This is a genomic window from Paenibacillus sp. 19GGS1-52 (assembly GCF_022369515.1).
In the GTDB taxonomy this organism is placed as follows: Bacteria; Bacillota; Bacilli; order Paenibacillales; family Paenibacillaceae; genus Paenibacillus_AQ.
Window position 1 is genome coordinate 2,076,177 of the sequence record NZ_CP059724.1, and the last position, 115,343, is coordinate 2,191,519.

Annotated in this window: 101 protein-coding genes, 3 pseudogenes and 1 riboswitch (2 of these 105 cut by a window edge); of the genes and pseudogenes, 88 read left to right on the top strand and 16 right to left on the bottom strand. The window is 45.8% G+C overall.

Annotation, left to right across the window (positions count from 1 at the left end):
• Both H1230_RS09750 and H1230_RS09755 read left to right on the top strand, forming a co-directional pair.
• Positions 1 to 1,388, top strand: partial view of a cache domain-containing sensor histidine kinase gene (locus H1230_RS09750; protein ID WP_345773413.1) — the 3' portion only. Its footprint begins 397 nt before the window's first position; 1,388 of the gene's 1,785 nt are visible here — the last part of the coding sequence; the start codon falls outside the window, past its left edge; it ends in the stop codon at positions 1,386 to 1,388.
• Between the two features lie 16 nt (positions 1,389 to 1,404).
• Positions 1,405 to 2,919 carry a response regulator transcription factor gene (locus H1230_RS09755; RefSeq protein ID WP_239715283.1) on the top strand — a complete coding sequence of 505 codons (1,515 nt, stop codon included), beginning with the start codon at positions 1,405 to 1,407 and terminating at the stop codon, positions 2,917 to 2,919.
• 227 nt (positions 2,920 to 3,146) lie between these two features.
• Here H1230_RS09755 and H1230_RS09760 read toward each other — a convergent pair whose 3' ends face one another.
• Together H1230_RS09760 and H1230_RS09765 are read right to left on the bottom strand one after the other, a co-directional pair.
• Complete coding sequence (locus H1230_RS09760) at positions 3,147 to 5,528, bottom strand: MMPL family transporter (RefSeq protein ID WP_239715284.1); 2,382 nt, start codon at positions 5,526 to 5,528, stop codon at positions 3,147 to 3,149.
• A gap of 28 nt (positions 5,529 to 5,556) precedes the next feature.
• On the bottom strand, positions 5,557 to 6,174 hold the full coding sequence (locus tag H1230_RS09765; RefSeq protein ID WP_239715285.1) for a TetR/AcrR family transcriptional regulator: 618 nt from the start codon (positions 6,172 to 6,174) through the stop codon (positions 5,557 to 5,559).
• Between the two features lie 238 nt (positions 6,175 to 6,412).
• On the opposite strand from H1230_RS09765, the gene H1230_RS09770 reads away from it, so the two are divergent.
• From H1230_RS09770 to H1230_RS09780, 3 genes are read left to right on the top strand one after another with little or no spacing between them, the layout of a single operon-like run.
• On the top strand, positions 6,413 to 6,865 hold the full coding sequence (locus H1230_RS09770) for a MarR family winged helix-turn-helix transcriptional regulator (RefSeq protein WP_239717234.1): 453 nt from the start codon (positions 6,413 to 6,415) through the stop codon (positions 6,863 to 6,865).
• Positions 6,866 to 6,888: 23 nt separating this feature from the next.
• Complete coding sequence (gene paiA / locus H1230_RS09775; RefSeq protein WP_239715286.1) at positions 6,889 to 7,407, top strand: spermidine/spermine N(1)-acetyltransferase; 519 nt, start codon at positions 6,889 to 6,891, stop codon at positions 7,405 to 7,407.
• A gap of 33 nt (positions 7,408 to 7,440) precedes the next feature.
• The gene (locus tag H1230_RS09780) at positions 7,441 to 7,926 is read left to right on the top strand and encodes a DUF2975 domain-containing protein (RefSeq protein WP_239715287.1); all 486 of its coding nucleotides are present in this window, start codon (positions 7,441 to 7,443) and stop codon (positions 7,924 to 7,926) included.
• A gap of 142 nt (positions 7,927 to 8,068) precedes the next feature.
• On the opposite strand, the gene H1230_RS09785 is transcribed toward H1230_RS09780, so the two are convergent.
• Positions 8,069 to 8,617 carry a TetR/AcrR family transcriptional regulator gene (locus H1230_RS09785; RefSeq protein WP_239717236.1) on the bottom strand — a complete coding sequence of 183 codons (549 nt, stop codon included), beginning with the start codon at positions 8,615 to 8,617 and terminating at the stop codon, positions 8,069 to 8,071.
• 326 nt (positions 8,618 to 8,943) lie between these two features.
• On the opposite strand from H1230_RS09785, the pseudogene H1230_RS09790 reads away from it, so the two are divergent.
• The 18 genes and pseudogenes from H1230_RS09790 to H1230_RS09875 all read left to right on the top strand — a co-directional run bounded on the left by H1230_RS09790 (position 8,944) and on the right by H1230_RS09875 (position 30,098).
• Positions 8,944 to 9,881 (top strand): annotated as a pseudogene (locus tag H1230_RS09790) (NAD(P)-dependent alcohol dehydrogenase).
• A gap of 146 nt (positions 9,882 to 10,027) precedes the next feature.
• Positions 10,028 to 10,870, top strand: a complete 843-nt coding sequence (locus H1230_RS09795; protein WP_239715288.1) for an SDR family oxidoreductase — start codon at positions 10,028 to 10,030, stop codon at positions 10,868 to 10,870.
• Between the two features lie 38 nt (positions 10,871 to 10,908).
• Positions 10,909 to 11,304, top strand: coding sequence for a cupin domain-containing protein (locus H1230_RS09800; protein ID WP_239715289.1), 396 nt, complete (start codon positions 10,909 to 10,911; stop codon positions 11,302 to 11,304).
• 33 nt (positions 11,305 to 11,337) lie between these two features.
• On the top strand, positions 11,338 to 12,318 hold the full coding sequence (locus tag H1230_RS09805; protein ID WP_239715290.1) for an aldo/keto reductase: 981 nt from the start codon (positions 11,338 to 11,340) through the stop codon (positions 12,316 to 12,318).
• A 361-nt stretch (positions 12,319 to 12,679) separates the two neighbouring features.
• Positions 12,680 to 14,311, top strand: a complete 1,632-nt coding sequence (locus tag H1230_RS09810; RefSeq protein WP_239715291.1) for a type 2 periplasmic-binding domain-containing protein — start codon at positions 12,680 to 12,682, stop codon at positions 14,309 to 14,311.
• Positions 14,312 to 14,324: 13 nt separating this feature from the next.
• Complete coding sequence (locus tag H1230_RS09815) at positions 14,325 to 15,278, top strand: ABC transporter permease (protein ID WP_239715292.1); 954 nt, start codon at positions 14,325 to 14,327, stop codon at positions 15,276 to 15,278.
• Between the two features lie 13 nt (positions 15,279 to 15,291).
• Positions 15,292 to 16,221, top strand: a complete 930-nt coding sequence (locus tag H1230_RS09820; RefSeq protein WP_154118729.1) for a carbohydrate ABC transporter permease — start codon at positions 15,292 to 15,294, stop codon at positions 16,219 to 16,221.
• A gap of 47 nt (positions 16,222 to 16,268) precedes the next feature.
• A complete protein-coding gene (locus H1230_RS09825) occupies positions 16,269 to 17,240 on the top strand; it encodes an AraC family transcriptional regulator (protein ID WP_239715293.1) in 972 nt (323 codons plus the stop codon).
• 59 nt (positions 17,241 to 17,299) lie between these two features.
• Positions 17,300 to 19,291 carry a glycoside hydrolase family 31 protein gene (locus H1230_RS09830; protein ID WP_239715294.1) on the top strand — a complete coding sequence of 664 codons (1,992 nt, stop codon included), beginning with the start codon at positions 17,300 to 17,302 and terminating at the stop codon, positions 19,289 to 19,291.
• Positions 19,292 to 19,464: 173 nt separating this feature from the next.
• Positions 19,465 to 20,145, top strand: a complete 681-nt coding sequence (locus H1230_RS09835; RefSeq protein WP_239715295.1) for a response regulator transcription factor — start codon at positions 19,465 to 19,467, stop codon at positions 20,143 to 20,145.
• Positions 20,142 to 21,893 carry a sensor histidine kinase gene (locus tag H1230_RS09840; RefSeq protein WP_239715296.1) on the top strand — a complete coding sequence of 584 codons (1,752 nt, stop codon included), beginning with the start codon at positions 20,142 to 20,144 and terminating at the stop codon, positions 21,891 to 21,893. The genes H1230_RS09835 and H1230_RS09840 overlap by 4 nt, the downstream gene beginning before the upstream one ends.
• A 218-nt stretch (positions 21,894 to 22,111) precedes the next feature.
• On the top strand, positions 22,112 to 24,664 hold the full coding sequence (locus H1230_RS09845) for a hypothetical protein (protein WP_239715297.1): 2,553 nt from the start codon (positions 22,112 to 22,114) through the stop codon (positions 24,662 to 24,664).
• Positions 24,665 to 24,699: 35 nt separating this feature from the next.
• Positions 24,700 to 25,392 (top strand): ABC transporter ATP-binding protein, encoded by a 693-nt coding sequence (locus tag H1230_RS09850; RefSeq protein ID WP_239715298.1) that lies wholly within the window; start codon positions 24,700 to 24,702, stop codon positions 25,390 to 25,392.
• Entirely contained in the window at positions 25,382 to 26,764 is a 1,383-nt protein-coding gene (locus H1230_RS09855; protein ID WP_239715299.1) for an ABC transporter permease, read from the top strand. The genes H1230_RS09850 and H1230_RS09855 overlap by 11 nt, the downstream gene beginning before the upstream one ends.
• A gap of 30 nt (positions 26,765 to 26,794) precedes the next feature.
• On the top strand, positions 26,795 to 27,883 hold the full coding sequence (locus tag H1230_RS09860) for an efflux RND transporter periplasmic adaptor subunit (RefSeq protein WP_239715300.1): 1,089 nt from the start codon (positions 26,795 to 26,797) through the stop codon (positions 27,881 to 27,883).
• Positions 27,884 to 27,940: 57 nt separating this feature from the next.
• On the top strand, positions 27,941 to 28,465 hold the full coding sequence (pssA, locus tag H1230_RS09865) for a CDP-diacylglycerol--serine O-phosphatidyltransferase (protein WP_239715301.1): 525 nt from the start codon (positions 27,941 to 27,943) through the stop codon (positions 28,463 to 28,465).
• Between the two features lie 6 nt (positions 28,466 to 28,471).
• On the top strand, positions 28,472 to 28,966 hold the full coding sequence (locus tag H1230_RS09870) for a DedA family protein (protein ID WP_239715302.1): 495 nt from the start codon (positions 28,472 to 28,474) through the stop codon (positions 28,964 to 28,966).
• Between the two features lie 154 nt (positions 28,967 to 29,120).
• Positions 29,121 to 30,098 carry a glycoside hydrolase family 43 protein gene (locus tag H1230_RS09875; protein ID WP_239715303.1) on the top strand — a complete coding sequence of 326 codons (978 nt, stop codon included), beginning with the start codon at positions 29,121 to 29,123 and terminating at the stop codon, positions 30,096 to 30,098.
• A 65-nt stretch (positions 30,099 to 30,163) separates the two neighbouring features.
• On the opposite strand, the gene H1230_RS09880 is transcribed toward H1230_RS09875, so the two are convergent.
• Both H1230_RS09880 and H1230_RS09885 read right to left on the bottom strand, forming a co-directional pair.
• Complete coding sequence (locus H1230_RS09880) at positions 30,164 to 31,051, bottom strand: spermine/spermidine synthase domain-containing protein (protein ID WP_239715304.1); 888 nt, start codon at positions 31,049 to 31,051, stop codon at positions 30,164 to 30,166.
• Between the two features lie 175 nt (positions 31,052 to 31,226).
• Positions 31,227 to 32,144 (bottom strand): dihydrodipicolinate synthase family protein, encoded by a 918-nt coding sequence (locus H1230_RS09885; RefSeq protein WP_239715305.1) that lies wholly within the window; start codon positions 32,142 to 32,144, stop codon positions 31,227 to 31,229.
• Between the two features lie 96 nt (positions 32,145 to 32,240).
• Between H1230_RS09885 and H1230_RS09890 the strand changes: the two genes are divergently transcribed.
• From H1230_RS09890 to H1230_RS09965, 16 genes and pseudogenes are all read left to right on the top strand, one after another.
• On the top strand, positions 32,241 to 32,999 hold the full coding sequence (locus H1230_RS09890; protein ID WP_239715306.1) for an IclR family transcriptional regulator: 759 nt from the start codon (positions 32,241 to 32,243) through the stop codon (positions 32,997 to 32,999).
• Positions 33,000 to 33,043: 44 nt separating this feature from the next.
• A complete protein-coding gene (locus H1230_RS09895) occupies positions 33,044 to 34,996 on the top strand; it encodes a YjhG/YagF family D-xylonate dehydratase (RefSeq protein WP_239717238.1) in 1,953 nt (650 codons plus the stop codon).
• On the top strand, positions 34,996 to 36,576 hold the full coding sequence (locus tag H1230_RS09900) for a glycoside hydrolase family 43 protein (protein ID WP_239715307.1): 1,581 nt from the start codon (positions 34,996 to 34,998) through the stop codon (positions 36,574 to 36,576). The genes H1230_RS09895 and H1230_RS09900 overlap by 1 nt, the downstream gene beginning before the upstream one ends.
• 292 nt (positions 36,577 to 36,868) lie before the next feature.
• Positions 36,869 to 38,947, top strand: a pseudogene (locus tag H1230_RS09905) (alpha-glucuronidase family glycosyl hydrolase).
• 63 nt (positions 38,948 to 39,010) lie between these two features.
• Positions 39,011 to 39,808 (top strand): Nif3-like dinuclear metal center hexameric protein, encoded by a 798-nt coding sequence (locus H1230_RS09910; RefSeq protein WP_239715308.1) that lies wholly within the window; start codon positions 39,011 to 39,013, stop codon positions 39,806 to 39,808.
• Positions 39,809 to 40,003: 195 nt separating this feature from the next.
• Positions 40,004 to 40,903, top strand: coding sequence for an ArsR/SmtB family transcription factor (locus H1230_RS09915; RefSeq protein WP_345773436.1), 900 nt, complete (start codon positions 40,004 to 40,006; stop codon positions 40,901 to 40,903).
• A gap of 264 nt (positions 40,904 to 41,167) precedes the next feature.
• Positions 41,168 to 42,928 (top strand): glycoside hydrolase family 2 protein, encoded by a 1,761-nt coding sequence (locus H1230_RS09920; RefSeq protein ID WP_239715309.1) that lies wholly within the window; start codon positions 41,168 to 41,170, stop codon positions 42,926 to 42,928.
• Positions 42,929 to 43,303: 375 nt separating this feature from the next.
• On the top strand, positions 43,304 to 44,947 hold the full coding sequence (locus H1230_RS09925; RefSeq protein WP_239715310.1) for a 3-keto-alpha-glucoside-1,2-lyase-like domain-containing protein: 1,644 nt from the start codon (positions 43,304 to 43,306) through the stop codon (positions 44,945 to 44,947).
• A gap of 266 nt (positions 44,948 to 45,213) precedes the next feature.
• Positions 45,214 to 46,527: an ABC transporter substrate-binding protein gene (locus H1230_RS09930; protein ID WP_239715311.1), complete on the top strand. Its 1,314-nt coding sequence runs from the start codon at positions 45,214 to 45,216 to the stop codon at positions 46,525 to 46,527.
• Between the two features lie 26 nt (positions 46,528 to 46,553).
• Entirely contained in the window at positions 46,554 to 47,003 is a 450-nt protein-coding gene (locus tag H1230_RS09935; RefSeq protein ID WP_239715312.1) for a carbohydrate ABC transporter permease, read from the top strand.
• Positions 46,946 to 47,449: a carbohydrate ABC transporter permease gene (locus tag H1230_RS09940; RefSeq protein WP_239715313.1), complete on the top strand. Its 504-nt coding sequence runs from the start codon at positions 46,946 to 46,948 to the stop codon at positions 47,447 to 47,449. Before H1230_RS09935 ends, H1230_RS09940 begins: the two co-directional genes overlap by 58 nt.
• Positions 47,450 to 47,461: 12 nt before the next feature.
• Complete coding sequence (locus tag H1230_RS09945) at positions 47,462 to 48,274, top strand: carbohydrate ABC transporter permease (RefSeq protein ID WP_239715314.1); 813 nt, start codon at positions 47,462 to 47,464, stop codon at positions 48,272 to 48,274.
• A 201-nt stretch (positions 48,275 to 48,475) separates the two neighbouring features.
• Positions 48,476 to 49,588, top strand: a complete 1,113-nt coding sequence (locus H1230_RS09950; RefSeq protein ID WP_239715315.1) for a cache domain-containing protein — start codon at positions 48,476 to 48,478, stop codon at positions 49,586 to 49,588.
• Positions 49,561 to 50,241: a sensor histidine kinase gene (locus tag H1230_RS09955; RefSeq protein ID WP_239715316.1), complete on the top strand. Its 681-nt coding sequence runs from the start codon at positions 49,561 to 49,563 to the stop codon at positions 50,239 to 50,241. Before H1230_RS09950 ends, H1230_RS09955 begins: the two co-directional genes overlap by 28 nt.
• A gap of 15 nt (positions 50,242 to 50,256) precedes the next feature.
• Positions 50,257 to 51,855, top strand: coding sequence for a response regulator (locus tag H1230_RS09960; RefSeq protein ID WP_239715317.1), 1,599 nt, complete (start codon positions 50,257 to 50,259; stop codon positions 51,853 to 51,855).
• 75 nt (positions 51,856 to 51,930) lie between these two features.
• Positions 51,931 to 53,202 carry an ABC transporter substrate-binding protein gene (locus H1230_RS09965; protein ID WP_239715318.1) on the top strand — a complete coding sequence of 424 codons (1,272 nt, stop codon included), beginning with the start codon at positions 51,931 to 51,933 and terminating at the stop codon, positions 53,200 to 53,202.
• 157 nt (positions 53,203 to 53,359) lie between these two features.
• Here H1230_RS09965 and bglX read toward each other — a convergent pair whose 3' ends face one another.
• Positions 53,360 to 55,525, bottom strand: a complete 2,166-nt coding sequence (bglX, locus tag H1230_RS09970; RefSeq protein ID WP_239715319.1) for a beta-glucosidase BglX — start codon at positions 55,523 to 55,525, stop codon at positions 53,360 to 53,362.
• 455 nt (positions 55,526 to 55,980) lie between these two features.
• Here bglX and H1230_RS09975 point away from each other — a divergent pair, with 455 nt between their 5' ends.
• The 7 genes from H1230_RS09975 (at position 55,981) to H1230_RS10005 (ending at position 63,558) form a co-directional block, all read left to right on the top strand.
• Positions 55,981 to 56,916, top strand: coding sequence for an ABC transporter permease (locus H1230_RS09975; protein ID WP_239715320.1), 936 nt, complete (start codon positions 55,981 to 55,983; stop codon positions 56,914 to 56,916).
• Between the two features lie 30 nt (positions 56,917 to 56,946).
• A complete protein-coding gene (locus tag H1230_RS09980) occupies positions 56,947 to 57,843 on the top strand; it encodes a carbohydrate ABC transporter permease (RefSeq protein ID WP_239715321.1) in 897 nt (298 codons plus the stop codon).
• A 71-nt stretch (positions 57,844 to 57,914) separates the two neighbouring features.
• On the top strand, positions 57,915 to 59,492 hold the full coding sequence (locus H1230_RS09985) for a DUF3502 domain-containing protein (RefSeq protein WP_239715322.1): 1,578 nt from the start codon (positions 57,915 to 57,917) through the stop codon (positions 59,490 to 59,492).
• Positions 59,493 to 59,561: 69 nt separating this feature from the next.
• Positions 59,562 to 60,584: a LacI family DNA-binding transcriptional regulator gene (locus tag H1230_RS09990; protein ID WP_239715323.1), complete on the top strand. Its 1,023-nt coding sequence runs from the start codon at positions 59,562 to 59,564 to the stop codon at positions 60,582 to 60,584.
• 49 nt (positions 60,585 to 60,633) lie between these two features.
• Complete coding sequence (locus H1230_RS09995) at positions 60,634 to 61,521, top strand: sugar phosphate isomerase/epimerase family protein (protein WP_239715324.1); 888 nt, start codon at positions 60,634 to 60,636, stop codon at positions 61,519 to 61,521.
• Positions 61,522 to 61,717: 196 nt separating this feature from the next.
• Complete coding sequence (locus H1230_RS10000) at positions 61,718 to 62,149, top strand: MarR family winged helix-turn-helix transcriptional regulator (protein WP_239715325.1); 432 nt, start codon at positions 61,718 to 61,720, stop codon at positions 62,147 to 62,149.
• Between the two features lie 20 nt (positions 62,150 to 62,169).
• A complete protein-coding gene (locus tag H1230_RS10005) occupies positions 62,170 to 63,558 on the top strand; it encodes an MATE family efflux transporter (protein WP_239715326.1) in 1,389 nt (462 codons plus the stop codon).
• Between the two features lie 110 nt (positions 63,559 to 63,668).
• On the opposite strand, the gene H1230_RS10010 is transcribed toward H1230_RS10005, so the two are convergent.
• Complete coding sequence (locus tag H1230_RS10010; RefSeq protein ID WP_239715327.1) at positions 63,669 to 64,775, bottom strand: GerAB/ArcD/ProY family transporter; 1,107 nt, start codon at positions 64,773 to 64,775, stop codon at positions 63,669 to 63,671.
• A gap of 175 nt (positions 64,776 to 64,950) precedes the next feature.
• On the opposite strand from H1230_RS10010, the gene H1230_RS10015 reads away from it, so the two are divergent.
• The 3 genes from H1230_RS10015 (at position 64,951) to H1230_RS10025 (ending at position 68,216) form a co-directional block, all read left to right on the top strand.
• Positions 64,951 to 66,480 (top strand): spore germination protein, encoded by a 1,530-nt coding sequence (locus H1230_RS10015; protein ID WP_239715328.1) that lies wholly within the window; start codon positions 64,951 to 64,953, stop codon positions 66,478 to 66,480.
• Positions 66,461 to 67,684 (top strand): Ger(x)C family spore germination protein, encoded by a 1,224-nt coding sequence (locus H1230_RS10020; protein ID WP_239715329.1) that lies wholly within the window; start codon positions 66,461 to 66,463, stop codon positions 67,682 to 67,684. Before H1230_RS10015 ends, H1230_RS10020 begins: the two co-directional genes overlap by 20 nt.
• 394 nt (positions 67,685 to 68,078) lie before the next feature.
• Complete coding sequence (locus H1230_RS10025) at positions 68,079 to 68,216, top strand: hypothetical protein (protein ID WP_239715330.1); 138 nt, start codon at positions 68,079 to 68,081, stop codon at positions 68,214 to 68,216.
• A gap of 67 nt (positions 68,217 to 68,283) precedes the next feature.
• On the opposite strand, the gene H1230_RS10030 is transcribed toward H1230_RS10025, so the two are convergent.
• Entirely contained in the window at positions 68,284 to 69,516 is a 1,233-nt protein-coding gene (locus tag H1230_RS10030; RefSeq protein ID WP_239715331.1) for a dipeptidase, read from the bottom strand.
• Positions 69,517 to 69,542: 26 nt separating this feature from the next.
• Positions 69,543 to 70,388, bottom strand: coding sequence for an alpha/beta fold hydrolase (locus tag H1230_RS10035; protein ID WP_239715332.1), 846 nt, complete (start codon positions 70,386 to 70,388; stop codon positions 69,543 to 69,545).
• 267 nt (positions 70,389 to 70,655) lie between these two features.
• Between H1230_RS10035 and H1230_RS10040 the strand changes: the two genes are divergently transcribed.
• The 8 genes from H1230_RS10040 to H1230_RS10075 all read left to right on the top strand — a co-directional run bounded on the left by H1230_RS10040 (position 70,656) and on the right by H1230_RS10075 (position 80,482).
• Complete coding sequence (locus H1230_RS10040) at positions 70,656 to 71,474, top strand: IclR family transcriptional regulator (protein WP_239715333.1); 819 nt, start codon at positions 70,656 to 70,658, stop codon at positions 71,472 to 71,474.
• A 37-nt stretch (positions 71,475 to 71,511) separates the two neighbouring features.
• Complete coding sequence (locus H1230_RS10045; protein WP_239715334.1) at positions 71,512 to 73,182, top strand: ABC transporter substrate-binding protein; 1,671 nt, start codon at positions 71,512 to 71,514, stop codon at positions 73,180 to 73,182.
• A gap of 72 nt (positions 73,183 to 73,254) precedes the next feature.
• Positions 73,255 to 74,199, top strand: coding sequence for an ABC transporter permease (locus H1230_RS10050; protein ID WP_239715335.1), 945 nt, complete (start codon positions 73,255 to 73,257; stop codon positions 74,197 to 74,199).
• A complete protein-coding gene (locus H1230_RS10055; RefSeq protein ID WP_239715336.1) occupies positions 74,196 to 75,092 on the top strand; it encodes an ABC transporter permease in 897 nt (298 codons plus the stop codon). The genes H1230_RS10050 and H1230_RS10055 overlap by 4 nt, the downstream gene beginning before the upstream one ends.
• A 24-nt stretch (positions 75,093 to 75,116) precedes the next feature.
• Complete coding sequence (locus tag H1230_RS10060) at positions 75,117 to 76,100, top strand: ABC transporter ATP-binding protein (protein ID WP_239715337.1); 984 nt, start codon at positions 75,117 to 75,119, stop codon at positions 76,098 to 76,100.
• On the top strand, positions 76,097 to 77,065 hold the full coding sequence (locus tag H1230_RS10065; RefSeq protein ID WP_239715338.1) for an ABC transporter ATP-binding protein: 969 nt from the start codon (positions 76,097 to 76,099) through the stop codon (positions 77,063 to 77,065). The genes H1230_RS10060 and H1230_RS10065 overlap by 4 nt, the downstream gene beginning before the upstream one ends.
• A gap of 24 nt (positions 77,066 to 77,089) precedes the next feature.
• Positions 77,090 to 78,451, top strand: a complete 1,362-nt coding sequence (locus tag H1230_RS10070; protein ID WP_239715339.1) for an amidase — start codon at positions 77,090 to 77,092, stop codon at positions 78,449 to 78,451.
• Positions 78,452 to 78,655: 204 nt separating this feature from the next.
• Positions 78,656 to 80,482, top strand: a complete 1,827-nt coding sequence (locus H1230_RS10075; RefSeq protein ID WP_239715340.1) for an APC family permease — start codon at positions 78,656 to 78,658, stop codon at positions 80,480 to 80,482.
• A gap of 349 nt (positions 80,483 to 80,831) precedes the next feature.
• On the opposite strand, the gene H1230_RS10080 is transcribed toward H1230_RS10075, so the two are convergent.
• Positions 80,832 to 81,050, bottom strand: a complete 219-nt coding sequence (locus H1230_RS10080; RefSeq protein WP_239715341.1) for a hypothetical protein — start codon at positions 81,048 to 81,050, stop codon at positions 80,832 to 80,834.
• A 272-nt stretch (positions 81,051 to 81,322) separates the two neighbouring features.
• Here H1230_RS10080 and H1230_RS10085 point away from each other — a divergent pair, with 272 nt between their 5' ends.
• The 6 genes and pseudogenes from H1230_RS10085 to H1230_RS10110 all read left to right on the top strand — a co-directional run bounded on the left by H1230_RS10085 (position 81,323) and on the right by H1230_RS10110 (position 85,960).
• Complete coding sequence (locus H1230_RS10085; RefSeq protein ID WP_239715342.1) at positions 81,323 to 81,853, top strand: hypothetical protein; 531 nt, start codon at positions 81,323 to 81,325, stop codon at positions 81,851 to 81,853.
• Positions 81,854 to 81,890: 37 nt separating this feature from the next.
• Positions 81,891 to 82,535, top strand: a complete 645-nt coding sequence (locus tag H1230_RS10090) for a hypothetical protein (protein WP_239715343.1) — start codon at positions 81,891 to 81,893, stop codon at positions 82,533 to 82,535.
• A 19-nt stretch (positions 82,536 to 82,554) separates the two neighbouring features.
• Positions 82,555 to 83,241, top strand: a complete 687-nt coding sequence (locus tag H1230_RS10095; protein WP_239715344.1) for a DUF5071 domain-containing protein — start codon at positions 82,555 to 82,557, stop codon at positions 83,239 to 83,241.
• 111 nt (positions 83,242 to 83,352) lie between these two features.
• Positions 83,353 to 84,155: pseudogene (locus H1230_RS10100) on the top strand (SDR family oxidoreductase).
• 38 nt (positions 84,156 to 84,193) lie between these two features.
• Positions 84,194 to 85,294, top strand: a complete 1,101-nt coding sequence (locus H1230_RS10105) for a DNA alkylation repair protein (RefSeq protein WP_239715345.1) — start codon at positions 84,194 to 84,196, stop codon at positions 85,292 to 85,294.
• Positions 85,295 to 85,435: 141 nt separating this feature from the next.
• Positions 85,436 to 85,960: a hypothetical protein gene (locus H1230_RS10110; RefSeq protein ID WP_239715346.1), complete on the top strand. Its 525-nt coding sequence runs from the start codon at positions 85,436 to 85,438 to the stop codon at positions 85,958 to 85,960.
• A gap of 2 nt (positions 85,961 to 85,962) precedes the next feature.
• Here the strand turns inward: H1230_RS10110 and H1230_RS10115 are convergent, their stop codons facing one another.
• Positions 85,963 to 87,315: a metallophosphoesterase gene (locus H1230_RS10115; protein WP_239715347.1), complete on the bottom strand. Its 1,353-nt coding sequence runs from the start codon at positions 87,313 to 87,315 to the stop codon at positions 85,963 to 85,965.
• Between the two features lie 84 nt (positions 87,316 to 87,399).
• Positions 87,400 to 87,975, bottom strand: a complete 576-nt coding sequence (locus H1230_RS10120) for a hypothetical protein (RefSeq protein WP_239715348.1) — start codon at positions 87,973 to 87,975, stop codon at positions 87,400 to 87,402.
• Between the two features lie 152 nt (positions 87,976 to 88,127).
• Here H1230_RS10120 and H1230_RS10125 point away from each other — a divergent pair, with 152 nt between their 5' ends.
• From H1230_RS10125 to H1230_RS10140, 4 genes are all read left to right on the top strand, one after another.
• On the top strand, positions 88,128 to 88,703 hold the full coding sequence (locus tag H1230_RS10125; protein ID WP_239715349.1) for a TetR/AcrR family transcriptional regulator: 576 nt from the start codon (positions 88,128 to 88,130) through the stop codon (positions 88,701 to 88,703).
• A 117-nt stretch (positions 88,704 to 88,820) separates the two neighbouring features.
• A complete protein-coding gene (gene rnhA / locus H1230_RS10130) occupies positions 88,821 to 89,483 on the top strand; it encodes a ribonuclease H (protein WP_239715350.1) in 663 nt (220 codons plus the stop codon).
• Between the two features lie 16 nt (positions 89,484 to 89,499).
• On the top strand, positions 89,500 to 90,168 hold the full coding sequence (ung, locus tag H1230_RS10135; RefSeq protein ID WP_239717243.1) for a uracil-DNA glycosylase: 669 nt from the start codon (positions 89,500 to 89,502) through the stop codon (positions 90,166 to 90,168).
• 33 nt (positions 90,169 to 90,201) lie between these two features.
• Entirely contained in the window at positions 90,202 to 90,606 is a 405-nt protein-coding gene (locus H1230_RS10140; protein WP_239715351.1) for a hypothetical protein, read from the top strand.
• Positions 90,607 to 90,708: 102 nt separating this feature from the next.
• On the opposite strand, the gene H1230_RS10145 is transcribed toward H1230_RS10140, so the two are convergent.
• Complete coding sequence (locus H1230_RS10145) at positions 90,709 to 91,821, bottom strand: AI-2E family transporter (RefSeq protein ID WP_239715352.1); 1,113 nt, start codon at positions 91,819 to 91,821, stop codon at positions 90,709 to 90,711.
• A 164-nt stretch (positions 91,822 to 91,985) separates the two neighbouring features.
• Here H1230_RS10145 and H1230_RS10150 point away from each other — a divergent pair, with 164 nt between their 5' ends.
• Positions 91,986 to 92,468 carry a hypothetical protein gene (locus tag H1230_RS10150; RefSeq protein ID WP_239715353.1) on the top strand — a complete coding sequence of 161 codons (483 nt, stop codon included), beginning with the start codon at positions 91,986 to 91,988 and terminating at the stop codon, positions 92,466 to 92,468.
• A gap of 9 nt (positions 92,469 to 92,477) precedes the next feature.
• On the opposite strand, the gene H1230_RS10155 is transcribed toward H1230_RS10150, so the two are convergent.
• A complete protein-coding gene (locus tag H1230_RS10155; protein ID WP_239715354.1) occupies positions 92,478 to 92,699 on the bottom strand; it encodes a hypothetical protein in 222 nt (73 codons plus the stop codon).
• Positions 92,700 to 93,048: 349 nt separating this feature from the next.
• On the opposite strand from H1230_RS10155, the gene H1230_RS10160 reads away from it, so the two are divergent.
• The 9 genes from H1230_RS10160 (at position 93,049) to H1230_RS10200 (ending at position 103,377) form a co-directional block, all read left to right on the top strand.
• Entirely contained in the window at positions 93,049 to 93,813 is a 765-nt protein-coding gene (locus H1230_RS10160) for a DeoR/GlpR family DNA-binding transcription regulator (protein WP_239715355.1), read from the top strand.
• A gap of 16 nt (positions 93,814 to 93,829) precedes the next feature.
• Positions 93,830 to 94,774 (top strand): 1-phosphofructokinase, encoded by a 945-nt coding sequence (gene pfkB / locus H1230_RS10165; protein ID WP_239715356.1) that lies wholly within the window; start codon positions 93,830 to 93,832, stop codon positions 94,772 to 94,774.
• Between the two features lie 34 nt (positions 94,775 to 94,808).
• A complete protein-coding gene (locus H1230_RS10170) occupies positions 94,809 to 96,185 on the top strand; it encodes a PTS fructose transporter subunit IIC (protein WP_239715357.1) in 1,377 nt (458 codons plus the stop codon).
• On the top strand, positions 96,182 to 96,634 hold the full coding sequence (locus H1230_RS10175; protein WP_239715358.1) for a PTS sugar transporter subunit IIA: 453 nt from the start codon (positions 96,182 to 96,184) through the stop codon (positions 96,632 to 96,634). The genes H1230_RS10170 and H1230_RS10175 overlap by 4 nt, the downstream gene beginning before the upstream one ends.
• A 183-nt stretch (positions 96,635 to 96,817) precedes the next feature.
• Positions 96,818 to 97,318: a Crp/Fnr family transcriptional regulator gene (locus H1230_RS10180; protein WP_239715359.1), complete on the top strand. Its 501-nt coding sequence runs from the start codon at positions 96,818 to 96,820 to the stop codon at positions 97,316 to 97,318.
• 314 nt (positions 97,319 to 97,632) lie between these two features.
• Positions 97,633 to 98,295, top strand: a complete 663-nt coding sequence (locus H1230_RS10185) for a YitT family protein (protein ID WP_239715360.1) — start codon at positions 97,633 to 97,635, stop codon at positions 98,293 to 98,295.
• Between the two features lie 366 nt (positions 98,296 to 98,661).
• A riboswitch (cobalamin riboswitch) is annotated at positions 98,662 to 98,868 on the top strand.
• 153 nt (positions 98,869 to 99,021) lie between these two features.
• On the top strand, positions 99,022 to 101,319 hold the full coding sequence (gene metE / locus H1230_RS10190) for a 5-methyltetrahydropteroyltriglutamate--homocysteine S-methyltransferase (protein WP_239715361.1): 2,298 nt from the start codon (positions 99,022 to 99,024) through the stop codon (positions 101,317 to 101,319).
• Between the two features lie 473 nt (positions 101,320 to 101,792).
• Complete coding sequence (locus tag H1230_RS10195; protein WP_239715362.1) at positions 101,793 to 102,875, top strand: DUF4349 domain-containing protein; 1,083 nt, start codon at positions 101,793 to 101,795, stop codon at positions 102,873 to 102,875.
• An 85-nt stretch (positions 102,876 to 102,960) separates the two neighbouring features.
• Entirely contained in the window at positions 102,961 to 103,377 is a 417-nt protein-coding gene (locus H1230_RS10200) for a GNAT family N-acetyltransferase (RefSeq protein WP_239715363.1), read from the top strand.
• A 165-nt stretch (positions 103,378 to 103,542) separates the two neighbouring features.
• On the opposite strand, the gene msrA is transcribed toward H1230_RS10200, so the two are convergent.
• Together msrA and H1230_RS10210 are read right to left on the bottom strand one after the other, a co-directional pair.
• Entirely contained in the window at positions 103,543 to 104,538 is a 996-nt protein-coding gene (msrA, locus tag H1230_RS10205; protein ID WP_239715364.1) for a peptide-methionine (S)-S-oxide reductase MsrA, read from the bottom strand.
• Between the two features lie 92 nt (positions 104,539 to 104,630).
• A complete protein-coding gene (locus H1230_RS10210; protein WP_239715365.1) occupies positions 104,631 to 105,251 on the bottom strand; it encodes a TVP38/TMEM64 family protein in 621 nt (206 codons plus the stop codon).
• Positions 105,252 to 105,409: 158 nt separating this feature from the next.
• Here H1230_RS10210 and H1230_RS10215 point away from each other — a divergent pair, with 158 nt between their 5' ends.
• The 11 genes from H1230_RS10215 to nirB all read left to right on the top strand — a co-directional run.
• Complete coding sequence (locus tag H1230_RS10215) at positions 105,410 to 106,345, top strand: Gfo/Idh/MocA family protein (protein WP_239715366.1); 936 nt, start codon at positions 105,410 to 105,412, stop codon at positions 106,343 to 106,345.
• Positions 106,346 to 106,390: 45 nt separating this feature from the next.
• Positions 106,391 to 106,693 (top strand): hypothetical protein, encoded by a 303-nt coding sequence (locus tag H1230_RS10220; RefSeq protein WP_481857167.1) that lies wholly within the window; start codon positions 106,391 to 106,393, stop codon positions 106,691 to 106,693.
• Between the two features lie 124 nt (positions 106,694 to 106,817).
• Positions 106,818 to 107,135, top strand: a complete 318-nt coding sequence (locus H1230_RS10225; protein WP_239715368.1) for a winged helix-turn-helix transcriptional regulator — start codon at positions 106,818 to 106,820, stop codon at positions 107,133 to 107,135.
• Positions 107,136 to 107,351: 216 nt separating this feature from the next.
• Positions 107,352 to 108,083 carry a hypothetical protein gene (locus H1230_RS10230; RefSeq protein ID WP_239715369.1) on the top strand — a complete coding sequence of 244 codons (732 nt, stop codon included), beginning with the start codon at positions 107,352 to 107,354 and terminating at the stop codon, positions 108,081 to 108,083.
• 127 nt (positions 108,084 to 108,210) lie between these two features.
• Positions 108,211 to 108,888, top strand: a complete 678-nt coding sequence (locus tag H1230_RS10235; protein ID WP_239715370.1) for a hypothetical protein — start codon at positions 108,211 to 108,213, stop codon at positions 108,886 to 108,888.
• Between the two features lie 87 nt (positions 108,889 to 108,975).
• The gene (locus H1230_RS10240) at positions 108,976 to 109,536 is read left to right on the top strand and encodes a hypothetical protein (RefSeq protein WP_239715371.1); all 561 of its coding nucleotides are present in this window, start codon (positions 108,976 to 108,978) and stop codon (positions 109,534 to 109,536) included.
• Positions 109,537 to 109,903: 367 nt separating this feature from the next.
• Positions 109,904 to 110,464, top strand: a complete 561-nt coding sequence (locus H1230_RS10245) for a hypothetical protein (RefSeq protein WP_239715372.1) — start codon at positions 109,904 to 109,906, stop codon at positions 110,462 to 110,464.
• 314 nt (positions 110,465 to 110,778) lie between these two features.
• Positions 110,779 to 111,522: an iron-sulfur cluster repair di-iron protein gene (gene ric / locus H1230_RS10250; protein ID WP_239715373.1), complete on the top strand. Its 744-nt coding sequence runs from the start codon at positions 110,779 to 110,781 to the stop codon at positions 111,520 to 111,522.
• Between the two features lie 112 nt (positions 111,523 to 111,634).
• Positions 111,635 to 112,273, top strand: a complete 639-nt coding sequence (locus tag H1230_RS10255) for a histidine phosphatase family protein (RefSeq protein ID WP_239715374.1) — start codon at positions 111,635 to 111,637, stop codon at positions 112,271 to 112,273.
• A 117-nt stretch (positions 112,274 to 112,390) separates the two neighbouring features.
• Positions 112,391 to 113,098 carry a hypothetical protein gene (locus H1230_RS10260; protein ID WP_239715375.1) on the top strand — a complete coding sequence of 236 codons (708 nt, stop codon included), beginning with the start codon at positions 112,391 to 112,393 and terminating at the stop codon, positions 113,096 to 113,098.
• 221 nt (positions 113,099 to 113,319) lie between these two features.
• Positions 113,320 to 115,343 carry the 5' portion of a nitrite reductase large subunit NirB gene (gene nirB / locus H1230_RS10265; protein ID WP_239715376.1) on the top strand. The gene runs 403 nt beyond the window's last position, so the window shows 2,024 of its 2,427 coding nt (coding positions 1–2,024); it begins with the start codon at positions 113,320 to 113,322; the stop codon falls past the right edge of the window.

The window sequence follows — 115,343 nt, forward strand, 5'->3', positions numbered from 1 at the left end:
AAGGGGCGGAGGTGGCCTCTTATATCGGATACGCCGGCAATCCGAATTCACTTGTACCGTTCCTGGAGGAAAGCGGTAAGCTTACGACCTGGAATGCAAGCGGTTACGCTGTGTACCGCCAGCCAACGAACGTAATATCCTTTGTGCGGGCGATTATGAACCAGAATGGTCAGGTGTTCGGCTATCTGGCGATCCAATTGGATCAGGAATATCTGAAAAGATCTGCAGCCGGTATTGCCAATGGCAAGGTTTATATTATGGATACAGACAATCAGCTGATCTCAAGTTCCCCAGTGCTTCAGGAGGGAGAAAAGGTTCCGGAATTTGCAGAAGCTGCATCGGCTAACGGAATCTATCTAGGCAGCAACCAGAACTATGTAGCCTATAATAGATCGGCCGAAACCGGCTGGATCACTTACGTGGTGACATCGAAAAGTGTGGTGCTTGGTCCTGTCAATACGGTGAAATACATCTCTATCCTGCTGATTACAGCGCTGATTCTGTTCTCGTTCATCTTTATCTATTTCTCTACGAAGAATCTGCTGCTCCCCATTCGTAAGCTGCGCAGCCAGATTCTGCGGATTAACTATAGCAATATGAATGTGAAGGCGGACACTCGCACCCACAACAATGAACTAATACAACTGAATGGGGCCTTTCAGGAGTTGCTCGAACGTTTGCAGGAATCCATTGAACGGGAAAAGCTTGCGCTGCATGAAGAGGTGAAGTCCCGGAATTCAGCACTTCAAGCGCAGATTGCCCCCCATTTCATACACAACGTTCTGTATCTCATCAGTATCGCCGCACAGGAAGGTAAAAATGTGGTGGTAACAGAAATGTGCAAACATTTGTCAGATAGCTTGCGTTATATTGTGTCTTCCCCCTATCAGCATGTCACTTTAACGGAGGAACTGAAGCATACCCAGCATTATTTGTCTCTGATTCAGCACAATTTCGAGGATGATCTGGAGTGGGAGATTGATGAAGATGAGATGTTTGATCTGGTCGAGCTACCCCGTCTTGTCATACAGCCGTTCGTGGAGAACTGTATTGAACATGCTTTCAAGAACACGGACCCGCCATGGAAGATCCAGGTGAGGGTGAAGGTGTATAACGGCCTGTGGGCCATAGAAATCCGGGATAACGGAGATGGTTTCGAGCCGGGCAGGATCAAGGGGATTCTGGACAATATCCATGGCTCGGATTCAGGGGTGTACGAGCTTCAGAATAATACTTCGGGGATTGGAAATATGGGCATTGTAAATACGGTGAACCGGTTGAAGCTGATGTACAAGAACCGACTTTTCTTCAACATCTACCACCATTCAGAGGAGGGTAAGGGAGCCACGGTTCAGATTATCGCATCCATGAGCAAAGATTTCTACTAAACCGGGAGGAACAGCGATGTACACCGCTATCATTGCAGAAGACAGCAAGCCGATTCTACGGAATATCCAAGCACTTATGCAGTCAATGGAACTGCCGATTCGCATCGCAGCCAGTGTGTCGAACGGGATGGAGGCACTGGAATATATAAAGGCAAATCCCGTCGATATCCTGCTGACCGATATCCGTATGCCCAAGCTGGACGGGCTTGCGCTGATCGAACAGTGCAAGCTTGTGAATCCGAAACTTAAGGCTGTGCTGATCAGTGGATATAGTGATTTCGAATATACGCGCAAAGCACTGAATCTGCAAGTATTCGACTATCTGTTGAAGCCTGTGGAGCGCCATCAGCTTGCCGAAGTGATGCAACGGCTGGTTGCCCATCTGCAGGAGCAGCAGGGCAGTGTTAAAGATCTATTGGAAGGAATTGCAGAGCCTCAGTTCTTCTTGTCCTTAGAGCCTCAAGCAACATTTGCTGCCGGAGACAAGATTATGCTGATCCTCCGCAGACAATTGTTTACACCATTGCCGGGACCGGACCGCTGGAATGGGCAGGTGATTCAGTCTTGGCTGACCGAGGTCTGTGTACCGCATGACTGCTGGGTGTTTCCTACCCTGCTGCCTGAACAGTTTCTCGCTGTCATAGGCAGTTCGGTGCTGGATACTTATCCGTCTATTCATGAATGTATGAAGAGAATCTACGCTGTGCTGCAGCTTCAAGGCATTGAGGTTTCCATAGCGGCCGAGCCGCAGCCTGCAGTGAACCTGATGCTGGGTAAGGTCTATGAGAAGCTGGATAAGATGATGAATGAGCAGCTGTCTGTGTCCAGCCGTCTTATGGATACAGCTTATACAATGCCTAAGGGCATGCTACCAAGCGGTGAAATTGAGAGATTGACGAAGCATTTCACAGACATGATCGGACAGCGGCAAAAAGAACGCTGTATGCTGCTGCTGGGGCAGCAGCTAATGAATTTTAAAACTGCCAATATCCGAATCACCGAGTTGGAAAGGTTCATCTGGTCCCTGGCAGAGACCTTCAGCAGCATAGGCTCTCATAAGGATTCAGAGGATGGGCTGAAGCTGGAGGAAGATGTGCAGCAGATGCTGAAGAGTGAGGGCTATGAGGCTTTCGTGGAAGTCGTGCTCGACTGGATGGAGCAGTGCTTTGATTGGTTGAATCATCAGAAGAAAAAGAGTGGTGAGGAGCTGTTCCAGCAGTTGGATCAATACTTGCAGCAGCATATCTACTCCCATATCTCCATTACCGATGTGGCGCTCAAATTTCATGTGAGTCCCTCTTATATCAGCAGGATCATTAAAAAATATTCACATCAAACCTTCGTGCATTACTATATGCAGCTGAAGATTGCCGAAGCCTGCCGGCTGATTGCCTCCAAACCGGAGATGAAGGTGAAGGAGTTGTCGGAGGTGCTGTCTTTCGGGGATCAGCACTATTTCTCCAAGGTATTCAAGGAATACACGGGCTGCAGTCCTACAGAGTATAAGGAAGGTCAAACCGATAGCGTCTAAGCCGCTAAGTCTACCAGGACACAGGGTTTGCCAAGATAGCAGGTATCGTTAATTACCTTCAAGCTGACGAACAGTGGAGAAGTAAGGAGCTTAGGTCCAATAGCTGATGAAGATTAAGAATTCCGGGTTAACAAGCTCTAATATAAAAAGAGCAAAGCCTGCAGACAATGTCCGCAGGCTTTGCTCTTGAATAATTTGGACGGACGGCGATGATGCTGTCCGTTTTGTTATTTCTTATGTCCTTGCTCGGCATGCAGCTTGGTGAGCAGCTTATCGCCTTCAACATCGAGATTCGGGAGCAGACGGTCCAGCCATTTCGGAAGCCACCAGGCTTTGTCGCCGAAGACCGACATTACGGCCGGAACGAGTGTCATACGGATGATGAAGGCATCGATCAGGATACCAAAGGCCAAGGCGAAGCCGATCTGCTTGATCATCGCATCAGGAGCGAAGATAAAGCCGGCAAAGACGGAGACCATGATTACGCCTGCGGCAAGCACGACCCGGCTGGCGAGATCATAGCCGTGAACGACGCTTTCGTTGCCATGGCGTCCGTGGACATAAGCTTCACGCATAGAGCTGACCAGGAATACCTGATAATCCATTGCCAGCCCGTACAGAATGCCGGTGACCAGAATCGGCATAAAGCTGAGCAGTGGTCCTCCTGTATCGAAACCAAACAGGGAATGCAGCCAACCCCACTGGTAGACAGCTGTAGTCAGACCAAAGGTAGCTAGAATGCTGAGAATAAAGCCGACGGTTGCTTTGATCGGAACGATGATCGACCGGAAGACAAGCAGCAGGATGATCAGTGACAGGATCACGATGATGCCGATATACAGAGGGAAAGCAGTGGAAAGCTTGGATGACATATCGATATTGATGGCGGTAAAGCCGGTCACGCCGAGCTTGATGTTATTCCCAGTTGCGATGCTGGAAGCGGGATCGCGCAGATCCTGCACCAGATCTTTTGTCGCTGTATCTGTCGGGCCTGTTTTAGGGATCAGGCTGATAATGGCGATATCACCGGTTGCATTGACGCCCATGGGGGACACCAGTGTGACGTTATCATGCATTTGGATCTCCTGAACCAGCTTACCGAGCAGTTCCATTGAAATTTTATCGGACGGGTTGTTCGGCTGAGCTACGAGTAGCAGTGGTCCATTAAAGCCTTCACCGAAGCCTTTGGAGATGATGTCATAGCTTTGGCGTGCCGGAGTATCTAAGTTGGCCGAGGCACCGGACGGAATGCCCAGTTCCATTTTGGTAACTGGAATTGCCGCTGTTCCCAGAACCAGGACAACCAAAATAATGATGACCCAACGGTATTTCACTGTAATGTTCGCCCAACGGTGCGAGAACCCGTGGCTGGCTTTATTTCCGGAGAGAGTGCTCTTCGTACGGGCTTTGGCTGTGCAGATCCGTTCACCGACCAGACCCAACAGCGCAGGCAGCAGGGTTAGTGCCAGCAGGACATTGACCAGAACGCTGGCAGCGGCAACGAGTGCCATGGTCGACAAGAAGCCGATGCCGATAACTAGCATGCCGCAGAGGGCGATAATTACGGTCAGACCGGCGAAGAAGACGGCGCTGCCGGCGGTACCCAATGCCCGGCTTGCCGCTTCGCCAGCGCTTAATTTCTCATCGAGAATGAGTCGCCGCTGTCTGTTTACGATGAACAATGAGTAGTCGATGCCGACAGCCAGACCAATCATAACAGCGAGAATTGGCGTGATGTCATTCATCTGGATAATACTTGAGAGGGCAAACGCACCACCGACGCTGATTCCTACGCCGAGGAGCGCGGTGAGTAGCGGCAACCCAGCGGCAACGACCGAGCCAAGCGTAATAAACAGCACCACTGCAGCAACGACAACGCCCACCACTTCTGTCGATCCGATGGCTGGAATGCTCTTCAGCGAATCGCTCGGAATGGCCGTGATGCCGGAGCCTGCCTGCTCGACTTCGGTCACGGTGCTGATAATGTTATCCGGTACGGATGCGGGCAGCGACGTCTGCTGAACAGTGAATTGAAACTGGAATAGGGCGATGCTACCGTCCCCGGACAGCATGACGCCGGGAATAGGAACACCGTCAGCCATCAGCGGGCCGTAAGGGGCAGTTTGTCCTGCCGCGGCCGAAGGATCAGCAGCAGCAGGCTGACCCGCCGCGGCCGAAGGATCAGCAGCAGCAGACTGATCCGCCGCGGCCGAAGGATCAGCAGCAGCAGACTGATCCGCCGTAGCGGATTGACCTGCAGCAGCGGCTTGGGCTGCCAGTTTAGCAGGGTTGATGATGTACTCCATGTTGTAGACATCATTAATGGCTTTTTGGAGTAGTGCTACCCGTTCGGGCGTATCCAGACGTTCTCCGTCCGGTGCTGTGAAAGCGACGCTCGCCTGGCCGCCGGCAGCAGCAGGAAGCTCCTTAACCAGCATATCCAATACTTTTTGTGATTCCGTGCCCTCAATTTTCATTTCCGAGCTGGACTGGATACCGTTGACACCAAGCATGGCGCCTATAACACCGAGAATGACGATCCAGGCCATGAGGAAGTACCATGGCTTGGAATAAGCTGATTTTCCTAATCGGTATAGAAATGTAGACATGTGATGGTTTCTCCTTTTTATCTCTGGTTTAAAAGCCGTTGCGCAAATAAGTAAACATGGAATTCAAATACTGATCGAACGATATGGCATCGGAGTCTTCATGCTGTGCTTCGCCCGGCAGCATGACGTTAAGCCGTCCGTCCAGAAGGGGTACAAATGCCCCGTAGACAGCACCGGCAAGAAGATGGGTATATCCGTCTGCATAGCGTCCATGGGAGAATTGCTCGAGCACTTCCTGAGCAGTGACTTGCAAACGGCGGAATACGCTGAGAATATAAGGCTCAAGCGACGGATACTGATTTGCGAGCAATACGAACTGCTGCAATTTATGCAGAAACTCAGAAGTAAACTGCAGCTTGAGCAATTTGTATAAGGCATCCAGTGGCGTTGCATCCGGGGCCAAACCGTCTAACAGCATTTTCTCATCTTCATTAGTAACACTACCTATAAAATACTCTGCTACTGCTTCCTCTTTGCACGAGAAATAATTAGCAAAGGTCCGCCGGGAAAAGCCAGCCTTCTGGACAATATCATCGACGATGAAACTGTCCATGCCCTTCTCAAGCGCAAGCTCAAAGGCAGCTTCGGTTAATGCATAGGCAGTGGCTTCTTTTTTTTTATCACGCAGCGTCAGCTTGGGGTTCAAATTCGATGAATCCTCCTTTCTTGGTCAAGAGAACATTCTGAACTCAATTCACTTAAGTTATTATTGCGCAAAGGGCAAAAATGCGCAATGAGCAATTAGTTACGGAATTGTGAACTGCTTGAATAAAAGCAGCGGATTGAGTCTACCATTCGATATCCACCGCAGGCGTTAATCCAGTCACTATTCTAACGGGCTAATCAATATGGAGAAGTTTGTTGATTTTTTTGGAGTTGTAATTATGAAGGGTATTTTACGTGAGGTTGGAATGATTGCTAGGGCGTTGGATTCTGTAAGTAATATAGAATTTAAAAAATATGACCTTACAAAAGGGCAGTACTTGTATCTCGTGCGAATATGTGAAAATCCAGGAATTATTCAAGAAAAGTTAGCTGAAATGATCAAGGTAGACCGAACAACAGCTGCTCGTGCTATAAAGAAACTAGAGATTAATGGATTTATTGAAAAAAATAATGATCAATATAATCAAAAAATCAAAAAACTAGTTCCTACGGAGAAAGGGAAGAATGTGTACCCTTTTATAAAAAAGGAAAACGATTATTCCAATAGTGTCGCACTATCAGGATTCTCTGAAAGTGAAGCGGAAACGGTTTTTAACCTGCTGCAAAGAGTCAGGAAAAATGTAGAGAAAGACTGGGAGTTTGTAAAAAAAGGAAAAAAGAGAAATTATTGATTGGGTAAAAGGAGGGGAATGAAATGACTATAAATATAAAAAAGTGCACATTTGATGATCTAGGTTTACTTCAAGAAATTAGTGTGGAAACCTTTAATGAGACCTTTAAGAATCAAAATTCACCTAAAAATATGGAAGTCTACTTGGAAAAAGCATTTAATTTAAAACAATTAGAAATAGAATTATCATATATCTCTTCGGAATTTTATTTTATTTATTCTACCGATGTAATTGCCGGGTATTTAAAGGTAAACATTAATGATACTCAATCTGAAAAAATGGGCCATAATTCGCTTGAGGTCGAGCGGATCTATATCAGGGGGGAATTTCATAAACAGGGGCTTGGTAGCGTTCTAATCCATAAAGCTATAGAAATAGCAATGAAACAGAATAAAGAGAAGATCTGGCTCGGAGTTTGGGAAAAAAATAAGAATGCAATTACATTTTATGAAAAAATGAATTTTGTTCAAACAGGGGCCCACTCTTTTTATATGGGTGATGAAGAACAAATAGATATTATAATGACCAAGACACTCATATAACAACAATAGTAAATACGTGATGAGGTGTTGTAAATGAATGTTAAACGAGGTTCAACCCATATCTTAAAATTAATTATTTTTCTGGCTGGAAGTGCAGTGCTTGCTTTGTGTATATTTTTAGTGCCCCATATGGCGAATTTCGCAGCGAAATTATATCCAAATATTCCCTTGATGAAATATCTCGTGTTCATCGTGATGTATGGAGCGGCTGTGCCTTTTTACTTTGCTCTCTATCAGGCTTTCAATCTTTTACGATACATTGACGAGAACACAGCGTTCTCAGAATTATCTGTAAAGGCGTTAAAGAACATAAAGTGCTGTGCGATTGCAATCAGTGGTTTGTATGTATTAGGTATGCCGCTTTTTCGTTTTATAGCGAAGAAAGTTGACCCTCCTATTGGATTAATGGGACTCGTCATCATTTTTGCTTCGTTGGTTATCGCCGTTTTTGCGGCTATCCTCCAACGGCTTCTAGAAGAAGCGATTAACATAAAATCAGAAAATGATTTGACGGTCTGAGGTGGGGGGTATGACAAACGAAAAATGAAAAATGAAAAAGCAAAAGCGACGATGACACTCAATATAAATAGTGGCAGTCTAGGACTCCTATTCAGTGCTTGTCTAAGTGGGGATCATCCCAACTTCAGCAGATGGCTTTTTTCTACTCACATATTCTTTCCAACAATCCTCCCAACTGTTCCGCTAATACGATATGAGTTACAGGTCTTTCGTTTGTAAACCACCATTCGACTACACCCACATACGAAGAAGCCACAAATTGAACGACAAGATCTTTATTTAACCCTTCGTTTTTCCCTTGGGCATTATCAACTTCGTCTTGGAACTCTTCAATTAGAAATTCCAGGAATCGAGTGCGGAAGAAGGGCGCTCCTTTGCTCGCCAGCATCGTGGAGAAAAATGCGTAATTAGATTCAAAATATTCCGTCCAAATCACTGACCCCGTTACAAAATCCAAATCGGCTGCTGCTGCGCATCTTACCCGGAGTTCTTCGATATGAGTTTGGATGAGTTTATCCAGCAAATCGTATTTATCCATATAGTGAAGGTATATCGTTCCACGGCTGACGTTTGCTCTATCTGAAAGATCCTGAATGGTAATATCGTCAAAGCTTTTCTCCGTCATAAGTTCAAGAATTGCTGTTTTTAAGGCTTCCTGGGTTTTAAGAATTCTTCTATCCACCTTAGGCATATTGCTCACCGTACTTTCTTTTGTCATCACTAATAATCACAAATAACAGATTCTATTTTGTACATAGTTATAATTATAAACAGGTGTATATTATTTTATCAATATATATAAATCAATAAATCATGAAAATACTGTAGATAATGAACACATTCCTTCTTTCTTTTCATTAATATACAAATCGCATGAAATTAACAATTGGCAACAATCTTAATTGGAATATAATAATAGACATGTGCACATTAAAGTAACTGTGCTTAATATCGTCAATGGGTAGCGACGTTACTAATGTCCGAATTATTATTATATTGAGAAAGGGTTGTTGTAATATGTGTAACCATCACACAAACATTTCGACTCGAGTACTGAGTGTCCCTGAGGCAAAAGCACCATTTGAACAAACTACCATACAACGGAGAGATTTGCGGGCGGATATGTCTTAATCGATATTAAATATTGCGGCATCTGCCATTCGGATATTCACAATACACATAATGATTTTGGCAGAGGCGTTTTTCCGATGGTTCCAGGTCATGAAATTGCAGGCATTGTTGCAGCTGTTGGCAGTGATGTAACAACATTCGCTGTTGGTGATCGGGTTGGCGTGGGCTGCTTTGTTGACTCCTGCGGAGAATGTGACTTTTGCCGGAGAGGTGAAGAGCAGTTTTGCAGAAAAGGTGTAGTCGTCGTGTTTAATTCCATTGGTTATGATGGAAACTTAACCTATGGCGGTTACAGCCAGAAAATCGTTGTTAAAGATAAGTTTGTGGTACGTATTCCGGACAGCTTGGGACTGGATGTGGCGAGTCCGCTGCTATGTGCTGAAGTTACTGTTCTGAGTCAGAGTATGAACAAAAAAGATGAAGCCCTGGCGTTTGGAGCTGATCACTATTATGTAACGACTGACCCCGCTACATTTACTGAGCTGGCTGGTCAATTTGATCTTATTTTAAACACAGTCTCAGCGAACATAAACGTTGATGCCTTTCTCTCCACTCTTAATGTGGATGGGGCATTAGTCAATCTTGGTCTGCCAAACAAGCCGGATCAATATAATGTTTTCTCTTTATTCGCCGGGCGGCGGAGTATTACTGCATCGAACGTTGGCGGTATCAAAGAAACCCAAGAGATGCTCGACTTTTCGGCTGAGCACGGTATCGCTCCTATGATCGAAGTCATTCGTGCTGACCAGGTTGATGAAGCTTATGAGCGTGTACTCAGCAGTGATGTCCGCTACCGGTTTGTAATCGATATGTCTACCTTATAATTCTTTATATTTGAATGCACTGGAGGTGCAAACCATGGAACTTACGGAAGCTGCAAAAAAGTATCATGAACGGCTGTTTCCAGGTTATGAATCCAAGTTTATGGTGAATGAAGCAGTGGCTAAATCGGAATAAAAGAGGAGTTATTATGAAAAATCGTACATGGTTTATTACAGGTGTCAGCAGCGGCTTTGGGTATGAAATGACCAAACAGCTACTTGAGAAGGGCGACAAGGTCATCGGTACTGTTCGTGATAAAAACAAGGTAGAGGGCTTCATCAAGAAGTTTCCGGATACCTTTACCTGCGAGTTACTGGATGTAACCAATGTTCCGGCAATTCAAAAGCTAGTAGAGGGCTCTTTTGAGAAGTTTGGACGTATCGACGTTATCGTAAGCAATGCCGGCTATGGCCTTTTCGGCGCTGCGGAGGAGCTCTCTGATGCCGAGGTGGATCATATTATTGCGACCAATCTGACGGGATCGATTCAGCTGATCCGGGCAGCTTTGCCGCATTTGCGTGCTCAAGGTGGTGGCCGTATTATCCAACTATCCACCTATGGTGGGCAGGTGGCCTTTCCGGGTAATTCCATGTATCACGCCACCAAGTTTGGTATTGAAGGCTTCTGTGAGTCGGTTGCTCAAGAGGTTGCACCTTTTAACATCGGGATTACATTGGTGGAGCCTGGTGGAGCCCGTACCGAATTCCGCTATGGCAGCGCACAGGTAGCAAACCTGATGCCAGAATACGAAGGCAACCCGGCTCATGGCTTTTTGAAAATGCTGGACGCTAGTAATGGCCAGGCTCCAGGTGACCCCGTGCGGATGGCTGCCCGTATCATAGAGAGTGCCCAACAAGAACCGGCGCCGCTCAGGATGGTACTCGGCTCTCAAGCACTGGCAGTCACCATTTCAACGCTTAAGGAACGTGTTGCCGATTTCGAAACGCAGACCGCACTTGCGGCTTCCACAGACTTTCCTGTGGGAGAATAAGCAGATAATAGAACCTATAAATGAAAGAAGGAATTACGATGAAAAATGAACATCTTAGCAATAGCACTATTTTTCCGTTAGGAGAAAAGCTTGATGCCTACTTTACCGGTGACGCCTACTTGCAAATGGTGTTTACAGATCCAACGCCTCTGAATACCGCGATTGGAAATGTAACCTTTGCTCCAGGGGCCCGCAATAACTGGCATACTCATCAGGTTGGACAAGTTCTGTTAGTCACCGGCGGCAATGGCTGGTATCAGGAAGAGGGGCAACCTGCCCGCTCGCTCACAACAGGTGATGTGGTCAATATTCCCCCTCATGTGAAACATTGGCATGGCGCAACAAAGGATAGCTGGTTTGTACACCTGGCCATGACACCAGGACCGACAGATTGGTTGGAAGCAGTCGATGATGAATGGTTTGATAAACTGTAGGGATTAAGAGATTCGAAAATGGAGGGTTGCTTTGTGGAATACACTAAATTTGGCAATACAGGCATGGATGTCTCCCGGATTTGCTTGGGTTGTATGAGCTTTGGAGACGTGCAGCCGGGAGGGCATCAATGGGTGCTGGACGAAGAGCATAGCCGCACTATCATCAAAAAAGCTCTTGAGCTCGGGATAAACTTTTTTGATACAGCGAATATTTATGCCAGTGGAACCAGTGAAGAGATTACTGGACGGGCTCTAAAGGATTATGCGAATCGGGATGAGATTGTTCTCGCTACAAAGGTCTGGGGGCGTATGCATCCAGGTCCAAATGGCGCGGGGCTTTCCCGAAAATCCATTTTGAGTGAAATCGATAAAAGCTTGAAGAGACTAGGAACCGATTATGTAGATCTTTACATTATCCATCGTTGGGATTACAATACACCGATTGAAGAAACCATGGAAGCCTTACACGATGTGGTGAAGTCCGGAAAGGCCAGATATATCGGCGCTTCTGCCATGTTCGCATGGCAATTTCAAAAGGCCCTGCATGTAGCGGAAAAGAATGGTTGGACTCGATTTGTATCCATGCAAAATCATATGAATCTCATCTACCGTGAAGAAGAGCGGGAAATGATGCCGCTTTGCAAGGACCAAAAAATTGCGTCCACTCCCTACAGTCCGTTAGCATCAGGAAGACTGATCCGCGATGTGTCAGAAACCACGTATAGATCGGAAACGGATCAGATTCAAAAATCAAAGTACGATTCGACTGCGGATGCAGATCGATTGATCATTGAGCGAGTGGCATCACTTGCAGAGAAGCGCGGCGTTCCCCGCATTCATATCGCACTTGCATGGCTGCTGCAGAAAGAATCAGTAGCGGCTCCTATCGTGGGGGCGACAAAGCTATCGCAGCTCGAAGATGCTGTGGGTGCTTTATCGGTGAAATTAACTTCTGAAGAAATATCATTCCTTGAAGAACTGTATGTTCCGCATCCTGTAGTGGGAGCTCAGTAAGCGTTGATAATCAAGAGGGGCGTGGTTGTGATTCCAAGAACGGTCTCTGATCCGCAAACCATCGTGAAGCACTTATAGTATTAATTGTATATTTACTCAGAAAGAGCCCGCTAATAGCGGGCTCTTTCTGCTGCCGGGTTACTTGATACGGTGAGATCAAAAAAAGAAAAAGGCTGGATCATGAGCTGATGGTGGAGAAACAAAGGAGAGAGAAACGATCATGCAACTGTCGAAAGGATTGAATAGGTCAATATACGATGACCATAAGGCAATATACGGTGAGACAATGCAAAAGAGCGAGAGTAAAATTAGGATAGCGCTTAAATATTAGTAGCTATGAAAAACTAAGGGGGCATCAGTAATGAGAGTAAGAGGAATCCTTACGGCATTGTTGACTGGATGTATCGTAATCGCGTCATTGGCGGGGTGCAGTAGTTCAAACCGTTCAGAGACTAGTGATCCCGGCACGAACAACACTACTGAAAAAACAAAGCTGACAGCCATTTTTGTGAAACACTCGTTAACTAAAGATGTGAATGAAATGAAGTGGCTCACGGATCTGGAAGAGAAAGCCAACGTGGAGATCGAATGGCAACAGATCTCCGCAGACTGGGATCAGAAGAAAAGTGCTCTATTTGCAAGCGGTGAAATCCCGGATTTACTGTTTAATGCGACTAAAAATTCGGATTTTGTTCAGTTTAACGGATTGTTTGAAGATCTTAGCCCACTGATTGACAAGAGCGGCACCAATATACAAAAGATGTTCAGCGAACGCCCTGAATTGAAAGCGCTTGCTACCCAATTAGATGGAAAAATTTATGGTGCTCCGAGATATAAAGGCATCTGGCCGAGCTCCACCGCATCCATGTTTATCAATAAAACCTGGCTTGACAATCTGGGTCTGCAAGTTCCCACCACCTGGGATGAGCTTGAGAAGGTGCTTATCGCTTTCCGCGATGGTGACCCCAATAAGAATGGCGACAACAAAGATGAGGTTCCGATGGATTTCAACCCGATGGGCTGGGATTTCACACCAAAGCTTCTACTAGGCAGCCTTGGACTTCCTTTGTCGAATGGTGTGACCGATGGATATTTTACAGAAGACGCTCAGGTCAAGGATTTCTATGTGGATGACCGTTTCAAAACGTTGATGCAGTTCTTGCAGAAGTTGTACAGTGAAAATCTCATCAACAAAGAAGTAGTCACACAGGATTACTCTAAATACCAGTCACTTGCCCGTGGCAGTGGCACCACCGCAAAGGTCGGTTTTACATGGGGCTGGGAGACTAGTGACCGTGTGGGCAACGAGTTGAAGGATCAGTACATCACCTTGCCACAACTCAAGCAGCATGCAGATTCCACGGAAGAACTATACTGGAGCAACGACAACTACTATCAGAACTATGGAGATAATGCGATTTCGCTTAGTGCCAAATCCAAAAATAAAGATGCAGCTATGAGATTCATTGACGCGTTCTATGAGCCAACTGTCAGCATGCAGGTCCTGTTTGGCGGTATGAATGATACGGATAAAGGTATCAAGGATAACGGAGATGGCACGTATCAGGTCCTTCCTCCAGCGGATTCTTCACTTGATCCCGGTTCATGGAAATGGACGACTACCTTCGCAGATAATGGACCCATGTATATTGCGGACGATATAAAAAGCAAATTGATTCTGGGTACGGACATGCAGAGTGTTTTGAAAGAAAAGTCAGTTTATGATGATCTGTTGAAGAAGGTCGATCCACTAACTAACGTTTATCCGCAGGTGTTCATGAAATACAGTATGGAGGACACCAATGCCATGGCCATGAACCAGGCTAACATTAACAATATCACCGATCAGAAGTGGGCTCAGTGGATGACTACAAATGTGGACATTGATAGTGAATGGAACGAGTATGTCACATCTATCGAGACATCCGGTCTGGCCCAAAACCTGGAAATCCGTCAAAAAGCCTACCAAGAGTATTTGTCGACCGTAAAATGAGGGGGAACTTTCAATGAAACCAGCACACTTGGCCAGAAAAATCCAACCTGCTCCAGGTAAGGGGTTCTTGAACGGATGGGCAGCTAATTATCAATTGTGGCTCATGGTTCTTCCTGCTGTCATTTATATCGCAGTTTTTTGCTATGGACCGATGTATGGCATTCAACTTGCCTTCAGGGATTTTGATTTTAGCAAAGGGCTTACGGGCGGTGACTGGGTCGGTTTGAAGTATTTCGATCAGTATTTCAACAGCCCAATGTTCTGGCCCACCCTTAGAAATACCTTTGTGATTGCTTTTTTCTCCATTGTGCTAGGTTTCCCTATGCCGATTCTTCTGGCTCTTGTCGTCAATTCGATTCGAGGCAATAGACGTAAGCGCTTACTGCAAACTACCGTTTACATGCCCTATTTCATTTCAACCGTTGTTCTGGTGGCTTTGCTGCAAATTTTGCTCTCGCCTACCACGGGTCTCATCAATGACCTTCTGAAAACGCTGGATTTGATCCCCGCCGATATCAATCTTTTGGGCTCTCCGGGGGCGTTTGTTCCGGTTTACGTTATTTCAGCCATTTGGCAGTCTTGCGGCTGGAACAGCATTATCTTCATCGCGGCCCTGTCTTCTGTGGATACCCAGCAGTATGATGCAGCCAGAATCGATGGTGCGAACCGCTGGAAGATCGTCTGGCATGTGGAAATCCCTGCGATCCTTCCAACCATTATTATTCTACTGATTATGAATATGGGTGGAGTTTTGAGTGTGGGCTTTGAGAAGACCTTCCTCATGCAGAACAGTCTCAACAAATCGGTATCAGAGGTTATCTCAACTTATGTGTTCAACGTCGGAGTTAAGTCGAATCAATTCAGCTTTGGCTCAGCCGTCGGTTTATTCAATACCCTTGTTAACTTCCTGTTCCTGATTCTGGCAAATACGTTTGCTAAGAAAAAATCCAATATCAGCTTAATGTAAAGGAGGGGAATCTATGACTCGCAATAAAGTAGAGACCTCACACGCTATTGTCAGTTCAGGAAGTTTGGCTGACCGGCTGTATACGGCTGTTGTGGTGGTGGTCAGCATTGTTGCATTTATAGTTGTGGCGTATCCATTATATTTTATAGTTATCGCTTCATTCAGCAACTCCACCATGGTCAATCAAGGACAGGTCATTCTTTGGCCCAAAGATATTAATTTTTACGGCTATGAGCAGATCTTTAAAGACACGCGTATTTGGCAAGGGTATCTTAACACCGTTATCTATACGGTACTTGGAACACTGCTGAATCTAATAGTTACGCTGCCTTGTGCTTATGCACTTGCCCATAAGAAGTTTAAGGCGCGCAGAATCATTATGCCTTTGTTCGTGTTCACGATGTACTTTGGCGGTGGAATGATCCCAACCTACCTGCTCATCCGTGATTTGCATCTGCTGAACACGCCATGGATCATGATTGTGAACGGTGCACTCAGTGTTTTTAATTTAATCATTACACGAACTTTTTTTGAGAGTTCTATTCCAGAGGAGCTCTATGAGGCGGCTGTATTGGATGGATGCTCACATTTTCGTTATTTTATTTCCGTTGTCATCCCGCTTTCCAAAGCGGTCATCTCAGTTATTTCCCTGTATTATATGGTGGGTCACTGGAACGACTTTTTTAGTGCACTACTGTATATAAACTCGGATGAGTTGCAGCCTCTGCAGATCATTCTGCGCAATATTCTGCTGTCCAATCAGGCATTTGCCGGCGGAGCCGGTTCAGGCGCAGGTGCAGGCGCGGGCAGTTACGCCCAGCAGTTCGCGGATCAAATCAAATATGCGGTGATTATTGTGTCGACTGTGCCCGTATTAATAATCTATCCATTTCTGCAAAAGTACTTTGAAAAGGGTGTTATGATAGGGGCGGTTAAGGGCTGATACGCATTTGCGCACAGAACCTTGCCAAGTAGGAAGGTAGGTGCCTTATGAAAAGAACTCTTGAACATTTGGAGATTATAGATGAGCTTGTTTCGAGGGACATGGAGGAAATGCTGGTTCATGGCAGCCGTCAGTTCCGTATGAGTGTACACATGACACAGGTCCCATCGATGAACAATTCGGTATTATATTCACATTGGCATGAAGAACTTGAACTGCTGTTTGTAGTCAAGGGCAGCTTACAGTTTCACGTGGGGCAAGACAAGTTCTCGGTGCGCAGTGGCGAGATCGTGCTCATCCAACCCAATCTGCTGCATTCCGCAAGCCGGGAGGGGCGGGAGGAAATCGTGTTCTATGCGGTGCTGGTGCATTTCAATTTTGTTTCCAGCCTCGAGAATGATCTGATTCAGCAGCAGTATATCCTGCCGTTATTTCTGCAGAAAAGATGTTACCCTAAGTTGATTACGCGCGAAATGGACCAGGAACTGAAGATTTTTTCACTGTTGGAGGGCGTGCGTGACATCTATCAGCAGGAGCCTCAGGGTTATGAACTGTTAGTAAAAGCGAGGCTGTTGGAGATTTTCTATCTTCTGGAAAAGGTTGCTGTTGAGGGTACCGATGAGACCATAAGGCGGTCTAATGCTGGGCACAACTCTTTACTGGCCAAAAAAACGCTGGGGTATGTTCAGCAAAATTACAATAGGCATATTTCACTTACGGAAATGGCGAAGCAGGTCAATATGAGTCCCTCCTATTTCTGCAGGTTTATGAAAAAGCAATTTGATCTCACACCCATGGATTTTCTAAATGAATATAGAATTTCGGAAGCCGTCACGCTGATGGAGACAACGGATAAAAAGATTATGGAAATTGCTGAGATGACCGGATTTTGCAATATTAATCGGTTTACGGAAATCTTCAAGAAGTTTTATGGCTACACGCCTAAAAGTTACCGAAATGCCATCCGGAACAAAGTGGAAAATATAGATTGTACTGTTCGGCGAGATACCGATTTATAAGGATTTAGGTTCGTACAATGATTGGTAATATATAGAAAGGGATAGGTGGAATCATGGATATGTATCAGAGAGTAGGAAACCAGCTGATATGGCAGGGGAATGGGGAGACACTGTGTATTGAGCCCTGGGGGAAAGACAGCTTTCGGGTGCGCAGCGCGATGATGGGCGAGATTATCGACACCGATTTTGCGCTGCTTGCGCAGGAGGTTTGCGAGGTTGAGATAGGTATTGACGGCAGTGAAGCTTTTATTCGTAATGGAAATATTAAAGCGGTATTGAAGCAAAACGACTGGACGAAAAATTGCCTGGTCAGTTATTACAATCAAGAAGGGCGTCTACTTCTGCAAGAACTGGACGGTCACGGTTGCCTCAATCTCTCTGCACGCAAGTTTAAGCCTATTATCGGTGGCGACTTCCGCTTAACTGCCAGCTTTGAGTCCGACGATACAGAAAAACTGTATGGTATGGGTCAGTACCAGCAGGACATTCTGAACTTAAAGTACTGTAACCTTGAACTAGCGCATCGCAACTCGCAAGCAAGTGTACCCTTTGTGCTGTCGAGCCTGGGTTACGGGCTGTTATGGCATAATCCAGCTGTAGGCCGGGCCAGCTTTGGACGAAATGTCACCGAATGGGTCGCCGAAAGCACCAAACAGCTGGATTACTGGATTACAGCGGGCGACACCCCTGCAAGCATTCAGGCCAATTATGCGAATGCTACCGGCCATGTGCCGATGATGCCTGAATATGGGCTCGGCTTCTGGCAATGCAAGCTGCGTTACTGGAACCAAGAGCAGCTCTTAGAGGTGGCGCGCGAATACAAGCGTCGAGGGTTGCCGATCGACGTTATCGTATGCGATTTTTTTCACTGGCCTAAGATGGGCGATTTCCGCTTTGAAGAAGAATTTTTTCCTGATCCCAAAGCGATGGCAGATGAGCTCAAAAGTATGGGGATCGAGCTCATGGTGTCCGTGTGGCCCCAAATCGATCTGGAAAGCGAAAATTTTGCGGAAATGCGTCAGAAAAATCTGCTTGTAAAGCCCGAAATGGGTGTGAATATCTGTATGCGCTTCGGGGGCGAGAGTGTTTTCTATGATGCGACAAATCCGGAGGCACGCAAGTATGTCTGGGATAAGTGCAAGAAGAACTACTATGATAGTGGAATTCAATTATTTTGGCTGGATGAAGCGGAGCCAGAATATGGTGTGTATGACTTTGACAACTATCGTTATAAGATGGGACCCAATGTGCAAATCGGCAACGTTTACCCTCAATTATTCTCCCGCACGTTCTATGACGGCATGGTGGCTGAAGGACAGCAGAATATTGTTAATCTTGTACGCTGCGCGTGGGCAGGCAGTCAACGCTACGGTGCATTGGTCTGGTCGGGCGACATCCATTCCTCTTGGACAGCCCTCCGCCGCCAAGTATGTGCAGGGCTGAACATGGGCATCGCAGGTATTCCTTGGTGGACAACGGACATCGGAGGATTCAGCGGTGGCGATCCGGAGAGCGAAAGCTTCCGCAAGCTGCTGGTGCGCTGGTTCCAGTTCGGCGCCTTCTGTCCGGTGATGCGTCTGCATGGTGACCGAAAGTCCATGCAGAATATATATCGCAAGGACGGGAGCGAAGCTCTATTTTCTGGAGGAGATAATGAGGTTTGGAGTTTCGGGGAGGAAGTCTACCCCATCCTTGTGAAATATATGAATCTGCGTGAGGTTATGCGCCCCTATACCCGCAGGCTGATGGAGGAAGCACATGAGAATGGATCTCCGCTGATCCGTCCGATGTTCTACGAGTTTCCACAAGAGGAATACTGTTGGGAATTACAAGATCAGTACATGTTCGGAGCAGATATTCTGGTAGCTCCTGTGATGGAAGAGGATGTCTGTGAGCGTGAGGTGTACCTGCCTGCGGAAGCGAAGTGGACGGAACTGCACAGCGGGCTTGTGTACGAGGGCGGCCAGAGAATCACCGCTGCCGCGCCTCTCGATGTTATTCCGGTCTTTCTGAAAAATGACGCTTGCCGAGATTTAATCGGACTGATCTAGCCGGGCCAGATTCTATCCCTTGGCAAAGGAAGAGATAAATTCAGTTATCTAGAGCTTGTTCCTAGTGGACAGGCTTTTTTCTGTTCAGGAAAAAAGATCAATGAAAGAGACACATGAAGAACATATCAATTCATTAAAATGATATTATGTATCGTGATAGAAGGGAGGACGAGATGAAAAAGAGGGTTCTTCTCGTTGAGGATGAGATTCGTATTCGTGAAATTATTGCCGATTATTTCATTCAGAACGATTGGGAGGTACATGAAGCTGATAATGGAAAGGATGCATTAATCTGGTTTGATTCATTGAATCCAGATCTTGTCATCCTGGATATCATGATGCCCAAGCTGAATGGGTTTGAGGTGTGTCGACAAGTACGAAGCTGTTCAGGTGTTCCTATTATTTTACTCACAGCTAAATCCGGTGATGACGACAAAATCCTGGGGTTTGAGTTGGGTGCAGATGATTATGTAACTAAGCCATTTAGCCCCAAGGTATTGGTTGCCCGGGCAAATGCCCTGATGAAGCGGATAGAAGGCGGTCATTTGCCGGAAGGACAGATACTGTCGTTTGGTACGGCTGTTCTTAATACGATGGCTCATCGTCTGGATGTAAATCAGATCGAGGTGGAGCTTACACCTAAGGAATATGAGGTGTTGCGGCTACTGATATATAATAAGGGAATTGTCATTTCACGGGATACGATACTCAGAAGGGTATGGGGGATTGAGTTTGATGGTGACTCTCGTGTGGTAGATACACATATCAAAAAACTAAGAAGCAAATTGGGTAACGAATCTCGTCATATACGTACAGTGATTGGTACAGGTTATAAGTTTGAGGAGGAGGCATGAGGAGACGGGGAGTTACATTCAAACTTTTTGTTATGACCGTTGTGTGCTTTCTTTGTTTTTACGGAATGATTATTCTGAGTCAGCTATTATTTTTTGACAATTTTTATCAAAATCAAAAAACAAATCGGGTAGAGAAGCAGTTGAAGAACTTTGCCTTAAGCTATGCAGGAGAGCGGTCAATCGGCAGCACGGTTTCTCGGGAGGCAGCCCGCTTTATGCTGCGTAATAAAACTCAATTAGCAATTGTAACCCTGGATGGCAAGGTGAAACTGGATGATCCCTTTCAAATCAAATTGAAAAAGGATGATGGTGAGCTCGTCGTTCTGCCACTTTCCCTGTTCATGAGTCAGTATGGAGATGAATTGAGAGCGCTCGGTATTCAACCAGGTGACCCATTGACCATTCAAGGCGAAGGCGATATGGGTGATTTATCTTACTCTAATCAGATTTATCCCGTAAGTATTTATAAACGTGGATCTATGCAAGTTGGAGATTTGACAGAGGGAGATTTGACTACGATTTCGGGAGCGGTCACTGAAATTATACTTCCCGATATCAAATCCACTCAACGGCAGGGCTTGTTGTTCGAAGCGCTGGAAGAATGGTTTCCTCTATCCCCGGCACGGGCAGAGAAGTTGAAACGGCTTGAGAGGCTGGAAGAAGAGTGGACAGATTCATGGAGTGGTATACGGAATACTGTAATTATTCAACCAGCACAACAAAGCGCAGGAAATATCGATTTATTGTTCACGGTCACCTCCTTGCAGGAGGTTAGTGATACGAATGAAGCTTTGCGCTGGTTCTACCTGTATCTAGGGATCGGAGGATTTGCACTTATTCTCATTCTCTCGCTGTTTTTTTCTAAGATAGTCACCCGGCCACTGATTAGTCTGAACAAGACGGCAGAACGAATGGTTCATCTCGATTTCTCGGCTCAACTGCCCATTATACAAAATGATGAATTGGGCAGCCTGTCCAACAGTCTGTTTACAATGTCACAGAATCTGGATGTTGCTTTGCGTGAGTTAAAGGAAGCCAACAAGCAGTTGGTTGAAGATATGGAGCATAAGCAGAGAATGGAGATCGTCCAACAAGACTTTTTTGCTAACGCTTCCCATGAATTGAAAACACCACTCAGTATTATTAAGGGATTTGCTGAGGGTTTGCAGGACAGAGTTAGTGCCGGAAAACAGGATCATTATGTCAAGGTAATTATAGAGGAGTCCGGGAAAATGGAAACTCTTGTTAAGGATATGCTGGATTTGGCCAAGCTGGAATCTGGGACTATAAAGCTCCGAAAGACAACTTTTTTGCTGAGTGAGTTAATAGAGAATATCTTGGATAAGATGGTTCACTTGCTGAAGCAAAAGAGGTTGGAGGCTGTAATTATACCTGTCAATGAACTTCCGATAAATGCTGATTTTGGATGGATGGAACAGGTTGTCTTTAATTTCGTTACTAACGCTATTCGGCATGCTGATGAGGGTAGTCCAATAACTCTTTATATTACAGGTTTAGAGAGGACAAATATCTTTTCGATTGAGAATAAGGGCGAACAGATCCCTGAGGAGCAGTTGGGGACGATCTGGGAGCGGTTCTACCGGTCTGAGCTTTCACGGAATAGGCAGACTGGAGGCACGGGCCTAGGCTTGTCTATTATTCAAAGCATTTTAGATAAGCATGGCTTTCACTATCGTGCAGAGAACATAGAGGATGGCGTTCGTTTCATAGTCATGATTGAGACATAGCCTAGGCATTGGAGGTTATGAAGTAGTTTAAGCATGGAAATAAGGTGTGAGCGTCTCTTAGATAACAGAGTAGAACAGGCGAGGACCATCGATTATAATCGATGGTCCTCGCCTGTTCTTGCGTGTATTTTATCGACACATAAAAAACACATAGGCTTGTTAGTCTGATGTAGAAGAATTTCAGTCTAAATTACAGGAAGAAACTTAGGGAGGAAATCATGAGAAAGAGAAAGCATAGGAGTATATATATTGCTTTGCTGTTAATTACTTTGGTCATCAGCCAACCATCCGGCCATACAGTCTCTGCAGCTTCGGCAGCAGCAGGCAGCGTAAGTTCTAAGGTGTCTGCCGAAACAAGCGTCACACCAAAGAATCTGGGGTCCATCCCGCTGGAAGGTGGTGTCAAGGCTACAGTAGAGGATATTAATATCTGGTCTCAGGCTGGTGGGAATATTCTGACCTACACGTTGAGCTATTCTAACACAGGCGACAGCAACGCTAATCTGAATCATTATTTTTCCAGAGTAGTTACATTTGGAGGATCCGTTATTCCAGGCAATCCTATTACCGCTGATGCGATTAAGAACAAAGTGGGTTCCAAACAAAGCGAACGTGTGACCTATTATGTCAACGTCGGAAAAATCAATTCACTAAAAGGTCTTAAAATTACAATGTTTGTATGGGACCCCCAAAGCAAGGGCTATCTGAAACATGCCGGGACCCTCAGCCTTCCGGCTAATTACTCTCCAACCGCAGCCAGTGCCCACAGACAGAAGTTATCCATTAATAACATTCCTGTAGCTGCTGCTTCTGAATCCTTGCAGATCTACAAGTATGGGGGCAAAGTATTCGCAAAGGTTGGCATCAACTTCAGTAATGAGGGAACCAAGGTACTCGGGGACCCGGGCTACACCGCATATCTAATGTCAGCAGGAGGAACCGCGTTCGAGCTGGCACTCAACAGTTCGCAGGTTGGATATAAAATTCAGCCTCAAGAAAAGAAAACGATCTATTACCTGACTGAGATTCCGCCCTACCTTAAGACCGATAAGATGAAAGTGCAATATGTTCAGAAGGATGAGACGCTTAAGCTGGAACTACCTAAATCCTCATACATGCTTCCTGCGGCTGTGATCCCTAATTTGAATGTAGACAAAGGTGTTATGAAAAAGATCGGAATCAATGGCAATACAATCGAATTGCAGTTGACTGCTGCAAGTGTCTATTCGGAGGACAACTCAGGGATATGGACCTTCCGGTTCCGAATCAAAAATGCTGGGAAACAAGCAGTGGTTCTGCCTGCTTATGAACTTTCGGTCAGAGCCGCCGGGGGAACAGCATTTCCGATTAGCACCAAGGAAGTAAGTGGAGTAAGCCTGAAACCTTTGCAGGAAAAAGTGGTGCAACTTACCGCTCAGATTCCGCTTGAGGTGGAACAGAACACACTCAAATTGCAAATGATTGAAGCGGTCCAGTCGGACAGCAGTAACGAAGCAGCCACTGCAGCAGCGGCGAAGCTGTCCATTCCTGTCGCTTATTTCGCCATTCCTTATACGCTCCGTGCAGAGACGCAAAAAGGTCAGGATTACCAGACGACTAACTCTTATGGCACTTTTGGCTACAGTCTGTTGTCTCTGCAACGTTTTCCTTGGAAAGATGATGACATCCTTATCGCCAAGTTGAATATCACTAATAGGCAATCGGTTAATCTTGCACTTCCCGACCTTAAGGGTGCCCTAAAGGTGGACAACGATGATTTGATGACTTCTACGGAGCTGTTCATGGACAAAGAAATCTCCAGTATTGCTCCAGGGAAAAGTGCGGAAATGTATATGCTCAGCAAAGTTCCTTATACGACAGATTTCAGCAAGTTGCAGGTTAATCTATATTCCGTTGTCAAAGAAGAAAAGATCCCGTTCCTCTCATTAAGTACAAGCAGTGTAACAGATGCCGTATACAAGATTGAACGCGGCGGAAGCTATACGGTTGTTGGAAAAGGTAAGAATGCCACAGTGCAGGAGAACAAGACGACAGTCTATGAAGGAGATAACGCGAATATTGTCTACAGCGAACTGTTCCTGAACAGTGAAGAGAAGAGACAAAGCAAGATGGCGCGGCTTCAGGCCTACTATAAAACCAACGATGGGCAACTGTACGAAGCCACTTCCATCCAGCCAGATACGCCAGCCACTCCTGGCCGCAAGCAGTTGATTACTTTCTGGGCGAAGCTGCCCAAATCCGTGGGAGCTTCGAATCTTACGCTGTACCTTGGACCAGGAATCGCCGGTAATAAACTCACGGAGGCAGGTCAGGAATCAACAGGCTTCATCAATATTTCTGCTCTGGAACTGAATATGGTGGCAGCGACGCCGGTCAAAACGTTATCTAAAGTTACTGTGTATCCGTATACCTTGTCCATTCTGAATTCGGATGGGCGGAATACGCGTGGCAGCGATACGATCAGCATTGCGATGAACTACAATCTACTGCGTGACATCAGCTATGAAGTCGGTGCTTTCAATCACAAGCTTGTGATTAAAATGACCGATCCATTCGGACAGTCGCAGGAGAAGAACCTCACTATAGGTACGGAACTGACGGAAGGGTACAACAACACGTATTCTGTATCGTTCAGCAACAATATGTACAAAAAGTTGACTGGGGGCACTTACGCAATCACATTGTATGATGAATTCCAAGGTGAACGGATGGAGCTGGCCAGCCAGGCCTATATCTTGACGATGGATAGAGCACCAACTAACGAACAGTAGAATTGTATTGAATTAAAGTACAGAAGGAGCAGCTTATGTTGCGAGTGGAGAAGATATCCCATACGTTTAAGAGCGGCGGTGAATGGACACCCGTGCTGCATGACATCAATTTCCAGGTGAAGCAGGGCGAAATGGTTGCTCTGCTGGGCAGTTCAGGTTCCGGCAAGTCTACGATGCTGAATTTGATGGCGGGTCTGATGAAACCAACGGAAGGTCATATATATATTGCCGATCAGGATATTGTGAAGATGAGTGAGAACAAGCTGGCGGTATTTCGGCGGAAGAATATCGGGTTTATCTTTCAGGCATATGAACTGATCGCCAGTCTTACGGTTCGTGAAAATGTGGAATTGCCGCTGGTGTTCCAATCGGTATCCGCATCTGCGCGCAAGAAACAATCGCTTGCCTTGCTGGAGGCGGTAGGCATACCGGACAAAGCAGAGCAGTTTCCATCCCAATTGTCGGGAGGACAGCAGCAGCGTGTAAGTATTGCACGTTCGCTGATTACTGAGCCGTCCATTATTTTTGCGGATGAACCCACCGGCAACCTGGATACCAAGACAGAAGATGAAATTATTAATATATTGGTCGACCTGAACAAAAACATGAAAACTACGTTTATTGTTGTCACACATGAGCATGAAGTGGCACAGCATATGCAGCGGATCTTTACCCTTCGTGATGGATATATGGTTACAGAAAAGGAGGACCCTCGCAGTGAGAATTAGCGATATCTCAAAGTTGGCCTGGGGCCAGATTAAACGCAGAAAGGTAGTAACCGGTCTATGCATGGTAGGTATCTCTATCGGTTGTGCGGCAATTATCGTAGCTTTAAGCATTGGGGATTCCGCCCAGAGTTACTCTGAGAGAGAAATGAACAGCAGGCTGAAGATGGACGAAATTACAGTAACGCCTAATAGTGGTGTTTCTGTGCGCGGGGGCGGAGCAAAGGCGAGTAAGACAGGGGATAACATCAATACCGGGAAGCTGACCCGCCAAAAATTGGATATTATCAAGGGACTTAAACATGTTACTGCTGCTGCACCTTTTCAGGAACTGGGTGATGCTCAAATGCTCACCATAGACAATAAAGTCACTGATATTCAAATTGTTGGAACGGACCTTGATCTTCTAACCCAATATGGAAATACCTTTAAACAAGGCGGCCCTTCTGATCAGCCAGGAACCATTATTCTTAGCTATGGTGCCACTTTGGGATTGATGGATCTGGAGACGCAGAAGACGCTCTTCGAGCAGTTAAACAGTGATCCTTACAACACCAAATTAATGGAGCAGTTTAACAGCTTGAACGGCTTGTCAGCAGCGATGTATCAGCAGCAGATAGAATTGCAGGCTGAGGATTTCAATTCCGAGACATCTCGGACCTATCGTAGTTCGACCTTTCGTGTAGTCGGTGTTCTGAATAAGCCTAAAGGAACGAGCGACGAGATGATCCAGAGTGACAAAAAGGTATACGTATCACTGGAAACGGCAGTAAGGCTGAATGAGGAATTACATTTGAATGTGGGGACAGTTGGAGAGGAAGGCATCTTCAACACAGTAACGGTAAAGGTGGACAAGACGGAAAATTTAACCAAAGTGGAAGGGCTTGTTAAGCGGCTGACGCTAAATGCAAGCACTAATCTATTCCAGAAGAAGGAACTGGAGAAAACCTTTGCTATGCTTAAACGGGTGGCGTTAGGCATTGGGGTGTTTATTCTGATTATCGCTTCGATTTCCATCATCGTCGCCATGACGATGTCTACGCATCAACGTCGTCGACAGATTGGAATTATGAAAGTGCTTGGCGCTAACATGGGGCAAATACGCAATATGTTTATTACAGAGTCTGCTTTGTTGGGGTTGTTGGGAGGTATGGTAGGCATCGGATTTTCATATTTGATTGTTTCAGGCATTAACAAGCTTGTCGGCGGGTCAATCGGAGGGGCAGAAACGGGAGGGAGTCTGGTTATTCTCATACCGTTGTCAACGATTCCGGTGGGTATTATTTTTGCAATATTGACTGGAGTGTTATCAGGAATTTATCCGGCAATCAGCGCTTCAAGAACCAATGCGCTCACTGCGATTAAACGGGATTAGCCATTTTTTAGTTGAAAGGAAGCCGAAGTGATGAAGAGGACCCTAAAGTGGATTGTGATAGCAACGATAGTGTTGACTGCAGGTTATTTTATCTATGACAAAATGATTAAGCCCAAAGAGCAAGCTCAACCGATAGAAGAGGTGCCAGCAGTTACCTTCCCAGTAACCACAGAAACGATTACCAAATCTGTACAGGTTAAAGGCAAATCGAAATATGAGCATGAAACCCTTATATACGCCCCATTTGCTTCCAAGGTAACAGAGTGGACGGTGCAGAATGGCGGACAAGTTAAGAAAGGGGAGATCATGTTTACCCTGGACACAGCAGCGCTTAAGAATGAAATTGCAACTCAGGAAGCAACCATCCGCAAGGGAAAGCTGGAAGCTGAACTGAACGCATTTGTCAGTAAACAGAATGATGAAACGACTGCTGTGGGTGCAACTGAAGCTGAGCGACTGAAGACATTGGCTTCACAGCAGACGAGCAAGATTAGCGAAGATCTGAACAAGGTAAGTACGGATATTCAGGTGCGCGAGATTGCGGACAAGAAGACCAAAGTCCAATCAGCGAGTTATCGTGCTCCATCTTCCGGGATTTTCTTATTCGACAGCTCTAGTGAGCGTATACAAATGGTGACAGACAACCAGTATATCGGCAAAATCGTGGATTTGAACAAGGTGGAGTTTGTTGCCCTGGTGGGTGAGCAGGATGTGTTCAACATCAAGCCTGGAATGAAGGTGAAGGTCAAAATGACAGCTTCCAAGGCTGCTAAGCTGACCGGAAAAGTAGAAAAGGTATCCAAATTCGCAACAACTGCATCAGGCAAGGACGCTACAACCACCCAAGTCCCACAGTTCGAAGTGATCATCTCGCTCCAAGCCAATGAGCTCTTAATTGGGGGTCTTAGTTTGAATGGTGAGATTGAGACCTTGCGTAAGGACAACGCTACGGCTGTTTCCAATATTGCGGTCATTCATGAAGGAGACCTCACTTACGTTATGCTGGACAAAGGCAACGGACAAACGCAACGGAAAGAAATTAAAACCGGAATTGAAACAAACGATAAAGTTGAAGTGCTATCCGGACTGAAACCGGGAGATACCGTAGTTCTTCAGTAGATGTTCTTAAAGCCAGATGGATTCTATGACGCTAAATTGAAATAGGAGTTGAAATACATGAACTGGAATTGGTTGCCGTCAACCTGTACCCTCGCAAATCTGGCAGCCGGATCATTATCGTTACTTTTCACTATCCGGGAGCAATATAAAGTGGCAGTAATCCTGATCATACTGGCTGCCATATGCGATGTATTGGACGGATTATTGGCCAGACTATTAAATTGTACCAGTGATTTCGGTAAACAGTTGGATTCGCTAGCAGATATCATTTCGTTTGGAGTGGCTCCTGTCTTTTTGATTTTGTTATATAGATTGGATAATGTCCAGTGGTTGGGAGTTGTCGTGGCAGTCCTCTTTTTGATATGTGGTGCGCTCCGACTAGCCAGATTTAACTTGACGGTTCCGATCAAAGGGTTTGTAGGTATGCCGATTACTGCAGCGGGAGTAATCCTGTCTGCATCGACTTTACTGGAAGAACATCTGAAACCGGGTCTTATATTGGTATTAATGGGGTTGTTGTCCTTTCTCATGGTCAGCCGACTTCCCTTTCCTTCTTTTAAAAAATACGACAGCAGGAAGTGAAAAGGAATGAATTGGGCCATAGAGTTGATATCACAATACGGGTATATGGCTATCTTTGCTCTTTTAGCCCTTGGCATTCTTGGACTCCCCGTACCAGACGAAATTATAATGTTATTTGTAGGCTATTTATCTTCCAGCATGGTTTTAAATTATTCGCTTTCAGTGCTGGTTGGTTTTGCTGGTGCGCTAACTGGGATGATGATCAGCTATTTCATTGGCAGCAGACTGGGACAACCGGTCGTTGATAAATACGGAAAATGGATCGGCCTAACACCTAAGCGATTTGGGAGAGTCAAGGGGTGGTTTGAGCGTTTTGGGAATTGGACGGTTCTGTTTGGCTATTTCATTCCTGGGGTGAGACATGTAACTAGCTACATCTCAGGAATTAGTGGAATGCCGTTCAGAAAATATCTTCTTGTATCCTTGGTTGGCTCTTCGACATGGTCCATTCTTTTTATTTCACTAGGCTTTTTTTTAGGTAAGAATTTATCTTTTACGTGAGTATGAACACTAACCTATTATCTATACTAATGGGGGGGAAGTTCTATATTTTTACTATAGGATAGTCCGGCAGGATAGTGTAAAATTAAATCGTCCTATGTAAACGATTGCAAAGTGAAATTAGGGTGTGAATACGATACTAAAGGAGTGTAAGATGATGAAACCTAATCAACCCCTGGTCACCCACATTTATACCGCCGATCCGTCCGCTCATGTGTTTGAAGGTAAAATCTATGTCTATCCTTCCCACGACCTCGATCATGATGGACCAGATAACGATAACGGGGACCAATATGCGATGGAAGATTACCGTGTATTGTCCCTAGAGAACTTCGATTCTCCTGTAGTAGATCATGGAGAAGCTCTTCATCTGCGCGATATTCCATGGGCTTCAAGCCAGCTCTGGGCACCGGACGCTGCATTCAAGAACAATCTGTACTATCTGTTCTTTCCGGCACGCGATCAAGACGGCATCTTCCGGCTGGGGGTAGCAACGGCGTCTTCCCCTGCAGGACCGTTTAAGCCGGAGGCCAATTATATTAAGGACAGTTTTAGCATAGATCCCGCCGTGTTCGTTGATGAAGATGAGCAAGCTTATATTTATTTCGGCGGCCTCTGGGGAGGGCAATTGGAAAAGTGGCAGACAGGTAGTTTCGAGTCTTCACAAACAGAAGGCCCCCCGGCAGACCAGCCGGCGTTGGGACCACAGGTGGCCTTGTTAAGCGAGGATATGCTGTCCTTTCAGGATAAACCGCAAGAAATTTCGATTCTGGACGAAGAAGGCAATCCACTTCTGGCCGGTGATGAGGACCGCAGATATTTTGAAGGCCCATGGGTCCATAAATACAATGATTATTACTACCTGTCTTACTCGACAGGAACTACACACAAGTTGGTATATGGCATCAGTAAGAATCCGTTGGGCCCTTTTACATTCCAAGGGACAATCCTCACTCCTGTCATCGGCTGGACCACTCATCATTCTATTGTCCAGTTTGAAGATAAATGGTACCTTTTTTATCACGACAGCTCCCTGTCTGAAGGCGTTAATCACAAACGTTGCGTGAAATATACGGAACTGAAGTATAATGCTGACGGAACCATCCAAACGATAGCTCCTTATAAAGAATAGGAACTTGCCAAATAACCCCAAACCATTCGCGATCACAAGATCATAAGATGGTTTAGGGTTATTTTTTACAAATAGCACAAAATAGACTTTTCGATCCAATAAGAAAATACAGTGTGGGAACTTTGTAGTTCATGCTTTTTCATTGTTAAATACATATCGATTCCATCAGAAACATCATGCCATAAATCCGTAAATACAAAATCATAGTTACCCTTGGACATATATTTTTGGGCATATTCAAAAGCATCGGCTTTGATAATCTTAATCTTTTGAGTATTTTTGAATTGTGGTAATACATATGTATTAAATAAATGGATCACATCTTCATTGGTTTCAACAATCGTAATGCTTGCTACAGCCTCTTTTTCTGAAATCATATAAGCATAATAGCCAAGCCCCAGTCCAAAAGTAAGTACATTCTCAAATGCTGTATCCACTGCTTCTTTCATTGTTTCTATTTCATTCGGTGTGACGGTCATCCAGATTCGATTATTTTCTAAAATGGCAGGGAACATGAATTCAGTGTCAAAAAAACCGAGTTGTGGGATTTGTCTACCTTCTTGTGTGGTGATGATGTCATTACAGACAAAGCCCTCGAAAGGTTTGTATTTTTCGGATTTTAGTTCGCAATGGCCAAATTGTATAGTGGGTATCTTAATATTCTGGAAGTATGGATTGTTATAATATTCATTGGCATCAAGTTTATGAATCATACGGTTAAAATAGGTGTTGTACAAGTCTTTATCATCAACCTCATCAACAATATCTAGTCCGACCGCAGCTGCAAGTAATACCCCAAAAGCATATTCGTAAGTCACATTATATTTAACAATATCATCCATCTCTTCTTTGCTAATAAAGTCAGGCGCATGATTCAAATAATGGCTTAACAAAGCAAATACTTTGTAATTATCTTCTTTTATTTTGTCTTTGATTTCTGTATTGCGTCCCATATTCTCACCTGACTTCTCACCTTTTCAATAAGTGGATGTTTTCAATAAAACATATGCCTGTCAAGTACCAGCACATCTACACATTGAAGTCAAGGGTTTTATTTTCTTTGTAAATAGGTGCAGAATGCCAAATTTTTAACTGGCGTTCTGCACCTATTTTTAAGAAACCAATTGCTCATTCAGCTAACGGAACCCCAGCTCTAGTTAATATTTCTTTTAGTTTCTGTTCCTTCTGAGCATCCCAAATGTTGGAAGGAGGGAGGCAAAAGGTTGGAATAGGAACACCAGTCATACGTATAGCTTCTTTTACGGTAAGGATAAAAGGCTCATCCAGACTGTATATTGCCGGGATTTCAATGACTTTCCGTTGATGCTCAAGCAGCTCTGCCAAATTGTTATTTTGAAAGCTGCTGTATACTCCGAGAAGTAGTTGTGGGGCGAAGTTGGCACTAGCTGAAATAGCCCCGGCTCCCCCGGCTGCAAGTGTAGGCAATAAGTATTCATCAAAGCCACTGAAAACGGAGAAAGCAGGATTTATTTCTTTTACTTCTAAAATCATCTGACGAATATGACTCAGTTGATCTACCGTTTCCTTGATTCCGACTAAGTGGGAATAACGTGCGGCAAGACGGCTAACAAAGGCTGGACTCAAATCCTGACCGGTTAGAGCAGGGAAATTATACAGCATCACCGGAATCTCCGTCGCTTCCAAAATGGCGGCATAGTGGGCGAACAAGGTTTCTTCACTTAGCTTACTGTAGAATGGATTGATAACGATTACACCGGTGGTGCCACTCTGGGCAGCATGCTTGGTAAGACGGATAGTCTCCGTGGTGTTATTGCTGCCGGTTCCAATCCAGACAGGAAGGCGCCCGTTAGTATAATCAATACAAAACTCTGCAATATCCTCCCGTTCCTCCGTGCTAAACTGGCTGAATTCCCCGCCTGTCCCCAAGAAGAAGAGGCCGTGAACGCCCTTATTAATCAAGCTGTCTATCAGAATCTTCATTGCATTGCGGTCGAATTTCCTGTGCTCATCCAGAATTGTGGGTACAGGGGGGATAACGCCTACATTTGCCTGCTTAAAATTCATTTTGTTTTTGCCTCCTGGTTTGATATTATAAACATAAGATTATTATAATGAACTGGAAGCGCTTTATCAATGCATTTTAGAAAGGGGTGTGAAGGTTTGGACCGAAAATATTGGGTTCCTGCTCTAGAAAGGGCCGATTTGATTCTTAAGGCGATTTCCAAGCAGCCAGGGGAACAGAAAATGACAGAGCTATGCGATGAAACTGGCATTAATAAAAGTTCGATGTTTTCTCTCCTGCGGACGATGGAAACCTTGCAATGGGTTAGCAAGGATAAGAAGGAAGCCTACTCGCTTGGCGTGGGGGTTGCTTATTATAATACGGTTTTTAATGAGTCTCATAAACAGAACTTTAATCTGGTGGAGCATTTTCTCAAGACTTCCGCTGACAGTGTGAAGATCATTAGCGAGACCTTCCAACTATCCATTCTTGACCGAAGCGATGTTATGTATTTAGCCAAACAAGAAGGGCCTTCACTTGTGAAATTGGAGTCCAGTCCAGGTATGCGTTTCCCGGCACATGCGACAGCAATGGGCAAGATGATGCTGTCATGGCTTCCGTTGGAAGAGCTCGAAAGACGTTACCCTAATCGAATTTTATCCCAATTGACTACACATACGATTACAGATTGGAATGAATTCATGGCAAATTTGGCTGCTATTCGTATCCATGGCTATGCAGTGGATCAGGAAGAGATCATTAAAGGGATCTGCTGTGTTGCCGCACCGATCCTTGATACCTCCGGAAATGTTGTTGCAGCGGTGAGTACCTCTATGCTGCAGCATGCCTATATCGATAAACAGGAGAGTGCGATTCAGGAAGTTATTAAGCTTGCAGAAAAATTGTCTTTATCTTAACTAAGAGAGAAGGGTTTAAAGTGGAAATTACTTTGCATGAGATTATGCGGGAGGATTTGGACGACTCTTTCCCCATTCATACTGCTGCTGAGGGTCCCTCAGGTGTGCTCCCTATAACAGGTGAAATGCTGCGCAATGCACCGAGTGGCGAATTATTTGGCATGTCTCAAAACACAGGAATGGGTTGGAACCCGAACTTATTAAATCAACGTCAATATCTCATCCTAGGCACGATGGGTGGGATTCGGCGTGAAGATGGTACTCCAATTGCACTTGGTTATCATACCGGACACTGGGAAATTGGATTGATGATGGAAGAAATCGCTAAGGAAATTACCGAGAAGCAAGGGATTCCGTTTGCGGGTTATGTAAGTGATCCTTGCGATGGCCGTTCTCAGGGAACGACCGGCATGTTCGATTCCCTCCCTTACAGAAATGATGCGGCAATCGTAATGCGCCGGTTGATACGTTCGCTGCCAACCCGTAAGGGAGTGTTAGGTGTGGCCACCTGTGATAAAGGGCTGCCGGCAATGATGCTTGCCCTGGCCGGCATGCATGATCTTCCGGGGATTATTGTGCCTGGTGGAGTGTCGCTTCCGCCGATCCATGGAGAGGATGCCGGTAAGATCCAAAGTATAGGAGCCAGATATAGCAATGGCGATCTTTCCCTGGAAGAGGCCGCTGATTTAGGATGTCGTGCTTGTGCAACTCCTGGTGGGGGATGTCAATTCTTAGGAACTGCGGCCACGGCTCAAGTGATTGCAGAGGCGTTAGGGATGTCGGTTCCCAATTCTGCTCTAGCCCCTTCAGGACAACCTGTGTGGAAGAATATGGGGCGTCAATCTGCTCGTGCACTCCTACATATGGATCATAGTGGGATAGTGATGCGGGATATTCTTACGGATAAAGCGATAGCTAATGCGATGGTAGTTCATGCAGCGTTTGGAGGTTCTACGAATCTGCTGCTTCATCTACCTGCTGTTGCCCATGCCGCAAGCTTGCATATTCCAACAGTTGAAGAGTGGAATGAAGTGAATCGTAAAGTCCCTCGTCTGGTTAGTGTGCTTCCCAATGGACCTATCCCGCATACGACGGTTCGTGTCTTTCTAGCGGGTGGAGTTCCGGAAGTGATGCTGCATCTACGGCGGCTGGGACTTATTGATGATTCCGTCTTGACGGTTACAGGCAGGACATTAGGCGAAAACCTCGACTGGTGGGAGACTTCCCAGAGACGAATCGATATGCGCAATAGATTGAGAGAGGCAGATGGTGTTGATCCAGATACCGTCATTATGAGTCCTCAGGAGGCCAAGCGTCAGGGAATGGCGTCAACGATGACTTTTCCAACGGGTAATCTTGCTCCAGAAGGTTCGGTCATTAAATCAGCAGCCATTGATCCATCGGTCTTGACTAGTGACGGCATTTATCGGCATGTGGGCCGAGTTAAAGTATTTACGGCTGAGAAGGATGCGATCCGCAGCATCAAGGATGGATTAATCCATGCAGGAGATATTCTGGCTATCATTGGTCGCGGACCTAGTGGAACGGGCATGGAAGAGACTTATCAATTGACTTCAGCCCTAAAGCATTTGCCCTTTGGCAAGCAGGTAACGCTGATCACGGATGCTCGCTTCTCCGGTGTATCTACGGGTGCCTGCATAGGACATATGGGTCCAGAAGCGCTGGTTGGAGGGCCCCTTGGCCTACTGAGAGATGGTGATTGGGTGGAAGTTGTCATTGACACGATTAAGCTTGAAGGCAGCGTGAATCTGGTGGGTGAAGGTGAACAACCGCAGTCGCAGGAAGAAGGGGCGAGAATTCTGGCTTACCGGACCCCGCATCCATTCCTGGCCGTTGATCCGGGATTGCCCGATGATACTAGACTGTGGGCAGCACTGCAAGCAGTCAGTGGCGGAACCTGGCAAGGCTGTGTCTATGACACCGATCGAATAATTGCCGCGCTTGAAGCAGGGCAGAAAGTATTGGGGTGGAAATAATGAGCAGAAATGTGATTCGGAATCCTATTCTTCGCGGTTTTCATCCGGACCCGTCTATTTGCAGAGCCGGAGAAGATTATTACATTGCTACTTCTACCTTTGAGTGGTTTCCCGGAGTGCGCATTCATCATTCGCGCGATCTTGTGAACTGGAGACTTCTTACTCATGTGCTGACTCGTAAATCACAATTGAACATGGAAGGCAATCCGGATTCAGGTGGAGTCTGGGCACCTTGCCTTAGCTATGACGCAGGGATTTTTTATCTGATCTACACCGATGTCAAGAGTAGACAGGGAGCATTTAAGGATACCCCTAATTTTGTCGTAACCGCATCTAATATAGAGGGCCCTTGGTCTGAACCTGTCTATCTGAACAGCAGCGGCTTTGATCCCTCCCTGTTTCATGATGATAACGGGCGTAAATGGTTGGTCAATATGCTGTGGGATCACCGGAGTAACAAGAACAGCTTTGCTGGAATTGTTCTGCAGGAGTACTCCGCTCAGCTGAAACAGCTGATTGGCCCAGTGCTGCCCATTTATAAGGGCACAGCTCTTGGCTTGACGGAAGGTCCTCATTTGTACAAAAAAGACGGTTGGTATTATCTTATAACTGCTGAGGGAGGCACTCAGTATAACCATGCTGTGACCGTAGCACGCTCACGGCAAATTGAAGGGCCTTATGAAACCGCTCCTAATCATCCGCTGTTAACTTCTGCTGGTAATCCCGAGTTGGAGCTGCAAAAGGCCGGGCATGCCAGCCTCGTTCACACCCATACGGATGAATGGTATATGGTTCACCTGTGCGGCCGTCCAGTGAAAGATAAATACTGCACTCTGGGACGTGAGACAGCGATTCAGCGTTGCATTTTTACAGAGAATGAATGGTTGACCCTGCAAAATGGTGACAACTATCCTTCCAGCACCGTTGAAGGTCCAGATATTCCAGAGCAGCCATTTCCTGCGCCTCCGGAGAAAGATGATTTTGACTGTTCGCAACTTGATGTCCGCTGGAGCACTTTGCGTGTTCCTGCCGATGAATCATGGCTCTCGTTAACGGAGCGCCCAGGTTATTTGCGGCTAAGAGGAAGAGAGTCTATGAGTTCTCAGCATCGCCAGAGCATGGTGGCCTTGCCTCAGACAGCTTTTAACTGCAGTGCTGAAACTGCGCTTGAGTTCGAACCGGAGCATTTTCAACAGATGGCCGGGCTGATCCTTTATTATGATACGAAGGATTACGTTTATTTACGGATTACTCATGATGAAGAACTAGGCAAGTGTTTGGGGATCATACGCTCCAAGGACGGAGTCTACGAAGATTCTTTATGTGCTCCAATCCCATTGCCAGCCCAAGTAAGCTGCCGCCTAAAGATTGTGCTCGATCGGGAATTTGCTCAGTTTTATTACTGTGTTGGTGATCAAAGTTGGGAGAAGATTGGGCAGAGTATGGATATTTACCATTTATCCGATGAGTTTCCAGCGTATATCAGGTTCACGGGTACTTTTATCGGGATGTGTGTTCAGGATTTAAGCGGGACCTTTCAGGCTGCGGATTTCGATTATTTTGAATACATTACAGAGTAAATAAGACAATTACTACAAGATATTGGTGATCATAGCTATGCCTAGTGAAAGACCGGGAGATCGTGAATCCTGGTCTTTCACTAGGTTATATCCTGCCTTTTCGTAGATCTGACTTTAGCTTGATTTGGGTAAATATTAGCTTGATTTGACAATGTTATCTGATGCTAACCACATGTTAGGATGAACAAGAAGATTTGAAGTAATGAAGTTAAGTTATGCACTGAATGCACTGAATGCACTGAATGCACTGAATGCACTGAATGCACTGAATGAACAAGGAGGAGCAATTACCATGAAAGAAGCAAAGGGTCGGAAATATACGTCGAGTGATAGTGGTTATGACGCCTGGTTAAGTCATCCTGTGCTGCCGCACGGGAGTCTATATGATCAATATGTGAAATGGTGCGGGACTGTAAAGGTCAGCGAAGAGCACGAAACGATTCAAGCTGCGCTTCAGGAATGGCGAACAGGTATTGAATCCATGCTAGATATAAAGGTGTCGTCTGAAGCGGAGGGGCTGTGTATTGCCATCGGCACCTTTCAGGGAGGAGATGCAGTGATCCGCAGCGTGTTTGATAAGGATACAATCGCCAAGGTGGGGCCTGAAGGGTTTGCCATTCGCACCAGTGTGGAAGCGGGCTGCATTGCCGTCGGAGGTTCAACACCTGCAGGTGTGCTCCACGGTGTGTTTCACCTGCTGCGCCTGATTGGCAGCTTAAGCGCTATTGAGCAGCTTGACGAGGTGGTCAATCCGGTGAACGGGCTGCGCATGATCAATCATTGGGATAATGTTGACGGCAGCGTGGAACGGGGATATGCGGGAAGATCGTTTTTTTATGAGAACAACCGCTTTGTGGATGATCTGGGGAGAATTCGCGATTATGCACGGCTGATGTCCTCTGCTGGCATTAACGCTATCTCCATCAATAATGTAAATGTACATGAGAAGGAAACGCTGTTTATCTCACAGGCCTACCTGCCTGACGTTTCAAGAATTGCCGATGTGTTCAGGGTATATGGTATCAAGTTATTCCTGAGCGTTAACTTTGCTGGGCCGATGCATGAAGGAGAATTAGAAACGGCTGATCCGCTGGACTCGGGAGTACGCTAGTGGTGGAAGAATAAAGCGGCTGAAATTTATGAAGCCATTCCCGATTTTGGCGGATTTGTGGTCAAGGCTGATTCGGAGAACCGCCCAGGTCCGTTCACTTATGGCCGAGATCATGCCGATGGCGCCAACATGCTGGCTGAAGCGCTTGAACCGTTCGGTGGAATCGTAATCTGGCGCTGCTTCGTGTATAACTGCAAGCAGGACTGGCGCGACCGCAAGACAGACCGGGCCAGAGCGGCCTATGATCATTTTAAACCGCTTGATGGCAAATTTAACGACAACGTGATCCTGCAGATCAAGAACGGCCCGATGGATTTTCAGGTCAGAGAACCTGTATCACCGCTGTTTGGGGCGCTTGAGCGAACCAATCAGACCATTGAATTTCAAATTGCTCAGGAATATACCGGCCAGCAGCGCCATGTCTGTTATCTGGTTCCTCAATGGAAAGAGGTTATGGAATTTAATACCCATGCCAAAGGTGAGACTTCACTGGTAAAACATATCGTGGACGGATCGCTGTGGGGCAATCGTTACAGCGGGATTGCGGCCGTTTCCAATGTGGGCAATGACAAGAATTGGACCGGCCATCTGCTGGCCCAGGCGAATCTGTATGGATTTGGGCGCTTAGCCTGGAACCCGGACCTGTCAGCAGAGGAAATCGCCGGTGAATGGATTTCCCTGACGTTTGGCACAGATCCGGTGGTATCAGGTGTGATTACCCAGATCTTGCTTGATTCATTGGATATTTATGAATCCTACACAGCACCGCTTGGCGTAGGTTGGATGATCAACCCTGAGCATCATTACGGTCCGAATGTTGACGGCTATGAATATTCACAGTGGGGTACCTATCATTACGCCGATCACCAAGGTATCGGGGTAGACCGGACCGTTCAGACAGGTACAGGCTACAGTACCCAGTATATTGGCAGCAATGCCGAGTGTTATGATTCTCTAGAGAATTGCCCGGATGAATTGCTGCTGTTCTTCCACCATGTTCCGTATACCCACATTCTTCATTCCGGAAAAACCGTGATCCAGCACATCTATGACACGCACTTCGAAGGTGAAGAGCGTGCGGCAGAGCTGTTGACTTTGTGGAGTGGTCTGAAAGAAAAGCTCACTGAAGATCTTTACGTGCAGGTCGAAGACCGACTTAAGGAGCAATCCGGACATGCCAAGGAATGGCGTGACCAGATCAATACGTACTTTTTCCGGAAGAGTGGCATTGAAGACATTCACATGCGCAGCATGTATTGAGGGGGAAGAGTTTTGCGAAGGGAATCAGGAAGTTTATACTATCAAAACTTTTAGGAGGGTACAATGGCACTCACTTTTGGACGAATTATAGAGCAGTTAACGGCAGGAATTCATACGCTGGAGCGAACCGTAGACAAGCTGGAGCCAGGCTCTCTGGAGACGGATGTACAAGGAATCGTCACGGCCTTCTCCGCTTCGCAATATGTGATAGAACAGGCTATCGCGCTTGGCGCCAACCTGATCATCACGCATGAAGGCGTTTTTTTTAGCCATCAGGATAACCAAGAGTGGTTGCAACGCGACCCTGTATATAAGCAAAAAGTCGAACTGATCGCAAGCTCGTCGGGTATGGGCATCTATCGCTTTCATGATTACTTGCACCGTTACACGCCGGATGGGATCATGAAAGGGCTGCTCCGTGAGCTTGAATGGGAGAAATATGTTACTCAGCATCAGCCGCATGTATCCATCTTGACTATTCCAGCTATGGGGGTTCGAGAGGTTGCCGATTATCTGAAACGACAGCTGCAAATTCCTTACGTGCGCGTAGCGGGCAAGCTCTCCACATTATGCTGCAGAGTAGGAATACTGGTTGGTTACAGAGGAAGCGGGACTACGGTTATTCCCTTATTTGAACAGGAGTCCTTGGATTTAATCATTGTTGGAGAAGGTCCTGAGTGGGAGACGCCAGAGTATATCAAAGACGCTGTGCATCAAGGGCGCAATAAAGCCTTAATAATGTTGGGTCATGCTGAAAGCGAAGCGCCGGGTATGAGGTATCTAGCTGATCTGCTCTCGGAGCAATTCCCGAAATTGCCGATCCACTTTGTGAAGGATGAACCCGTCTATCAAATCGTATAAAGAAGTGTGTTCTCGGCTTGTTATCTGTGGACGTTCGAACTACGACGATTATACTCCTTGTCAGTGCTTGTCTAATCACCTTGAAGTTTTTGTACTTAATTGTAATGAAACTTGGTAAAATGAAGGGATAAAACGATTAAGTTAAGTGGAGTGATTGTTATTCTTAAACTATCCATGGAGGATCCTCGGGAATTGGTGAAAGTGACACATGCGCTTTCAACAGAGCTCAGATTACAAATGATGGAACTGCTGAACACCCGGAGAATGAATGTGGCGGAGCTTGCGGAAGCACTTGGAGTCCCGGTATCGACTGCTGCATCCAATGTCAGAGTGCTGGAGAAGGCCAAGCTGATCGAAACGGAGCTATTGCCAGCTTCACGCGGAGCCATGAAAGTATGCAGCCGAATTTACGATGATATTGGAATTACGATGAATGTCCCGGAGCGGAGTCATAGAATTGACCATGGTGAACAATGCTATGAGATCGAAATGCCGATAGGGAATTTTACGGCTTGCGAAGCAGCCCCGACTTGCGGCATGGTCAGTGAGAATGGGTCTATCATCGCAGAAGATTCACCAGCGGGATTTTTTCATCCTAACCGGGTTCATGCCCAACTGCTCTGGCTTCGGAAAGGGTATCTTGAATACCGTTATCCGCTTGATATTCCCCGAGAGGCACAGATTCACCTGATTCAATTCTCCATGGAGGTATGCTCTGAAGCACCCAATTATGATAATGACTGGCCTTCGGATATTACCTTATGGATTAATCAAGTGGAGATCGGTTCATGGACCTCACCGGGAGATTTTGGCGGGAGACGCGGAAAGCTGAATCCATCCTGGTGGATGGATAACGGAACACAATTTGGTTTTCTGAAAACCTGGAGTGTGGATAACACTCGGAGTATGATTGATCATCAAGAGATATCCAACCGCACACTGAAATCTCTGGATCTTCTGAAGCACAGCTATGTGGACCTGCGTATTGGGGTAAAAGAGGATGCCGCTTTCAAAGGGGGAATGAACCTGTTCGGGCGAAAGTTCGGTGACTATGAGCAGGATTTGGTCATGAAGGTTTTTTATACGCTGAATTAAAGGGTCATCAAACTGGAGCAAATTGAGAAGAATCTGTTGCTGTATGCAAGATTCTTTTTTTTTGAAATCTAAGAATTTATATGTTTCACGCGATAACTTATCCTTAGATTTCTCGAAGAAACGGATGCCATCCCTAAATGGACGGCAAAGCCATTTCTTCTTGTGGACATTAACAGATTGACTTTTCTAGTTATTCTGCAATAATTAGTACATATTTATTGTTATAAAACAAAATTATTGTTCATAAGGAGCGTGTATGGTGTAATGGCTACTCTTAAGTACACAAAAGATTATCCGCGGCCGCAGTTTGTCCGTGAAGATTGGCAAAGTTTGAATGGGGAGTGGGATTTTCGGTTTGACGATGCTAACGTAGGCGAGCGGGAGAACTGGCAGGAAGAACTGCATGGGGACTTAAAGATACAGGTTCCTTTCACCTACGAAACGAAGGCTAGCGGGATCGCTGAATCCTCCTTTCACCCTTATGTATGGTACCAACGAGATTTGCAACTGCCTGCGGAATTAAACGAGAAAAGGGTCATGTTGAATTTCCAGGCGGTTGATTATATCGCGAAAGTATGGGTCAACGGTTGTTACGCCGGACAGCATCAAGGAGGGTATACGGCATTTTCCTTTGATATTACGGATTATTTGAACAAGGAAACGAGTGGCACTAACAAGCTTGTTATCAAAGTAGAAGATAGCCAGAGCTGTACGCAACCGCGGGGTAAACAGCGCTGGGTGGAAGAGAATTTCGAGTGCTTTTATGTGCAGACCACGGGAATCTGGCAGAGTGTGTGGGTAGAATATGTATCTCCCTCGTACCTCAAGGCCGTAAAAATCACGCCGGATTTCGACAATCGTTCGGTCCGTTTTGAATATCAGACTCACCAGGCAGGGGGCACCCTCCGGCTGGAGACGCGAATCAGCCGCAATGAGAAAACCTTGAAGCAGGTCGCGCTGCATATTGACCGTCCTTGGCTGCAGCTTGATGTCGATTTGGTGCATGAAGCCAATGGGCCATGGAAATCGGAGTCCTGGTCCCCGCAGGCACCGAATCTGTACGATGTCGAGTTTATTTTATATAAGGATGAGGTGGAAGTTGACCATGTGTATTCCTACTTCGGATTGCGTAAAATCTCCATTGAACAGGGCAAGGTGCTGCTGAATAACGCGCCTTTATATCAAAGACTAATTCTGGATCAGGGCTACTGGCCAGACAGCCATCTGACCCCACCGTCGGAAGAAGCAATCATTGAAGATATTGAGGCCATTCTGGCCATGGGCTACAATGGCGTTCGTAAGCATATGAAGATAGAGGATGCAAGATTCCTGTACTGGTGCGATGTGAAAGGTCTGCTGGTCTGGTCGGAGATGGCGGCAACGTTCGAGTTCAATGACGAGGCTGTGGAGACATTTATGAACGAATGGACGCAGGTTGTCCGGCAGCAGTATAATCATCCATCGATCATCACGTGGGTACCTTTTAACGAATCATGGGGAATCCCCCAGATATTTACGCATCCCCAGCAGCAGCAATTTACTGAAGCCGTGTATCATTTAACGAAAGCTCTAGACCCGTATCGTCCAGTTATTGTCAACGATGGCTGGGAGCATACGGTCAGTGATATTATTACGCTTCATGATTATGAGGAACTGGGGCAAGTCTTGTTCGAGCGTTACACAGATTCTAGCGGGCTTCTTGGCGGCAGCTTCTCATTCAACAATTGGAAATATGCGATGGCGAAAGGCTACGAATATCGCGGTCAACCGGTCATTGTCAGTGAATTCGGCGGAATTGCCTTTACCTCTGATCAAGGCTGGGGCTACGGAAATCAAGTAGCCAGCGAGGAAGCCTTTATCGAGCGGTTCCGCAATATTACACAGGCCATCAAAGACACGCCTTACATCTGCGGGTATTGCTATACGCAAATTACGGACGTTCAGCAGGAAGTGAACGGACTTCTCACAGAGGACCGTAAGCCAAAAATACCGTTTGAAGTCATTAAGGAGATTAATCTCTCCTAGAGAAAGCTCCATCCCTGTTCCCTTTGAGCAATTCGTAAGTTGAAGCCGCTACGGTTCGAAAACAAAAACGAGTTAGTCGCCAATTAACTGGAGACTGGCTCGTTTTTTAGCTTTTACAGCTTTGAAGTGTTAAAGGCTGTTTCATTCGTGAAAATATTTTCTTATGGGACACTCCTTCTTTGGCAATCGTAAGTATTTCCCCCAGCAGCGCTGCAAAATGGTTTTTGTACACCATAATCGTAACTTTGGTCCCCTAAAACATGTCAATTATCGGTTTAAGGACAAAAAGATGGAGATTACAATAAATAAATGAAAGCACTTACATTAACAATGTAATCGTCTTTCTAACTATGAATAGGAAGAGGAGGGGTTTATATGCGAAAAAAATTATTCAGTTCGTTCACCGTCTTCATCTGTCTGATTATGCTGCTTACGGCAATCCCGGCTTTTGCGTCCAACGGGCCAATTGTATGGGGAACATCATCCACGATAACGGATATTAATACCTTTACGGATGCGGGGACGGATGCCCGTGGGCTTAGGCCCGGAACCTTTGGAGCCGAATATGCGCGAATGGTTAAGCTGGCCAACGGGGATTGGCTGGCAGTCACCGCTATTTATGACAACAACGGCTATACCAAAGTCTCCTGGGGTGGGACCCGCCTGCAAGTATTCCGCAGTACGGACAACTGCCGGACCTGGTCACTTACAGCCACGCTATGGGAAGAAGGCCGTGACTTGGACAATGGGCAGCTGCTTCAGCTTTCCAATGGCGACATCCTCCTGGCTATGCGTTCGGTCCGGTGGCAGGAGTCCTATCAGCTCAGAGTGTACAAGAGTGTAAACGGAGGTTCCAACTGGAGTTATCTAAGTACGATAGATCAGAATAATGGGACGGTCGGTTCCTTGGGAAATCCAGATAAGGGGGTATATGAGCCTCACATGCAACTTCTGGATGATGGCTCGGTTGCTGTAATGTATGCGAATGAAAAGCACGTAACCGAAACTCCCTCCTACAGTCAGATCATTTCCGAGAAAATCTCCACCAATGGCGGAGCCAGCTGGGGAAATGAAATTTACGTAGCTTGGGACCCGGCAAATGCCGGTGCGCGTCCCGGGATGCCGGTATGGACCAAGATGACGAATGGACAGTATATTGTGACGTTTGAGGTCTGCGGAACCCAGAACTGCAAGGTTTTCACCAAAAAAAGTACGGATGGGAAGACCTGGGCAAGCGGGATCGGGACACAGGTATCCAGCAATCAGCAGGGTGGGCCGTACCTCCTGTCCCTAAGTGACGGACGTCTTGTTCTTAGTTCCAACTCTAATGTTCTCTCCTTAAGCAATGATTTTGGAAATACATGGATTGATAATGATCCCGTAGCTTTTGGGAACTCCTGGTGGGCGGCACTTTATCAGACGGGTGCCAACGAAATTGCCATGATTGATTCCGTGGAGCGGAGCGTGGGTGGACATAATGTTCAGGTACGGTTCGGAACCTTAAGTAGCTCCTACACGAACGATTTTGCAGCCAATGACAGCGGATGGGTCCATTATGGGGGAACCTGGTCGGTAAGCGGCGGAAGCTATAATGTTAATTCGGTGAATGCGGATAAGTCGGTGCTTACCCCTTACCCTTCCAAGATGAACTATACGCTTGAAGGTGACATGAAGCTCAATAACAGCGGACAAGGAAGTTTAGTCTTTAATCTGTCCAGTCCGGCCACCGGAGCCGATCTGCAAAAGGGCTATGCTGCAGGCATTGATTCCGCGGGCTCCATCTGGTTGGGTCGCTTTAATAATAGCTGGACGTCTCTTCAGTCGGTAACGGCGTCCATTGCCACAAACACTTGGTACCACATGAAAATCACCGTAAATAGTGGAACCATTAAGGTGTATGTGAACGATATGGCCGTGCCTAAGATCACCTATGCCGATGCAACGTTTACTTCAGGAAGTGTCGGTGTGCGTGGAGGCTTTAACAACAGTGTGAGCTTTGACAATATCCTAGTGAATTAGTCCTGTGTTTATGGAGCCCTTAGGGGCTCTTTTTTTTAGCCAATGAAGCCGTTTACATATCCGAACCTTACGATTCACCACCAGTCTTAAGATCTTCCACCTCCAAAGGAACAAAGCGCTATAAACATCTTTCATTTGTTTCTAATGAGCGGCGTTTTGTCGGTTTAAGACGGATTGTAATCACAGTAAAGTAGGTATTAAGAAAGCCCTTACATTAGGCAAATGGGCTCTTCCAACTACTATTTCTTCAGGAGAGGGTTGTTTACATGGGGATTAAAAAGAGATTTGCAAGTTTATTAACAGCTGGGTTGACACTGACTCTGATTACGGCGGGCTGCTCATCCGGCACCAAAGATAACGGGGAGGCAAGCACCGCAAGCAACCAGCCGTCAAAGACGGAGAGCACAGGAGGCAGCCCCGTCGAGATTTCCTTCTGGAACATGTTCGGTGGTGGCGAAGGCGATTTCGTTGATCAAATCATCAAGAACTTCAATGATTCCCAAAAGGAAGTGACTGTGAAACAACTGCGGCTGGAGTCTAATGAGTACTATGCCAAGCTCAGCACGGCACTGTCTTCTTCCAAAGGTCCTGATGTGGCCGTGGCCCACGTAGACCGTATATCTCCGTTCGTGAAGGCCAAACAGATTGTGGCTGTGGATGAGCTGGCGGCGAAGGTTGATTTTGATCTCACGCAGATTTCCGAATCGAATATCACAAGTGTCTCCTATGACGGTAAACCTTACGCTGTGCCGCTGGATACTCACTTTCACATGTTTTATTACAATAAAGATATCCTGCAAAAAGCGGGGCTGCTGAACGAAGATGGTACACCGAAGCTAGGCGATATGACTCCAGAGGGATTTGAAAAGACGCTGGCAGATATTCAGGCCAAAGTGCCGGATGTGCAGGCGATTGCTGTGAACACTCCGTATTTTCAGGAGCCCTTTCTAAATCTGTATTATGAAGCGGGTGGAGATATCCTGAATGCGGATATGACCAAAGCTAGCATCAATAATGATAAAGCGCTGAATGTTCTGAATTTCTATTTGGATCTATACAAGAATAAATATGCCGATCTCAATGATAAGACACCTTGGGACACGTTCCATAACGGCAAAGCCGCCTTCTGGTTCGGCGGCGTGTGGGAAGCAGGGCTGCTCCTGGGTGACAGTACGCTGAATATTGGTGCCATGCCGCTTCCTCCTATCTTCGGAAGTCAGACACATTGGGCCAGCTCCCATACTTTGGTCATCCCTACTTATGTAACGCCAGAGAAGCAGGTTGCCGCAGCCAAGTTCATGAAATACTTCTCTGAAGTTGGCGGAGAAATTTGGGGGCAGGCGGGACATGTGCCAGCCAATAGCAAGGTAACTACAAGCGAAGCCTACAAGCAGCTTCCTTACCGCAGTGAGTTCATTGAGGCCCAGAAGACCGTGAAATTCGCGCCACCGACTGACAAATATACGACTATCATCACAACGATTTCCGAATCTCTGCAGAATATTATCTTCGGCAGCGAGACTCCGAAAGATGGACTGGCGAAGCTGGATAAGGAGATTAACGAGGTTCTGGACAATTAGATTAGATCAGTAAGGAGAATGAATGGATGATGGAGAGGACTTTAAGAGAGAACAAAGGCTCTGCCCTGCGCAGGGCAGAGCCTTTGCACCTACTGAAAGAATTGAAAGCAATTCTGTATTTAATTCCGTTTCTAGTACCCTTCTCGGTATTCTATTTATGGCCTGTGCTGCGCGGTGCCTGGATGAGCCTGCATGTCTGGGGCATTCAGGGAATGGAGAAGTATGTGGCTTTGGCTAACTACCGAAAAATATTTGTCAACGCGGATTTCTATTCCTACTTGTGGAACTCATTCTATTTTGTGCTCCTGTGCACGCCGACTGTAATCATTTTGGGACTTGTGCTGGCGCTGATTATTAATCAGAATATCCGGATGCGGACCTTAATCCGCTCCGTGTTTTCTTGCCTTATGTGTTGTCGGTGTCTGTGGTCAGCTTCATCTGGCTGCGTTTATTCGATGCTAAGAATGGTCCAGTGAATGCTCTTCTGCATGCGCTTGGACTTCCGGTTGACATCAATTGGCTCACAGACCACCGTTTCGTCTGGTGGAGCGTAGGGTTTGTCATGGTGCTGTTTCTTGCCGGACTGCAGGAAATTCCCACCGACCATTACGAAGCGGCCAAAATTGACGGTGCGAATGCCTGGCACAGATTTCTGCATATTACACTTCCGGGCTTGTCCAGCGTGATGAAGATTCAGATTTTTTATCAGATTATCAACTGCTTAAAGCTGTTCGGGCAGGTGCAGATCATGACCGGAGGCGGACCGGGAGATTCCACCAATACCATGATTCGTTATATTTATGTAACTGGGTTCAAAAAAGATATGTTCGGCCTGGCCGTAGCGCAGTCAATGGTTTTCTGCTTCATCATGCTGCTTATTGCCGTCGTTCAATTCAAAATTACCGACCGGAAAGACGGATGAGGAGAGAAAATCATGAATAAGGTCGCTTTAAACATCATTGCTGTTTTACTTGCACTCCTGTTTGCTTTTCCACTGCAGTGGATGTTCCTGACCTCCCTGAAGCCTGATGGTGTGAATGTATACACGCTTGCCGATTGGGTGAACTGGTCCGATCTGAATGCAGACAACTATGTCAAAGTAGTCCGTGACTCGCAAATATTGCGCTGGACATGGAACAGTTTGGTGATTGGCGTGCTCACGACGGTCATTTCCATTCTGTTCAGCTCTCTTGCGGCCTTCTCCTTCTCCAAACTGCCTTTTCGGACCCGGGGGATCTTCTATGTTCTGATTGTTTCAGGATTGCTTATTCCGACGGAAGCGATATTGATCCCGCTTTATGAAACAGCGCTGCATTTGAACCTCATTGATAATATTTGGGCGATTATTTTGCCGGGACTGACGAATCCAATCGGTATTTTGCTGCTGAAGCAATTTATGGATGGTGTGCCCAAGGATTATATCGAAGCCGCACAAATTGATGGTAGCCCCTATTTTCGATTATGGTGGAGCATCTGCCTGCCGCTTACGCGTTCAGCTATGGTATCGGTGGGGATTTTCTTCTTTATTCTTTCTTGGAATAATTTCTTGTGGCCTTACCTGGCTATCACTTCTGAGGAAAATATGATTTTGTCGGCAGGGCTGCCCACTTTTTTGTCGAATAATACAATGTCTTTGAACTTGATCATGACCGCAAGTGCGATTGCGGCAATTCCGACCATTATTGTGTTTATTCTGCTTCAGCGTCACATTGTCCAGGGTGTCGCCATGTCCGGTGTCAAAGGATAAGCTTGGACAAGAAGAAATGGCTTCGCCGTCCTATTATGGACGGTACCCGCTTCTTCGAGAAATATAAGGATAAGTTATCATGAGAACATATAAATTCTTATATTTCAAGAAAGGATTGGAAACATGGCCCATCCATCTGACGGTTCCGTTCATTCCTTTCGCCTTCGTTTAATCTCCTGGATAAAAATATGGAAGAGCAGCATGCGTTATAAATGGATGCTGCTCTTAATACTCTTCTCCTTGACACCACTGGTTGTCATGGGGATTATTTCTTTTTCCATATCCAAATCAACTATTAATGATAAGGTGACACAATACTCCGAACATTTGCTTTACCAGACTGTCGATAATTTGGATACGCGCCTTGGCATCTATAAAGATATGATGATGCAGGTTCTAAATAACAATGAAATTATAAATATGCTGCGGACGCTTGATGAAAGTGCTGCGGTCAGCTACGATGTGGATAGCCTGTCACTTACGACGAAGCTGTCCACGATCGTGGCGATCAATCAGGATGTGCAGTCCATCTCCTTTGTGTCGCAGAAGCATTACATAAAAGGAATATACCGCTGGAGCAAGAGGACCCGCACAGAGGTGAATCCGTTCCTCTTGACCCTTGAGGATGGCAGCAATTTCCGCTGGTATTCCACCCGTTATGGAACCTATGTGGATAGTCTGAATTCCCAGAGCAGCTACGTTTTCTCATTGGCCAAGCAATTGTATAAAATATCCGATGACAGTCCTCTAGGCATTATTGCCGTTCTGGATATCCGTGAGGATGTAATGAAAGAACTGATATCCAAAGCGGTGACCAACAATGAGGATTTGCAAAGCTTTGTTATTGATGGCAGTGGAATGCTAGTTTCTTATCCGGACAGCAGGCTGATCGGCAAAAATGTGACTGAGGTGCTGGGGACATCCGGTTATGAGCAAATTAAAAATTCGGAAACAGGCGAACAAAGATTTCCGCTCACCTATAAGGGCGACTCTTTGATTGTTAATACCAAAAAGTTGCATAGCAATGATTGGGTGGTCGTAAATGTCATTTCCAAGGCTGCACTTTATCAGGATTCGAACCGTCTGCTGCAGATTTTTGTCATCATCGCACTGCTCTGTATTGTCTTCTCAATCCTGGCCGCGGTCGTGCTTGCCAACTCTATTACGAATCCCATTCTTAAAATGATCCGTCTGATGCGGCAGGTGATGTCCGGAGAATTGACCGTTCGATATAAAGCGAAAGCCGGCATGACGAATTTGATATATTGGGCGACAACTTTAACTATATGGTCACGCGAATCGATGAACTGTTGAAAGCGGTCTATGCGGAGCAGGACCAGAAGAGGGTAGCAGAGCTAAGAGCGCTGCAAGCGCAGATTAACCCGCATTTTCTGTACAATACGCTTGATATGATCAAATGGACAGCGCTGATTCAGAAGGCCAACAACGCTGCGGAAATGGTAAGCCTGCTATCACGGCTGTTGCGTATCAGTCTCGGTAAGCCCGAAGAGACAGTTACTGTGGAAGAGGAAATAGAACATGTGCAATGCTATTTGGGCATTCAGAAGTTTCGTTTCAATTACAATATTGAAACAGAGTTTGAAATGGATGATGATGTGAGGCTGTTGCAGACGCCCAAACTGATCTTGCAGCCTATAGTTGAGAATGCGATGATTCATGCTTTTGCTGACCAGGAGTCTGGAGGCCGGATCACCATTTCATGCTGCAAGGTTCCGGGCCAAGGTGTACGGTTTGAGGTGGCGGATAACGGCAAGGGAATGGACCCCGCATTTGCCCGCAGCCTTCTGACAGAGCCAATCCCCGGTGCGGGGAAAACTGGAGGAATAGGACTGGCCAATGTAGATGAACGGATTAAGCTCATTTGTGGAAAAATGTACGGTATTGAAATTCAAAGCGAACCCGGAATAGGAACCACCATTAGGATCATGCTTCCTTTGATGACGTAGAGGGGGATAAGCTACATGCACCGTGTCATTATTGTAGAAGATGAGTTTATTGTAAGATATGGAATACGCTCCATGATTGATTGGGAGAAAATTGGGCTGGATTTGATCGGCGAGGCTGCCAACGGAAAAGAGGCGCTGGAACTTATCGCAACTGGCATGCCGGACATTTTGATTACAGATATCAAAATGCCCGTGATGGATGGCATCGAGCTTATTGCCGAAGTGCGGAGAATCTCTCCGGATATCAAGATCATCATTCTCAGCAATCTGGAAGACTTTCAATATGCCAAAGAAGCGATCAAGCATGGCGTATCCGAATATATGATTAAATCAGATATGATGCCCCGTGACTTTGAGCAGGCCTTGCTGAAAATCAAGGAAAACCTGGATGCGGCCCGAAATAGCAAGTCCGACCAAACGCTGCTGTTTCGCTCTGAGCCAGCGCACAAGGAGAGCTTTTTGCTGGACCTGCTTGAAAGAGGAAGCGGAAAAATAAGCGAAGAGGGACAAATTCTGGAGAAATTTGGTCTGTCTCATTTTCACCCCACGTATTTGCTGCATATTAGCCTCAATGCTTCAGAGCTGGGGTATGCGGAACGGCAGTCCTTGATACGCCGTAATCTGGAGCAGGAAGGGTTGCCTTACAGCCGGACTTATGAAATTTTCCCTGATCGGCAGGGTGAAATTAATGTATTGTTTAGCGCTAGTGAAAGCGAAGGGAACGCTGGCGGTGCCGAGACAGAACTATTGAGACACCAAGCTGACCAGATCATTCACCGCTTATTCGAACAGAATGGTTTGAGCGCGACCCTTGGCATTAGCGGCCGGATTCGTGAATGGTCAGAGGTCAAGATCGCGTATGCCCAAGCGGTGAGCGCAGTGAAACAAAAGCTGTTTCTCGGAAGTGGACGCGTTATTGTGCACGGAAGCGATGATTTGCGGATAAACGTATCTCCAATGGAGACCATTGCCATCAGTAGCCTTCAAGTCCAGTCCATGGTATATGCCTTTCAGTCCAAGGAAATTACGGAGTATATTGAGCAGCTGTTTGAGCAGTTGGCTGTAAGGCGGGATGCGGAGCTTGTACAGATCATTTCACTTGAACTACTAATGATTCTAATGACCCTATGGCCTGATGTCTCAAAAGATGCCCAGCAGGTGCTGGAGCTGAAGAAGCGGTACTTCGAGGAACTATCCCAGTTGGAAACACTGGAACAGAGCCGGCTGTGGTTCATTCAGGCTTTTGATACTTTGGTGCAGCACATGATTGAGATCTATAAAGGTGATCGCAGCAGTATTATTAAGGCGACCCAATATATCCAGCAATATTATCATCAGGAAATATCGCTACAATCTATCAGTAGCCTGGTGCATCTGAGCAAGAACTATTTCGCCAATTTATTCAAGAAGGAAGTAGGAGAAAGCTTTCTGGAGTATTTAACCCGGATTCGTATCGAGAAGGCCAAGACACTGCTCACGGGAGAACTGAAGGCGGGGGAAGTAGGCGGTTTGGTTGGGATTCAGGACCCGAAATACTTCTCCAAAGTCTTCAAGAAAATTACGGGGTTATCCCCCTCGGAATATCGTAGTTTGGTCCGGGAGATTCATAAATAAGGAGTAGCGGCTTTGATTATTGTAAGCGCTTGCCAAAATTGGCTGAAGTCGGCTTGAATCAGGAGGTGAAGATGGATGACAGGAATAAGCCGGATTCCGGCGATTCTGCTGATGTTCCTGTTCCTCCTACCGGGATGTTCAGATTTTTCCTCCGGGGAACGGAATGAACCGCCCAATCCGGTGCCTGTGGAGATCTCCTTTTGGAATCCTTTTGGCGGAGGGGAGGGTGAATTTGTAGAGCAGATTATCAAGAATTATAACAGCACTCAAAATCATGTGTTTGTGAAGCAGCTGCGACTTGAGTCTAACGACTATTATGCCAGATTAAGAATTGCCCTGTCACTGGGCAAAGGGCCGGATGTGGCCGTTGCTCATTCGGACCGTTTGTCGCCATTTGTCAAAGCCAAGCAAATTCTGCAATTGAATGCGCTGGCGGAGCAGGCGGGATTTGACTTCAATGAAATTGGCGAATTAAATACTCAGAGCGTGAGCTACAACGGTCAATATTTTGCTGTGCCCCTCGATACCCATTTTCATATGCTCTATTATAATAAAGATATTTTGTCCAAAGCGGGGTTGTTGAATCCTGACGGAACACCGAAGCTGGAAGAGGCCACACCGGATGGTTTTATCCGTTTTCTGCGGCAAATTCGCTCGCGAGTACCAGAGGTGCAGCCTTTAGCGATCAATACGCCTTATTTTCAGGAATCTTTTCTGGATCTGTATTATGAGGCGGGGGGTGAATTGCTCAGTCCGGATATGAAAAAAGCGGCTGTATACAATGACAAGGCGGTACAGGTCATAAAGTTTTATCAACAGCTCTTCGCTGAGGGACTCAGCGATCTGAAGGATAAGACACCGTGGGATTCTTTTTATAACGGGCAAGCCGGAATGTGGTTTGGCGGGGTATGGGAAGCGGGGCATCATCTCGCCAATAAATCATTGAATATCGGAATCATGCCTATTCCACCGATATTCGGCAGTTCTGTGCACTGGGGAAGCTCCCACACTCTAATTATTCCAGCTTACGTCAGTGAGCAGAAGCAGGAAAGTGCGATGGACTTTATGAAGTATTTCTCCGAGGTGGGCGGCACGATCTGGGGACAGGCGGGGCATATTCCTGCGAATCTTTCAGTTGTGCAGAGCGCTGACTATCAGGAGCTTCCGTATCGTAAACTGTTTATTCTTTCGAGGAATAATGTGAAGTTTGCGCCTAAAACGGATAAATATTCGGCACTCTACACCGCTATTTCCGAGGATCTTCAGAACATGATGCAGAATCAGATTCAACCGGAAGAAGGTCTGAAGGCTCTAAACAGAAGACTGGATCAGATTCTGGAGAACTGAATACTCAGGCAGCAGTTGCCATAAACAATCGTATTGCTCTTGCGAAAAGCAGTGGCGCTGCGTTTGTTTATAGTTTGTGCACGAGCAGAGCTGTACGACAAAAGCGCCCCACTCATTGCAGAGGGGGGCGCTTTCAGTTGTGGAGCTATATCACAAGTCAGCCGATCCAGATACGCTCTGTAAACAGATCATCGGAGTTTCGGCCAAGCATAATATCAAATTCTCCAGGCTCAAATATAAGCTTGTCGTCCTTGCCATAGAACATCAGCATGTCCTTGGTAATTTCGAAGGAAACTACCTGTTTCTCATGCGCTGCTAATGAAAGTTGCCGGAAGCCCTTCAACTCTTTAACCGGGCGCACAACACTTGCACTGACATCGCGGATGTATAGCTGGATGGTTTCTTTGCCAGCGTGCTCAGAAGTGTTCTCTATCGTAATTGAAGCATGAATGATATCAGTTGCTTCAACAGCAAAGTCGCTGTAAGCAAAATGGGAGTAGCTCAGACCATAGCCAAAGCAGAACAGAGGATCATTGGGACAGTCCAAATACCGAGTTACATAACGCACTTGCGGATATTGAGGATCATAAGGCCGTCCCGTTTGATAGGCATTGTAATAAACCGGAATTTGCCCTACCGTGTAGGGAAAACTCATGGATAAACGTCCAGATGGATTATAATCCCCGAACAGCACATCCGCTAGTGAATTTCCTGACTCCGAACCCAAAAACCAGGCTTGTAGCAAGGCATCGCTGGCAGCAAGGATAGGCTTCAGCTCCAGAGGCCGGCCACTGAATACAATGGTGACGATCTTTTTGCCGGTATCTTTCAAGCGCCAGATCAATTTCTCCTGATTGGCAGACAGACGCAGGTTGGTCTTGCTGCCGCCTTCCCCGGTATCTTCCTGGTTCTCTCCAACAGCGGCGAGTATCACATCGCAATCCTTCAAGTGATGGAACGCTTCTTCCACCTGATCCTCCACATCATAAACACCCTCGAGCATACTTCCGAGCTCGCCGGTCATGGCTGTGAGAATATCCTCGACAGAGGTTTTTTGGGAAATACCATTATAGAGCGATACAGCCGAATCCTTCTCTTTCTCCGCCCCTGCCCAGCCGCCCAACACATGAACAGAGGTAGCAAAGGGACCGGCAAGGCCAATCTTCATGCCCCGCTTAAGCGGCAAAGTATCATTGTCATTTTTCAGCAGTACAACCGAACTGGCCCCAAGTTCCCGCGCTGCCTGTAAATGTTCCGCGCAAGGTTCAGTGGCCTCATCCAGTTGTGGATCGGCATCCTTAAATGGATTCTCAAACAAGCCCAGCGCATCTTTGAGTTCAAGAACTCGGATAACAGCTTCATCGATCAAAGCCACATCAAGTTTACCTTGTTCGACTAGATCGGAGCCGTGATTGAGATAATGAGTGGACATCATCTCGATATCAACGCCGGCAGTCAAACTTTTCTCAGCAGCCTCACTGCCACCGCTTGCAGCGCCATGAGGAATCAGCTCATTTACGGAATTGAAATCGGCAATTGTAACGCCATTGAAGCCCCACTCCTCCCGCAGAATGCCGCGAAGAAGCTGTTCATTTCCTGTTGCCGGTATCCGGTCTACCGTGTTGAACGCGGTCATGACCATGGCCACACCAGCATCCACCGCCGCTTTGTAGGCAGGCAGATAAAATTCACGCAATACACCGGAGGACACATCCACCGTATTGTATTCGCGGCCGCCCTCGGGCGCACCATAACCGGCGAAATGCTTGACACAGGCAGCGATGCGGCCTTTTTCCTTGAGGTCTTTCCCCTGATAGCCGCGAACCATGCTCTCGGTAACCCGAGCATTCAAATAAGGGTCTTCCCCGGAAGTTTCCATTACACGGCCCCAGCGCGGATCGCGTACGAGATCGGTCATTGGCGAGAAGGTGACATGAATACCAGCGGCCGCACTTTCCTTGGCTGCTATTTCGGCAAATCGTTCACAGGCCTCCAAGTCAAATGTGCAGCCCATAGCTAGGGGAATCGGCAAGATGGTCCGGAAGCCGTGAATGACATCCGCCATAAAGAGCAGGGGAATCTTCTGGCGACTGGTTTGCAAATGCCGGGTTTGCAGCTCAATCACATTCCTGGCTCCAGTACCGTTCAGAACGCTGCCGATATTCTCCATGATATGTGGCTTAATATTGAGCTCCTTGAACGGACCGGTTAAATCTACAGTATCGTCCAAACCCCAATAATAAGGTCCAAGTTGCGTTAATTGAGCTAGTTTTTCTTCCAGTGTCATTTCATTCAAAAGATCTTGGATAAACAGTTTAGTCATGGAAATCTCCCTTTTCGTTAAGGCACTGAAGTTAGTGTGATAAATGATATGAAATTTGAATACATGGGTAAATTATTAATAGAAGCAAATACAAAGGGTATGTTAGTAAGAAAATAAATAGAAACGTTTCCATAAATGATATGCCTCAATTTTATCCTCAACTCAAAATAATGTCAATTACTCTTGGATTGTTTCCTAATTATTGTATTTTCGAATAATTATTGTGATTTAAAGACTTGCATATCTGAAAATATTTATTTGACAGCGTATACAACAGGGGCATATACTCCTAGTAAGGGGAATGTTAATAAGGCAAATGGAAACGTTTCTATTATGTTTCAGAAGTTTTCACTTCTCTATATAAAGCAGTAACTTCAAATTATGATGTGCTAACAAGAGGATTTATCGTAGGCATGCATTTGTATGAATGCATAGAGCAAATGGAGGTGGACTTATTGGCAAGGTTTAAGCTTACTGGTGGAAATATTGTCCGGGAAGTCATGAAGAACAAAGTTTTATTTCTTATGCTGTCACCTGTAATCGTATATTTTCTTATTTTTCACTATGCGGTGATGCCCGGGGCATATGTCGCATTTGTTGATTACAATCTCAGCAAGGGTATTTTCGGAAGTCACTTTATCGGCCTGAAGAATTTCGAGTTTTTGGTTCAAACAGGCGAACTCTGGAACATTACGAAAAATACGCTACTGTACAACATCGTCTTTCTAGCCTTGGGGAATATCATTCAGATCTTGTTTGCCATCATGCTATCGGAAATATCGGGCAAATGGTTCAAGAAAATTTCCCAATCGGTTATTCTCCTACCTAACTTTATTTCGATGGTTATCGTTGGTGTATTTGCTTACAACCTATTCAATTTCAACTCTGGATTTATCAATACATTACTTGCCAATGGCGGATTAGATCGTTATGAATTTTATTCCGATCCGGGCATCTGGAAGTATATTATTGTGGCCTTCAAAATCTGGGCAGGTACCGGATACGGAATGATTGTTTATTTGGCGACAATAACAGGCATTAGCCATGAGTTGTATGAGGCTGCTTATATCGATGGGGCGACCACCTGGCAGCGGATTCGCTACATGACTCTACCTATCCTGAAGCCTACGTTTATTCTGCTCCTGCTCTTCGGTATGGGTGGCATTCTAAAGGGTTCGTTTGATCTGTTCTACAATTTGATCGGAACTAACTCTGTGCTTTATCCACAGACGGATATCATTGATACCTATGTCTTCCGTTCCTTGGTGGGGCAATTCAACTTCTCCATGGGTGCGGCAGTGGGCTTCTACCAATCCTTATTCGGCCTGATTCTGGTGCTTGTAGTGAACTATATTGTACGTAAGGTCGAACCGGACAGTGCTTTGTTCTAAATAATTCGGAAATTAAACAGGGGTGATGAAATGCATAATTCAAAAATAAAACAGGATTCTGGAAGTACCGTCATTAAGTTTTTCAGTTATATTTTTATCACTATCTTTGCGCTGATCTGTGTGTTCCCTTTCGTCTTAATGATCTCCTCCTCTTTTATGAACGAGCAGGAAATTGTCCGCGAGGGCTACAAGCTACTGCCCAAAGAATTTTCCTTTAAAGCTTATGAGATGCTGCTGAACAACTCCACCAAACTGGTAGATGCTTATCAGGTCACTATTTTTATCACCGTAGTGGGTACTGTACTTGGGCTGTTTATGATGTCGATGGCGGGCTTCGTTCTCAATCGCAAGGATTTCAAATACCGCAACTTCTTTTCCTTTCTGATTTACTTCACGACGCTCTTTAGTGGCGGCTTGATTCCAACCTATATTCTGATGGTCAAACATCTGCATCTTAAAGACAATTTGTTCGCTATGATTCTGCCAGCTGTGGTAGGAGCATGGTCCATCTTCCTGATGCGTAATTTCATGAAGGCCATTCCGGATTCCCTATACGAATCCGCTACGATTGATGGTGCAGGTGACTTCCGCATCTACTGGAGGATCTTTATTCCTTTGGCGGTTCCCTCACTAGCTACCATTGGTCTTTTCTCGGCACTTGGCTTTTGGAATGAGTGGTATAACGGGATGCTGTATATCAGTGACTCTACCAAATACCCTCTGCAATACTTTTTGCAGCGAATGGTCAGTCAGACCAACCTCCAGTCTTTAATCAACTCTGGAGCTGTTATTAACACTGCTGATCTTCCGACTCAATCCATCAAGATGGCTACAGCGGTGCTGGCTACCGGCCCAATTATTCTCTTGTATCCATTTGTACAGCGCTATTTTGTAACAGGCCTCACCATTGGGGCAGTAAAAGGTTAATGGATGTCTTCTTTCCTGGACGTTTATTATAAATGAAAAAATTTAGAAATAGAAAAGGGAGGCTTACCTAAATGAAAGGTAAAAAGATTGTGTCTTCATTAATTGCCGTTCTCATGCTTACCGGTTTATTGTCAGCCTGTTCATCCAACAAGGAAAGTGATTCCAACACTTCTCCGGATGCTTCCGGAACTCCGGCAGCAGCAACTGAAGTTGGCGGCGTTGATATTTCCAAGGAAGCCAAGTTAGTGTATTACCTCTGGGGCAGTGAAGGTGTTGCCAACAAGGCCATTCTTGCGGAAATTAACAAGAAACTTAAGGCAGATCTGAACGCTACCATTGAAGTGAAATATATTGATTGGCCGGATACGGCTACTAAATACCCGTTGTTATTCGCTTCTGGTGAAGAGTTTGATATGTCGCATGCCTCTCCTGGAGCGCCAGTTTCTTATTTTACATTAGCTAGCCAAGGCGCTTTAGTGGATATCACGGATATGCTCGGCAAAGTGGCTCCTAAGCTGAAAGCGGAAATTCCTGAAAGTGTATGGAAGAACACCGAATATAAAGGCAAAATCTATGGGGTTCCTAGTTTATATAGCGAATTCACTCCAGCTGGTTATGCCTATCGTTCAGACTTGCTGAAGAAATACGGCATGGACAAAATTACCTCATTGGATGATATGACGAAATACATGGATAATGTTGTCGCTAATGAATCTTTCCCGCCACTTAATGGTAAAGCGGAAGATGCACAGAATATGTTCAGAATGCTGGTAGATACCACTGATATGTGGCTTGATGCACCTGGTATCTCTTTAAATGAGCTTAACCTGGTTACCAAAAGTCCTGAGGACTATAAAACCGTCATGCATCCAGCTTTCACCCAGGAGTTTGAAGATTGGGCAGTGAAGATGCGTGAATGGGCGGATAAAGGGTATTGGGAGAAAGATATTCTTTCCTCAAGTCTGGGTGGCAAAGATAACTTTAGAGCAGCAAACTCTGCCGGTTATATGACCCATGCTCAGGACTGGATTGGCCAATATGGTGCAGATTTGAAGTCACAGCCAACATCTGATCCTTACTTCTTTACCTTCGCTGAAGCTAATAAGAAGATCAAACGTAAATTGGGCGTAGATAACTCTACCGTTATCAGCACAAGTTCGGCAAATCCAGAACGCTCACTGATGGTTATTGAGAAGTTTATGACCGATGAAAGCTACTACAACCTTATTCAATACGGAATTGAAGGCAAGCAATATGTCATCGAAAACGGTGTCAAGAAGAACCCTCCAGGCTTCAATGAAAAAACAGATGGCGGCGGTTTCTCAGCTTGGTCATTGAGAAATGATAAATTTGTGATTCCAAGTGATACAGAAAACCCTATTCGCAACACCCTGTTCGCTGATTGGGATAAAGTGGCTATTAATGATCCTTACAGTGGCTTTAGCTTTGATCCAGCGAATGTGACAACAGAAATCGCTTCCATTTCCAACGTGAACTCACAGCTTGGTATTCAGCTGATGCTTGGCAAAACAAGCAAATCACCAAAAGAAGCGGTTGCAGAATACCGCGATCAGCTGAAAAAAGCAGGAGTTGACAAGGTCATTGCCGAAGTAGAAAAACAACTTGCTGAATTTGTTCCTGCTAAATAAAGGAAACTAAAGGTGTAAGGGAGCTATAGTATTAACTATAGTTCCCTTACCCATAAATGGGGGAGTTTAGTGGACGTAAATATTAAGGATATCGCGCGGATTTCCGGTGTCGGCATCTCAACGGTTTCCAGGGTAATCAACAATAAGGGACTGGTAAGCAAGGCCACACGAGAGAAAGTTCTGAATGTGGTCAAGGAATATAATTACGTTCCCAATTCCAATGCGCGGAATTTAAAAACTACCCAATCTAAAAATATTGCACTCATGGTCAAGGGGATTACCAATCCCTTCTTCGCCAACATGATCAGGGAAATTGAACGTCAGGTCAACTTACGGGGTTACCCCTTTCTCATCCATCAAGTTGAGGACGGAACGGATGAAATTACAGCAGCTGTGCAGTTGGTTAAGGAAAAAAATCTTTGCGGAATTATCTTCATGGGCGGTACCTATAATCATTCCGAAGAGAAGTTCAGACAACTGAATATTCCTTTCGTGCTGACGACGATTACCACCACCCAAGAGGTTGACCCTGACTTATTCTCAAGTGTCATTATCAATGAATTTAAGGAGGCCTACAAGGCCACCAATTATTTAATCTCACTTGGTCATACGAATATTGGCTTCCTGGCGAAATCACCGTTACTGATTGAAACTACAGGTAATCGCCGATTCCTGGGTTACAAACAAGCGTTAGAGGAGCATAATCTTCCTTACGATTCTCAACTGGTGGAAGATTGTGAATACAGCCCAAGCTCGGGGTTTAATGCTACACGAAGACTGCTCAACAAGAACAAGGGAGTAACGGCTATTTTTGCAGCATCTGATACGATTGCCATGGGCTCGGCCAAGGCTGTGCTTACCGCTGGCCTGTCTATTCCCGATGATATCTCGATCATCGGCTTTGATGGCATTGAGATGGCTGAATATTATCATCCTTCTCTCGATACGATCAGCCAACCGGGCACAGAAATGGCTTTATCCAGCGTGGGTGTCCTTTTTGACCTGATTTCCAAACGCTCAGGCAACCAGCATATTGTCTATGATGCAGTATTGCTCAAACGAGGTTCCTGCAAGATGATCAATACTCATTAGAAAATTCTGCTCGACCTTCATATAAACCAATATCGGGGTGGTGAATGAGATGCAAGATACATTGAGAATAGGTACTTTAGTACGAGGCGGAGAAGCGCTCAGAGTCATTCCGCAAATTGTTCAGCATGGTTTCGAATCGTTCAACTTAAACTTTTGGCAGAACACTGGTGACACAAATCTTGTAGAGACGGCTGCGCAATTACGAGAAATGGCCGCTGAGCATGATTTTGTAATCTCTTCGGTTGGGGTGTATGGTAATCCGCTCGCAGGTACAGGTGACCATGCCGATACTTTGGCCAGTTGGGAGCGTCTGATTGATCATGCACATTTATTCGGCACGGATCTGGTATGCGGATTTACCGGACGGCTGCCTGGGATGTCGATTGACGAGTCGCTACCTAAATTTGCAGAGATATTCGGTGAACTGTCAAAAAGAGCAGCTGACCGAGGAGTTAGAATTGCTTTTGAGAATTGTGCCATGGGAGGAAACTGGCAAACTGGTGAGTGGAACATCGCCCACAACCCTACAGCTTGGGAGAAAATGTTCAACGCTGTTCCGGCCGACAATCTGGGTCTGGAATGGGAACCTTGCCATCAGATGATCGCACTGATTGATCCGATTCCACAGCTGCGCAAATGGATGGACAAGATATTCCATGTACATGGCAAGGATGCCACCATCGCTTGGGATATTGTCAAGGAATATGGCATTCATGGTCCAAAACAGTATGTTTGGGACCGGACACCAGGCTTTGGCGACACCAACTGGGTCGATATCATCACCATTTTGCGCCAGGCCGGCTATAAAGGCACCATCGACATCGAAGGTTTTCATGATCCTGTCTACCGGGACGAGCTAGAAATGACCGGTCAGGTCCATGCGCTGAATTATTTGAAGCACTGTCGCGGGGGTAGCTTTGTACCTAATCCGCTTTAATACTGCACGAAGCTCAGGGTGTAACGTTCTTAATCATACTCCTTTTCAGTACTTGTCTAACCACAGGTTCTGGAGAGGAGTTTTTGTTGTGTAGAGCATTAGAATAAAGGTTAGATCATTGACAGTTAGAAATCTATGTATTATGATATCCATATTACTTAGACTTCTAACTAAAGTGCATAAGGGGGTAATTTCAATGAGCAGGACCATTTTAAATACGCCTTTTTCGGATTTGTTCAGAGAGGTGGGCATGAAAATAAAAAGGACGGCTGATGAGAGGCTGAATGAGCTGGACCTAAACTCTCCGCAGGGACGTTTGATCGGTTATATCTATGAGAATCAAGAGAAAGGCGTTATTCAAAAGGACTTGGCGGAACACTCGAACAGAAGAGGGGCCAGCATTACCAGTATGCTTCAGGGGCTGGAGAAAAAAGGCTATATTGAGCGTGTAGTATCGGAGAAGGATGAACGGCAAAAAAATATTTATGTTTTGGAAAAAGGTGCTCTTTTAGTAGAAGAGTTTAATCAGATTTTCACTGAAGTAGAAGCAAGCATTACCAGCAACCTGAGCCCAGAAGAAGTTGAAACCTTACAATCCTTATTAATAAAAGTGAGATCAAGCTTATAACTACGTTTGGAGGACTGACGATGACCAAAGAATTTACGAATCAATATTATTTAGAAACGGCGCCGATCAAGAAGGCTATTGCCCATTTATCTATTCCTATGATGATAGGGATGTCTGTCGGAACCATTTACAATGTCATTAATGCTTATTTTATCGGCCTATTGCACAACACCAGTATGCTGACGGCGATTACGCTGGGATTGCCCATTTTTACAGTCTTGATGGCCGTTGGGAACGTGCTCGGGGTAGGCGGCGGAACCTTTGTTACACGTTTGGCTGGGCAAAAAGAGGCGGAGAAAGGCAAGCGGATTGCCGGATATGCCTTTTATGGAAGTTTGATTGCCGGTATTCTGCTCGCCCTCGTTGCTTTTTTGGCGATTAACCCGATCACGCGGCTGTTGGGTGCGGATGCAGCTACTTTTGATTACACGAGAACCTATGTGATCACTCTTTTTGCGGGTGGATTCACCATTGTGCTGAATTTTGCCTTGGAACAACTTGTGCGCTCGGGAGGTGCCTCCAAAGAATCGATGTATGGAATATTTATCAGTACAGCCCTCAGTTTGATCTTTGATCCGCTCTTCATTCTAGTGCTGAATTGGCATGTGGCTGGCGCCGCACTGGGTATGATTGTAGCGAATATGGGTTCCGCCATTTATTACATCTATTTCTTGGAGAAGAAAAGTGAGCATCTCAGAGGATTTTTGCGCTATTTCAAGATCTCCTTCAAAGACAAAGTAGAAATTTATAAGATAGGTGTGTCTGAGTTATTTCAGGCTGCTTTCATCATTGTCACTACCCTGTTATTGAATAACTTCTCCATGGAATATGGGGACAGCGTGGTAGCTGGATTTGGGGTAGCATTAAGAATTGTTCAGGTACCAGAATTTCTGTCGATGGGCTTATTCCTGGGCCTGATTCCGCTCTTTGCCTTTAATTTTGCCAGTAAGAACCTAGCCAGACTTCACTCAGGCATTACATATGCTTTTGTCTACATCGGAAGCATTTCTATTGTGTTTGTAGGTTTGGTTTATCTTTTCAGAAAAAGCATTATTCATCTCTTCTCAAATGATCCTTCGGTGTTGAGTGTAGGAACCACTATATTAGTGGCTATGCTGATCTCAGCCTTATTTAACGGATTCACCGGTTTATTCACAAGTATCTTCCAATCGACCGGACAAGGGATGGCGACGGGGGTTATGTCGATAACTCAAGGCGTATTGTATATCCCGATGCTTATCGCCTTGCATTACTTCTTCGGCTTGCATGGTGTGATCTGGTCCATGACTGTGACTGAGGTGATTATGAGCATAATGGGACTCACGTTATTTATTATTTTTAATAAAAAACTAAAACATACGAGTAGTGAAGAGGAACCGAAGGGATCGATTGCATCTCCGTCTGTGTAATCCAAATGGAAAATCCTCTTTAGAGGACGATATTCCCAATAATTATAGTAGTTTGATAGTTGTAGCGTTTCGTAACTATGACTGTAAATGGAGTCATTTTTAGGTCTCTTTTATGAAGAGTTGGTAGCAAGCCGTTTCCTGATATGATAAACAATTAACATCATGAGCGGCAGAACGAAAGCATAGGTGAAATCCCAATCCACCCAGTAGACAGGGATTTCTTTGATATAGAAAATAATGTCTTTAGCAATCAATTGGGTAAGCCCAAAAATCAGAAACCCGACAGGGAAAATCAGGGGGCGGTGGCTTTTGAGCTTTAACAGTTGGGCTGTACCCAAAGTAAATGCGTAGAAATAGAGCGCTGTTTTGAAGTAGGTGCTGATAATCCATGTGATAGCCATAAAAGCTTCAATCCGTTGCAGGAAATTGGCAATATTAATTCTTTGAGCCAGGATATAAGATGCGTAAAATTGATGTTCCGAGGAAAAAACACCTAAGACCGTAAGGGAAAGGAATAAAATGAGGTTTAGTCCAACCGCCCCGAGGAACAAGGCTATGAAAATATCCCGGCTTGTTTTGCTATGCTTCCGGGCATAGGGATATACCATGAAAAACACACAAAGTTCTCCGAAAGGATAAAAAACGCCAAACATAATGGTGTGAAGCATGTCAGGCAAGGGTGTGTTAAGGATGGGGTACAAGCGGTCCAATTGGACTTGCGGAAACAGCAGAAGCAGCAGACTCATCAGGAATATTGCGAACAAAGGGAAAAAAAGCTGGGCTGCCCGGCCCAATGTTTCCAGGCCAAGGTGCAAGCCGTATACCAACAGGACAATAGCCATGAAACGGATGACTTCGCCTGGTGTCCTTTCGTAAATCTGTGTGCACATAAAATCTTCAATTTCTCTGACATAGGTAGAGGCCGCAAGCAGGAAGAAAAATAAATAGTACAAAGCCACAGCCCCTCCGACCCATTTCCCCAAAATTTGCAGGCTCAGTTCGATAATATTTTTGTTTGGATCAATGTTGGCCAGAGTTATCATCAGCTTAACGAGTGCCAGACCGAGTGGAATACTAATCAAAGCCGCAATCCATGCATCTTGCTTGGCTCCACTTGTCATTGTCGTAGGATACACAAGTGCCATATCCCCAATGAATGTGAACAGACCGAGTATAACCATTTGACTTGTGCTGATCCGATCTTTCTCCAGACCCATATCGTACCTCCTCATCTGCTGTGTAATTATTTTCATAATATTTCACTTTAGTTCCTTAGTATGGTTGTTGTTGCCAGAATTATGCTATCCGGGATTATAATCTAGGTTCAGGAATAATTATCAATATTTGCACCAAACTATAGGCAGCTTGCTTACGGGAAGTGGAGGCTGCAACATGAATGATACGGAGATTGGTAAATTATCTTGCCGGTTGGAAAGCAACATTGAGCAGCTGCATAAATTGTTGGGTGAAAGCTCAGATTTGGTGATAAAAGAGTTGCAGTTGGAGCAGGATACTCATGTCTCTTTGATTTACATAGACGGTCTTGTGGATACACAGTTGTTTCATAACTCGATTTTGTATTCGCTGCAGGACAGCAGTTCCTCCGAACTGCTGCGGGAGCTCGATCCCGAGCAGAAGATTGAGATGATGAAGAAAAGGATATTGATGGCCGGCGATCTCTCCGTAATTCATGATTACAGCCAATTTGTCCACGATATGTTGTCCGGCAATGTCATGCTGCTCTTGGACGGGACATCCACCGCACTGCGGATCGGGTTGCCCGGCTGGGAGGACCGCAATGTAAGTGAGCCAAGTTCGCAAACGGTTGTGCGGGGGCCGATGGAAGGGTTCACCGAAAACTTGCGGACGAATACAGCGCTGGTCCGGCGGAAAATCAAAGACAGCCATTTATGGCTGGAAACCTATCAGATCGGCAAGGTGACTCAGACCAGCGTATCCATCATGTATCTCAGTAACTTAGCGAACAAAGATTTGGTGCTGGAGGTTAAGCGTCGACTGACAAAGATTGATACGGATAGTATTTTGGAGAGCGGATATATCGAGGAGTTTATTCAGGATAAGGCGGCTACGCCTTTCCCTACCCTATACAATAGTGATCGTCCCGATACGATCGCAGCGGGAATTTTGGAAGGCAAAGTGGCCATTCTTACCGATGGAACTCCTTTTGTACTGCTGGCCCCCACATTTTTTGTGGCCTTTTTTCAGTCGGCCGAAGATTATTACCAAAGATCCGATATTTCTACTTTGCTGAGGTTTGTTCGATTTATTTCATTTTTCATTACTTTGCTTGCGCCTTCTCTATATGTTGCGATTACTACCTATCATCAGGAGATGATCCCTACCACTCTTGTGATTAGTTTGGCAGCCCAACGGGAAGGTGTCCCTTTTCCAGCTTTTGTGGAGGCGCTGTTCATGGAGCTGACTTATGAGATTTTGCGGGAAGCAGGAGTGAGAATACCTAAAAATATCGGTCAGGCGATTTCCATAGTCGGTACACTGGTTATTGGGCAAGCGGCAGTTGCAGCGGGCTTTATTTCATCCGCCATGGTAATCATTGTATCCATTACGGCGATTTCAAGTTTTGTAATTCCGGAGACGGGGATGGCGGTAGCTGCGCGTATGATCCGTTTTGTACTTATTGTCCTAGCCGGATTTATCGGATTGTACGGAATCTTATGCGGTATTATTGTAGTCGTGCTGCATTTGGCGAGCTTGCGTTCGTTCGGAATGCCCTACATGAGTCCGTTCGGACCCTATAATTCAAATGATTTGAAGGACTCGATATTTCGATTTCCATGGCCTCTGTTGAAAACAAGGCCTGAAGAGAATAAAACACAAGACCTAACCCGTCAAGGTACATCCAATCATGAGGTAGCTGCAAATGAAAAGAAAAACAAGTGAAGTCATAGCCCGCTTGCTGCTTGCCCTGCTGATTCCAGTGGTGCTCAGCGGATGTTGGGAAAGGCACGAACTAAATGAAATCGCCATTGTACTGGGAATCGGTCTCGATAAGGCCGAGTCTGGCTATACCATTACGTATCAGGTGGTTATTCCGTCCGCAATTAGTTCGCAGGCGGTTGGAGGCGGTGGAGGTGGTGGAGTCCCGGTAGTTCTTTATAAATTCACGGTGCCTACGATGTATGAAGCTCAGCGTCAGTTTAACTTGGAAAGTGCGAGAAGGGGTTATCTTGGTCATATAAGGGTGCTGGTTATTGGAGAAGAGCTTGCCCGGGCGGGCGTGAGCGAGACACTGGATATCTTCAAAAGAAGCCGGGAACCACGCATGGATTTCTACGTTATGGTTGCTGAAGGCACCACCGCCGAAAATGTCCTGAATGTCCTCACCCCGTTGGATAAATTGCCGGCCAACAAATTATTTAGTTCCCTGGACAAATCCTATAGAATTTCGGCCAAAACGGTCGCGGTCACGCTGGATAAGTTCATTGAGGACTTGTTAGACGAAGGGAAAAATCCTGTGCTGACGGGAGTAGAAGTTGTAGGTGATTCCAGTGAAGGAGGGGATAAAACCAATATAGAACGGATCACGCCTAAAGCAAGATTGTCTTATCATAGTGTAGCTGTGTTCAAAGAAGACAAGCTGATCGGTTGGCTGGATGATGAGGAGACGATCGGTTACAACTATATCATCGACAAGGTAATTACAAATACGGGCTCTGTAACAGGGGAAGACGGGAAGCCTATAATCATCGAGGCGCTGAAGACTTCAACCCACCGTAAAGTTAAATTCATCGATGGAGAGCCACATATTTACCTTAACGTTAAAGCGATTTGCAATGTTGAAGAAGTGCAGAGCAAAGAAAATCTGGAGGCGGAAAGTACCATTAGAAAATTGGAAAGTGCCACGGAGAAGCGGATCCTAGGGCGGATGCAAAATGCCGTCGAACAAATTATTAAACGCTACAATGTTGATATTCTGGGATTCGGACAATTGATCTACCATACCAGCCCCAAGGCTTGGTCAAGGCTGCAACATGAAAAAGGTGACGATTACTTAAAGTCGTTGCCCATACATTACAAAGCTAACGTAATAATTAACCGGGTCGGCACAACGGATAAATCTTTTTTTGATGAAATCAAGGAGTGAAGCGAAATGGTGTTATTGTTATTTTTAGCGATTGCTGCGGGTTGTGTAGCTCTTGATTTGCCATCATTAATGCGTAAGCGCCGACTTCGTGACCTAAGCGTGTACTCCATATTTTGGATCACGGGGATTGGGGCGACCGCATGCGCCTTATACAAGGTCAACGTCCCTAGTCCGTTGCTTCTTGTTATTTCAATCTATAAGCCGTTTAATAATTTGGTTATGTCATGGTTTTATTAAGCAAGACAGGATTTGCGCTGTATCATTACAACAGGATTTCAGAGTTATACGAAGCAAGCTTGATCATGATCAGCCCACTCATTCAGACAAGGATTTATGGTTAAGTCCAGCCACACCTGCACTTCATGGGCACAACCTGCAAGAGCTAGACACGCTGATGGATTTCGGCATGACCCGGGGGGCAGGAATCGGATTTAATTCAGGATGTGATGAACAACCTTTGCCTTCCAGCTATCGTGAAACTGGAGATGAGGATAAAGAGCATGGAACGAATCTCGTGGAGACGCTTAAATAATATCTGTATTACGAATAAAAAAATGCCTTCTTCATAACATCGAAGAAGGCATTTTTAATGTGTGAATTTAGTCCTGATTGGGGCCATGGCCTTGTTTTTTCGGATTCCACCATACTTCTTCCAGTACCCGCATGGTATTGCCGCCGATGACTTTGGCGATATCGGTATCGGAATAGCCGTGTTTTACCAGCCAACGCACGATATTCGGGAAGCAATCACCGGGGTTCTCCAGACCTTGTACATATTCTACAGGCTCATAGGGCAGGTTGCCCTTAGAAGCGGAAAGTGACAGAGCCGAGGCTAGGGCTTTATGGATGGCGACATGGTCACCAAATAATGTATCTGGTCCAAAGGACACGTGGTCGATTCCCACCAGATTAACACAATATTCGAAATGCTCCATGAAAGATTCAATATTATGGCGAGGATGATTTACAGTGAGAGTAGTATGTGGCGCGGCTTCAATGGCGACAACGCCTCCTTTGGCGGCGCAGGCTTTAATCACTTCATCCGATTTCAAGCGCGCCGTATCCCATAGGGCACGTGCTCCTGCATGGGTAATGAAGATTGGCTTGTCGCTGTATTCAATGGTATCGAGGGATGTTTCTTCATTAGAATGTGAGACATCGATGACAATGCCTAATTTGTTCATACGGCGAACGGCTTGTTTGCCAAAAGCGGTCAGCCCGCCACTCTTCTCTTTGAGGCCCATGCCCAGGGCATTGCCCTCGCTATAGGCGATCCCCATGCAGCGAACACCGAAGCCGTAAAGAATATCCAGACGGTCGAGTTCATTCTCAATCATGGCCGCACCTTCAAGTGAAGGAACAAAGGCAACTTGCCCATTGTGTTTGGCTTTGTAGATATCATCTGTAGTCAAACCGACAATGACCATATCCTGATGGGCAATATCGCTGAGTCGCATGCCAAGGTCATACAAGATGTCATCCCACTTCCAACCGCCGCGTGAGGTAATCATAGCTGTTCCATTCATCAGATTGTCGAATACACAATCTAGTCCGGAACGGGCGAGCCCTTCATAGCCTGTGAAGTCGCGGCCCCAACGGCGGAATTCCAGAAAAGTGTTAAGGTCGACCGGTGCTTTGAAGGTATGTTCATGCAAGGAAATAACAATGTTATCCTGCATTAGCTTCTGAGCTCTTGCTTCCTCAGTTGCGGAGACCGGTATGATGTAATCCGGGAATAAAGTCGTTTCTTTAACAAGTTCGAAGGACTTGAAATCAACGCCAGCTTCAAGATATTGATAGGAGGTATAGCCACGATAGTTTTTCTTGTTCATTGGATAGGTCACTTCTCTTTCTGCTGTTAGAATGTGGGTGCTACTTGTTGGAGGAATTGGCGGACTTCTCCGAGGAATTTCTCGCGTTCCTCATTCTGTGGAGAATGACCGCTGTTCTCGAATACGACTAATTTACTGTTAGGAATTTCGCTAGCGATTTCTTCTGAGGCTTCCAATGGAGTTATCCAGTCATGACGTCCACATAAGACGAGTGTAGGCGCTTGGATCGTTTTCAACTTGTCCACCAGATTGTACTTCGGTTGATTTATAGAAAACGCCCAGTTATGGGTGTCGGCACGGAAAGTGATGGAATCGAGATGATCATCTAAATCCTTTTGTGTGTAGGAGACCCAATAAAGCGGCAAAATAGCTTGATACATAGAACGAAACTCTTCATCATCCTTCACTTGCCCACCGAACAGGCGGTTAAGCATTTCCTGCGTAATTCCTGGCAGGCCGCTATCCATAGCACGTTTATGCGCGATGAATTGGAAAGCACTTGAAGCTGCCGTATCCCGCAGCACGACACCAGCTACACTCTCGGGATAATGAAGCGCGTATTCAAGCGCCAGAAACCCTCCATAAGAACCGCCGACTATAACAATTTTGTCGAGTCCAAGCTCTTGGCGGAGTGCTTCCGTATCTGCATTAAATTGTTCATGGCTGTAGGGCTCTGCGCCATCCGAATTTCCATTGCCTCGCTGATCATAAGAAATTACTCGATAGCCTTCAGCGGCAAATGTGCCAAAGACATTGGCGTCGTCATGCCTACTACCCATTCCAGGGCCTCCATGAAGGGTAATGATTGCTGGACCGCTACCTTGATCCTCTACCCAGAGCGTAACCCCGTTGACAGTCAATTTTTTAAGCATGTCAATTTACCTTCCTTTCATTTCAAATTTAAAATAAAACATGTTTGATTGTAGTAAACTACATTTCTCATTTAATTGTCAACTTATCTAACTCTATTTGTCGATTATTGTTGAAAATGAGGGGAAAAACACAAAATATTATAAATATTGTTTGACTAAATCAAATGAGTGCATATACAATAGACAAAAATGATTTAAATTTTAATCATTTTGTAATATTTTCTAACTAGATATGTAATGTTTAATAACAAATGAAGGGGGGAGCATATGACTAAAATTGAAACGGCTGTTGTAGAAGGTAAGTCAGTGGAATCGCGTTATACCATCGAGTCGGTGATGAAAACACTGCAGATATTGTTTTCATTTTGCGAACCACCTTATCGATTCAGTATTGGAGAATTAGAAGAGGTAACGGGATTGTCTAAGAATCAGATCTTCCGGAGTCTGAAATCATTGGAGGAATTCGGCATGCTGCGGATGGAACCTGACGGATTTTATGTGGTCACAGCTATGGCTTACAATCTGGCTGTTGCCGCAGAACCGGATGCGCCGCTTGAAGAAGTGGCTCCACCCATTATGGAGCAATTGCAGCAAGAGACGGGTGAAACGGTTAATCTGTGTATCCTGTTTGAAGGACAATCTACCATTATAGCCCGGCGTCACAGTAAACAAGGTGTACGTTTAATGTCCCGGCTGGGGCACAGAACACCGCTTATCGCCGGAGCGGGTCCTAAAGCCATGCTTGCTTTTCTGTCTGTAGAGGAACAGGAAAAAGAGCTTGGGATGATGCCTTTTTATCAGAAACAGACCCCTAAAACAGAAGTGAATCCTAATGTATTGCGAGTGGAATTGCAAGAAACCCGCAAACGTGGGTACAGCATCAGCCTCGAGGATTTTGAGCTGGGAGCGATCGGTGTCGGGGCCCCGATTTTTGATAAGGCAGGTAATGTAGTGGGAGCAATCAGCGCCGGTGGCCCTATCAGCCGGGTGAATCCGGATGATCTTTCCGGGTTCGGACAGATGACCCTTGAGGCGGCAGGCAAGATTTCAAGAATCCTCGGATACATTCCGAGAAGCGGAAAATAAATAACACGTTTGCATATCTAAGGAGGTCACTCGCTTTATGAAAACAACGAGATCATTCTTTAACATTTTGTACATCGGTATTTTGGCCGTCATACTGGTTATATCTGGTTGTTCTTCGAGCAATAACAAAGCCAATGAAGTGACTCCAACCAATGCAAATGCCGGGTCCGGCAATGCAGCTACGCCGACAGCCAGCGCAGGCACTGGCAATACTAACGCGACGATCACAATGGCCACTGTTGCGGACCCCAACTTCAATCCCTGGTCACCAACCGGATTCGTGGAATCAGAGCCAATTACGGAACTGTTGTTCAGCGGGTTGACGAAATGGGGCTTGGATTATCAACCAGCACCCTCGCTTGCCACCGATTGGACACCTTCCGAAGATGGATTAACTTGGATTATCAATCTGCGTGATGATGTTAAATGGTCTGATGGAGAGGCATTTACGGCAGATGATGTTGTCTATACCTTCAATAAGATCGTTCTGAACAAAGATTTAGGGGCAGCGAACTCTTCGAACTTCGTTGCTGTCAAAGAAGTCACTAAAGTGAGCGATACTCAGGTAAAGTTTGTGCTGACACAGCCATGGTCTTCACTGCCGAATTATCTGGCCTGGTTTGCCAAGATTCTTCCGGAGCATATTTTCGCAGGACATGATAACCCGTGGGAACTGACTTCCTTCAATAAAGAGAATCCGGTTGGCACGGGTGCATACGTCTTGGCGAAGTACAGCCCAGGCCAATCCGTCGAACTGGAGCGTAATCCAGACTTTTTCGAAGGAAAGGCCAATATCGCTAAAATCGTCTTTCAAATTGTTCCCGATATGAACAGCCAGGTTGCCCAGATGATGTCTGGTTCGCTGTCGCTGTTAACTGTGGAGGACCCGAACCTGCTCGACAAACTGAAGGCGAATGCGAATCTGACGGTTAGTGAAGTGTCTGATAATAACTATTATTGGGCGGCGGTCAATCAAAGACAAGATCGCTTTAAGGACGTAAAAGTGCGTCAAGCACTCTTGTATGCTATCGACCGTGACGCGATTATCACCGGTGTACTGAAGGGTTACGGTAAACCGGCAACCGGTCCGATCGCTCCGCTGCAAGAGAAGTATTACGACAGTAATGTAAAGACTTATGAATATGATCCGGCAAAAGCTAAAGAACTCCTGAAAGAAGCGGGTTATGAGGAAGGCTCGGATGGTTTCATGCAGAAAGACGGGAAAGTATTCGAGCTCAATATGCCAGCAGGGCAATATGGTGTTCTTTTGCAAACTTCTCAGTTGGTTCAGCAGTATTGGGAGGCCATTGGCATCAAGGTTGACCTGAAGGTGATGGATTGGAATACCTATGTGGAGAAGGTTGTGCAAAATCATGAATTCGATGCCACGATTGCCTGGTGGCGTGCGCCAGTAGATCCCGATGTTCTAGCTTACTATCACTCGAACGCTGTGGATAAAGGCAACAATATTCCGGGTTACAGCAATCCTGCCATGGACAAGCTGCTGGAAGACGGCCGCAAAGCATCGACGGATGAAGAGAGAGTGAAGATCTACAATCAAGTCCAAGAATTAACGGCCGAAGAGCTTCCCTATCTGTATTTGTGGAATCCAAACATAGCTATTGCTACTCAAAAAAGTCTTGTAGTACCACCAGCTTCTATCGCTGTTGCAGAAAACCATGTTACAGAATGGACCGTTCAAGAGTAAAAGTACTTTCTGGTCACGGGTGTGGAGGAAGCTATTTCTTTACGCCCGTGGAAGAAAGGGAGGAGGCACCTTATGTCCCGATTTTTAGTGATGCGGATAGGTCAGGGATTTCTTACCTTATTTCTCGTTTCGATTTTGACCTTTTTTCTAATCAATCTGGCTCCCGGGGGGCCTTCGGCAATCATGAGCTTTGGAGCCACTGATGAGCAGCGGCAAGCGCTGATCAAGCAGCTTGGCATGGATAAACCAGTCGTGGAAAGATATGCAGATTGGCTTGGCGGTGTCGTCCAGGGCGATCTTGGCAACTCGCTCGACTCCCAGCAGCCGGTATCCACTCTGCTTGCAGAACGATTTCCTAATACGCTTATTCTGGCTGGTGGAACACTCATCTTTACTTTGGTCATCGGCATTCCACTCGGTGTATATGCAGCGGTTAAAAGAGGGAGTTGGGTCGATCGGGTGATTACCTTTTTCTCTACTTTCGGTATGGCCGTCCCTGAGTTCTGGTTGGGAATTCTGCTGGTTATTGTGTTTGCTGTAATCTATCCGGTATTTCCTGCTTCCGGCATGGCGATTGCAGGCGGTGATTTTGCTTTTGGGGATCTGTTTAGACATATGGTGCTCCCGGTGCTGACTCTATCCATCCTGATGCTGCCGAATATCATCCGATTCACTCGTTCGGCCATGGTCGATGTCATTGATCTGGACTATGTACGGACAGCAAGAGCAAAGGGACTTCGTAGCTTCAGTGTTTTTTTCAAACATGCACTTCGCAACGCGCTCGTTCCGATCGCTTCGATTATCGGGCTGATCATTCCGATTTTGCTCGGTGGGGCAGTCGTTGTGGAGAATGTTTTTGGCTGGCCGGGCATGGGCCGTCTAGCCGTTCAGGCCGCGGTTAATCGTGATTATACAATGGTAATGGGCGTTACCATGCTGGTTGGTACTATAGTAATTGTTACCAATATTATAACGGATCTGTTATATACCATTCTGGATCCGAGGATTCGCTTATGACTAAACCAGCTATTGTAAAAGGGGAAACTTATAGTCCCGTAGCTTCTGCAGCGCCTAGCAGAGTGCGGAATTTCCTGAAAACATTCAAAAACCTGTCTATACTCGGTAAGATTGCTGTCTTTTATTTACTATTCATTTATTTATTAGTCGCTCTGGGCCCGTTCATACTAAGCCATTCTCCAACGCAAACGGACCCAATCTCGGCTACACAACCCGCGAGTGCGCTGCACTGGATGGGAACGGATGAGCTCGGCCGCGATGAATTGTCGCGACTTGTCGCCGGTGGGAAAATTACACTGCTTGTAGGTCTTGCGGCGATGGTATTTGCTGTTGTGGTCGGCGGATTAATGGGCTCGATTGCCGGTTTCTTTGGTGGCACCACGGAGTATTTGATTATGCGGATCGTAGATATGATGCTGTCGATTCCGTCATTTTTTCTGATTCTGATAATTGTTACGTCTTTTGGCAACAGCGCACAGGTGATTATTTTCTCTGTAGGGCTGACCTATTGGCCTCAGATGGCTCGTATCGTTCATGCTGAAGTGTTGAAATGGCGCAGCAGCAGTCTTGTTGAGGCGGAAATCACACTTGGAGCTAGCCCTTGGCGTATTTTGTTCAGGCATATTATCCCACAGACCTACTCTTCCATAATCGTGCTGGCCACACTTGGTATCGGCTGGGCGATACTGGCGGAATCAGGACTCTCTTATTTGGGACTTGGCATTCAGCCACCGCTTGCGTCCTGGGGCAATATGCTCCAGAATTCCCAGAATTACATTTGGACTTCGCCCGTTTTGGCTGTTTACCCGGGTGTGCTGATTTTGCTGACAGTGTTGGCTTTTAGTGTGCTGGGCGAATCGCTGCGCGATGTTCTGGATCCAAAATTGAAGTGATAATTCTGAAAGGAGGGGGTTGTCATGGCAAAAAAACTGATGGAAATTCGTAACCTGAAAACCTACTTTCGGACGAAGAATGCGGTCATTCGTGCTGTGGATGGCATTGACCTTGAAATAGATGAAGGGCAAATTGTCTGTATAGTAGGTGAATCGGGGAGCGGTAAAAGTATCACCTCGCTATCCATTATGCAGTTGCTCCCCAAACCGGGGGGGAACATCGTCGAAGGTGAGGTGAGATTTGAAGGCGTAGATCTAACCAAGCTGTCGGATAAGAAGATGGCTGACATTCGGGGCGACCGGATTTCGATGATCTTTCAGGAACCAATGACTGCACTGAACCCTGTCATGAAAGTAGGTGAGCAGATTGCAGAAGTACTCCTGCGTCACCGTCATCTATCCCGTAAAGAAGCTCATATGAAGGCTGTAGACATGCTCCAATTTGTCGGTGTTCCGCGTCCGGAGCAAATCGTCAAGGAATATCCCCATCAGCTGTCCGGAGGCATGCGCCAGCGGGTGATGATCGCAATGGCGATGGTCTGCGAACCGAAGTTACTGATTGCGGATGAACCTACCACAGCCCTGGATGTTACCATTCAGATTCAGGTGCTGGAATTGATGAAGAAAATGCGGGATGAGTTGAACACCTCTATTATTCTGATTACTCATGACTTGGGCGTTGTTGCAGAGATGGCGGATCATGTTGTTGTCATGTATGCCGGACAGGTTGTGGAGAACGTGCATGCGGATGTTATTTTCGAAATGCCGCTGCACCCGTATACAAAGGCACTGCTCGCCTCGATACCTTTATTGGAAGACGAGAAGGATGTGCTGTATTCGATCCCGGGAACGGTTCCGAGCGCCGCTGCGTTTCCTCCCGGCTGCCGTTTTGCGGACCGCTGCGATTCTGTGCAGTCGGCTTGTAAAGAGAAGCTGCCAGAATTACGGGAAGTAAGGCCGGGGCATTTTGTCCGCTGTATTCTCGTAGAGAAAGGTGTGGAAGCATGAAAGAGCCTTTATTGGAAGTCAGCAACCTGAAAAAGTATTTTCCGATCAAATCGCCTTTCCTTCGTCGGACTGTCGGCCAAGTGAAAGCTGTAGATGGCATATCGTTTGCGTTGAACTCCGGTGAAACACTCGGTATCGTCGGAGAATCTGGCTGTGGGAAATCGACGATGGGCCGGATGATCATGCGAGTGACGGAACCGACGGAAGGCTCTATCCTATTTGCGGGTCAGGATATTGCGGCTATGAACCCATCCAGCTTACGGAAGATGCGCAGAGATTTCCAAATGGTGTTTCAGGACCCTTATTCGTCGCTGAACCACAAAATGACGATCCACGACCTGCTCGCCGAGCCCTTCCGTATACACGGCATATTGTCTTCCAAATCGGATATGGATGCCGAAGTCAGTCGGTTGCTAGAGACGGTTGGCCTGCGGGCAGAGAATCGTTTCCGGTATCCCCACGAATTCTCAGGCGGTCAACGCCAGCGGATCGGCATCGCCCGTGCGCTTGCACTGAATCCGAAGCTGATTGTGGCGGATGAGGCGGTATCGGCGCTGGACGTTTCGATTCAATCACAAATATTGAATCTTATGGTCGAGCTCAGGCAGAAATTTAATCTTTCGTATATCTTCATTTCGCATAATCTAGCTGTAGTCAAACATATTAGCGACCGAGTGGGTGTGATGTACCTGGGAAATATGGTCGAGATCGCATCCAAAAAAAGCTTGTTTGACAAGCCTCTGCATCCTTACACCCAGGCGTTGCTGTCTGCGGCTCCGCAGCCGAAACGGTCCGGGCAACGTGAGCGGATTGTTCTGCAGGGTGATGTGCCAAGTCCAGCTAATCCACCGCATGGCTGTCCATTCCATACGCGCTGTCCCCAAGCATTCGCCCGTTGTGCTGCTGAGCGTCCAGTGTTGAAGGAAGTTGGTCCAGATCACCAGGTGGCCTGCTTTTTATATTAAGCTAAGTATAGGGAGGCGGCACGGTTGACTCTTTCAAATCAGATGGATCTGTTGTACGCAACAATTGACGAGATATCCGGCATGTACCGGCGTAAAGAGGTTTCCCCAGTCGAGGTAATGAAGGCCACATTGGAGCGGCTTGATGAAGTGGAGCCACAGCTGAATGCTTTTATAACTGTGCTTGCCGAACAATCGCTTGTAGAAGCCAAGAAGGCTGAAGAAATCTTCCGCAAGGGCGAGGCTGCTGGGAAATTGACTGGGATTCCTATCTCGCTCAAGGATATCTTCAGCACCAAAGGTATACGTACCTCCATGGGCTCGCGAATCTTGAAGGACTTTGTGCCGGAAGAAGACGCGTATGTATATAAGGCTCTTCGCGAGGCGGGAGCAATTCTATTCGGCAAGACGAATATGCTGGAATTTGCTTTTGGATTCGTTCATCCTGATTACGGGCAGACTAACAATCCGTGGAATGTAAAACGTGTAGCTGGTGGTTCCAGCACAGGTTCGGGGGCGTCCGTCAGTGCAGGGATTGGGTATGCCTCCATTGGTACGGATACGGGCGGGTCCATTCGCGCTCCCGGATCTTTCTGTGGAATAATTGGCCTGAAGCCTACCTATGATCTTATACCCCGGACAGGTTGTTTCCCGTTATCAGACACTCTGGATCATGTTGGACTGCTGACCAGAACCGTCAAAGACAATGCCATTATTCTCGAGGCTATATCCTTACAACGATTTCATTATGAGTCGATCTTCACCGGAGACATCGATGGAGTAAAGGTCGGAATCATTCGTTCGTTGACGGATAATGTGGCCGATCCGCAGATAAAGAGCATTGTGCTAGCCGCCATCGCCAAGCTTGGCGATCTGGGAGCGGAACTACTTGATGTTTCAGTGCCTTTTATCGAAAATGCCGAACAGATCGCCATTCCTATACTTTTGTCGGAGGCGTCTAAACATCATGCAAAGTGGTATGAGGATCGTGAACTGGATTATTCCGCTTCGACCTTTGCCAATCTTAAAGCCGGATATGACATTTCGGCGGTTGCTTATCTTGCAGCCCTAGAACAAAGAAGGGTATTGACGGAAGCCGTAAGTGAAATCCTGACCAAGGTCGATGTTCTTGTATGCCCTACATTTTCTTTTGCTGCTACCGAGAAAGATCCATCATTTGAACAAGGAAACTTTGATATTTCGTCGCGAACGATACCTTTTAATCTGACAGGACACCCGGCATTGACCGTTTCCGCAGGCAATACCATTTCTGAACCTTTGCCAGTGGGGCTTGAAATTATCGGCCGCCATTTGGATGAGTCCATGGTTTACCGTGTGGCATACGCCTTTGAGGCTGCAACAGGTGGGTTCAAAAGGCCGCCATTATAAAAGTATTTGGGTCGAAAATAGAAGACCGTTCCTCCATAAGTCGCTTTGAGGTACCAGCGATTTTACAGAAGAATGGTCTTTTTTCTGTCTGTTTTCTTGCTCTTAATTTATTTTTTGATATCTGTACATAATGAGTGTAGTATCATAGAGATTATTGTTCAATTCTATGGGTAATATAAGAATAAAAAAGTCGAGGGTGAACTAATGGTGTCTTCTTTAAAAAGATTGTTAATTGGCCGTCCGTTGAAATCAGATCAACTTGGCGACCAGAAGCTAAACAAAACCAAAGCATTAGCCATTCTCTCATCAGATGCCTTATCTTCGGTAGCCTATGGTCCTGAGCAAATACTGATAGTCTTGGTTACGATAAGTGCCGCAGCCTTTTGGTATTCGATACCTATTGCCATCGGGGTACTAATACTGCTGCTGGCACTTATTCTGTCGTACAGACAAATTATTTTTGCCTATCCTCATGGTGGAGGGGCTTATGTCGTTTCAAAGGAAAACTTGGGGTTATATCCGGGGCTAATTGCCGGAGGTTCACTGCTGGTCGATTATATCTTAACCGTGGCAGTAAGTGTGTCTGCGGGTACAGATGCGATAACGTCGGCTTTTCCAAGCTTACATTCCTATAATGTAATTATTGCGATCATATTTGTACTGTTGATTACGACTTTGAACTTAAGAGGAGTAACAGAGTCTGCTTCATTCTTGGCTTATCCGGTGTATTTGTTTGTACTCTCCATATTTATCTTAATTGGAGTAGGCATATTTAACATCTTAACAGGTCATGTGTCGCCTACATTACACACGCCCCTCGGTACTCCTGTAGCCGGAATCAGCTTATTCTTGCTCCTCAAGGCATTCTCCTCAGGGAGTTCGGCTTTAACAGGAGTTGAAGCCATTTCCAATGCGATTCCTAACTTCAAGTCCCCCGCCCCTAGCAATGCGGCGAAGACGTTAGTGGCGATGGGAAGCCTGCTGGCTGTATTATTTTCGGGGATTGTATTTCTAGCTTATTACTACGGGATTAGACCTCGCGAGGAAGTTACCGTAGTCTCAGATATTGCTGAACAGATATTTGGCAGAGGTATAATGTATTACATCATTCAAGGAACAACAGCATTGATATTAATTCTGGCTGCGAACACGGGTTACTCTGCATTTCCTCTACTTGCGGTTAATCTGGCCAAGGATAAGTTTATTCCCAGAATGTTCACAGCTCGTGGAGACCGTCTAGGTTATTCCAATGGGATTGGGATACTTGGACTTTTGTCCATTATCCTGATCATAGCGTTTAAAGGCCGGACCGAGCATCTGATCCCGCTTTATGCTATTGGTGTATTTATTCCGTTCACCCTCTCCCAGACAGGTATGATGGTAAGATGGATTCGTCAAAAACCTGAAGGATGGGTCACAAAGTTTATTATCAACACCACGGGCGCCATTATTAGCTTTATAGTCATGATGATGTTCTTTTTGACTAAATTTGTGCAGGTATGGCCTGTTTTGATCTTTATCCCGCTGATCTTGCTGCTCTTCCACCGAATTAGAAAGCACTATGAGTCGGTTGCAGACCAACTGAGAATTTCGAATTGTGAACCCACATTTCCGATTGAGGGAAACATCATCATTGTTCCTGTAGCCGGGATCACGCATGTAGTAGAGAACTCGTTAAAATATGCCAAATCCCTTAATGCTTATCAGATTATTGCCGTTCACGTTCCCTTTGAAAGAGAAGATGAATTGGCTTTTGAAGCAAAATGGAAGAAATGGCAGCCGGATATTAGACTGGTTTCATTGTATTCGCCCTATCGCAGTATCCTTCACCCACTGACTAAATTTATTGATACAGTGCAGCATAAGGCGAGTGAATCTAATTACCAGGTATCGGTTATCGTCCCGCAATTCATTCCCAAAAAAGGCTGGCACAACATCCTGCATAACCAATCCAGTCTCCTGCTGCGCACACATTTGCTCTACCGTCGAAATGTGATTATCACTACGGTACCGTATCACTTGAAGAAATAATCAAAGCGAATAAGGACTTGACAGTGGGTCCATGAAGCGGCTACGGCTGCGCTTGTATCTCTGGAACTGGAGCCTTCGCTGTTCGGGGCATTGTGTGAAATACTGGCGGCAAGGATATAAATTAGAAGCGAGAGCCCGCTACCAAAGGGGCTTTCGCTTTATTTGGGCTATAGATATTAGGCTATAGATATAATGTGGGTTCACAAATAAAAGAACACACAAAGACTGCCTATAATCGTAAATCCCCAGAATTACCCCAACTGTTCCCTAATCTCTATGAACCATAGGTTGAAGATACGCCTATATTGGACAAAATCAAGAGCCGTCGAGTTAGATAAGGCTGTGTTCATTATCCTTTATTAGTCTGGAATTTCGTAATGTCTCTGGCATAGTGGGAATACGAGCCGTCGAATCTTTTGAGGCGGATGGATTCATCGGAGAATTTTTCAATAATCCCAATGCCCACCTGCGCATACATACCGTCAGGATCGAGCTGCAGGGCAGAAATAAAGGTTTGCGATAAGGCCGCTACAAAAAAGTCGCTGTTATGTATAATGGTTTTTGGCATGGTTAGGTCCCCTCCGTTTGACAACATTAACTTGAATTATTCCGAAAATATTAAGAATTATTTTACCACAATTGCTGTTGCTTGTGAGAAATAAATTATAGAAGGAAATTCACTATATAATTTGAGATGACTAAAGGACTGACAGGCGGAACTAGTTCGCGGTCTGTTTTTTTGTGTATACAAGAGTAGCTGTTGAAAAGTTAGGGGTGAATGGATATGATTTGGGTGTTGCGGCACGATACGGATAATGAGAAGGATAAGGTGGTAGTCACATGGAAGATTCAACACAAAGAGCGAAAGAATTATATACGCGCTTCTTAGGAAGTTCTTTTAATATGCACCGGGAAGGTGTTCTGGAGGAATATAAGAAATTCGAGATTCTTCGAGAAACCGAAATTGAATGGCTTAATGAAGTGGTCGTGGAGCTTTCCAAGCAGTTATCCATACGGGATTGGGATGCGATTTCTTCGCTGGAGACCCTCTCGAAAAATTATCAGGATAGCCTAATTGTGGACAAAGCTACTTCGTTTGCTTCACGCAATATGATGAGTGCTGACAGCATCGTTAGGTTGATGTTTGCAGAAAAGCTGTTAGAAATCATCCGCTCCCATAAAAAAGTAATCTCCCAAGAACTGCTGTTTAATGCATGCCGAGTTGTGGTGCAGATTCTTGAGGATGTGATCTCACAGCCTTTGATTATCGATCCCGGCCACGCTCTGGAGCAGCTTCTGGTCAAGGATAAGCGGTCCTTGAATCATAGAGCTAAACAAAGTATCGAAGTGGTGAAGGAACTTATTAATTGAAGTTATCTTGTAGATCCAATCAATTGGAGGGATTATTGTGAGAGTGCTTGTAGCTCAGCCTAACCACGAATCAGGTCTGGAACAGTTGTTGGAAGAATTGCAGCAGCAGAAATTATTTGACGCGGTGTTATACCCGGAAGGTTACGTTACAGATGAGAACGGCGTAGCTGTCCTATGTGATATTGCCAAACAATACAACAAACTGGTGATAACCGGATATAGAGACCGCTATAAGAAGGACAGAGCACTAATGATTCACCCCTCCGGCAAAATCATATTAGAACGTGCTAAATCGCCTATGAATGAACCGCTGTATAGCCCTTCTGTTGCGGAAGCGGATGATCTTCAGATTGGGTATTTGTTGTGCGTAGAAATACTGCAGGGATTGATGGGGCTGGAGGGCCAAGCCGAGCACATGGATTTTATTGCGCATCCGATTGGCGTCGGAATGTTCAGTGAAGCGCAGTTCGCAGAATGGATTGAAACAGCTACGATGATTGCTCTGAAGTATAAGACGGTGATCATCGGGACGAGTCATGCGGATGGATCTTATAGAAACTGTGGGATTTCGATTCCAATCTCCTATTGTATTGATGCAAGCGGACAACCCCTCTACATTTCTCAGAATGATCCAAGGAGCTGGATTATCGATCTGAAGACCGGGCAAGTTGATAGGCTATGAGGGGGAAGGAGTGTATTGTATGAAATCGATCGCAGAATACATTAATGATTTATATTGGGATAAAACTCCTGAGGAAAAAACGAATGCTATTCACCAGTTACAGCTAATTGGAGAGAAAGAATTATCCTGTTTGATTCAACCGTTGACTAAGGGACACTGGGATGGGGCGGCTGAGGTAATAGTGGCAATAGGCTATCCTAGGGTGAAAAGTATATTGTCGGAGCTGCTCGTTTGGATACAGGACCTTAATTGGCCGGGATATCAAGTAATCGCTGATTTCCTAAGGGATATTGGCCAGCCCTTAATACCAGAAATCAAACGGGTTATTATTGAACATACATCCGACCAAGATTGGCTATATTACATTATTGAATGTATTTTGTCCAAGTGGCCAACGGAGCTTGTAGCACAGTTGAATAAAGAGCTTCGACATCTGGTTCATCATTCTGCAAATGATTTGGATGTGATTTTATTGCTGCATAGGCATGGGTTGGAGTCAGCGGAGAATTTATTGAACTTGCTCGCTCAAAAAGAAAAAATTGCGCAAAAAAAGCTGGATCAGCTCTGGAATGAGAAGCCAGCCATAGATTGTACAGAGCTGATTGAGGATAACAACAGTCAATTTTTATTTCGTTATGACATTAGCACATTAACTGAATATTTGCATGAAATCAAATCTACTTGCAAAGAACTTGCGGCTCTTTGATTACAATTTGGTACATACGGAAAAGTAAGTTAAAACAATATGACATAAAGCTGTCTAGTTCACTATGCTACCCTTTTGATAGATCTCAGTATCAATTAGGAGGAATAAGTGATGAATGCTTCAGTTGAAATTCCGTTAGAAATGAACGAATTTAAAGGCAAGCGTATTTTGGTTACAGGTGGAACAAAGGGTATGGGAGAGGCAATTGTCAAAAGGTTTGTTCGCTCCGGGGCCACAGTGATTACTACCGCACGTTCCATACCTGTGGAGGGACAAGCTGCTGAACTGTTCATCCAGGCAGATATCAGCACTCCGGAAGGTGTAGAAAAAGTAGTTGGAGACGTATTGAGCCGTTACGGCGGTTTAGATATATTAATCAATAACGTTGGCGGTTCGTCCGCGCCAGCAGGGGGGTTCTTGCCCTTAGTGAAGAGAACTGGCAGCATGACTTTAATGCGAACTTGTTCGCCGCTGTTCGTCTGGATCGCGGACTGCTGCCCTCCATGCTGGAGCAAGGTGCAGGTGTGATCATACACATCACCTCAATCCAGCGTCGTCAACCGCTATATGACAGCACTTTGGCCTATGCAGCGGCGAAGGCTGCGCTAACCACCTATAGTAAGGGGCTGGCGAATCAAGTCGCGCCACTAGGTGTGCGGGTCAATACGGTTGCGCCAGGTTTTATCGAGACAACCGCTGCGGAGAGGTTGATTGAACGGCTGGCGAAGAGTGCGGGTACGGATAATGCGGCTGCCCGCCAGATGCTGATGGATTCACTTGGCGGTATCCCGCTGGGCCGTCCCGGTCGACCGGAAGAAGTAGCTGAGCTTGTTGCCTTCTTGGCGTCAGATCGGGCGGCGTCCATCATCGGAAGTGAATACGTCATCGACGGAGGAACAATTCCGACAATATAAACGTTGATAGCTGCAAAAGTCAGCAGGAGGAGCAAATCATGGCGGAGCCTTTAAAAGCGATGTACAATGAGGGATTTTTACGCGGTTTTGGTGAGAAGGTTGAAGCCATGTACAGTGTGTTTGATATCAATGGGTTTGTCGCCTTGGCAATAGACGAAACTTGGGAAAAGCTTGAGCTGAAGCAAAGAATGCGGCGGATCACCGAGTCCTTAGGAAGTTATTTGCCATCTCAGTACGAGGCTGCAATGGAGATCATGATGGAGCTTGCAACTGACTGTGTGGGTTTCCCTTATCTGTTCTTTCCTGATTTTGTAGAGGTGTATGGTCAAGGAGAGGAACACTGGCAGCTGTCCATGCAAGCGTTCGAGCTGTTTACTACGAAGTCATCAGCTGAATTTGCCGTGAGGCCATTTCTGCTGCGCGAACCGGAGCGGATGATGCGCCAAATGGAAATCTGGTCCACACATCCGAATGAGCATGTACGGCGGCTGGCGAGCGAGGGCAGCCGTCCCCGCCTACCGTGGGGGCAGGCGCTTCCAATGTTCAAGCATGACCCAACTCCGGTACTGCCAGTGCTGGAGCAGTTGAAGGCTGATCCGTCACTTTATGTACGCAAGAGTGTTGCCAACAATCTGAATGATATTGCGAAGGATCATCCAGAAGTTGTCTTGGACATTGCCCGCCGCTGGAAAGGTGTGGATGCAAATACTGACTGGATTGTGCGGCATGGCTGTCGATCCTTGATTCGTAAGACCGATCCCGAGGTGATGGCATTGTTCGGTTACGCGGAGCAGGTGGACGATATACCATTGATCACTAGCGCTTCCTTCACAGTTGAACCATCCATACTTTCGATCGGCGAGAGCTGCGAGCTGAAATACGCGCTGGGTATCCGCGAAGGCAATCCAGTGCGCATCCGCGTCGAATATGGCATTGATTTCGTGAAAGCCAGCGGGCGAACCTCGCGTAAGTCGTTCCTATTATCGGATAAAACCGTGCTTGGTGGTGCAAGTCTAAGCGCTGGGCGGACACATCGCTGGGCAGAACTAACGACTCGCCGCCATTATCCAGGGGAGCATCGAATTGCGCTATTGGTCAACGGGCGCGAGTTTGCTTCAGCAGTATTGAAGCTCGAATAAATATTAATGCGTGACAAGCTCATCTTCAAACCTTGTAAACTCACAGGGGTTGAAGAGGAGCTTTTGTTGTACTTGGTGAGGCTGAAATCCTAGAATATGCTATATTATTGGGGGGGAGGGATTCCTATTAGAAAGCTTTTTTTGGGTTTATCTATATTTCTTTTATTGCCGCTTACTGGATGTAGGGAGACGAATAAGCAGAAGGCAGAACCCTCGGCAGTGACGGCTGTTTCGATGCCTGAAGTGAAACCGGACGACTTTGCTTTCTCCATTGCCTTTGGATATGGGACAACAAATAAGAACGAGATCAATACCTTTGAGCATACAGTTACCAAAGATCTGGTCACGAAAGGAACAGCAACAGCAACGTTGACGCTGACGAATGATGAAATGCAGCTTATTTACGAGCGAATGCGTGAAATCAATGTATTAAAAGAATTAAAGCTGGAAACAGCAAGTTCAGGTTGTTCAACTACCCCCTATAGTGAGGATCGATGGGAGGTTCTGATTAATGGAGTAGAGCGAAACTTTGAATGGAGCTCAGAGAAATGTGAATTAACCGATGACGCACAGCAGCTGAAAGAGCTGAGAGACTATATTTTTGAGAGGGTTAGCACTAAAAAAGAATACATCGAGCTGCCCGAAGCGGTTGGCGGATATGACTGAAGTCAAGGCAGCTGTACGTGCAGATGATGGTTATCTTTTGCTTCCCGCTCAGTCATCCGCAGCACATAGCTTTTGAGACCGTCTGAAGGAGCGTCCATCCACAGCCGATAGCCGTCAGATGAGAGTACAGCAGCATTATCCGTGTTCGCAGTCCCGGCAAAATAGTTCTTATTCAGACGCCTTACAGTGTCTGCCATGGCTTGCAGTTCATGATCCGTATAATTGTTATAGGCGCTGTTCTCAGTTAAACGCTTATAGGTTCTATTGTAAGATAGATCACCAAAGCTCTGTTCACTGAATGTGTTGAAATGAAGCAAATTTGGGTCTGTGCTGCCGTTTGACTTAGCCCATAATTCCATGTTCAACGAGGAGGTGGTATAGTCCATTGTTCGATTGGCAGCAGAATATTTTAAGATGCCAAATTGATGAGGATATACAGACAAAGCACTATTGGCTATATCATAAATTTGTTTGGAGTTCTGCTGATAAGAGCTGATATCCTGAATATGTATATGTCCGCTAAAAGCTGTAGTAATTCCGTTGCGCAGCAGAGCATCGATCACCTTCTGATTATCATTAATCGTGAAGCCGTCCTGAATGAGCTTGCTATGATCCAGCAGGCTATGATGCATGACGGCCACAATCTGCGCCCCACTCTTCGCGGCGAGCGTAGCACATTTCTCTATCCATTTCAGGGTTGAAGTGGTTAATCGTCCATCCAACTGCGGATATCCAAGCGCGGGATTATTGAGATACTGGCTCGTATCCAGCATTAGTAACCATAGATCATCAGAAGGGGCTGCCAGATAGCTTAAGGAGTCTTTGTCCTGAGATAACGCCTCGTCATAGCCAAAAGAGCTATAAATATCGCGAAACTCTTTGACATCTATAGATTCTGTAGTGTATTGGTGCTCACCCTTGAATTTTCTGGCCCACGGGTTAAGCAGATCATGATTGCCGGGAATGACATAGACACGGGTTCCGGTGCTGCTCTCAATGACCTCAAGTTGTTTTGCCAGATCCTGATGACTCTGCTTTTCCCCGTTATTCGTTAGATCTCCACTAATAATGGCAACATCTGGATGTTGAATTTGGATATCGTTGGCGAAAGCACTAATCATCTCATCACTATACCTCAGCTGCTTGCCATCACCGGCAGCGAGGAATTTCTGAAAAGCAGGTCCGCCATCGGTCAGTTGTTTGGATAAATAGTGGGTGTCCGTTGTAGTAAATAAGGTCAGGTCATGTCCGGTTTGAATTCGGAATTCCGGTATTTTCTGTACTTGCTTGCTGTTGCAGCCTGTAATTATGAATAATAATATTAATCCCATAAAAAAAGTTTTGCATGAGTTCATTCTTGTGCCTCTTTTCTATACTACACAGTAAAAAAGGTGTCCTTTCGTCTTATCGACCTCAGAACACCTTTTTTGAAGCTTGAATTATTTCTGAACTTCCGTAACTCCGGTAACCTTCCCTTGATCCGCAGCGCTATACGTGGACTGGAATTCATCGCTAGCGAAATATACATTACCTTGAATAGTTGCATTGACTACCTGAAATCCCTTGGCTTCTACGTAAACATCCCCGACAAAGGTACCGCCTTGAATACGGGCATTCTCGCTTTTAATTGTAATCTTCGGAGCGGTGAGTGTGAAAGAAGCTGTAATATTATGGTCCGCATCCTGTGAATATAGAGCAATCTTCCGAGCCGGTTTATCCTTGTTAGTAAATTGTCCATCTAGAACAAGGTCCTCGCTGAAAGTTAAATCCTTTAGAGTTGCTATAATCCATGTGCCTTCTTTGCTGATTGCTTTTTTGAAGTTTGCCTCATTATCAACTACTGAAGCCGAGGTTACGGCGTCCGTAGGTTGGTCTGCATTTCCGTTGGCATTGGAGTCTATATTTGCATTTGCTCCATTTTGGTTTGCTGCTGCCCCGTTATTATTATTGTTATTACCACATCCAATCACCATCACAAGCATGAATACTGCTGCTAAAGCGGCAAGCTTTTTCATTGAAATGGCCTCCTAAAGTTGTAGTGATATTCTTTAAAATTAATATAGAATGATTAGTACAGAATATAAGTGATTAAATTCACAATGACTCAATTATATTTACCGATCGTTCTATAAATGATAAAATAGGACTAGAAAGGAGTATGATCTAAATGGCTCGAAGTAAAGAGTTCGATATAGATACCGTTCTCGGTAAAGCGATGACGATATTTTGGCAGCAGGGCTATGAGAAAACATCTATGCAGGATCTGGTATCCGGCATGGGTATTCATAAGAGAAGCATGTACGATACCTTCGGAGACAAACACACTTTATATATGAAAGTAATGGAACGTTATACCGAAATCATCTCAGCGAAGATGGAAGAGCGGGTTCAAGGTCTACCCTCCGCCAAAGGAGCCATTCGGCTGCTATTCGAAACAACTGTTCATAAGAAGGACGTTGAGCCTAAGGGTTGCCTGCTTGTGAATACGGCGGTGGAATTGTCCAATCATGATCCTATTGCGACGGCTAAGGTCAATCAGAGCTTTATGAATAATGAGCGACTCTTGGAGCAACTAGTGCAGCATGGTCAAGAGAATGAAGAAATTTCCGGACAGTATTCGCCATCGGCTCTTTCTTTTTATCTGCATAATGCTTTGGTGGGCCTGCGTGTAATGGTCAAGACAACATCAGATTTGCAGAAGCTGGACGGGATCATCGATACCACACTTGCCATTTTAGATTGAAGTCTATAGGTAGTATGTTTCATGAGGGCAGTAATTATCCAGTGAGATTCATCTTCATTAATAGCGCAGTTTGGATTACAATAATCCTTTGAACTGGGGCAGAAAAGGAGCTGTATTATGGCTAAACAGAAATATTATGTAGTATGGGAAGGTAAACAACCGGGAGTCTATAGCACTTGGGCAGAGTGCCAGGCACAGACGGATCGTTATACCGGTGCTAAATATAAATCTTATGAATCTAAATCGACAGCGGAAACGGCTTATAAGGCAGGCTGGAAAGGCAATTGGGGAACAGGTACCGCAGGTTCAAGTGCAGGTAAGCCTGCCGTGGGCAGCTCGTATAAGCGGAGCGCGGCTGTGGAAACTTCAGCAGAGATCGATTATAACAGCATCTCTGTAGATGTAGGCACGCGGGGCAATCCAGGTCCGGTTGAATATAAAGGTGTAGACACTAAGACTGGGGAGCTTATTTTCTCTTGCGGTCCAATTAGTAAAGGTACAAACAATCTCGGAGAATTTCTGGCTATTGTGCATGCTTTGGCACTTCTGAAGAAAGAGGGCAGCAATAAGGCCGTGTACAGTGATTCCGTGAATGCGATGAAATGGGTGAAGCAAAAGCAAGTTGCCACAACCTTGCCGCGGGATGCTTCGACTGAAGAAATCTGGCTGCTGATCGAGCGGGCGGTAAGCTGGCTGCAGAATAATACCTACGACAATAAGCTGCTGAAATGGCAGACAAAAGTGTGGGGAGAGATCAAAGCAGATTATGGACGCAAATAAGGAAGCGAGCACCGCGATATTCGGCAATGATTGGGACGAGGTATTGCATGATGAAATACAAAAGCCGTATTTTCAGGAGCTGTCCTATACATTAGCCAGGGAGTACAAGGAACATACGGTCTATCCGCCCAAAGATTTACTCTTTACGGCTCTCAAGCTGACGCCATATAGTGCGACTCGAATCGTTATTTTGGGCCAGGACCCTTATCATGGCGCGGAGCAGGCTCAGGGCTTGAGCTTCTCGGTGAAGCCGGGTGTGCGTATTCCTCCATCGTTGCGCAATATTTATACGGAGCTTAGGGAGGATATCGGTGTGCCGGTACCTAACCATGGCTCGCTGCTTCATTGGGCAGAGCAAGGTGTTCTGCTACTCAACGCGGTGCTGACCGTTCGGGAGGGTTTACCTAATTCGCATAAGGGACTCGGGTGGGAGACATTTACAGACGCCATTATGGGAAAGCTGAATGAACGGACTGTACCGTTAGTTTTTATATTATGGGGAAGCTATGCGCAGAAAAAAGGGGCCTACATAGATAGTAGCCAGCATCGGATCATTCAGTCTCCGCATCCGAGTCCACTTTCTGCACACCGTGGATTTTTGGGCAGTCGGCCGTTCTCCAAGGCCAATCAATTTTTGGAATCTCAGGGTCTGAAGGATATAGATTGGATGATACCGAACGAATAGGAAAGCTTGGACACAGCGAAGGGGGTGTAGCTAATGAGGCATTGGGTGGGCAAACCGGTCATCATGTACTGCGGTGTAAGGCCCTACACGATCATGAAGGGCGTACTACGTAAATGGGACTCTTCGACCAGAATAGCGGTCATCGGTCATCAGGAAATTGCTGTTCCTTTTCGTGACATTGTGTTTATCAAGGCATTGGCGCCCAGGGAGAGAGCCCTGCCCCCAGTACTACATTCCATTGGATACATCATGAGAGAACGGCAGCAATTCGATAATGCAGTATATTTCAAATCGGCGGTAAGTGTCTGGAAGGACGATCAATTGCTTGCCTTTAATACCACGATTGTATCGCATACGAAAGGAACGGTCACCCTTCAGGACGGTCAGAATCTGCTGAAGGGCACACATTTATTTGTAGTCCGTTCCTTGCGGGGCTAACATGAACTGAAATCATTGAACATAAAGAAACGACGGCAGACTCTCCAGATTGGAGGGTATGACCGTCGTTTTTTCTTATAGCTAGCAGACACTATCAATCCATTATAGTGGTTCTTCTTTAGTGACCGGCACTTGCTCCGGGACCTCTTCGACCCGTTCCGCAACAATAATCTCATAGATCCGCAGGAAAATGATCTTGATTATCATGTAGACCGGAAGTGCGATCAGCACCCCGATGATACCGAAGAAATCTCCGCCTATCAGCACGAGTACAACCGTGGTTAACGGATGTACATCCAGCGATTTGCCGTAAATAATCGGGGAAAGCACATTATCCTGAATCTGCTGCGCAATCACGATAATGATAAGCGCCCATAAAGCCAAGGTAGGAGATTCAATAAAGCCTACAATGAGGACAGGGACGGCAGCAAGCAGGGACCCGACATAAGGAATAAAGTTTAGTGGAATTGAGATTAAAGCAAGCAGTAAAGAATAAGGCAGTCCAATGATCAGAAAGCCGATATATAGCATGATACCCAAGACGACGTTCAACAGAACGCGTGTAACGATAAAGCTGCTGAGTGCACTGTCAATATCCTTCAGCATATCCTGTCCTTCTTTACGGTACTTCTTAGGAATCAGCCCTTGAAGTATTGGCGACAGCTTGTGGCCATCTTTCAGCATGTAATAGAGAATGATCGGCAAAGTGGCAATAATCACTACAATACTGGAAATAACACCGATCAGATTAGACATAGAATTGGTTACCCAGGTGATGGCATCATTCAAATATCCTGAAAGCCGGGTCGCCAGATCGGAATCACCTTTGAAAAAACGTGATAACGCTGGGTTGTCCTGCAGTTTGTTGAACTGATTCTGAAGCCCTTGCACCAGGTAAGGGGTATTATCGATGAAGTTTTGAATTTGTTCCTGCAGGGTTGGCCAGACCAGCACCCAGAAGAGCACGAACAATCCGATGAATATAATATAGATTAATAGAATGGAAACGGCACGGTTCAGCTTTTTCTTCTCAAGCAGACTAACGAGCGGCCGCAATAGATAGTACATGAAGCCAGACAGCATCATAGGCACGAGCAGCAGATTGAAGATTTCAACTAAAGGCGTGAATAGAAAAATAACCTTGGAGCCCAAGAACAGAATAAGTAAAAAAGAGATTATGGCCAGACTTGTCCGAAAATATTTACTTTGCAGCAATTAGCAGCACCCCCTGAGTATAAGATTCATAGATTATGTAAACATCCTTTGAATCATTGTGTTCTACTATTATACTAAACCTTGCTCTATCTTTATAACCTTATTCACATCGGTTTAACCTGTGGGTATGACGGTTAATAGCACATTAATAGGAGGGATGCGCAGTGACTGTGTTAATTCTAGGGATATTCGGACATCGGAGTGATGCAATATTGGCCATCAAGGCATTGCAGGGGAGTGGAATCCATCACAAGAAGATATCTGTGCTGGCGAAGCAAAAAAATATTGTGGAGCTAATCAGCAAAGATTCCGGTATTGGCAAACCTGAAGTCGGGATAGGCAACGGGGGATTGTTTGGAACAGCCAAGGAGATTGCTGTTGGGTTGAATATGCTGCCTGATACGGCAGTCGCAGCGGGACCTGCAGCACATAAACTGGCGGGAGCAAGTTTAGATGAAGTTACAGGTTTGGATGGATTAACCGTGAGCCTTATGGGATTGGGTATTCCCCAGAGAGATGCCGAAGGTTACGCGCGGCATATAAACATAGAACATATAATCGTGATGCTTGCGCTAGAACAAGAGAAAATTCAACTGGTAAGTTCTCTTTTTAATAAACATCAAGCAATTCCGCTTGAATCTCTATGATCAGAAGAATCAGCGGGGTTTTCGAGTGGTTTTTTTGCTTTTGGAGCGGATGAAGAGTGCTGGTATGACATCGGTTTTCCCTCCGGTTTCCTTGGCGATCTGTTTTGCTTTCATCAGTGACAAAAAGGCGAAAAAATCACCCAGAGCAGTCAGTCCGGCAGCAATGATGGCATAATCTTCAGCGCTTAGCTCTTCAGTCTCTACCGGATTGCTATTCTTTTTATCGGCCATCTCCTGCTCACCCACTTTCCCCAATATGTAATATAAATTATGTTCTAAACACTGAAGTTGAAATAGGCAGTTGGGACGTAATTTCTTTATAGCGGCACTTATGAGGAGAAGATACTTATTTGCCTTAAGGGCAGTAGGATCTTTTCCTCTTTTTCATCTGAAATTTTTCTTATAAAAGCGCTTTACAGGAAATGAAAACGCTGTTACAATCATAAATGAGCACAAGTGGTCAATAACGATCATTCCTAAAAATAAGATGATCATTATCTGGTCATAATAATATATAGATATGCGTAAGCCCTAAGAAACCTTTCAGTGCTGCGCTAACCTATAGATGGAGGGGAACGCGGTGCAGTTTGAGGAAGAAAGAAAGCGGAGTATCGTGCAGTTTGTAGAGCAGCATTCGCGAGGCTCTGTTCAGGAGCTCAGTCAGAAGATGGGTGTTTCCGAATCTACAGTGCGCCGAGATCTTAAAGAGCTAGAAGAAGCGAGGTTGCTAAAGCGCACCCATGGCGGTGCAGTCTCCTTACAAAGCGTTAACTTTGAGGCAGCCATACCGGACAAGGCAGATCGTTTCCTGGATGAGAAGCTGCGGATTGCCCGCAAGGCTGTGGAAATGATCCGTGAGGGCGATGCCATCCTGCTGGATGGTGGAACCACGACCCTGCAGATTGCCAGAGAGCTGAAGACTTTCTCGAATATCAAGGTAATCACCAATTCAATCATGGCTCTGAATGAGCTGAAGGATTGCCGGAATATTGAAGTCTCCATCACGGGTGGGATGCTGCGGCCGGATACGATGGCTTTTGTAGGGCCGATGACCGAGCGTTCTCTTGATATGGTTCGGGTGGATAAGGCATTTCTCGGCACCAACGGATTGGATTTACATGAAGGCATCACCACACCGAATATGTTGGAAGCGGCCACGAAGCGCAAGATGATTGCTGTAGCCAAGCAGGTTATATTGCTTGCTGATCATAGTAAGATTGGCCAGATCTCTTTTTGCAAGGTAGCAGACCTAACGGAAATGAATCATTGCATTCTCGATTCGGGCGTACCAGAGAGCTTCATTCGGGGGATTACAAGCTTAGGCGTTGACTTCACGCTGGTATGAAGTAGAGGAGGTTATCATGAAGAAATTAGTCATCACAGTTACCCTGAATCCGGCTTTAGACAAAACAGTAACGATTGACGGTCTGGAGGTTGGCGGACTGAATCGAGTCAACGATATCCGCACGGATGCGGGCGGCAAGGGAATTAACGTTGCTAAAGTATTGAAGGGCTTTCATGAAGAGGTATCTGCAGTTGGATATATCGGTGGACATAATGGCAAGCTGATCCTTGAACGGTTGGAGCAGGAAGATATCCGGCATTCTTTTACGGAAACGCTGGCAGAGACGAGAATGAACCTCAAGGTTGTGGACAGTAATGTTCAGGTCACGACGGAGATTAACGAGCGTGGGGGTACAGTATCGGTGCCTGAGCGAAATCTTTTTCACGAGTCACTAAGGCTGCTGCTTGAAGAGGCATACATCCTCGTACTGGGAGGCAGTGTTCCTCCGGGAATAGAGTCTTCAGAGTATGCCCTGTTGATTGAGGCTGCCAGGAGTAAAGGGGTCAAGACCATTCTGGATGCTGATGGTGACGCACTGAGATATGGCTTGAAGGCTGGACCGGATGTGATCAAACCGAATATTCATGAGCTGGAACAGCTGGTCGGTACGACGCTTGCGACCGAACAAGAGATTGTCCGAGCAGCCCGACAGCTGATTGCCGAAGGCACTCATTGGGTCATTGTCTCCATGGGGGGCGAAGGCAGTGTGGCCGTCAGTAAAGAGGAAGCCATTCGAGCTCGTCCATTTAGCATTAAGCCCGAAAGCACTGTAGGCGCTGGAGATTCCATGGTAGCAGCGATTGCCTCAAGCTTAATTCATGGGCGCAGTCTTACCGACACACTTTGCTGGGCTACAGCGGCCGGCAGTGTAACCGCCTCCAAACCGGGGACCCAAGTCTGCGGCCCCGAAGAGGTTATTGCCCGCCTGCAAGACGTTGGGATTACAAGCATTGAAGTATAGAGGGTTATAAAAACGCTCGCGGGAGGAATATTAAATGAAAAAACTATTAGCGGTTACAGCTTGTCCCACCGGAATCGCCCACACTTATATGGCAGCTGAATCCCTGCAAAAGGCAGCAGGAGAAATGAATGTCCCAATCAAGGTAGAGACACGGGGGGCCATCGGTATTGAGAATGAATTGAGCGCAGCAGAAATTGCTGAAGCTCATGCCATCATCATTGCAGCGGATACGGATGTGGATGAAGCGCGTTTTGCAGGCAAACCTATCGTGCGGGTTCCTGTTGCCCAAGGGATCAAGATTCCTGGCAAACTGATTGATCAGGCATTGGCTTTGCAGGCTTCAACAGCCTCAGCAGCTCCGCAAGCTGGATCATCCGTAGGTAGCAGCGAGCGTTCCGAAAATTCATTTTATAAAAATCTAATGAATGGTGTATCCCATATGCTGCCGCTGGTAGTTGCTGGGGGTCTCTTGATCGCCTTATCCTTCTTTAAGCTTAATCCGGAAGAAGGAACCTTTTTCGCCAACCTATTGCAAATAGGCGGCGCAGCGATGGGACTTATGGTGCCCATTCTGGCAGCGTTCATTGCCTTTTCCATTGGTGGTAAACCTGCTCTGGCTCCAGGTCTTGTAGGTGGTATGTTGTCGAAAGACCTTGGTGCCGGCTTCCTAGGCGGCATACTCGCCGGTTTCCTGGCGGGTTATATCGCCAGATATTTGATCAAATATATCAAACTGCCGAAATCGATGGAAGGTCTTAAACCACTGCTTATCGTGCCTTTGCTGTCGGTATTTATCATCGGTATGCTTATGATTTATGTCATTGGAACCCCGATTAAAGATTTGATGGACGCTTTGACGATTTGGCTACAAAATATTGGTTCGGGCAATAAAATATTGCTAGGCGCCATATTAGGCGGCATGATGGCGATCGATATGGGTGGACCTTTTAATAAAACAGCTTATACCTTTGCTGTAGGTTTGCTGGCAAGTGGTGTATATGGCCCTATGGCTGCTGTAATGGCCGCGGGTATGACCCCGCCACTTGGCATCTGGCTGGCTACCGTATTGGCTCCAAAGAAATTTACGCTAGAAGAACGCGAAGCTGGTAAAGCCGCTTCCATACTGGGGCTCTCCTTTATTACTGAAGGTGCAATTCCATTTGGAGCTGCTGACCCACTGCGCATCATTCCAGCCTTTATGATCGGCTCTGGCCTGACCGGAGCACTATCCATGGTATTTGATGCTACACTACGTGCACCGCATGGCGGCATCTTCGTTCTGGCAGTTCCTAATGCGATCGGTCAGCCAATGATGTACCTGCTTGCTATTGTAGTCGGTACTGTTGTAACAGCCTTGTTGGTTAACTTGTTCAAAAGAAATAAACCTGCGATTGGAGTTGGCTCTAAATGAATATTCATGAACTATTGACGGAAGAAACGATATTCCTGCCCCTGGAAACAGGAACTAAAGATACTATTATCACCCAGATGACCGCAGGGCTTAAGCTCTCCGGTTCGGTAACAGATGCCGAGCAATATGTGCGTGATGTGCTGATTCGTGAAGCTACCGGTTCTACGGGCATCGGTTTTGGAGTGGCAATCCCCCATGGCAAATCTGTCGGAGTAGCAAAACCAGGGCTGGCCTTAGCCCGCTTGAGCGAGCCTACCGACTGGGATTCCCTTGATGGTACGCCTGTATCCATTGTATTTCTAATCGCTGTGCCTCAGGAGAACGTTGGCAATGAGCATTTGAAGATTCTGGTGGCACTGTCCCGCAAGCTAATTCATGATGAATTCCGCGAGTCGCTGCTGAATGCAGGCAGCAAGCAGGAGTTAATCGATATTCTCAAAAATATGTAGTCTTCTTGTCCTAAAGATATATAAATTAATAAGTCCGGGATGTCTTACAAGCCATGATGATGGCCTTGAGGCATCCCTGTTTTTTTGCCTATATATAATGTAGTTTGGATTAAACTCCATTTTGCAGGTGTATTTTTGTATAATTAAAAATATATATAACGAGAAGGCAAAGGAGAGGGCGAGATGATACTGCACAAAGGGGAGGTCTTGTTCCGGCAAGGCGACGGCTGCGAGTTCCTGTATCAGGTCAAAAACGGGCTGTTCAAGGTAACGAGACTACATGAGAACGGGAATATGGTGTTGTTCAACATACTATATCCTGGAGAGACAGTTCCCCATCATTCCTTGATTTCGCCAAAGGAGGCGCATGGAACAGCGGTTGCGATGATGAAGAGTGAAGTAGAGATAATTTCGGCTGCGGAATGGTATCGACAGCTGCGTGAAGAACCAGGTAAAGCGCTGGAGATAGCGCTCCTCCTTCAGGAGAAGGTGCGCTTCATGCAGACACGGCTTGATCACCTTACAGTTGGGACCCCAGGTGAGCGGATGGAGCTGCTGACCCGCTGGTTTAATGACTATGCTCATGGGACCTCGCTAACAGACCTATTAACACAGGAAGAGATTGGACAATTAATTGGAGTCAGACGTGAAACGGTCAACCGGCTAATGCGCAATTCTGTGTAAAAATGATCACTTTTTATGTAAAAGGGTTTAGAGAAGGCTATCTGCGTGGTATAATGTGCTTAGAACATATTAAATTAGAGAAAGGATCAGGATACCATGTGTCCCCGAAGGACGATTCCCCAAAGGACGATTTGGAAACGTTATGATCTGTCTTATACTTAGCTTCCCTGTAGAAGGTGCGTGTACCGTTAATTGACGAGACCAGCTCTACGAGGGAAGGGAGTATTGTATGCGAAGGAGCAACACCTCCGGTATAACCTGTCGTAGAGGTTGGTGGGACGTCTAGCCGCCATATACGATAAGGGGAGACCTGTATGAGGAACCACAACGGAGTAAGTTATCTGCTCCGATTGACAGTCATTTTGTTTGGAACATTTTTGCTTGCATTTACTTATTACCACATTAATTATCAGAATCATTTGACCGAGGGCGGGTTCGTAGGTTTGTCGCTGCTCGGCAAATATGTATTAGGGGTTTCGCCTTCAATTTCTATTCTTATTCTGGACATTCCAGTACTCTTGGTCGCTATGCTATTCAAAGGGAAAGCGTTCGTCTGCAATACATTTGTGTCTGTAGCAGCCTTTACAATCTTTTATGGACTGATGGAACGTTATTCCGGTTTGGTCATTAATCTGCAGGATAATTTGCCGCTTGCGGCGTTGTTGTCTGGTGTACTTACAGGTTTAGGAGCAGGGTTGGTCCTGCGTGGCGGCGGGGCAAGTGGCGGAGATGATATTTTGTCGCTGCTGATCAGTGAATGGAAAGGTATTAAAGTAGGTACGGTTTTCATCCTGATGGATGTAATCGTTCTGGCGTTATCACTCTTTTATATGCCTCTCAAGGAAACTTTGTATACCGTAATTGCAGTGGTCGTAGCTGGCTATGTTATTACGTTAACTACTTCTTTGGGCAAGCCGAAGCTGGCGAAGATGCCAAAGATTCAGCCAACACTCGGCAAGGCGCAGAATATACGATAATGGAATAGCATAGAGTATTAGCTGCTGTTTCGTGGATATACTAAGAATTAAGGTCAGCCAGAGTTTCTGGTTGACCTTTTTTTGTTGGGATTAGGACTAAGATTTGTTGTACATTATATCTTTTGCTTATAACCTAAATTTAAGGTGGACAAAACTTGGGACAGCACATGCATATCAAAGCCATCGTTTAGAATACCTTCATGGTAGTGATCCAGCTGGGTACGATACTGGGGGTTGTAACTATATTGAGCAGACTTTTCCGGCTTCGGTATAGGTAATTGTTATAGGGCGAACCCCTGCTAATCTATTGCGGAGCGGCTAGAGCTTACAGTATGATGACATCAGATTCAAGACATCGCCAGCAATATTAGATATTTGGAGACAGGTGCTTGCCGGGAATTTAGTATTGCCGGTCAGCTTAAAAGGGAAGTTCGGTGAAACCGACGCGGACCCGCCACTGTAACGGAAGAGTTCTTAGCAACTATAGTCACTGGCAGCTTACGGCTGTCGGGAAGGCTGCTTAAGGATGCTGAGGCCGTTAGCCAGGAGACCTGCCTGTTTCACAGCACTGCTTTTCCTACGGGATATAGGGAGGTGTTAGACGTTAACCATGGGTATATGATGGGCGTCTTTCCCTATGACTTTTTGTAGGGGAAGACGCTCTTTTAGTTGGAATTGATCGAATAAATGGCCCAAATAGAGATGGAGAGAAGGAGTGTTGCGATTATGACGAACAAGGTGAAAGTAAGCAATCTCGGCTATCCGAGAATCGGCAAGAACCGGGAGTGGAAAAAGACACTGGAAGCGTTCTGGTCCGGCAAGACGGATGAAGCCACGTTCCGTTCCGAAATGGCGGGGATACAGCTCCAGCATTTATTGACTCAAAAGGAAGCGGGAATTGAGCTTATTCCGGTCAATGATTTTACCTTCTATGATCATGTATTGGATACGGCGGTTATGTTCGGCATCGTGCCTCCGCGCTATGATTATGATGGTGGCGACATCCCGCTTGAACTTTATTTTGGCATGGCACGTGGCAATGCGAGAGCGACAGCTTGCGAAATGACAAAATGGTTCAATACGAACTATCATTATATAGTTCCAGAGATTGGCCGGCAAACACCGCGCCTGACCGAGAATAAACCGTTGGCCGCCTACCGCTTCGCCCAAGAGCAGGCGGGGATTGAAGGCAAACCTGTAATTGTAGGACTGTATACCTTCTTAAAACTGTCCAAAGGTTTCCCGTCCACTGCAATTGCGGACGTTGCCGAACGTTTTCTTCCTGTGTATGTGCAACTGCTGCAAGAGCTTGAGGCAGAAGGTGTAGCCTGGGTTCAGATCGATGAACCAGCCATAGTTAGCGGGTTAACTAAGGATGACCAAAGCCTGCTGGAGAGCATTTATCAGACCATTGCAGCCGCTGTACCGGGCTTGAATATTATGCTCCAGACCTATTTCGAAGCTGCTGAACCGTTGGAGGTACTGTTTAAGCTTCCGGTGCAAGGTTTAGGTCTCGACTTCGTACACGATGGAGGCGCGAACCTTGAATCCATTCAACGTCTGGGTTGGCCGCAGGATAAATGGCTGGGTGCCGGCATTATTGATGGACGCAACATTTGGCGCTCGGATCTGGATGCCAAGCTGCAGCTTGTGGAGAAACTGGCTGCCCATGTTGCCCTTGACCACATGATTCTACAACCCTCTTCCAGCTTGCTGCATGTGCCGGTAACGGTACAAGGTGAGGATAAGCTGAAGCTGACGGTGAAGAACGCCTTAGCCTTCGCCGAGGAGAAACTGGCCGAGCTAACTTTGATCGGCGCTGCTGTAAGTGGCGGGGAAGCTTCCGCCGCTGCACTTGCCGCTAGTCGCGAAGCGTTGGCTGCTTTCCGCGCCCTTCCGGAACGTGCTCGGCAGGATGTGGCCGACCAAGTCCGCGGACTTGCGTCTCTGCCGGATAACCGCAGTTTACCTTTCGCAGAGCGCGTCAAGGTTCAGCAGCAGAAGTGGCAGCTTCCGGTGCTGCCGACAACAACCATTGGCAGCTTCCCGCAGACAGTGGAGGTACGCCAAGCCCGGCTGAAATGGCGCAAAGGCGTCTGGAATCAGGAGCGCTATGATTTGTTCATCCGCAAACAGATTGAGGAAGCCATCACCTTTCAGGAGGACTTGGGTCTGGATGTACTAGTTCATGGGGAATTCGAACGCACCGACATGGTGGAGTTCTTCGGTGAGAAGCTGGCGGGTTATTTGTTTACACGTAACGGCTGGGTTCAGTCCTACGGCTCCCGTTGTGTTAAACCTCCGGTGATCTACGCTGATATTGCTTTTATTGAACCTATGACCGTAAAAGAAAGCGTGTATGCCCAGTCCCTCACAAAGCTTCCGGTAAAAGGGATGCTCACCGGTCCGGTTACCATTCTGAACTGGTCGTTCGTGCGTGATGACCTGAGCCGCGAAGCAGTAGCGAACCAGATTGCGCTGGCCTTGCGCCATGAAGTTCTGGCGCTGGAGAATGCGGGCATAGAAATGATTCAGGTCGATGAACCAGCCATTCGTGAAGGGCTGCCCTTGAAGGCTGAGGACCGAGAGCATTATCTACATTGGGCGGTGAAGTCGTTCCGCATTGCGACGAACCTTGTCAAGGATACTACGCAGGTACATACCCATATGTGCTATAGCGAATTTAATGATATGATCGATTCGATTTCGGCTATGGATGCCGATGTAATATCGATTGAAACCTCCCGCAGTCATGGGGAGCTGATTGTCAGCTTTGAGGAGCAGGAATATGATAAAGGCATCGGCCTTGGTGTATATGATATTCACAGCCCGCGCGTTCCCGGCGTAGAAGAAATGACTTCGAATATTGACCGCGCCCTGCGGGTGCTAAATCCGGAGCAGTTCTGGATTAATCCGGATTGTGGTCTCAAAACGCGTGGCTGGCAAGAAACTGAAGGTGCACTGCGCAACATGGTGCAGGCTGCAATTATCGCGCGAGAGAAAACAAAAGTCGGTAGCCGCTAAAACAACTGACTACTTGATAATAGTTCTCATTGTTGTTAGAATAAAATAAGAATAGAAGGAACCCTGGATGGTTCCTTCAGCTCATCCTCTTCACACATTCCGTCTTTTGCCATGAGGATTCACCTCCTTTTGCTAGTGAATGGACAGCATCTTTAAATGAATCACCTGTTCAGCAAGGTGGAGCTTGTCCGAACAGAACATTACCCTCATTCATTATGAATGGAGGGTATTTGTCTTGCTTCAGCAAACTTGATCATTGACAGTCTATTTCAAAAAAATACAAAATAAGTATGTGCTATCTCTTATTTCACTGCAACCTTCCATCTTCTGGAAACGTCAAAAGAAAGAGTCTCGGAAAAAAGAGCTGTACTTATAACAGACATTCCGGAGTCGAAGGTAAGAAACCAAAGAAAGTAAGGTTCACACTACACTTCTGGAGGTATGAGTATGCGAAAATGGGGTCTGCACTACTTATGTTTATTTATTCTTGCAATTGCTTTAGCGGGTTGTGGTTCGGGGGCAGCGATCATAATTCAGCAGCTAACACGGCCAGCAACAGTAAGACTGATTCAGGTGAAGCTAAAGCCGTGTCTAATTCGGCAGACGCTGCTGTTGATCAGAATTACACGGAATCGTCGGAGAGTTTAGCATCAACGGCTGCTGCGCCAGCTTCAAAGGGGGCGGCTGTAGAATCTGGTGGGGACCAGAACGCTGTCATTACGCACTCGACGGCTGAGAATGCAGCGGACGGAACGGCTGGATTTACCGGAAATGATGTTGTAGCCGGACTAAATATGAAGCTGATCTACCACGCCAATCTCAACATGGAGGTAGAGAATTACGCTAAAGCGCAAACTGAAGTCCGCAATATGGTCAGTTTGGCAAATGGCTATATTATCGAATTCACAGAAACTAGTGCTGAATATGAACAGGGTGGCACATTTATTCTGAAAGTACCGGCTTCTGGCTTCTCCTCTTTTCTGAGCAATCTGGATAAGGTTGAACATGAGAAGCTGGAGCGCAGCATTAAAGGACAGGATGTCTCCGAGGAATACGTCGATCTGGGATCACGGCTGAAAGCCAAGCAATTAATGGAAATCCAATATACCGAGTTTATGAAAAAAGCGACAAAATCAAGTGATCTGGTCTCCTTTGCGAATGAGCTGGGTGCCATTCAAGAGCAAATCGAGCAAATTAAGGGCAGAATGCGTTACATTGACCAGAATGTTTCATTCTCCACGGTAGAGCTGCGTCTGTATCAGACCGATAAGGCCGTTGTAGTTAAGGAAGAAACAGATCAAGGGCCGCTGATGGATCGGGCTTCCTCTGCTTTGAATGGTAGTCTACATGCGATATCTGTTACCTTTCAGTGGATCGTTGTCATCTTAGCAGGAGCTCTTCCCCTCCTAATTGTTGTAGGTATTGTTCTGGCGATTGCCTACTGGTTCCGTAAGAATACATTACGTCAACGTAATGAGGAGACTGAGCGGATTCGGCGGACTAGTCGGCAAGATGTGAAGGAAAGCACCGAAGAGGAAGCGAATAAAGAGGAATAGGGAAATTAATGAGGCTCGATCTAGGAATCAGTGGTTGACTAACCGTGGCGGATTCTATTGGAATTGAATGTTGGAGGTGGCGGTTTTGCCCTTTTCTTTTCGCACGGATATGCCAGCTAAAGAGGATTACTTCAATTTATTTCAATCGACGGGTTGGAATCCAGAGGGATATTGGACCCAAGAAATGCTTCATGAAGCAGCCCGAAATAGCTGGCATATTGTAACGATCTATGACGGCGATAAGCTTGTGGCTTCAGGTCGTATGGTCTCCGACGGCATAATACAATGTTTCCTTTGTGAGATGATGGTGCTCCCTGAATATCAGAATCAAGGTCTCGGCAAAGACATCATAAGCCATCTTATAAACCACGCCAAGGATAAAGGAATACGCTGGATTCAACTGGCATCTGCCAAAGGGAAACAAGGGTTTTATGAGAAATTCGGATTTCAGGCCAGAGCGACGGATGCACCGGGGATGAATTTGTTCGTAACTCGAGATTAACAGCACATCATGCCGCTAAATCTCCGGATTCCGGTGTAAGGAAACGCAACTCATATTAGCAGCAGTAACTGATGTTAAATATTTCTACTTAACTTCGGGTCTAATAACAAAAAAACAGCAAGTCCCCTATAACAGGAGATTTGCTGTTTTAGCTTGTTTACAGAGTTACTTATGAGACAGCCCCTGAAAATGAGCACGATACTCTCCATAACCTTCCTGCTCCAAATCTTCTTTGGGCACAAAGCGAAGTGCCGCTGAATTGATGCAGTAGCGCAGGCCGTCCGCTCCGGGACCATCATTAAAGACGTGACCCAGATGAGAATCGGCTACTTTACTGCGGACTTCCGTCCGGATCATGAAATGGGTGAGATCTGCTTTTTCTTTGACGGAATACTTCCGGATTGGACCGGTAAAGCTAGGCCAGCCGCAGTCGGAATCGAATTTGTCCTGTGAGCTGAATAACGGCTCCCCGGATACGATATCTACATAAATGCCATCTCCATGGTGATCCCAGAAATCATTGCGGAAAGGAGATTCCGTAGCACTATTCTGCGTCACTTCATATTGAAGCGGAGTTAAGCGTTCCTTTAGGCTTTTTTTGTCCTCTTTGTGGGTCCAGTGATTCTCGATAAAAGCATCCCGGCCTGACCCTTTACGGTAGCGCTTGTAATGTGCAGGGTTCTTGTGATGATATCCCTGGTGATATTCTTCGGCCCGATAGAAAGCTACTGCTGGAAGGATTGGCGTGACAATTGGTTTGGTGAAGCGTCCGCTCTCCTGTAAGGCTACCTTGGAGGCTTCAGCCTGCTGAAGTTGTTCTTCACTATGCGTGAAGATAGCGGTGCCGTAAGAAGTGCCACGGTCATAGAATTGTCCACCTGCATCGGTTGGATCAATCTGCTGCCAGAACAGTTCGAGCAATTTGCTGTAGGGGAAAATATCAGGATCAAATGTGATCTGCACAGCCTCTACATGCCCTGTGGTTTCCGAGCAAACCTCCTCATAGGTTGGATTCACGGTATGACCACCGGTGTAGCCGGAGACCACTTCAATGATGCCGGGCAGCTCCTCAAACGGGGTGACCATACACCAGAAGCATCCACCTGCGAACGTTGCCTTTTCCGTCTTTGAACCTATATGGTTATGTTGAACATCACTCATTAATATTCCTCCATTCACAGAATGCAATTAAATAGATCACAATCTAATTATAAAGCAAAAAAGCATCGTCTGCCAGCTTGCACTAGTGTTGTTTATATACGGTTCTTCCCATCCGGTGAAGGAGGGCGTAGGGACCAGCCAGCAAGAGCCAGCACAGCGGCGTAGATGATGATGGCGATAACAGCACTTGTTGGATGCTGAAATACATTGCCACCGAGAAAGGCGAATAAGGCTATCCCGGGTATTTTACCGATAGCTGAAGCAGCAATATAACTCCAGAAAGGAAGTCCGGCAGCCCCTGCGTAGACATTAACGACGGTCTGCGGGATAACCGGTGCCAGTCGGGCCAGCACAACAGAGGCGAAAGGGCGCCGTTCCACGGCAGCCGTGAACTTTTCAAGCATCGGCACAGAGGCCAAATAGGTCCTCGCCTTGTGCTGGAACAAATATTTGGTCCCGCCGAACATTATGGCTGCAGCCAGATTAGTAGCCAACCAGCAGATTATTGCACCATACAGACTTCCGTAGGCATATCCGTATAAGCCAATGATGGCTTTATAAGGCACAACTGGAAACATCGCCAGCAAAGTAGCGGTTCCGATGGATAGGATAATATTATGATCCTGCTTCATCCAACTGAGGATGTTATATCTGTAGATAAACGCGATGCTTATGCCCGAAACATACAGGATCGCCACCAGCCATTTTCTCATCTTAATATGCCCCTTCTTCCGCTCCATGTTCTCATCATACTGAAAAAAAACTAATAATTGAAGCAAAGATCATTTGTCACTGCTCTATGTCTTGGTATAATAGCTTGAAGAGACATACGGGAATGGCAAATTCCCGGTATAGAGGGGGATATACACCCATGAGTGGTGCTGAACGAAAAAGAGTGGCCATGATCGGAATCGGCGATATTGCCCGTAAAGTCTATCTGCCGCTGCTCTCCCGTCATGATCATGTTGAGGTCGTAGGCGTTCTCAGCCATTCACCGACAACGGTGCAAAGTGCGATGAACACGTACCGTTTTGCTAAAGGAACTACCCTTTTAGCTGAGTTATTATCCTGGGAGCTTGATGCTGTATTCGTGCATAGTCCCACGCCAACCCATTATGATATCGTCACACAATGCCTTCGGCATGGATTAGCAGTATATGTGGATAAACCTCTTTCCTATGATCTAGGAGAATCCAAGCATATGGCAGCGCTTGCTGTGGATAAAGGGCTTCTATTGGCCGTGGGCTTTAACCGTCGTTATGCTCCGATGTATGCTGCTGCCAAGGCCTGGCTGGAGAAAGCGGGTGGGATTAGCCACTGCAGTGCGATTAAGCATCGAACGAAGCAACAAGCCAGCAGCAGCCATGAAACTGTGCATGATGATCTGATTCATATGCTCGATTTGCTGCTGTGGCTGTGCGGTGGTGATTATGAGTTGCTGCATAGCAATTTGCAATCCGGCACAGACGGGCGATTACTGCAATCCTCCGGGATGCTGGGTTGGGCGAATGGTGCAGTTGGTACGTATAGCATGGTTCGTGATGCCGGTGCAGATCAAGAGAAAGTGGAGCTGCATGGGCATGGAAGATCAGTGGAAGTAGCCGATATGGATAAAGCGGTGCTCTACGAGAATGGTGCGTTGCCGCGCAGCCAGAGCTTTGGAAGCTGGGATACCATTTTGGACAGAAGAGGTTTTGCTGGAGTAGTCGATCATTTTTTGAGCAACATAGATACACCAGAGCAATGCGGAGTTGCTGCTTCAGCTGTATTGCCAAGTCATGTACTGGCAGCCGTGCTGACCAGTTAAAGAATCGCAGAAAGGAGCAGGCTATTGGAAGATGACCGTAAATCGATGGAAGAGCAGATCATCGAAAGCTATAAACGCGATGAAGAGATGATGATTCTTGTATTTGCCCAGTGGTGTGTAAATAATAGTCTGGACCCGCATAGCTTGTATTTACAAGCCTATCCAGAACAGGGGGGGAATGAGGCGCTCAGCAACGCCTTGGCCCTAACCGTATCCTTGGAAGAGGCGGGTTTTATATCCGATGATACCGTTCTTGGAGTGCTCTCGCTCTATGGAAATGATGATCTGGGCTTTGTCGTAACGGAGGTCATATCACAAAGGGCAACATCCACAGGCACGAAGGATTGATTCAGGGATATAATATTTATCGCAGATGAACTTTTTTTTGGGAAACGATGTTCATCCCGATTAAAATGTGGTAAAATTATATATACTAACTAATAGTAAGCTTCACTAGTGAGAGGTGAGAACAATGGAACAACATCAGTTAACGATGTGCCCCAGATTTGAAACTGCCTTCTCTTTCTTAGGCAAACGATGGAATGGACTTATTATTCAGACATTAATGAGCGGACCGAAACGCTTTAAAGATATTTCCGGTCTGATTCCATTAATGAGCGATAAGATGCTATCTGAGCGGATGAAGGATTTGGAATGCGAAGGTATTCTGGTACGCCATGTGTATCCAGAAACACCGGTACGTATTGAGTATGAGCTGACAGACAAAGGTCGTGCACTGGAGCCAGTTATGCAGCAGATTCAGTCTTGGGCCGAGAGCTGGGTAGAGTAGTTCATCTACAGTAAAAGATGAGGGCAGGCTCCTTTTTCCCGCTAATAGGGAGGAGGGGCTTTTTTTATTTTAGAAAAAGATTGCACTTCGGATAGATGTATGTAATATAATAGGAAAAACGTTACTCAGACCGTGCTGGAAACGCTTACTAATATTGGTTCTTGCTCAAATTGCTCAGAGTGGAGTAAGTAGCATCACTATCAGGAGGCGAGGGAGATGAAGACAACCCTGTTTTCCCGGGAGATTGCGTATATCAAAGAGGATGTTGCCGAGCTGGAGACTGCTTCGATCAAGGTGCAGCTCATTTACGACAAGGTGTTGTTCATGCTTCATAGCCATCTTCCTGATTCCTTATGGGAGGCTTGGATCGGCGTGCCCTACAGTATTATTTCTTCTCTTTATAAAGGCAACAATGAGAGCGGGACCATCTTTCAGAAATGGATACAAGGACCTGACGGCTGGAAATGTATTGGCTGTGAGCGGCATTGTCTGGAGTCTACCGATGTTGAAAGAGCAGCCGAGGAGAGAATTTTCGGAGAGCAGCGGAGCTACAAGTTTCACAACGGCATCCGCCAAAGCATGGTGCTGCAGGCGGTCATTTGGTCCATGTACGAGAATACGCAGCTGTTTCACCCTTTCTTAGGCGAGGAGTCCTTTTTTGACGGGGAAGATTTGGATACGATTGCTACCTATTTCGTCCCTACCTATCTCAGCGATGTCCGTCTGCTAGAGCTTTCTAAACCCTGTAAAGAATATAAAGAGCATAACGTACGAGTCTATCAGGAATGGATAGCCGCTCCTAACCTAGTGCTTCAATGGGATGGCGGCCTGACCGAAGGCAGATGGATGACCGGCGTGTATGTCGACCAGTCCCGTTTTGCCGGCTTGGGTCCTTATTTGAAGGATGCGGAGGGCAAGCGAACTTATATGCAGGCATTTGTACAATAAGAGAATGAAGATTAGGGATAAAGAAAATGCACCTTTGCGAATGGTTGTTGCAATATCGCGCTGCGATATGAACCATGGCGGGGTGTTTTTTTATGTTTTAGAATGGTGATAAATAGGGAGTGAATGAATGGTGGCCAAACTCAATGAAGTTCCATGGACAAGAGAACAGCTCTGGAACGGTTGCATGTTAGCAGCTATTGCGCATGCAATTATGGTTTCACATTTTCCGAAATTTTCAAACGAACATTCGTGGGATGGCTTTAATTACAGTGTACAAGATAGTGCAGGTACTAGAGGGACAGTTACTTTTCATCCTGAACTATGTGTTGCGGCATTCCGTAATGAGAAAAGTGGTCGTATTTCAGTTGTTGACAATAAGACGGATAACTATTTTCAAGGCGCGTCTGAAAGGGTTAATGAAGTGGCGCAAGCTGAAACATTGCAATATCTGTTAGATGAAATAAATAACCTGATTACTCCTGTGATTACAACTGCTATTTGGGAAGATAACAATAAAATAGTCACTGCTGATACATTAGAAGATATGATGGATAATGGAGGGTTCATCTTAGAAAGACAGGGAATGGATATGGATTCTGCAATTAAGGCTTGGGTTGATTATTACGAAATGTCGGAAGCGCAAATCGCTCTTATGAAATCAATTTTCGAGAAAAAGATAGTTAATCCAACCACTGATCTATATCTCTCTAAAGAAGAGATTGGAATGATTGGTTCTGATGACCCAGAAGGTTTAGGAGAAAGTAAGATTTCGTTTGAGGAAATAAATATTTTATGGGAAGGGTAGTAATATTAAAATCGTTGGATGAACGGACTGATGGAATCAGTACATGATTGGATATATTTGAACTCGTGGGAACAAGGGAGGTGCATAATGTTAAAGGAACTTTTCAATGAATTCATTGAGTTTTCAATAGAACTGAGGCCTGAATATCCAGAGAGTTTAGGTAAGGCTACAGATGATTGGATGGAAGTATTCAACGGGCTTGCTGAAATACCAAAACTGTTTGAAGTAATATATAGTTCCGTACAGGGAACAAAGAGAGAGACGGAAAATCAAAAACTAATGGATTTCATTCCTGGGTATCGTTTAGTACACATTGAGGAATTTGTTGAAGCGAAGGAAAATTTAGATATCCAAAGTTTCTGGCCCAAAGATGCACTTGTTTTACCGTTACTAGTTAACTATTCGAGCGATTACTTTTGTTATGTAGAGAATTTTGAAGGTAATTCTGGAATCTATTTATATATGCACGATGAGGGCAATCTAAATTTAGTATATCGCTCACCGGAAAAATTTCTAAAGACAGTTATTGAGTTTTATAAGCAACATGTCTACTACTTAGATGATGAGGGTTACCTTGATTATGATTTTCAAAAAGAAAGTACCATAGGCGGTAACCATAACTTTGGTGTAAAGTACTGGAGCATGTGAAAGTTTTATTACCTTGATAAGCTTCGTGCTTTTCAAGGTTTTTTTTACAGATACGTCTAGCCAATAAAAAGATATGCAGAGGAGGATAAGTAAAAAAAGAAATTGTTAAGTGGGAGCCTAATGAACAAACGAGGATTCCATTTGATCCAAATGATGAAGTTAAATTAGGTGAAACATATCAACCAGAAACATATCAACCAAGACATCACGGTCATCACTTTCACGTAGAGGTTAGAACGGACGTTTCAAAAGGCTGTAATAATGCTGGAAATGTGACTAAAGGTCAACCACCTGGATATACATCAGGTTCTGGAACTGGTTTTTTACCAGGAGAAAATTTCCAGGGAAATAGGAGGTAGATTAGAGTATGAAGTCTATTAGAAAAATTGATGTTGAAAGAATAAATGGACAGCAAAGTATTGTTTACTTGACCTTAGATGTTCCTGATGAAGACGTGTTGAATTTGGTTATTCAAGATTTACAGAAGCTAATGAAAGAGAGACTTCCCAAAACTTATGTAATAACAGGGGAAGATATTTATGGCGAAGATAGATTTGGTGATAAAGTTCAAAAATTGCTTGAAAAGGAAATATACATTTCAACAAAGGCATTTTATGATGCGGTAGATTGTTATGAACAAGAGAGTGAAGTAAGTTCCACCATTATAGAATTGAATAAGATTAACCTTACAATATTTTCAAGTATGCTATCTAAATCTTTGTTCACGTACAATTTTATTTATTTTGTAAATGATAAAGCTACTATACAAGACATTAGTAGCAATTTAAGAAACTCAAATAACTTTGAAGATTTAGAAAGTGCTTTGCTAAGTTCAGGTATTATTCTTTCTTCAAGGTTGGAGGGTGCAACAATAGTTATAAAATGTTCAAACAAATATGTTGAAGATATTTTGAAATGTTATGGATAAGTGGAAATAAAAGTATAAATAATCCTTTGTGTTCTTAAACCTTGTTGGGCGTATACGCGGGGTACAAGTGGAATTGAGTTTTGATGAATTTTGTTTTTTTAAAGTGGAAATGTGAAAAAAAGAACTACAAAGGAATCGAGAAGGTTTCTAGGAATAGGGTTTCTGAATGATATCGCTGAACAACACATATAAAATTCACTTTATTCAAAAAACAGATTTAATTTCAGTGCTTACAATCACAAGTTAAGGTTCCTTTCGGGAGTATGGTAAGTAGGAAGAATAAACCTGAACCCACAACCCAAGGAGGAACCCTAATGGAAACCCAACAAACTTATGATAGAACTTCAGAAATAGAACAGTCTTCGCAGAACACTTTTAATGGTGAAGCATTGGTAAGAGATATTGTACTGCAATTCCCTAAAGCTGCAGATTATTTCAAAGCAAACAAGATTGATTTCTGCTGTGGCGGCGCAAGACCGCTGGCGGATGCGGCTGCAGAGCGTGGTCTGGATATTGACAGCATGTTGGGCGATTTGAATAAGCTGCTTGCAGAATATCCGGTGCTTGAAGAAGATAAGGTATGGAATACTGCGCCTTCCGCACAGTTGATCGAACATATTATTAATAAGCACCACCATTATTTACGTGAAGAGTTGCCTCTAATCGGACAAAATGTAGCCAAAGTGTTCCGTGTGCATGGTGAAGATTCTCCTCACTTAGCTGAAATGCATGCGCTGTTCAACACGCTTAAGGAAGAATTGCTGCAGCACACCGCCAAGGAAGAGGAAAGTGAGTTTCCTAAGATATTGGCTTACTCGGCAGATCCTAGTGAAGAAGCTTTAGCCGAGCTGCGTCTTATTCTGAATAAGTTGGAAGACGAGCATGATGCCGCTGGTGATATTCTAAAGAAAATCCGCCTGGTTACTAATGACTTCACCCCTCCGGGCCATGCTTGTACTACCTACCGTTTAACGTATGCCCGGCTCGAAGAGCTGGAAGGAATGACCTTTGAGCATGTTCATCTGGAGAATAACATTTTGTTCCCAAGATATCAGTAACAGTACTAGTTGAATTTAAGAGTCCGTCAAACAGCCAGCCTTCAACCCGGAGGACTGGCTGTTTGGCATCTTTAGGTCCATAGTATATTAGGAACGGGAGATGGAGATCGTTATGAAGCACACTAGACTTTATTTAGCACGGCATGGAGAGACGGAATGGAATATGGTGCATCGTATGCAGGGATTTCAGGATTCAGCCTTGACTGCGCTTGGTCTGCAACAGGCTGAATGGCTGCGAAAAGCTATGCATACGGTACCGCTTGATGCTATCTATGCAAGTCCCAGTCCTCGGGCACTACGTACAGCGGAAATTGTCCGTGCGGAGCGCAGCATCCAGTTGAAGACCACCGAAGTGCTCATGGAAATGGGCTTCGGTGTATGGGAGGGATGTTATTCTTCCGAGGTGGAGTCCCGTTATCCGGAGCAATGGCATAATTTCTGGAAGGAACCCGGGAAGTTTAAAGTTGAGGGAAGCGAGACGTATGCGGAGGTACGGACAAGGGCACTTCATAAACTGAAGGAAATCATGGAGACACATGAGGGGCAATCTGTACTTATTGTAACGCACACTGTAATTATTAAGCATCTGATGGCTTATTTTGAAGGGCGAGCAATGGAGCAGCTTTGGGATTTGCCCTACATCCACCCGACCAGCCTTTGCCAGATTGATATTATCGATGGAGTCCCGGAAATTGTGCTGCACGGAGACATTAGCCATTACGAATCAAGCGAAGTGGGCCCTAGCGTATAATTTATTTGAGAACCGGGCTAATTTGCGTTATCCTGAAAGGGTCAGTATACATAAGAGATTACCAAGCCTGATACGCTGCTAGCAGTTGTCATCGGGTGGGAGAAGGCGGTGCCAGGAATGCCCACAAAACTTCTGTGGCGCTTATTGATAGGAATGATTATTTTAATAACAGCAGGTGGATGTTCGTCATTATTTGAGGACAAGACTAACGGAGATTATGCCGTTGCCAGCACTAATCCTCCGACATTCTCGCTCCTTATTGGCGGCAATGAGCTTACCGAAAGTTCGGACAGGCAGTTAGGCGATTCCTACCACAAAGGGATAACGATTAGAGAGCTGCTGAAGGACAGCGGGATTGTACAATTTGCTCTAGATGGCAACAGTATTCTCTCGGTGAGTGACGTTTCTCTAGGGCTGGGTTTGGATTGGGAGCTTCAGGTAGATGGCAAGATAATTAACGCTGCAGACTTTAATAGTTCCATTGATAAGGATGCACATCTCGTAATAACGGCTAAGTCAGAGACCGGCGGAGATTCATTGCAGTCTGTGATTCTGATAGTAAATGGAGGAAGCGAGCAGGCACAATTGACCCGTTCGTATGTCATGCTGTTTACGGAGGATGTATCGGTAAGAAGCTTGCTGAAGAGCAGTGGAATCGTTCAGTTAGCTGAGAATAACCGGACGGTAGTTTCCGTTAAAGCCTATACGCCACTCACCAGTGAAATATGGAAACTGAAGGTAAACGGCAAGCAACTGCTGGACAGTGGAATGGATATGAAGCTGCGTCCCCAGGATGAGCTGGAGGTTTCATTAACATCGCGTTAACTCTATAAATACATAAATGCCAGATCACCGATGTTTTTGGAGTAGGGGATCTGGCTATTGGTGCGTCATGTCTGCAGCCTCTCATCTGTTAACGCATTAATGTGAAATCCTTCACATTTAATGTGACTGGAATCACCATCACTCTTCAAATTTGAAATGTATAATTTCAATAGGTAGAAGTGAGAGATAGAATCCAGAAGCTTTGAGGAGGCACAAGAGCCATGACAGCAAACAGAGAAAAGCTAGTATTGGTCGGCAACGGTATGGCAGGCGTAGGTACAATCGAGCAGATACTGAAGCTTGGTGGTATTTATGATATTACCATCTTCGGCAGTGAGTCACACCCCAACTACAATCGGATTATGTTGTCCTATGTTCTTGAAGGCAGCAAAACAGTGGAAGATATTATACTTAACGACTTAAACTGGTACAAAGACAATAACATTACATTGCACACGGGAACCACAGTCACCAGAATTGACGAAGCCTCCCATCAAATATTCACTGATAACGGAATGGCAGTTCCATACGATAAAGTAATTATTGCGACAGGGTCGAATTCGTTCATACTGCCAGTTCCAGGCAGTGATAAAGACGGCGTGGTTGGTTTCCGTGATATCGCGGATTGTGAAACGATGCTGGCAGCGGCCAAACAATATAGCAAGGCGGCTGTTATTGGCGGTGGACTACTCGGTTTGGAAGCGGCCAAAGGGCTGGTTAACCTCGGGATGGACGTTACGGTTGTGCATCTGATGGAGGACCTGATGGAGCGCCAGCTAGATCGCAATGCATCCTCCATGCTGCAAGCTGAACTTACACGTCAAGGTGTGAAATTCGCGATGGGCAAACAAACGGTCGAATTGACTGGCGAACAACGGGTTAGCGGCCTGCGTTTCAGTGATGATACAGAGCTTGCTGCAGACTTTGTTGTTATGGCTGTTGGAATTAAACCGAATGTAGCGCTCGCTAAAGATAGTGGAATTACAGTAAATCGCGGGATTGTGGTTAATGATTATCTGCAAACTTCAATGGAGAATGTATATTCTGTCGGTGAGTGTACCGAGCATCGCGGGTTGTGTTATGGCCTGGTCGCCCCACTATTCGAGCAGGGGATGATATTGGCTAAACATCTGTGTGGGGTCGAAACTAATCCCTATGAAGGTTCCGTTGTATCTACAAAACTTAAAATATCCGGTGTAGATGTCTTTTCTGCTGGTGAATTTATAGATTCTCCTGAACATACGGTGATCTCAGCCAAGGATGATTGGAAGAGAACCTACAAGAAGATTTTGCTCAAAAATAATATTATTGTTGGCGCGGTCCTGTTCGGCGATGTAACCGAATCAGCCAACCTCCAGAAGCTAGTCAAGCAAGGTACAGAAATGACTGACGCGATTTATGCCGAGGTTATGGGCACGGGCTGCTGTGGTGACGGTGGCGCCAAGAAGAGCATGTCCATTGAAGCTATGGCGGATGAAGAAATTGTCTGCGGCTGCAATGGCGTAACCAAAAAAGCGATAGTAGATGCAGTTACCGAGAATGGCTTCACTACCGTTGATGAGATCAAAGCGTGTACGGGTGCTACCCGTTCTTGCGGTGGCTGTAAACCGGTAGTAGAACAAATTCTGCAATTCGTGCTGGGGGACAGCTTTCAGCAAGGTGCGAAGCAAGGGATATGCAGCTGTACTACGCTTAGTCGTGACGAGATCGTTGCTGAGATTACGACCAAAGGCCTGAGAACAACTAAAGAGGTCATGAACGTACTGGACTGGAAACAGGCAGAAGGCTGCTCCAAATGTCGCCCGGCAGTTAATTATTATCTGGGTATGATTTATCCCGATACGCATGAGGATGAGAAGGAATCACGTTTTGTGAACGAACGGATGGGCGCCAATATTCAGAAGGATGGTACCTTCACGGTCGTTCCGCGGATGTATGGTGGGGTTACTACACCAGAAGATCTGATGAAAATTGCCGAAGTATCCTTGAAGTATGATGTGAAGGTTGTAAAGGTAACTGGAGGCCAGCGTCTGGATCTGATCGGGGTGAAAAAAGAGGATGTGCCGAAGGTCTGGGAAGAGCTGGATATGCCTTCGGGTTATGCTTACGCCAAATCTCTGCGTACCGTCAAGACTTGTGTAGGCTCGCAGTTCTGTCGCTTTGGTACACAGGATTCGATGGGTATGGGCGCGCTAATAGAGCGTAAATACGAACGTCTTGATTTTCCAGCTAAATTCAAAATTGC

Bases quoted from the DNA above. Each gene is read 5' to 3' on its own strand.
- H1230_RS09755 (WP_239715283.1), top strand. From the start codon at position 1,405: ATGTACACCGCTATCATTGCAGAAGACAGCAAGCCGATTCTACGGAAT.
- H1230_RS09760 (WP_239715284.1), bottom strand. From the start codon at position 5,528: ATGTCTACATTTCTATACCGATTAGGAAAATCAGCTTATTCCAAGCCA.
- H1230_RS09770 (WP_239717234.1), top strand. From the start codon at position 6,413: ATGAAGGGTATTTTACGTGAGGTTGGAATGATTGCTAGGGCGTTGGAT.
- paiA (WP_239715286.1), top strand. From the start codon at position 6,889: ATGACTATAAATATAAAAAAGTGCACATTTGATGATCTAGGTTTACTT.
- H1230_RS09780 (WP_239715287.1), top strand. From the start codon at position 7,441: ATGAATGTTAAACGAGGTTCAACCCATATCTTAAAATTAATTATTTTT.
- H1230_RS09785 (WP_239717236.1), bottom strand. From the start codon at position 8,617: ATGCCTAAGGTGGATAGAAGAATTCTTAAAACCCAGGAAGCCTTAAAA.
- H1230_RS09795 (WP_239715288.1), top strand. From the start codon at position 10,028: ATGAAAAATCGTACATGGTTTATTACAGGTGTCAGCAGCGGCTTTGGG.
- H1230_RS09800 (WP_239715289.1), top strand. From the start codon at position 10,909: ATGAAAAATGAACATCTTAGCAATAGCACTATTTTTCCGTTAGGAGAA.
- H1230_RS09810 (WP_239715291.1), top strand. From the start codon at position 12,680: ATGAGAGTAAGAGGAATCCTTACGGCATTGTTGACTGGATGTATCGTA.
- H1230_RS09815 (WP_239715292.1), top strand. From the start codon at position 14,325: ATGAAACCAGCACACTTGGCCAGAAAAATCCAACCTGCTCCAGGTAAG.
- H1230_RS09820 (WP_154118729.1), top strand. From the start codon at position 15,292: ATGACTCGCAATAAAGTAGAGACCTCACACGCTATTGTCAGTTCAGGA.
- H1230_RS09825 (WP_239715293.1), top strand. From the start codon at position 16,269: ATGAAAAGAACTCTTGAACATTTGGAGATTATAGATGAGCTTGTTTCG.
- H1230_RS09830 (WP_239715294.1), top strand. From the start codon at position 17,300: ATGTATCAGAGAGTAGGAAACCAGCTGATATGGCAGGGGAATGGGGAG.
- H1230_RS09835 (WP_239715295.1), top strand. From the start codon at position 19,465: ATGAAAAAGAGGGTTCTTCTCGTTGAGGATGAGATTCGTATTCGTGAA.
- H1230_RS09840 (WP_239715296.1), top strand. From the start codon at position 20,142: ATGAGGAGACGGGGAGTTACATTCAAACTTTTTGTTATGACCGTTGTG.
- H1230_RS09845 (WP_239715297.1), top strand. From the start codon at position 22,112: ATGAGAAAGAGAAAGCATAGGAGTATATATATTGCTTTGCTGTTAATT.
- H1230_RS09850 (WP_239715298.1), top strand. From the start codon at position 24,700: ATGTTGCGAGTGGAGAAGATATCCCATACGTTTAAGAGCGGCGGTGAA.
- H1230_RS09860 (WP_239715300.1), top strand. From the start codon at position 26,795: ATGAAGAGGACCCTAAAGTGGATTGTGATAGCAACGATAGTGTTGACT.
- pssA (WP_239715301.1), top strand. From the start codon at position 27,941: ATGAACTGGAATTGGTTGCCGTCAACCTGTACCCTCGCAAATCTGGCA.
- H1230_RS09870 (WP_239715302.1), top strand. From the start codon at position 28,472: ATGAATTGGGCCATAGAGTTGATATCACAATACGGGTATATGGCTATC.
- H1230_RS09875 (WP_239715303.1), top strand. From the start codon at position 29,121: ATGATGAAACCTAATCAACCCCTGGTCACCCACATTTATACCGCCGAT.
- H1230_RS09880 (WP_239715304.1), bottom strand. From the start codon at position 31,051: ATGGGACGCAATACAGAAATCAAAGACAAAATAAAAGAAGATAATTAC.
- H1230_RS09885 (WP_239715305.1), bottom strand. From the start codon at position 32,144: ATGAATTTTAAGCAGGCAAATGTAGGCGTTATCCCCCCTGTACCCACA.
- H1230_RS09895 (WP_239717238.1), top strand. From the start codon at position 33,044: ATGCGGGAGGATTTGGACGACTCTTTCCCCATTCATACTGCTGCTGAG.
- H1230_RS09900 (WP_239715307.1), top strand. From the start codon at position 34,996: ATGAGCAGAAATGTGATTCGGAATCCTATTCTTCGCGGTTTTCATCCG.
- H1230_RS09910 (WP_239715308.1), top strand. From the start codon at position 39,011: ATGGCACTCACTTTTGGACGAATTATAGAGCAGTTAACGGCAGGAATT.
- H1230_RS09920 (WP_239715309.1), top strand. From the start codon at position 41,168: ATGGCTACTCTTAAGTACACAAAAGATTATCCGCGGCCGCAGTTTGTC.
- H1230_RS09925 (WP_239715310.1), top strand. From the start codon at position 43,304: ATGCGAAAAAAATTATTCAGTTCGTTCACCGTCTTCATCTGTCTGATT.
- H1230_RS09930 (WP_239715311.1), top strand. From the start codon at position 45,214: ATGGGGATTAAAAAGAGATTTGCAAGTTTATTAACAGCTGGGTTGACA.
- H1230_RS09935 (WP_239715312.1), top strand. From the start codon at position 46,554: ATGATGGAGAGGACTTTAAGAGAGAACAAAGGCTCTGCCCTGCGCAGG.
- H1230_RS09945 (WP_239715314.1), top strand. From the start codon at position 47,462: ATGAATAAGGTCGCTTTAAACATCATTGCTGTTTTACTTGCACTCCTG.
- H1230_RS09950 (WP_239715315.1), top strand. From the start codon at position 48,476: ATGCGTTATAAATGGATGCTGCTCTTAATACTCTTCTCCTTGACACCA.
- H1230_RS09955 (WP_239715316.1), top strand. From the start codon at position 49,561: ATGGTCACGCGAATCGATGAACTGTTGAAAGCGGTCTATGCGGAGCAG.
- H1230_RS09960 (WP_239715317.1), top strand. From the start codon at position 50,257: ATGCACCGTGTCATTATTGTAGAAGATGAGTTTATTGTAAGATATGGA.
- H1230_RS09965 (WP_239715318.1), top strand. From the start codon at position 51,931: ATGACAGGAATAAGCCGGATTCCGGCGATTCTGCTGATGTTCCTGTTC.
- bglX (WP_239715319.1), bottom strand. From the start codon at position 55,525: ATGACTAAACTGTTTATCCAAGATCTTTTGAATGAAATGACACTGGAA.
- H1230_RS09980 (WP_239715321.1), top strand. From the start codon at position 56,947: ATGCATAATTCAAAAATAAAACAGGATTCTGGAAGTACCGTCATTAAG.
- H1230_RS09985 (WP_239715322.1), top strand. From the start codon at position 57,915: ATGAAAGGTAAAAAGATTGTGTCTTCATTAATTGCCGTTCTCATGCTT.
- H1230_RS09995 (WP_239715324.1), top strand. From the start codon at position 60,634: ATGCAAGATACATTGAGAATAGGTACTTTAGTACGAGGCGGAGAAGCG.
- H1230_RS10000 (WP_239715325.1), top strand. From the start codon at position 61,718: ATGAGCAGGACCATTTTAAATACGCCTTTTTCGGATTTGTTCAGAGAG.
- H1230_RS10005 (WP_239715326.1), top strand. From the start codon at position 62,170: ATGACCAAAGAATTTACGAATCAATATTATTTAGAAACGGCGCCGATC.
- H1230_RS10010 (WP_239715327.1), bottom strand. From the start codon at position 64,775: ATGGGTCTGGAGAAAGATCGGATCAGCACAAGTCAAATGGTTATACTC.
- H1230_RS10015 (WP_239715328.1), top strand. From the start codon at position 64,951: ATGAATGATACGGAGATTGGTAAATTATCTTGCCGGTTGGAAAGCAAC.
- H1230_RS10020 (WP_239715329.1), top strand. From the start codon at position 66,461: ATGAAAAGAAAAACAAGTGAAGTCATAGCCCGCTTGCTGCTTGCCCTG.
- H1230_RS10025 (WP_239715330.1), top strand. From the start codon at position 68,079: ATGGATTTCGGCATGACCCGGGGGGCAGGAATCGGATTTAATTCAGGA.
- H1230_RS10030 (WP_239715331.1), bottom strand. From the start codon at position 69,516: ATGAACAAGAAAAACTATCGTGGCTATACCTCCTATCAATATCTTGAA.
- H1230_RS10035 (WP_239715332.1), bottom strand. From the start codon at position 70,388: ATGCTTAAAAAATTGACTGTCAACGGGGTTACGCTCTGGGTAGAGGAT.
- H1230_RS10040 (WP_239715333.1), top strand. From the start codon at position 70,656: ATGACTAAAATTGAAACGGCTGTTGTAGAAGGTAAGTCAGTGGAATCG.
- H1230_RS10045 (WP_239715334.1), top strand. From the start codon at position 71,512: ATGAAAACAACGAGATCATTCTTTAACATTTTGTACATCGGTATTTTG.
- H1230_RS10050 (WP_239715335.1), top strand. From the start codon at position 73,255: ATGTCCCGATTTTTAGTGATGCGGATAGGTCAGGGATTTCTTACCTTA.
- H1230_RS10055 (WP_239715336.1), top strand. From the start codon at position 74,196: ATGACTAAACCAGCTATTGTAAAAGGGGAAACTTATAGTCCCGTAGCT.
- H1230_RS10060 (WP_239715337.1), top strand. From the start codon at position 75,117: ATGGCAAAAAAACTGATGGAAATTCGTAACCTGAAAACCTACTTTCGG.
- H1230_RS10065 (WP_239715338.1), top strand. From the start codon at position 76,097: ATGAAAGAGCCTTTATTGGAAGTCAGCAACCTGAAAAAGTATTTTCCG.
- H1230_RS10075 (WP_239715340.1), top strand. From the start codon at position 78,656: ATGGTGTCTTCTTTAAAAAGATTGTTAATTGGCCGTCCGTTGAAATCA.
- H1230_RS10080 (WP_239715341.1), bottom strand. From the start codon at position 81,050: ATGCCAAAAACCATTATACATAACAGCGACTTTTTTGTAGCGGCCTTA.
- H1230_RS10085 (WP_239715342.1), top strand. From the start codon at position 81,323: ATGGAAGATTCAACACAAAGAGCGAAAGAATTATATACGCGCTTCTTA.
- H1230_RS10095 (WP_239715344.1), top strand. From the start codon at position 82,555: ATGAAATCGATCGCAGAATACATTAATGATTTATATTGGGATAAAACT.
- H1230_RS10105 (WP_239715345.1), top strand. From the start codon at position 84,194: ATGGCGGAGCCTTTAAAAGCGATGTACAATGAGGGATTTTTACGCGGT.
- H1230_RS10115 (WP_239715347.1), bottom strand. From the start codon at position 87,315: ATGAACTCATGCAAAACTTTTTTTATGGGATTAATATTATTATTCATA.
- H1230_RS10120 (WP_239715348.1), bottom strand. From the start codon at position 87,975: ATGAAAAAGCTTGCCGCTTTAGCAGCAGTATTCATGCTTGTGATGGTG.
- H1230_RS10125 (WP_239715349.1), top strand. From the start codon at position 88,128: ATGGCTCGAAGTAAAGAGTTCGATATAGATACCGTTCTCGGTAAAGCG.
- rnhA (WP_239715350.1), top strand. From the start codon at position 88,821: ATGGCTAAACAGAAATATTATGTAGTATGGGAAGGTAAACAACCGGGA.
- H1230_RS10140 (WP_239715351.1), top strand. From the start codon at position 90,202: ATGAGGCATTGGGTGGGCAAACCGGTCATCATGTACTGCGGTGTAAGG.
- H1230_RS10155 (WP_239715354.1), bottom strand. From the start codon at position 92,699: ATGGCCGATAAAAAGAATAGCAATCCGGTAGAGACTGAAGAGCTAAGC.
- pfkB (WP_239715356.1), top strand. From the start codon at position 93,830: ATGAAGAAATTAGTCATCACAGTTACCCTGAATCCGGCTTTAGACAAA.
- H1230_RS10170 (WP_239715357.1), top strand. From the start codon at position 94,809: ATGAAAAAACTATTAGCGGTTACAGCTTGTCCCACCGGAATCGCCCAC.
- H1230_RS10175 (WP_239715358.1), top strand. From the start codon at position 96,182: ATGAATATTCATGAACTATTGACGGAAGAAACGATATTCCTGCCCCTG.
- H1230_RS10180 (WP_239715359.1), top strand. From the start codon at position 96,818: ATGATACTGCACAAAGGGGAGGTCTTGTTCCGGCAAGGCGACGGCTGC.
- H1230_RS10185 (WP_239715360.1), top strand. From the start codon at position 97,633: ATGAGGAACCACAACGGAGTAAGTTATCTGCTCCGATTGACAGTCATT.
- metE (WP_239715361.1), top strand. From the start codon at position 99,022: ATGACGAACAAGGTGAAAGTAAGCAATCTCGGCTATCCGAGAATCGGC.
- H1230_RS10195 (WP_239715362.1), top strand. From the start codon at position 101,793: ATGTTTATTTATTCTTGCAATTGCTTTAGCGGGTTGTGGTTCGGGGGC.
- msrA (WP_239715364.1), bottom strand. From the start codon at position 104,538: ATGAGTGATGTTCAACATAACCATATAGGTTCAAAGACGGAAAAGGCA.
- H1230_RS10210 (WP_239715365.1), bottom strand. From the start codon at position 105,251: ATGAGAAAATGGCTGGTGGCGATCCTGTATGTTTCGGGCATAAGCATC.
- H1230_RS10215 (WP_239715366.1), top strand. From the start codon at position 105,410: ATGAGTGGTGCTGAACGAAAAAGAGTGGCCATGATCGGAATCGGCGAT.
- H1230_RS10220 (WP_481857167.1), top strand. From the start codon at position 106,391: ATGGAAGAGCAGATCATCGAAAGCTATAAACGCGATGAAGAGATGATG.
- H1230_RS10225 (WP_239715368.1), top strand. From the start codon at position 106,818: ATGGAACAACATCAGTTAACGATGTGCCCCAGATTTGAAACTGCCTTC.
- H1230_RS10230 (WP_239715369.1), top strand. From the start codon at position 107,352: ATGAAGACAACCCTGTTTTCCCGGGAGATTGCGTATATCAAAGAGGAT.
- H1230_RS10235 (WP_239715370.1), top strand. From the start codon at position 108,211: ATGGTGGCCAAACTCAATGAAGTTCCATGGACAAGAGAACAGCTCTGG.
- H1230_RS10240 (WP_239715371.1), top strand. From the start codon at position 108,976: ATGTTAAAGGAACTTTTCAATGAATTCATTGAGTTTTCAATAGAACTG.
- H1230_RS10245 (WP_239715372.1), top strand. From the start codon at position 109,904: ATGAAGTCTATTAGAAAAATTGATGTTGAAAGAATAAATGGACAGCAA.
- ric (WP_239715373.1), top strand. From the start codon at position 110,779: ATGGAAACCCAACAAACTTATGATAGAACTTCAGAAATAGAACAGTCT.
- H1230_RS10255 (WP_239715374.1), top strand. From the start codon at position 111,635: ATGAAGCACACTAGACTTTATTTAGCACGGCATGGAGAGACGGAATGG.
- H1230_RS10260 (WP_239715375.1), top strand. From the start codon at position 112,391: ATGCCCACAAAACTTCTGTGGCGCTTATTGATAGGAATGATTATTTTA.